Annotated in this window: 84 protein-coding genes and 1 pseudogene (2 of these 85 only partly in view); 46 read left to right on the plus strand and 39 right to left on the minus strand. The window is 71.2% G+C overall.

Annotation, left to right across the window (positions count from 1 at the left end; all coding sequences use genetic code 11):
* Positions 1–11, minus strand: partial view of a helix-turn-helix domain-containing protein gene (locus ACLQ2T_RS15040; protein ID WP_425766741.1) — the 5' portion only. The gene continues 733 nt to the left of window position 1, outside the view; 11 of the gene's 744 nt are visible here — the first part of the coding sequence; it begins with the start codon at positions 9–11; its stop codon lies off the left edge, out of view.
* Between the two features lie 458 nt (positions 12–469).
* Positions 470–1273 carry a TIGR03084 family metal-binding protein gene (locus tag ACLQ2T_RS15045; RefSeq protein ID WP_425766742.1) on the minus strand — a complete coding sequence of 268 codons (804 nt, stop codon included), beginning with the start codon at positions 1271–1273 and terminating at the stop codon, positions 470–472.
* Positions 1274–1715: 442 nt separating this feature from the next.
* Here ACLQ2T_RS15045 and ACLQ2T_RS15050 point away from each other — a divergent pair, with 442 nt between their 5' ends.
* From ACLQ2T_RS15050 to ACLQ2T_RS15065, 4 genes are all read left to right on the plus strand, one after another.
* A complete protein-coding gene (locus tag ACLQ2T_RS15050) occupies positions 1716–2663 on the plus strand; it encodes a DUF1702 family protein (protein WP_425766743.1) in 948 nt (315 codons plus the stop codon).
* 32 nt (positions 2664–2695) lie between these two features.
* The gene (locus ACLQ2T_RS15055; protein ID WP_425766745.1) at positions 2696–4177 is read left to right on the plus strand and encodes a polyketide synthase dehydratase domain-containing protein; all 1482 of its coding nucleotides are present in this window, start codon (positions 2696–2698) and stop codon (positions 4175–4177) included.
* Between the two features lie 301 nt (positions 4178–4478).
* Entirely contained in the window at positions 4479–5009 is a 531-nt protein-coding gene (locus ACLQ2T_RS15060; protein WP_425766975.1) for a DUF5987 family protein, read from the plus strand.
* A complete protein-coding gene (locus ACLQ2T_RS15065) occupies positions 5006–6661 on the plus strand; it encodes an FAD-dependent oxidoreductase (RefSeq protein WP_425766746.1) in 1656 nt (551 codons plus the stop codon). The genes ACLQ2T_RS15060 and ACLQ2T_RS15065 overlap by 4 nt, the downstream gene beginning before the upstream one ends.
* 163 nt (positions 6662–6824) lie before the next feature.
* Here ACLQ2T_RS15065 and ACLQ2T_RS15070 read toward each other — a convergent pair whose 3' ends face one another.
* Complete coding sequence (locus tag ACLQ2T_RS15070) at positions 6825–7433, minus strand: copper resistance CopC family protein (protein ID WP_425766747.1); 609 nt, start codon at positions 7431–7433, stop codon at positions 6825–6827.
* 9 nt (positions 7434–7442) lie between these two features.
* Complete coding sequence (locus ACLQ2T_RS15075) at positions 7443–8033, minus strand: hypothetical protein (protein WP_425766748.1); 591 nt, start codon at positions 8031–8033, stop codon at positions 7443–7445.
* 319 nt (positions 8034–8352) lie between these two features.
* Here ACLQ2T_RS15075 and ACLQ2T_RS15080 point away from each other — a divergent pair, with 319 nt between their 5' ends.
* Both ACLQ2T_RS15080 and ACLQ2T_RS15085 read left to right on the plus strand, forming a co-directional pair.
* Complete coding sequence (locus tag ACLQ2T_RS15080; protein ID WP_425766749.1) at positions 8353–9579, plus strand: ricin-type beta-trefoil lectin domain protein; 1227 nt, start codon at positions 8353–8355, stop codon at positions 9577–9579.
* Positions 9580–9808: 229 nt separating this feature from the next.
* On the plus strand, positions 9809–11428 hold the full coding sequence (locus ACLQ2T_RS15085) for a hypothetical protein (protein ID WP_425766750.1): 1620 nt from the start codon (positions 9809–9811) through the stop codon (positions 11426–11428).
* Here ACLQ2T_RS15085 and ACLQ2T_RS15090 read toward each other — a convergent pair.
* The gene (locus ACLQ2T_RS15090; protein WP_425766751.1) at positions 11401–13584 is read right to left on the minus strand and encodes a hypothetical protein; all 2184 of its coding nucleotides are present in this window, start codon (positions 13582–13584) and stop codon (positions 11401–11403) included. The two genes, ACLQ2T_RS15085 and ACLQ2T_RS15090, sit on opposite strands and share 28 nt — an antisense overlap.
* Positions 13585–13820: 236 nt before the next feature.
* Between ACLQ2T_RS15090 and ACLQ2T_RS15095 the strand changes: the two genes are divergently transcribed.
* Positions 13821–15332 carry a S8 family serine peptidase gene (locus ACLQ2T_RS15095; protein WP_425766752.1) on the plus strand — a complete coding sequence of 504 codons (1512 nt, stop codon included), beginning with the start codon at positions 13821–13823 and terminating at the stop codon, positions 15330–15332.
* A gap of 80 nt (positions 15333–15412) precedes the next feature.
* On the opposite strand, the gene ACLQ2T_RS15100 is transcribed toward ACLQ2T_RS15095, so the two are convergent.
* Positions 15413–17038, minus strand: coding sequence for a ricin-type beta-trefoil lectin domain protein (locus ACLQ2T_RS15100; protein WP_425766753.1), 1626 nt, complete (start codon positions 17036–17038; stop codon positions 15413–15415).
* Positions 17039–17391: 353 nt separating this feature from the next.
* On the opposite strand from ACLQ2T_RS15100, the gene ACLQ2T_RS15105 reads away from it, so the two are divergent.
* Positions 17392–17961 carry a sigma-70 family RNA polymerase sigma factor gene (locus tag ACLQ2T_RS15105; RefSeq protein ID WP_425766754.1) on the plus strand — a complete coding sequence of 190 codons (570 nt, stop codon included), beginning with the start codon at positions 17392–17394 and terminating at the stop codon, positions 17959–17961.
* A gap of 89 nt (positions 17962–18050) precedes the next feature.
* Positions 18051–18965: a zf-HC2 domain-containing protein gene (locus ACLQ2T_RS15110; RefSeq protein ID WP_425766755.1), complete on the plus strand. Its 915-nt coding sequence runs from the start codon at positions 18051–18053 to the stop codon at positions 18963–18965.
* Positions 18966–19137: 172 nt separating this feature from the next.
* On the opposite strand, the gene ACLQ2T_RS15115 is transcribed toward ACLQ2T_RS15110, so the two are convergent.
* Positions 19138–19962 carry a hypothetical protein gene (locus ACLQ2T_RS15115; protein WP_425766756.1) on the minus strand — a complete coding sequence of 275 codons (825 nt, stop codon included), beginning with the start codon at positions 19960–19962 and terminating at the stop codon, positions 19138–19140.
* Positions 19963–20919: 957 nt separating this feature from the next.
* Here ACLQ2T_RS15115 and ACLQ2T_RS15120 point away from each other — a divergent pair.
* The 14 genes from ACLQ2T_RS15120 to ACLQ2T_RS15185 all read left to right on the plus strand — a co-directional run bounded on the left by ACLQ2T_RS15120 (position 20920) and on the right by ACLQ2T_RS15185 (position 37936).
* On the plus strand, positions 20920–21474 hold the full coding sequence (locus tag ACLQ2T_RS15120; protein WP_425766757.1) for a DUF6668 family protein: 555 nt from the start codon (positions 20920–20922) through the stop codon (positions 21472–21474).
* Positions 21471–22154, plus strand: a complete 684-nt coding sequence (locus ACLQ2T_RS15125; protein ID WP_425766758.1) for a hypothetical protein — start codon at positions 21471–21473, stop codon at positions 22152–22154. Before ACLQ2T_RS15120 ends, ACLQ2T_RS15125 begins: the two co-directional genes overlap by 4 nt.
* Before the next feature lie 56 nt (positions 22155–22210).
* A complete protein-coding gene (locus ACLQ2T_RS15130; protein WP_425766759.1) occupies positions 22211–22564 on the plus strand; it encodes a hypothetical protein in 354 nt (117 codons plus the stop codon).
* A gap of 46 nt (positions 22565–22610) precedes the next feature.
* Entirely contained in the window at positions 22611–23354 is a 744-nt protein-coding gene (locus ACLQ2T_RS15135; protein WP_425766760.1) for a hypothetical protein, read from the plus strand.
* 1 nt (position 23355) lies between these two features.
* Entirely contained in the window at positions 23356–24591 is a 1236-nt protein-coding gene (locus ACLQ2T_RS15140; RefSeq protein WP_425766761.1) for a hypothetical protein, read from the plus strand.
* 29 nt (positions 24592–24620) lie between these two features.
* Positions 24621–26120: an SCO6880 family protein gene (locus tag ACLQ2T_RS15145; RefSeq protein ID WP_425766762.1), complete on the plus strand. Its 1500-nt coding sequence runs from the start codon at positions 24621–24623 to the stop codon at positions 26118–26120.
* Positions 26117–27880 (plus strand): ATP/GTP-binding protein, encoded by a 1764-nt coding sequence (locus ACLQ2T_RS15150; protein ID WP_425766763.1) that lies wholly within the window; start codon positions 26117–26119, stop codon positions 27878–27880. The genes ACLQ2T_RS15145 and ACLQ2T_RS15150 overlap by 4 nt, the downstream gene beginning before the upstream one ends.
* Positions 27877–29640: a TraM recognition domain-containing protein gene (locus ACLQ2T_RS15155; RefSeq protein WP_425766764.1), complete on the plus strand. Its 1764-nt coding sequence runs from the start codon at positions 27877–27879 to the stop codon at positions 29638–29640. Before ACLQ2T_RS15150 ends, ACLQ2T_RS15155 begins: the two co-directional genes overlap by 4 nt.
* 5 nt (positions 29641–29645) lie before the next feature.
* A complete protein-coding gene (locus ACLQ2T_RS15160; RefSeq protein ID WP_425766765.1) occupies positions 29646–31109 on the plus strand; it encodes a glycoside hydrolase family 19 protein in 1464 nt (487 codons plus the stop codon).
* A gap of 19 nt (positions 31110–31128) precedes the next feature.
* Complete coding sequence (locus ACLQ2T_RS15165) at positions 31129–31587, plus strand: DUF4913 domain-containing protein (RefSeq protein WP_425766766.1); 459 nt, start codon at positions 31129–31131, stop codon at positions 31585–31587.
* A 248-nt stretch (positions 31588–31835) separates the two neighbouring features.
* Positions 31836–33437: a DHA2 family efflux MFS transporter permease subunit gene (locus ACLQ2T_RS15170; protein WP_425766767.1), complete on the plus strand. Its 1602-nt coding sequence runs from the start codon at positions 31836–31838 to the stop codon at positions 33435–33437.
* Between the two features lie 188 nt (positions 33438–33625).
* Positions 33626–36178, plus strand: coding sequence for a M14 family zinc carboxypeptidase (locus ACLQ2T_RS15175; protein ID WP_425766768.1), 2553 nt, complete (start codon positions 33626–33628; stop codon positions 36176–36178).
* Between the two features lie 159 nt (positions 36179–36337).
* Positions 36338–36895 (plus strand): dihydrofolate reductase family protein, encoded by a 558-nt coding sequence (locus ACLQ2T_RS15180; protein WP_425766976.1) that lies wholly within the window; start codon positions 36338–36340, stop codon positions 36893–36895.
* A gap of 225 nt (positions 36896–37120) precedes the next feature.
* Positions 37121–37936 (plus strand): SAM-dependent methyltransferase, encoded by an 816-nt coding sequence (locus ACLQ2T_RS15185; RefSeq protein WP_425766769.1) that lies wholly within the window; start codon positions 37121–37123, stop codon positions 37934–37936.
* Positions 37937–37970: 34 nt separating this feature from the next.
* Here ACLQ2T_RS15185 and ACLQ2T_RS15190 read toward each other — a convergent pair whose 3' ends face one another.
* Positions 37971–38861: a DMT family transporter gene (locus ACLQ2T_RS15190; protein WP_425766770.1), complete on the minus strand. Its 891-nt coding sequence runs from the start codon at positions 38859–38861 to the stop codon at positions 37971–37973.
* Between the two features lie 64 nt (positions 38862–38925).
* Between ACLQ2T_RS15190 and ACLQ2T_RS15195 the strand changes: the two genes are divergently transcribed.
* A complete protein-coding gene (locus ACLQ2T_RS15195) occupies positions 38926–40371 on the plus strand; it encodes a PLP-dependent aminotransferase family protein (RefSeq protein ID WP_425766772.1) in 1446 nt (481 codons plus the stop codon).
* On the opposite strand, the gene ACLQ2T_RS15200 is transcribed toward ACLQ2T_RS15195, so the two are convergent.
* From ACLQ2T_RS15200 to katG, 3 genes are all read right to left on the minus strand, one after another.
* Positions 40337–41185, minus strand: coding sequence for an ABC transporter permease (locus ACLQ2T_RS15200; protein WP_425766773.1), 849 nt, complete (start codon positions 41183–41185; stop codon positions 40337–40339). The two genes, ACLQ2T_RS15195 and ACLQ2T_RS15200, sit on opposite strands and share 35 nt — an antisense overlap.
* Entirely contained in the window at positions 41185–41688 is a 504-nt protein-coding gene (locus tag ACLQ2T_RS15205; RefSeq protein WP_425766775.1) for a hypothetical protein, read from the minus strand. Before ACLQ2T_RS15205 ends, ACLQ2T_RS15200 begins: the two co-directional genes overlap by 1 nt.
* Before the next feature lie 288 nt (positions 41689–41976).
* Complete coding sequence (gene katG, locus ACLQ2T_RS15210; RefSeq protein ID WP_425766776.1) at positions 41977–44178, minus strand: catalase/peroxidase HPI; 2202 nt, start codon at positions 44176–44178, stop codon at positions 41977–41979.
* A gap of 210 nt (positions 44179–44388) precedes the next feature.
* On the opposite strand from katG, the gene ACLQ2T_RS15215 reads away from it, so the two are divergent.
* Entirely contained in the window at positions 44389–44850 is a 462-nt protein-coding gene (locus ACLQ2T_RS15215; protein ID WP_425766777.1) for a VOC family protein, read from the plus strand.
* Between the two features lie 361 nt (positions 44851–45211).
* Positions 45212–46936: an arginine--tRNA ligase gene (argS, locus tag ACLQ2T_RS15220; RefSeq protein WP_425766778.1), complete on the plus strand. Its 1725-nt coding sequence runs from the start codon at positions 45212–45214 to the stop codon at positions 46934–46936.
* 95 nt (positions 46937–47031) lie between these two features.
* On the opposite strand, the gene ACLQ2T_RS15225 is transcribed toward argS, so the two are convergent.
* Entirely contained in the window at positions 47032–47571 is a 540-nt protein-coding gene (locus ACLQ2T_RS15225) for a hypothetical protein (protein WP_425766779.1), read from the minus strand.
* A 200-nt stretch (positions 47572–47771) separates the two neighbouring features.
* Between ACLQ2T_RS15225 and ACLQ2T_RS15230 the strand changes: the two genes are divergently transcribed.
* From ACLQ2T_RS15230 to ACLQ2T_RS15240, 3 genes are all read left to right on the plus strand, one after another.
* Positions 47772–49283, plus strand: coding sequence for a glycoside hydrolase family 43 protein (locus ACLQ2T_RS15230; protein WP_425766780.1), 1512 nt, complete (start codon positions 47772–47774; stop codon positions 49281–49283).
* A gap of 78 nt (positions 49284–49361) precedes the next feature.
* Entirely contained in the window at positions 49362–49589 is a 228-nt protein-coding gene (locus tag ACLQ2T_RS15235; protein ID WP_425766781.1) for a potassium transporter TrkA, read from the plus strand.
* A gap of 58 nt (positions 49590–49647) precedes the next feature.
* Entirely contained in the window at positions 49648–51126 is a 1479-nt protein-coding gene (locus ACLQ2T_RS15240; RefSeq protein ID WP_425766782.1) for a cation:proton antiporter, read from the plus strand.
* A gap of 24 nt (positions 51127–51150) precedes the next feature.
* Here ACLQ2T_RS15240 and ACLQ2T_RS15245 read toward each other — a convergent pair whose 3' ends face one another.
* The 3 genes from ACLQ2T_RS15245 to ACLQ2T_RS15255 form a co-directional block, all read right to left on the minus strand.
* A complete protein-coding gene (locus tag ACLQ2T_RS15245) occupies positions 51151–52857 on the minus strand; it encodes a hypothetical protein (protein ID WP_425766978.1) in 1707 nt (568 codons plus the stop codon).
* Between the two features lie 248 nt (positions 52858–53105).
* Positions 53106–54701, minus strand: a complete 1596-nt coding sequence (locus ACLQ2T_RS15250; RefSeq protein ID WP_425766783.1) for a xylulokinase — start codon at positions 54699–54701, stop codon at positions 53106–53108.
* Positions 54702–54705: 4 nt separating this feature from the next.
* Positions 54706–56958, minus strand: a complete 2253-nt coding sequence (locus ACLQ2T_RS15255; RefSeq protein ID WP_425766784.1) for an aminotransferase class III-fold pyridoxal phosphate-dependent enzyme — start codon at positions 56956–56958, stop codon at positions 54706–54708.
* Positions 56959–57097: 139 nt separating this feature from the next.
* Between ACLQ2T_RS15255 and ACLQ2T_RS15260 the strand changes: the two genes are divergently transcribed.
* Complete coding sequence (locus tag ACLQ2T_RS15260) at positions 57098–58288, plus strand: PucR family transcriptional regulator (protein ID WP_425766785.1); 1191 nt, start codon at positions 57098–57100, stop codon at positions 58286–58288.
* 10 nt (positions 58289–58298) lie between these two features.
* Entirely contained in the window at positions 58299–59243 is a 945-nt protein-coding gene (locus ACLQ2T_RS15265) for an acyltransferase domain-containing protein (protein ID WP_425766786.1), read from the plus strand.
* Between the two features lie 6 nt (positions 59244–59249).
* Here the strand turns inward: ACLQ2T_RS15265 and ACLQ2T_RS15270 are convergent, their stop codons facing one another.
* The 3 genes from ACLQ2T_RS15270 to ACLQ2T_RS15280 all read right to left on the minus strand — a co-directional run bounded on the left by ACLQ2T_RS15270 (position 59250) and on the right by ACLQ2T_RS15280 (position 62292).
* On the minus strand, positions 59250–60665 hold the full coding sequence (locus tag ACLQ2T_RS15270) for a GNAT family N-acetyltransferase (protein WP_425766787.1): 1416 nt from the start codon (positions 60663–60665) through the stop codon (positions 59250–59252).
* A gap of 119 nt (positions 60666–60784) precedes the next feature.
* On the minus strand, positions 60785–61558 hold the full coding sequence (locus tag ACLQ2T_RS15275; RefSeq protein ID WP_425766788.1) for an ABC transporter permease: 774 nt from the start codon (positions 61556–61558) through the stop codon (positions 60785–60787).
* Entirely contained in the window at positions 61555–62292 is a 738-nt protein-coding gene (locus tag ACLQ2T_RS15280; RefSeq protein ID WP_425766789.1) for an ABC transporter ATP-binding protein, read from the minus strand. Before ACLQ2T_RS15280 ends, ACLQ2T_RS15275 begins: the two co-directional genes overlap by 4 nt.
* Before the next feature lie 112 nt (positions 62293–62404).
* Here ACLQ2T_RS15280 and ACLQ2T_RS15285 point away from each other — a divergent pair, with 112 nt between their 5' ends.
* The 3 genes from ACLQ2T_RS15285 to ACLQ2T_RS15295 all read left to right on the plus strand — a co-directional run bounded on the left by ACLQ2T_RS15285 (position 62405) and on the right by ACLQ2T_RS15295 (position 65500).
* Entirely contained in the window at positions 62405–63508 is a 1104-nt protein-coding gene (locus ACLQ2T_RS15285) for a sensor histidine kinase (protein WP_425766790.1), read from the plus strand.
* Positions 63505–64149 (plus strand): response regulator, encoded by a 645-nt coding sequence (locus tag ACLQ2T_RS15290; RefSeq protein WP_425766791.1) that lies wholly within the window; start codon positions 63505–63507, stop codon positions 64147–64149. Before ACLQ2T_RS15285 ends, ACLQ2T_RS15290 begins: the two co-directional genes overlap by 4 nt.
* A gap of 214 nt (positions 64150–64363) precedes the next feature.
* Positions 64364–65500, plus strand: coding sequence for an acyl-CoA dehydrogenase family protein (locus ACLQ2T_RS15295; protein ID WP_425766979.1), 1137 nt, complete (start codon positions 64364–64366; stop codon positions 65498–65500).
* A 41-nt stretch (positions 65501–65541) separates the two neighbouring features.
* On the opposite strand, the gene ACLQ2T_RS15300 is transcribed toward ACLQ2T_RS15295, so the two are convergent.
* The 3 genes from ACLQ2T_RS15300 to ACLQ2T_RS15310 are packed head-to-tail and all read right to left on the minus strand — an operon-like array spanning position 65542 to position 67855.
* The gene (locus tag ACLQ2T_RS15300; RefSeq protein WP_425766792.1) at positions 65542–66108 is read right to left on the minus strand and encodes a TetR/AcrR family transcriptional regulator; all 567 of its coding nucleotides are present in this window, start codon (positions 66106–66108) and stop codon (positions 65542–65544) included.
* Positions 66105–66899 carry an ABC transporter permease gene (locus tag ACLQ2T_RS15305; protein WP_425766793.1) on the minus strand — a complete coding sequence of 265 codons (795 nt, stop codon included), beginning with the start codon at positions 66897–66899 and terminating at the stop codon, positions 66105–66107. Before ACLQ2T_RS15305 ends, ACLQ2T_RS15300 begins: the two co-directional genes overlap by 4 nt.
* Positions 66900–66925: 26 nt before the next feature.
* A complete protein-coding gene (locus ACLQ2T_RS15310) occupies positions 66926–67855 on the minus strand; it encodes an ATP-binding cassette domain-containing protein (protein ID WP_425766794.1) in 930 nt (309 codons plus the stop codon).
* A 126-nt stretch (positions 67856–67981) separates the two neighbouring features.
* Between ACLQ2T_RS15310 and ACLQ2T_RS15315 the strand changes: the two genes are divergently transcribed.
* The gene (locus ACLQ2T_RS15315) at positions 67982–68953 is read left to right on the plus strand and encodes a GNAT family N-acetyltransferase (RefSeq protein WP_425766795.1); all 972 of its coding nucleotides are present in this window, start codon (positions 67982–67984) and stop codon (positions 68951–68953) included.
* On the opposite strand, the gene ACLQ2T_RS15320 is transcribed toward ACLQ2T_RS15315, so the two are convergent.
* A complete protein-coding gene (locus tag ACLQ2T_RS15320) occupies positions 68947–69804 on the minus strand; it encodes a metallophosphoesterase family protein (protein ID WP_425766796.1) in 858 nt (285 codons plus the stop codon). The two genes, ACLQ2T_RS15315 and ACLQ2T_RS15320, sit on opposite strands and share 7 nt — an antisense overlap.
* Before the next feature lie 102 nt (positions 69805–69906).
* The gene (locus tag ACLQ2T_RS15325) at positions 69907–71700 is read right to left on the minus strand and encodes an ABC transporter ATP-binding protein (RefSeq protein ID WP_425766797.1); all 1794 of its coding nucleotides are present in this window, start codon (positions 71698–71700) and stop codon (positions 69907–69909) included.
* Positions 71701–71781: 81 nt separating this feature from the next.
* On the opposite strand from ACLQ2T_RS15325, the gene ACLQ2T_RS15330 reads away from it, so the two are divergent.
* A complete protein-coding gene (locus tag ACLQ2T_RS15330; protein ID WP_425766798.1) occupies positions 71782–72222 on the plus strand; it encodes a MarR family winged helix-turn-helix transcriptional regulator in 441 nt (146 codons plus the stop codon).
* Between the two features lie 10 nt (positions 72223–72232).
* Here the strand turns inward: ACLQ2T_RS15330 and ACLQ2T_RS15335 are convergent, their stop codons facing one another.
* The 6 genes from ACLQ2T_RS15335 to ACLQ2T_RS15360 all read right to left on the minus strand — a co-directional run bounded on the left by ACLQ2T_RS15335 (position 72233) and on the right by ACLQ2T_RS15360 (position 81898).
* Positions 72233–73351 carry a threonine aldolase family protein gene (locus ACLQ2T_RS15335; RefSeq protein WP_425766799.1) on the minus strand — a complete coding sequence of 373 codons (1119 nt, stop codon included), beginning with the start codon at positions 73349–73351 and terminating at the stop codon, positions 72233–72235.
* Positions 73352–73489: 138 nt separating this feature from the next.
* Positions 73490–75370, minus strand: coding sequence for a Xaa-Pro dipeptidyl-peptidase (locus tag ACLQ2T_RS15340; protein WP_425766800.1), 1881 nt, complete (start codon positions 75368–75370; stop codon positions 73490–73492).
* A gap of 167 nt (positions 75371–75537) precedes the next feature.
* Positions 75538–77172: a bifunctional 3-(3-hydroxy-phenyl)propionate/3-hydroxycinnamic acid hydroxylase gene (locus tag ACLQ2T_RS15345; protein WP_425766801.1), complete on the minus strand. Its 1635-nt coding sequence runs from the start codon at positions 77170–77172 to the stop codon at positions 75538–75540.
* A gap of 100 nt (positions 77173–77272) precedes the next feature.
* On the minus strand, positions 77273–80521 hold the full coding sequence (locus ACLQ2T_RS15350) for a BTAD domain-containing putative transcriptional regulator (protein ID WP_425766802.1): 3249 nt from the start codon (positions 80519–80521) through the stop codon (positions 77273–77275).
* 26 nt (positions 80522–80547) lie between these two features.
* Positions 80548–81066, minus strand: coding sequence for a DinB family protein (locus tag ACLQ2T_RS15355; RefSeq protein WP_425766803.1), 519 nt, complete (start codon positions 81064–81066; stop codon positions 80548–80550).
* 106 nt (positions 81067–81172) lie between these two features.
* Positions 81173–81898 carry a DUF305 domain-containing protein gene (locus tag ACLQ2T_RS15360; RefSeq protein WP_425766804.1) on the minus strand — a complete coding sequence of 242 codons (726 nt, stop codon included), beginning with the start codon at positions 81896–81898 and terminating at the stop codon, positions 81173–81175.
* A gap of 242 nt (positions 81899–82140) precedes the next feature.
* Here ACLQ2T_RS15360 and ACLQ2T_RS15365 point away from each other — a divergent pair.
* A pseudogene (locus ACLQ2T_RS15365) lies at positions 82141–83556 on the plus strand (LVIVD repeat-containing protein); the annotation flags it as partial.
* Between the two features lie 374 nt (positions 83557–83930).
* Here ACLQ2T_RS15365 and ACLQ2T_RS15370 read toward each other — a convergent pair.
* Entirely contained in the window at positions 83931–85502 is a 1572-nt protein-coding gene (locus ACLQ2T_RS15370) for a hypothetical protein (protein WP_425766806.1), read from the minus strand.
* A gap of 223 nt (positions 85503–85725) precedes the next feature.
* Here ACLQ2T_RS15370 and ACLQ2T_RS15375 point away from each other — a divergent pair, with 223 nt between their 5' ends.
* The 3 genes from ACLQ2T_RS15375 to ACLQ2T_RS15385 all read left to right on the plus strand — a co-directional run bounded on the left by ACLQ2T_RS15375 (position 85726) and on the right by ACLQ2T_RS15385 (position 89043).
* Entirely contained in the window at positions 85726–86052 is a 327-nt protein-coding gene (locus tag ACLQ2T_RS15375; protein ID WP_425766807.1) for a plasmid stabilization protein, read from the plus strand.
* A 165-nt stretch (positions 86053–86217) separates the two neighbouring features.
* Positions 86218–86592 carry an MmcQ/YjbR family DNA-binding protein gene (locus ACLQ2T_RS15380; protein ID WP_425766808.1) on the plus strand — a complete coding sequence of 125 codons (375 nt, stop codon included), beginning with the start codon at positions 86218–86220 and terminating at the stop codon, positions 86590–86592.
* Between the two features lie 78 nt (positions 86593–86670).
* Entirely contained in the window at positions 86671–89043 is a 2373-nt protein-coding gene (locus tag ACLQ2T_RS15385; RefSeq protein ID WP_425766809.1) for an alkaline phosphatase family protein, read from the plus strand.
* Here ACLQ2T_RS15385 and ACLQ2T_RS15390 read toward each other — a convergent pair.
* Together ACLQ2T_RS15390 and ACLQ2T_RS15395 are read right to left on the minus strand one after the other, a co-directional pair.
* Positions 88976–89557, minus strand: a complete 582-nt coding sequence (locus tag ACLQ2T_RS15390) for a DedA family protein (RefSeq protein ID WP_425766810.1) — start codon at positions 89555–89557, stop codon at positions 88976–88978. The two genes, ACLQ2T_RS15385 and ACLQ2T_RS15390, sit on opposite strands and share 68 nt — an antisense overlap.
* Positions 89554–90315 carry an MBL fold metallo-hydrolase gene (locus tag ACLQ2T_RS15395; RefSeq protein WP_425766811.1) on the minus strand — a complete coding sequence of 254 codons (762 nt, stop codon included), beginning with the start codon at positions 90313–90315 and terminating at the stop codon, positions 89554–89556. The genes ACLQ2T_RS15390 and ACLQ2T_RS15395 overlap by 4 nt, the downstream gene beginning before the upstream one ends.
* Positions 90316–90606: 291 nt before the next feature.
* Between ACLQ2T_RS15395 and ACLQ2T_RS15400 the strand changes: the two genes are divergently transcribed.
* Positions 90607–92448 (plus strand): family 43 glycosylhydrolase, encoded by a 1842-nt coding sequence (locus ACLQ2T_RS15400; protein WP_425766812.1) that lies wholly within the window; start codon positions 90607–90609, stop codon positions 92446–92448.
* 44 nt (positions 92449–92492) lie between these two features.
* On the opposite strand, the gene ACLQ2T_RS15405 is transcribed toward ACLQ2T_RS15400, so the two are convergent.
* The 3 genes from ACLQ2T_RS15405 to ACLQ2T_RS15415 all read right to left on the minus strand — a co-directional run bounded on the left by ACLQ2T_RS15405 (position 92493) and on the right by ACLQ2T_RS15415 (position 95426).
* Positions 92493–92666 carry a DUF6767 domain-containing protein gene (locus ACLQ2T_RS15405; protein ID WP_425766813.1) on the minus strand — a complete coding sequence of 58 codons (174 nt, stop codon included), beginning with the start codon at positions 92664–92666 and terminating at the stop codon, positions 92493–92495.
* Between the two features lie 111 nt (positions 92667–92777).
* Positions 92778–95222 carry a M14 family zinc carboxypeptidase gene (locus ACLQ2T_RS15410; protein ID WP_425766814.1) on the minus strand — a complete coding sequence of 815 codons (2445 nt, stop codon included), beginning with the start codon at positions 95220–95222 and terminating at the stop codon, positions 92778–92780.
* Between the two features lie 123 nt (positions 95223–95345).
* Complete coding sequence (locus ACLQ2T_RS15415; protein ID WP_350697899.1) at positions 95346–95426, minus strand: putative leader peptide; 81 nt, start codon at positions 95424–95426, stop codon at positions 95346–95348.
* Between the two features lie 85 nt (positions 95427–95511).
* Here ACLQ2T_RS15415 and ACLQ2T_RS15420 point away from each other — a divergent pair, with 85 nt between their 5' ends.
* Positions 95512–95703 carry a hypothetical protein gene (locus ACLQ2T_RS15420; RefSeq protein ID WP_425766815.1) on the plus strand — a complete coding sequence of 64 codons (192 nt, stop codon included), beginning with the start codon at positions 95512–95514 and terminating at the stop codon, positions 95701–95703.
* 62 nt (positions 95704–95765) lie between these two features.
* Here the strand turns inward: ACLQ2T_RS15420 and ACLQ2T_RS15425 are convergent, their stop codons facing one another.
* Positions 95766–98591, minus strand: a complete 2826-nt coding sequence (locus ACLQ2T_RS15425; RefSeq protein ID WP_425766816.1) for a M36 family metallopeptidase — start codon at positions 98589–98591, stop codon at positions 95766–95768.
* 150 nt (positions 98592–98741) lie between these two features.
* Positions 98742–101513, minus strand: coding sequence for a M36 family metallopeptidase (locus ACLQ2T_RS15430; protein WP_425766817.1), 2772 nt, complete (start codon positions 101511–101513; stop codon positions 98742–98744).
* Between the two features lie 344 nt (positions 101514–101857).
* On the opposite strand from ACLQ2T_RS15430, the gene ACLQ2T_RS15435 reads away from it, so the two are divergent.
* On the plus strand, positions 101858–102283 hold the full coding sequence (locus ACLQ2T_RS15435) for an SRPBCC family protein (protein ID WP_425766818.1): 426 nt from the start codon (positions 101858–101860) through the stop codon (positions 102281–102283).
* On the opposite strand, the gene ACLQ2T_RS15440 is transcribed toward ACLQ2T_RS15435, so the two are convergent.
* Both ACLQ2T_RS15440 and ACLQ2T_RS15445 read right to left on the minus strand, forming a co-directional pair.
* Positions 102265–102792 (minus strand): DinB family protein, encoded by a 528-nt coding sequence (locus ACLQ2T_RS15440; protein ID WP_425766819.1) that lies wholly within the window; start codon positions 102790–102792, stop codon positions 102265–102267. The two genes, ACLQ2T_RS15435 and ACLQ2T_RS15440, sit on opposite strands and share 19 nt — an antisense overlap.
* A gap of 80 nt (positions 102793–102872) precedes the next feature.
* Complete coding sequence (locus ACLQ2T_RS15445) at positions 102873–105722, minus strand: condensation domain-containing protein (protein ID WP_425766820.1); 2850 nt, start codon at positions 105720–105722, stop codon at positions 102873–102875.
* Positions 105723–105859: 137 nt separating this feature from the next.
* Between ACLQ2T_RS15445 and ACLQ2T_RS15450 the strand changes: the two genes are divergently transcribed.
* The 3 genes in view from ACLQ2T_RS15450 to ACLQ2T_RS15460 are tightly spaced (at most 29 nt apart) and all read left to right on the plus strand, a layout consistent with a single transcriptional unit that may run on beyond the window.
* A complete protein-coding gene (locus ACLQ2T_RS15450; protein ID WP_425766821.1) occupies positions 105860–111364 on the plus strand; it encodes a non-ribosomal peptide synthetase/MFS transporter in 5505 nt (1834 codons plus the stop codon).
* A 1-nt stretch (position 111365) separates the two neighbouring features.
* The gene (locus ACLQ2T_RS15455; RefSeq protein ID WP_425766822.1) at positions 111366–112865 is read left to right on the plus strand and encodes a class I adenylate-forming enzyme family protein; all 1500 of its coding nucleotides are present in this window, start codon (positions 111366–111368) and stop codon (positions 112863–112865) included.
* A gap of 29 nt (positions 112866–112894) precedes the next feature.
* Positions 112895–115343: the 5' portion of a non-ribosomal peptide synthetase gene (locus ACLQ2T_RS15460; RefSeq protein WP_425766823.1), read on the plus strand. The gene runs 608 nt beyond the window's last position; the window shows 2449 of its 3057 coding nt (coding positions 1–2449); the start codon lies at positions 112895–112897; its stop codon lies off the right edge, out of view.

Raw genomic sequence — 115343 nt, forward strand, 5'->3', positions numbered from 1 at the left:
CTGTCTTCCATCGCATCCCCCAATCCGATGGCTGCGCTTGTGGCGACGTTTTTGTGGGGCTGAGGACTGATACGGCAGAGGGTAGGCGTGTGGCGATACGCCGTCTCGCAGGAAGGGTTTTGTTAATCCGGATTTTAATTGCGGGTGAAAGTATCGGCCATTGGTGTTGCCGAGCTGTTTGGTGACTCAGGGTTATGCTATCTGACGGGGCGTAGTTAATCAACTACGAATCATGTAAGTCAATGTTGGATCCATGCTGACCCTGGCGGGGTCCGAAAACGGACGCTTGGCTCTAATGCGGCGACAGCAACATTTGGGATCGGCACCCGGGATTGATCCAGCCGATTCGTCGGATCTCACCCGACAGAAAGTTGGCAAATGGGGCGATCCGCCATTCCGGCGGATGGGCTCGACGGTGTCAGACGGATATCCGACGTCCGCTCATGTGGTACTCGCTGACCCGGTGGGGCTAGCCTTGGTCGCTGGAGAACTGCCCCGGGCTGCGGCCCGGCCCGGCCGGCCCTCGATACGCCTGAGCGATGTCCAGCCAGTGCTCGGCATCGCTGCCGACGGCCCGTACTGCCAGGTCCTGCCGGTGGCGGCGGCGCGTGACGAGTAGGCAGAAGTCCTCGGCGGGGCCGCTGATCCGCTGTTCGGCCTCCGCCGGGCCGAACGCCCACAGTGAGCCCGACGGGGCGGTGATCTCGAAGCGGAACTCCACCTCGGGCGGTGTCAGACCCCGGGCCAGATACCCGAAGTCCCAGGTCCGAACGGCGAAACCGACCAGGTGGCCGAGTCGGTCCGTGGGTGTCCGTCGGATGCCGAGAGCGTCCGCGACGTCGCGGCCGTGCGCGAAGACCTCCATCATGCCGGCCGCGGCCAGCACCGGTGCCGGCAGTGGCCGCACCAGCCAGGGCACCGGCTGTCCGGCCGGTACCGCGGCGAGGGCCTTCTCCGCGCTGGCCCGCTCGGCCCGCCAGCGCGACAGCAGGACCGCGGGTGGTTCGACGACGAAGTCGGCCATGGCGGCCGCCACATTGGCGTCGAAGTCGCCGCTGAGCTGGGAGGCCATCTGCTGGAAGGCGGCCGGCTGCGCGGCGGCCAGCCCGGCCAGCCGGAAGGTGGCGGCCAGGTGGGCGATCTGGTGTCGGATCGTCCAGCCCGCGGCCGGGGTGCTGATGTCCCACCGGTCGTCGCTCAGCTTGGCCACGATGGCGTCGAGCGCCTCACTCTCCGCAGAGAGATCGTTGATCACGTCTGGTGTCTGTGACACGTCGATACCTCTTCCTGAAATGGTCGGTCGGCAACCCGTTCCACGGGCTTCTCGGCAGCATCGTTCCCTCGCATATTGGCGGATGTCACTGTCGGTGAGTAGGTGTGGTGATCTGTTTGGGCGCGGTGGGTGCCAGCGGAATTTCCTTGCCGACGGCGATGTGGCCCTGGGTTTGATCAAGTGGAATGGACTTCCCGAGTGTGCCCCAGTCGGCAACCGTCCATCTTCTTTCTTTGTGCCGTCAGGGGGCGGCTGGTGGTGCCGATGACGACTCGTGGGCGGCGTTGCGCAGCCAGTCCACGAGTACGGCCGTGATCATGGCATGACGCAGAGCAACCAGGGAGTAGGTGGTCGTCGACCGGTACCCATAGCCTCGGTTCGTCCAAGACACCGCACGAGGACCCTGACGCGACCGGCGTCCGTCTTCCCTGGGGAGAAGCTCATGGCAGGTCTGTGGCGTAACCTTCGCGCACAGCTGATGACGCCGGACATCGCCGAGACGACGATGGATCGGCGCGGATTCCACGTCAAGGACGAGCCCGCCCGGCAGCGGCTGGAGGCCGTGGGCGCCAGCTTCCTCACCGGCTTCCGGGCTGCCGTCGAGGCCCGAGACGAGACGGACATCGGCCGCCTCGACCTGATCGATCGGCAGTTCCGTGGCTTCGCCTACGAAGGGGCCGCCATGGGATACGCCGTCCTGGACGGGGTCACCGGCGGCAGGCGTACCGCCCGGTTCCTGACCGGCGCCGGCTCGCCCCACATCTACATGGCCTACGTCGGGATCGGCTGGGCGTACGCCAAGCTTCCCCGTTGGCGCTGGCGGGCCGTGGCGGCGCCGGACCCGTTGCTGCGCTGGCTGGTCCTCGACGGCCTGGGCTTCTACCGGGCCTACTTCGAAACCGACCGGTTCGTCCGTCGACAGACGGTCTCCCCGGTGCCCTGGCCGCCCGAGGTGCCCGGTGACTATCCACGGCGCGCCCTCGACCAGGGCATCGGCCGGGCCAGTTGGTTCGTCGCCGGAGCCGATCCCGATGTCGCCGCGAAAATCATCGGCCGCTTCGACTCCGCACGTCACGCCGACCTGTGGAGCGGCATGGGGCTGGCCGCCACCTACGCCGGTGGTGCCGATCCCGACGACCTGAAGAAACTGGCCGTCCATGCCGGCCGGTACCGTCCGCAGTTGGCCCAGGGTTCCACCTTCGGTGCGCAGGCGCGACTGCGCGCCGGACTGGTCACCGAGCACACGCCCCTGGCCACCGAGATCTTCTGCGGGTGCAGTCCGGAGCAGGCGGCGGCGGTCACCGATCGGGCCCGCGAGGACCTTCCGCCGGACGGCACCGAGCCGGCCTACGAGGTGTGGCGACGGCGGATTCAGGCGTACTTCGCCTGAGGCCGCGGACGAGAGTGGACGCGGTACCGGGCATGGCTACGACACCCGGCCCGACGCCCCGGGGCCTGGCGTTCGCCGCCCGCCTCACCCGCGCGGTGCTGATCCACGAGCCCGGTCGGCTGCTGGTCACCACGACCACCCTCAGCCCCGAGGAGGTGCCCGTCCTCGATGAGCCGACCGACCCGGGCGCTCCGCTGCTGCCGGCTGCGTACGTGCTGGAGGCCCTCGCGCAGGGCTGGGTGGCCCTCACCGGGCATCGGGGTCCGCCGGTGTTCGAGGCGGTCGAGTTCGGCACCCCGCTGGTGGTCGGCGAGGGCGGGGTGCGGTTGCGACTGATCGTCTCGGCCGAGCCGGCGACCGACACCACCGTGGTCGTGTTGCGCGGTGAGCAGCGGGGCCGCCAGGTGACCTACGGACACGCCCGACTGCGTCACCCCGGCCGATCGGCTGCCCGCTCCTTCGCCGACCCAGGTCCGGCAGCCGCCCTGCCCGACCTGCCGGTGGCGGCCCTCCGGGTCGGGGTGACGGACCAGCCGCCCCGCACCTTCTTCGTCGAACCCGGGCGCACGGAGGGTCGGCTGCGCTACCGCGAGATCACCGCCTCGGGCTGCGTGCTGGAACTGACCGGTACGGGTGCGACGGAGTCCCTCGCCGCCGTGGCAGGTCCGTTGGTGCTCGGTGACCCCGGGGTGCGGGCCGCCTTCCTCCGTGCCCTGCATCCGTGGGCACCCGACATGATGCTGCAACCGTCGGGGGTCGACCGGATCTGGCTGGCCGGGGTCGGCCCCTACGAGCAGGTGACCCTGCACGCGGCCCACCGCGGCCGGCACGACCAGGTGCACCGCTACGACCTGGAGATCCTGGCCGGCGGCCGGATCGTGGAACGGTGGACCGGGCTTCGGCTGCGACCGCTGCCGGTGCACCGGGTACCCGGTCCGTGGCCGGCGCAGCTGCTCGGGCCGTACCTGAGCCGCAGGCTGGCCGAGCTGACCGGGTGCGACGTGGCCGCCGTGCTGGAGCCGGGCCTGCGTTGGAAGTGGCGTCGGCAGCACACCGCTTTGGCTGTGTCCCGGCTGCTGGGTGCCGGTACGACCACGCTCTGCCGCCGCGACGGTCGCCCTGAGGAGGGCGGCGGGTGGTGGATCTCGACCGCGCACGGCGCCGGGCACACCTTCGCGATGGCGGCCCGCACCCCGGTCGGCTGCGACCTCGAACCGGTACTCCGGCGCGAGCCCGTCGAGTGGCGTCGGTCGCTCGGCGCGCACCTGGCTTCGGCCGAGCTGATCGTCGCGCAGACCGGGGAGTCGCTGCACCGGGCGGGCACCCGGGTCTGGTCAGCGCTGGAAGCGTTGCACAAGGTCGGTGCCACCGCCTTCACCCCGTTGACCTACGACCGGGCCACCCCGGACGGCTGGGTGCTGCTCACCGCCGGCAGTTGGCAGGTGGCGACCTGCGCCGCGGCACTGCGTGGCGGGCCGGAGGACCTGGTGGTGGCGGTGGCGACCGCCCGATGAGCCGAGGGTGTCCGGCACCGGCCGCCGGGACCATCGGACGCATTTGCGCGTACGACCGATTCCTGGACCTCGGCGTCATGAATGGATGCGGACAGCATGACGCGAGATGATTTCCCGTCGATCGCCGTGGACCATTGTGTGCGCCAGGCCGGATGAATGTAACGGAGGGCGACAGCGTCCTCGATGGTGAATTGAACTGCCCTCGGTCGCCGATTCGTGCCATGCGTTCACCGTCAGTTCGAATTGATCCTCAGAGGTGATGCCCATGCCCCCGGCAATGGAAAACAACCAGCGCCGGACAATGGTGCTGGAGGCATACGCCGACACAATTCTGCCGGGCCGGAAACGATGGCCGGGGGATCGGGCCGTGGCCGGTGTCTCGCCCGACGGCGGCGCGGTCGCCGCCGGCGCACTGCTGACCCTGCGCTCCGAGGAGGGCGGCATGGCTCCGGCGCTGGACACCCTGGCCGACAGACTCGACGAGCACGCCCAGGAGTACGCCGCCGAGACCGGCCTCGACCTGGACTCCACGGTCCCGGCGTTCGTCTCGCTCGACTTCCCTGACCGGATCCGGTTGGTGCAGCGCCTGACCGACCCCACCCATCCGGAGCGGGAGGCGTGGACCAGTCTCGCCATGTTCAGCGTCATCGCCTTCGACGCCGCCGCGCACGCGCACACCGAGGAGGCGCTGGTCGCCGGCCACGTGGGACTGAAGATCATCGGCTTCCGTCCGCCCGGCCCCGACGGGCTGTGGCGGTTCGACACCTACAGCTACGGCCGCCAACTGGCCCGGCCGCACCCCGACACCACGCCCTCCGGGAACCCCGCATGACGAGTTCCGAGAGCACCGACGTCCTGGTGATCGGTAGCGGCTTCGGTGGCGCGATCACCGCGTACCACCTGGCCGCAGGCGGCGCGCGAGTGGTCGTGCTGGAGCGCGGGCCGTGGCTGTCCGGCGAGGAGTTCGAGCACGACTTCAAGTTCGGCTCCTCCTCGACGCGGGTCTTCGACTTCGTCATCGGCGACGGGATGAGCGTGCTCAGCGGCAACTGCGTGGGCGGCGGCAGTGTCGTCTACTTCGCCGCGATGCCGCGCGCCCCCCGGTTCGTCTTCGACCGGCAGGGCCGATTCGGTCACCGGATGTGGCCGGCCACGATCTCTCGGGACACCTTGGAACCCTGGTACGACCGGGTGGCCGAGGCCCTGCCGGTCACCCAGACCGGCTGGGACACCGTGCCGTTCTCCGGTGGCCTGTTCGGCGCGGCCTGTGACCACGCCGGACGGACCGCCAACCCGGTGCCGGTGGCGTTGGACCAGGCCAAGTGCACCAACTGCAACTGGATGATGGCCGGCTGCCGGTTCGACGCCAAGCGCTCGCTGCTGCTCAACTACCTGCCCGCCGCACTGGCCCACGGCGCCCAGATCCGTCCGTTGCACGAGGTGCAGCACCTCTCCCGTACCGACGACGGTGGCTATCGGGTGCACTACACCGTCCTGGACGAGGTCGACTACCGGGTCGAGGTGGGCAGCGGCACCATCGACGCGAAGATCGTGGTGATCGCCGCCGGGGCCGGTGCCACCCCGGTGATTCTCAAGCGTTCCGAGCCGACCCTCGGCGCCATGCCGCACGCCGTCGGTCGGTACTTCTCCGGCAACGGTGAGCGACTCAACACCGCCATCTTCGATGAGGAACGCATCCGCGAGGTGCTCGGCCTCAGCCGGCCCGACGGGGTGCCCTACGAGGCCTACCAGATCGGCAAGGGCCCCTGCGTGGCCAACTGGGACCGGCTGGACGGGTCCCTGCCGGAGTACGAGCGGTTCTCGCTGGAGCAGTTGTACTTCCCACCCGGCTTCGGCACCATCCTGGCCCAGGTGCCCGACGCGGTCGGACCGACCTGGTTCGGCGCGGAGAAGAAGGAGCTGCTGCGCACCTGGCAGTCCTGGTTGACGGTGTTCACGATGAGTGAGGACGACAACGAGGGTGAGTTCGGCGCTCTTCCGCCCAGCGGCAACGCCGTGCGGCTGTCCCAGCAGATGCTGGCCCGTGGATCGCTGCGTTACGAGCCCACCGAGAACACCCTGCGGGGCTGGGCGCTGTCCGACGCGGAGGTACGCGACATCCTGGAACGCGACGGGCTGTCCCGGGTGATGCCGTGGACCAACGACGTGGTCGGGGCGTACACGGTGCATCCGCTGGCCTCCTGCCGCATCGGTGACAACCCGGAGACCTCCGCCCTGGACGACCGGCACGAACTGCGCGACCATCCCGGCATCTTCGTCACCGACGGCTCCGCCGTACCGGCCGGCCTGACCGTGAACCCGGCGATGACCATCGCCGCGCTGGCCGAACGGGCGGTGCCCGGCATCGTCGCGGCGGCGCGGGAACGCGGGGTCCAGGTCCGCTACGGGGCTCCCGCCCCGGACGGGGCCACCAGCAGCCGTGACGCCGTGCTGCCGCTGGTAGGCGGCACCGTGCGACGGTGAGTGGCCTGTACGCCAGGGTGGACCGGGTCACCCGGGTGGCCGTGGCGGTCGCCGTCTCGGCGGTCAACTCCGGTCCGTGCCGCGTGGAGGTGCACGGGGCCGCGATGTGCGCGACGGGCAGGCGAGGGGGCGGGCAGCCGGCCATCCTGCCCGGGGCAGTCGGTCAGTGGTGGGCGGGCTCGTCAGGTGACCGGTCGGCCTGACCGGAGACGGTCGGCGGCCCTCGGTGACGGGCGGGGCGCCGCAACAGCAGGGCCAGCACGACCAGCAGCACCAGACCGTCGAGGACCAGCAGTGTCGCGCCCACCGGGTCGATGCCGTGGGCGTGGTCGGCTTCGTCCAGGATCGGATCGGGGACCTCCGTGAGGCCCTGCGGGGGTACGCCGGTGCCGACACTGAACCGCAGGATGCCGGTGGCGTCCTGCCCGTTGGTGAAGGTGATGTGGTAGGCGATGCTGTAGTCGCCCGTACCGGTGAGTTGGATCGGCTGGCGCAGCCCGGTCTTCCCGTCGGTGCGTACCCGACCGTCGTTGACCGGGTTGCCGGCGCGATCCCGCACGGTGACATGGGACAGCACCGCGTCGGCGCCGATCGAGAGCCGTAGGGTGACCGCCTCCGGTGCGCTACTCAGTGCGGCACCGTCGCCCGGGTCCACCGTGAGGACCCGGGCGGGGGTGCCGTCGGACTGCCGGGCGACCGCGGCGATGGTGAGGGCGACCCCCACGGAGGCGAGGGCGGTGACGATGGCCAACGTTCGGCGCCCGGCAGACATGACGACCGATCAGCTACCGGAGTTGGCGGCGGCCAGCCGTTCGCGGCCTTCGATGGTGCAGTTGCACCGCTGCAACTGCGCCTCCTGGGCGTTGGGGCGCAGGTGCAGGTACATCGCCACCAGCATCGGCAGGAAGACGACCGAGTTGTAGAACAGGTGCAGTTCGACTCGGGGGATCAGCAGCTGAGCGAAGCTGGTCGCCACGGTCGTGCCGGGCAGCAGGAAGCCGACCTGCACCTGCAACAGCAGGAACAGGTGCTCGATGTGGTGCCAGAACTGGATCGCCAGTGCAATCGTCCACCAGGTGCGGGCCCGGCCGACGAAACCGGGACGCAGGGCGAACAGACCGATCAGCATGACGATCGCGTACGCGTAGTGCATCCACTCGGAGCTGACCAGCCACGGGAAGGGCATCCCCAGGACCCCGCGGGCCTGTGGCCGCGCCCAGCCCAACACCCAGATCTGGTACGCCTGAACCAGGTGCTCGGCCCAGTGGGCCAGCACGATCACCATGTACAGACCCAGAACCGCGCGGTGCTGGGCTTCGTTGATCGTACTGATCACCCCACGCCGAGCGGCATGCTCCTTGGCCACTGTCATGTGGACTCCATCCAGAGGACTGGGTAATTTAGCGAACACGCTAGGTGGTGGGAGTCTGGTGCGCTTATTCCGGATTGCGCACTTGTCGATCATCAGCGCTGTGGCCCTAGGTTGCCTGCTCAGGCGGTGAAGCCGCCGTCCGAGGCGACCACGGCACCGCCTCCGCGCTGCCGAACCGGCAGACCAGCGGACAGCTTCCGGTCGAGGTTCGTCCACCGGGGACAGATGCGATTGAACCGGCGGACGCCGCGCCCCGTCATGCGGGCGCACGCATTCGGAGGACCTGGTGGGTCCGTCGGTTCAGCCAACGGAGGGCAGCATGACGGTGAGTACGGGTGTCTTGGCGGGCCGCAAGGCCCGGCTGGGTGGGAAGGTGGCCTTGCTGACCATCCTGGTGCTCGCCCTCGGCCTGGTCGTGGTCCTGTCGAGCAGGTCGGAGGCGGTCATCCGGGAGCGGGTGACCTTCGTCAACGCCACCGGCGAGACGTTGTGGATAGGTGCCGGTGAGAGTGGCGACGGTTCACGACCCATCCTCGACCTGCCCGTCCTGCGGCCCGGGGAGTCCGGGACCATCGTCATTCCCGACGACGGTGATCCCGGTCATTGGCGCGGCCGGTTCTTCGCTCGGCAACGGTGCAGCGGGGAACCCGGCAGCACCTTCTCCTGTCTCGTCGGTGACTGCGGGGTCTATCCGGATCGCTGCGAGCGGGGTGCGCAACCGGTGAGCCTGGCCGAGTTCAACTTCGACCAGAACGAACCGATCGCCCCCTGGTACAACGTCAGCTACGTCGACGCCCTTTCGTTGACGATCACCATCGAGGCGCCCGGTGGGCCGCCCGTCCCGGTGGCGGGAACCTGCATCAGGTGGGACTGCTCCGGTGGGCAGCTGCTGGCCGCCTGCCCGGAGGCACATGCCGTGATCGATCCCCGCCGGGGAGACCGGATCAACTGCGTCAACCCCGAACGGGACGCGGAGAGTGCCTACACCGCGGCGCTGCGCCCTTTCGGCCCCCGGGCCTACCTGTGGTCCACCCACGATCGGGTACCGGGTAACGAGACCGTCCTCGGTTGCCCCGGATGCGCCGACTTCGTGGTCACCTTCCGCAACGGCGGAACCCCCGTACCGCAGCGGGTCGAGCAGCCCGCCGTCTCGGACACCGCCAGCTTCGCCCTGCGAGGGTACGAGGGCAAGTGCATCGACGTGCCCGCAGGTGTCTCCGCCGACGGAGTGCAGTTGCAGCTCTGGAGGTGCAACGGCACCCCGGCGCAGTCCTTCGCCAAGGGCCCCAACGGATCGCTGATGCTGCTCGACAAGTGCATGGATGTCGCCTGGGGGTCCCGAGACAACGGCGCCAAGGTGCAACTGGCGCACTGCAACGGCGGCCCGGCGCAGGTCTGGGTGGTCGAGGACGGCCTGGTGCGCAACCCCCACTCGGGCAAGTGCGTGGACGTCCGCGACCGGAACTCGGCCGACGGCGCGGCCCTCCAGATCTGGCGGTGCGCTCCTGGGCAGGCCAACCAGACCTGGCAGCCGGTGGGCCGCTGAACCCGATCGGTCCAAGGGTCGGCCGGCCTCCTGCGCCCCGTGCAGGACGATGCCGGTGACTGATAGGAAGTCCCACGGTGCGGCGCCGCTGACCTGACGGGCACCCACCCTCCGCCGCACCCGGAACGGTGCCGCACCGCGCGAGGAAAACGGAAGGACAGCAATGCAGTCAGCTGGTCGGGGCAGGGCGTCGAGGTCGGCCGCGCAGACATCCGCGGGGTCGCACCGGATGCGCCGCTGGCGGGCGAGTCACTGGTGGACCCTGTCGCTGCTGCTGACGGTCCTGATCGTCCCACTCGCCGGGGGGACCCCGGTGACCGCCGCGCCTCCCGACGAGACCGGCAAGTACTACGTCGTGGGGCCGCCGGTCAACGGCCAGCGTGACTATCTGTACAACATCGCGCTGCGTACCCTCGGCAACGGCAACCGGTTCCGGGAAATCATCGAGCTGAACCGGGGCCGGGAACAGCCCGACGGTGCCACCTTCACCGACGGGGTCGAACTCGCGCCCGGCTGGGTTCTCGTACTGCCGAAGGACGCGGACGGGCCGGGGGTGCGGACCGGCCGCCTGCCGACGATCCGCCCCCCGACCCCCTCGGCCCCGCCCAGCCCGGCGACCCCGTCGCCGCCGGCGGCCTCGCCCTCGCCGACCCCTGCACCACCCTCCCCGAGCGGCTCCCCGTCGCCCCCCGGCCGGTCGGCTCCCGCCGAGGCTCCACCGGCTCCGGCCGACACCGGGCCCCCGGCGCAGGCCGCACCGTCCCGACTGGACAGGGTCACCCCCGACCTGGTGCGGGTCGGGGCGGGCGCCCTGGCCCTGGGGCTGGCCGTCGTCGCGCTCCTGGTGCTGCCCCGACGGGTGTACCGGATGCGTGGGGTGACCCTCGATGACGGGCCGTGGCCCCCGCAGCGGCACCACACCCCCACCCCTGCCGAACTCGCCGCCAGCGCCGGTGCCAGCGCGAGCGCCGGCCCGTCCGACCTGGCCGTCCCGCCGGCGCCGTCGGCCCCGGACAGCGGGGCGCCGCAGCCGGAACCCGGTCCACTGGTTGCCGGGATGCCGCTGCCGGCTCCGCCCACCGTTCGTACCCCCGAGACCCCGCCGCCCTCCACTCAGGAGCCGGCGCCGTCGGTGCCGCCGCCAGGGGTCGCTGCGGTCCCACCCGCAGCGGCGCCTGCGCCTCCACCTTGGCCAGTGCTGCCAACGGCCCCACCTACGGCGGTGTCCGCCGTTTCAGCTGCGACCGGGCCCGGCGCGGCGGCAGCACGATCGGGGAGTGGCCAGGAGGAGGGTGGGCCACCCCGGCCGGAGTTGCCGGCCGACGGCGAGGTGCCGTACGTCCGGACCGAACTCGGCACCGACCACGGCCCGATCCTGGTGCGGCTGGTCGGTGTCACGACCGGACCGGCAACTCCCGCCTACGCCTGGCTGGCCGAGCAGGAACCGGCACCGGCCGCCGCCGTACCGCTGGTGCTGGGACGGGTCGGGCCCTGGCGGCTGCAAATCGACCTGGGTCGGGCCCCGGACGTGTTCACCCTGGTCGGGGCCGTGCAGGAGTGTCGCCGGTTGGCGGCGGCGTACGCCCGTCAGTTGCTGGCGGCGGGGGTGGTCGTGGCCGTCGTCGGTGACGCCCTCGACACCGACCTGGTCGACGGCTGCCGCCGCCTGGCGGCCTGGCCGCAGTCACCCGAGCTGGGACCCGCGCCGTACGTCGTCATCACCGCGGACGCCGCCGCGGGGATGCGTGGACTGGCCGACGGGTCCGCCGGGCGCTGCATTCCGCTGGTGATCGGTCCGGTCCCGTACGGCCGGTGGTCGGCTCAGCTCGGCGGTGGGGACGCAAGCTGAGGCAGGATGGTCGGCAGCGGCCCCTGCTCCAGGCGGGGTACCCGCTGCCAGGCATCGGACTCGGCGCGGAACACCCGGCGTACCCGCACCCGGGAGTAGGAGCGGCTGGGCAGGATCAGCTCCACCTGTGCGGCGCGCAGGGCCTCGGCCCGACTGCGGACCCGGTCCAGCGGGGCCAGCAGGTCGGCCGTGGCCGTCACGTCGATCGCGCGATCTCTGGGCACCCGCAGTTCCACCAGCAGCCGTCCGGCCCGTACCGCCGGCTGGTCACGGTGCAGCCGCAACCAGTGACGTGGCAGGCGTACGCGCTCGGCGGGCAGCAGAGCGTACGCCCGACGGGTGCCGAAGGTCGGCCAGCGTCGCACCTCGTGGGGCAGACCGGCGATCAACCGCGCGGGCCAGGCGCAGCGGATCGACACCGCCTCGCCGGCACACTCCCCGGCCGGGGTCAGTTCCCCGGTGTGCTCCACCGCGAAGGTGTCCACCGCGAAGACCCGGTTCAGCCGGGCCGCCGGCAGCAGGTACGCCTCACGTAGACCCCGCAGGTGTTGCAGGCGTGCGGGCAGCCGAGCGTGCAGGGCGGTCATCGGGATGGCCGCACCCGGATCAACCCGCACCCGCAACAGTCGGCGACCCTCCGGCACCGACCGGGGATCGAGGAAGGCCAGCAGGAACAGTTCGGCACCGGGCAGGCCCTCGCCCACCGCCCGGGCCTGCACCGGCGAGGCCACGAACGCCTCGAACGGCTCGGCGTTGACCTGCTGCCCCGGGGACAGCCACCCCAGGCCGTACCCCGGCGCACGACGGTCCTCGCCGGTCAGGGCGGGACGGGGCAGCGGAGTCGTCGGAACGGCGTCCGTCCCCGGCGCCACCTCCCCGACCCGAACCGGCTCGGCCTGTTCCTCGGCCACTCCCGCAACCGGCTCGGTCGGCTTGTCGGCCTGGTCCGTGACCGGCTCGGTCGGTTCGTCGGCCTGGTCCGTATCCGGCTCGGCTTGCCCCTCTGCCTGGTCCGCAGACACCTCGACCTGGTCCGTAACCGACTCAGCCTGCTCCGCTGGCTGGTCGGCGGTGAGGGCGGGTGCCGGCTCGGCTGGGGGCGGTACATCGGCGTGGGGCGCCGATGACTGGGTGCTCTCCTGCGGCTCGCCCTCGGGCGAGGCCGCCGCAGGTGCGGTCAGGGTGAGGGAGTCCGACATCGGCACCAGCAGGCCGGTCGGGGTGGTCCGCAGCGCCGGTGGACCGGCGGCGAACGGCGGCCGGTACGCGTACCACTCGGTCGGGCGGCCCGCGTGGTCGAGTGCGCGCAGGTCCTGCCGGTCGTCGACGAGTTCCGCGCTACCGCCGGGCGGCGGGGTCCAGACCGTGGCACCGGTGGTCTCGGCCAACTCCCGGGCGTGGGTGCCGAGACTGCGTTGCTCCTCCGGATCGGACGGCCAGGTCAGCCAGAGGCGCAGATCGCTGCCGTAGAGCGGCAGGTCGCCGAGCAGGGCGGCGAGCTGGTCGCCACGGTAGACCCGCTGGGTGCCGCCGTAGTCGCCGATCAGGAAGCCGCCGGGCCGGGCGGTGACCGCGACGGTCACCAGTCCCTTCGTGGCCGTGCCCAGCCGGTGCGCGGTGGCCCGCCGGGTGACGAAATCGGCCCGGGTGGCGAGGATTAGACCCCCACGCAGGGGCAGGCTCACCACCCCCTGACGGGGACGGACCAGACCACGCTCGACGGTGAACCAACCGGGCAAGGGGGTGGCCAGATCGGGCGGCTGGATCACCAGCCAGTCCCGGGCTCGGCGGGCCTCGCGGTCGACCGGCACCGCGTGCAGCGGCCCGCCGGACCCCCCGTGCTGGCGGATCTCCGCGCCCTCGGGACTGACCAGCACGTCATGGGCGAGCAGCCCGGCCACCTCGCTGAACAGTTCGGCGTGCCGGGCACCGTCGTCGGTCAGGATCCGTACGTCGTCGGCGGCCTCACCGGAGCGTCGCACCAGTTCGGTGATGGCCCGTGGGGTCAGGGGCCGGTCGGGTCTGGTCGGCAGTACCAGCCCACCACGCGTGCCGGAGGTCAACCAGAGATCGAACAGTCCGGGGATCCGCCGGTGTCGGCGGGGGTCGAAACGGTGGGCGGTCAGCGGCTTGTCGTCGTTCGCGTCGATCGTCATGGTCGTGGCGTACATCTGCTTTCACCAACGTCCGCAGGTTTGCGCGTGCAGGTGACGGCCGGCGAACCACCACATCATCTGGTCTCGTGGCCCTTGCGTCATCATGACGATGGTCACTGGTCGCCGGTTCAGCCGAGTTTGACGTTTTTCTCGACCCGATTGAACGGATACGGTCCAGATCCGCTGTAGAGGGTGTCGCCCGGGATTTCGGCCGGGCTCCCGAAGGAGGAACATCAGTGCTGGCGAAGCGCCTCAACGTAGGACGCCTGCTCGCGGGAGTGGCGGCTGTCTGCTGCATGGTCGTGGCGATGGCCGGTACGGCGACGGCCCGCAAAGCCCCCCTGGACCCGCAGGCGTACGTCAAGTACTACGTCGTCACGGCGACGTACCAGGGTCAACCGGAGAACCTCACCGAGATCGCCACCCGGTTTCTCGGCAGCGGTGAGCGGTCTGCGGAGATCTACAACCTCAACGCCGGTCGGGTGCAACCCGACGGGGCCAGCCTGACCGACCCGACCCGGCTCAACCGCGGCTGGTATCTGGTGTTGCCGTGGGACGCGGTCGGCGAAGGGGTGAAGTACGGGCAGATCCCCGCCGGCCCCGGGAAGCCCACGACCTCACCCGGGCCCTCCCGCAGTCCCAGACCCGCCACCAGCCCGACCTCCGGCACCAGCCCCAGCCCTTCGGGCAGCCCCGGCCAGAGCCCATCGCCCAGCGGCACCTCCGGCACCGCCGGCTGCACCCCGGTCGCCGGATCCAGCAGCCGTTCCGACTGGGCCCAGTTGCGGTTGGCCATCGACGGGGCGTGGGACCTCAGCCGAGGCAACGGGGTCATGGTGGCCGTCGTCGACTCGGGGGTGGACGGTCGTCTGGAAGAGCTCAGCGGACGGGTGACGGTCGGTGCGGACGTCACCGTGGGCAACGGCCGCGGCGACAGCGACTGCCTGGGCACCGGTACCGCGATGGCGAGCATCATCGCGGCGAACACCGCCGTCCAGCAGACCCCGGTCGGCCTCGCCCCCGACGCCACCGTCCTGCCGATCCGGATGATCGGCAAGTCGGGCAACGCCCGGCCCACGGACGCGGCGAACGCCATCGAGGTGGCGGTGAGCGCGGGCGCCTCCGTGGTCGCCCTCGGCTCGCATGTGGACCTCTCCGCCCCGGCGGTCGTCGCCTCCCTGACCACCGCCCTGAACCACGACGTGGTCGTGGTGGCGGGTGCCCCGACCAAGCCGGTCACCCTGCCCGCGCCCGCCGAGCCCGAGGCCACCGGCGCTCTGCTGCTGGTCGGCGGGGTCGGGGCCGACAACAAGCTGGTCGAGGACTACCAGCCGGAGACGGTGGAGGTGGTGGCGCCCGGGGCGGACGTGACCGGTATCGGACCCGGAAAGACCGGCCCGTTGAGCTACAGCGGCACCCGCTTCGCGGTGGCCTTCGTGGCCGGGCAGGCGGCGCTCGTGCGGGCCGCCTATCCGGAGCTGAACGCCACCCAGGTCGAGCAGCGGATCCGGGACACCGCCGATGGGCTGGGCGAGCAGACCCCGGACAGCAGGTACGGCACCGGAATGATCAATCCGGGGGTGTCGCTGGCCCGGACCCTGGACGGTGAACAGCCGACCGGAGCCGCGAGCACCGGCGACGGCGGCAACGGGGGAGGCATGGCCACCTTCGTCCTGATCGGGGTGGCGCTGCTCGGTGGTGGTGCCTTCCTGGCGCTGGGTCTGCACCGGCGGCGGGCCTACAGCTGAACCGCCACACCCGAGCGGACATGGAAACGGGGTACGGACCGCGGTCCGTACCCCGTTTTCCGGTCGACTCGGTGTGCTGATTACCGCAGCTTCCAGGTCTGCTCGGCGCTACCTAGGTAGAACCACAGTTCCAGCGGCTTGTTCTTGGCCACCATCTCCACGTCGACGGACTTGCCGTTGAGGGCGCTGATGATGCCGCCCTTGTCGTTGATCCGCCAGGACTGCGCCGGATTGCCGCTGCAGATGGCCACCTGGATGGCGGTGCCGTCCTGGGAGGCACCCCAGGCGATGTCCATGCACAGCCCTTGGGAGCGGATGGTGCCGTCGTTGCGGACCACCCACCACTGCGCCGGTTCCTCCTTGCAACCGCGAAGTTCGAGTCGGGTGCCGTCGCCGGTGCTGCCGGAGCTGACACACAGCCCGGTACGCGGATGGAAGATCTGCTTGGCCCCGGAGGGCCGCTTGGGCTTGGGTTCGGTCGTCGGCTTGGTCTCGACCGGGTTCGGTTCCGACGGTGCGGTGGTACCCGACTTCGGGGACGCCGACGGCGAGGTGGCCGGCGGACTCTCCTGCGGATCCTCTGCCGGCGGCTCGGGAGTCTCCTCCGACGGGGGTGTCGTGGTCGGCTCGTCGGCCGGTGCGGATCGGGCCAGTCGGGTGTCCAGCACGTAGAGGTCCGTTAGCGCCTTCACCGCCCGTAGGAAGGTCTCGGTCGGCTGGTCGGAACTGCCCCCGCTCTGCCGTACGGCGGTGGGACCGTTGCGGTAGGCGGCCAGGGCCAGCAGGTAGGGGTCACCGTCCAGCTTGGACAGCTCGTCGATCAGGGCACACATCGCGTCCCCCACGGCCGGGATCGCGGTCTGCGGATCCCAGGCCGAACCCTGACCGGGACCGTAGCTGCGCCACACCTCGGGCAGGAACTGGGCGATGCCCCGCTGCCCGGCGGGACCGAGCCGGTGTGGGTCGAAGTCGGACAAGGCCATCACCTGGGCGGCCACCATGGCCGGGGTGATCTGCTCGCAGACCGATCCGGCGGTGACCACGAGCGGGACGTACGGTGTGGGCACACCCTTGGTGTTGCCCGCCGGTGGGGCGGTCGAGGCCGGCAACCCGGGCCCACCGAACTGCTTGAGCTGGCCGTAGTACCCGGCGTAGCCGCTGGCCAGATCGACGTACTCGACGGCCTCGGCGGGGACCCCCTTGGCCTGGGCGACCGGGGGCAGGCCGGTGTGGAAGGCGGCGACCGCCGTACGCCACTGGTCACCGGTGATGCCGACCAGCCGCAACTGGCCACTGAAGTCGCACATCTGATGGGCCAGGGCGAGCACGTTGGCGGCGATGTCGGACCGGGGGGCGTCCGGCCACGGCTTCCACGCCTTCCAGTCCTCGTCGTCCAGGCCGGCGATTCCCCGACCGCCGGAGGCGGTCTTGCGGGCCCGGTTGTCCAGCCCCGACTCGGCCATCAACTGCCCCGCCAGCCGGGCCGGGGTGAGCATCGGGCACGAGCGGGCCGCGGCGACGATGGCGGTCAACTGCTTGTCGGTGACCTTCGCGCCGATCACTGTGTCGTCGCGGGCCGAGGCGACACCCCAGTTGATGGTGGCGATGACGGCGGCGAGCACCGCCAGCGCGGCCAGCAGGGCGGCGAGCACCTTGCGAGACGTGCGGCCGAAGCTGATCTTCTTGCGTACGAGGTCGGTAGTCACGGGCCATCCCTTTCGGTGTGGCGACACCTGTCGTGACGGATCGCCACCGTCTGGCGTTCAAAGCCAACCGGGATTCTTTCAACCGATGTCGCACGGATCTGAACCGGAGGTCACCCCCATCCGTCTATCGGACGGTGCCGCCTCCGTACCGAACCGTCCGAAGTGGAGCAGATAAGGGTGCTGACCAGGATCGATTCAACCGTGTTCACCCCGGTCGATGCCGTCGCCGGCCGCCGGGCGACCTCAGCGACGTCACCCCGCAGACGTACGACTATGCTCGCTGTCAGGGCCGCGAGGGCGAGCATCGTCCGTCCGGCCGGCAGGATGCCATCCGTCCGTCAGGGAGGCGGTCTGTGTCGGCGGTGCCCAACGAGTCGATCGCGCCATCCGTCACAGACGGTGCCCTCGGCGATCCGTCCGCGGCCGAGCCCCTGCTCAGGCAGATCGTCGAGGAGTACCGTCGACCTCTGCACCGCTTCCTCACCCGCCTGCTGCTCGGGCAGCAGGAACTCGCCGAGGATCTGGTACAGGAGACCTTCCTGCGGGCCTGGCGTAACGCGGATCGACTCGCCGCCGACCCCTCGAAGATCGCGCCGTGGCTGTACACGGTGGCCCGGCATGTCGCGATCGACGCCATGCGGGCGCGGCAGGCCCGACCCCCCGAGGTCAGCCTGCCGGACCTGAACCGGGTCCCCACCACGGACGACGAGATGGAACGGGTGGTGAGTGTGCACGCGGTGCGGCTCGCCCTCGGAAAGATCAGCCCGGAGCATCGAGCGGTGCTGATCGAAATGTACTACCGAGGCGCCTCGGTGGCCGAGGCGGCGGTGCGGCTGGGGATACCCGAAGGTACGGTAAAATCCAGAGCCTATTACGCGGTACGCGCACTGCACGCCGCGATCGGCTCGACCGAGTCGTCCTGATCCCGAGGTCGCCCGGGCCCAGACAGACACACCGCGTGGTGCCGACCCGTTGAGGAGAGGGCTGGATGCGCGTAGGCGGGGATCACTCCGTGGCCGATCAGGAGAGGCTGGCCCTCTACCTGATGGGCGCCTTGGACGACGCCGAGCGGGAGTCGTTCGAGGCCCACCTCGCCGACTGCTGGCACTGCCTGGACGAGGCGGCCGAGATCGGCCCGTCGATCAGTGGCCTGGCCGGGCTGGACGACGTGGACTGGTCACTGCCCACCGACGACCCGCTCCTGTCCGAGCCCTCCGTCGACGTCGACTCGGTGCCGTCTGCGTCCGGCACGCCTGCGTCCGGTCCGTCCGGATCCGCTGCGGCTGCGGGTGCGCTTGGCGTCACCCCCGCCACCACAGATGGTGCGCCGTCGCGCGGCACCGACGATCTTCCGGGCACCGATGAGCCGGCCAGCGTCGCCGGAGCGGACTACCCGGCGGTGACACGGCAGCGCGGCGGCGGGGCGGATCCCGGTCCGGCACGCCCGGCTGGTAGGCGCCCGGCTGGTAGGCGTACCTCGGGCACGCGTCCGGGATCGACAGCCGGATCCTGGCGTCGGCGCCGGGCGCTCTGGGTCGGCGCGGCGGCGGTCGTTCTGGTGCTGGCCGGCGGAGTGGTGGCGGTCAACCAGTGGACAGCCCGCCCCGACCCGGTGCTGACCGCCACGGGAGAGGCGCCCGGCGGGGCCAGTCTCTCCGTCGTGATCACCCCCGGGGACCAGGGCAGTGCCACGATCCGGATCACCGCCACCGGGCTGCGGCAGGGCACCCGCTACCGGCTGTTCGCGGTGACCCGCGACGGTGCCACCCACGTCGTACGGGACTGGACCGCCTCGTCCGGGCCGCAGGAGGTGGCTGGCGAGACGTCGCTGCCGGTAGACGAGCTGTCCTTCATCACCGTCGGGCTGACCGACGGCTCCGCGATCGTGACAGCCCCGATCGCCCGCAACCCGGCCTCGCCGCGCTGATCGACACGGTTGGTTCGGCCGCCGCGCTCGAAGCCGAGTCGTGGCGGCGTCGGCAGCCGGGCTGGGGGCCCACGGTGTCGGGCACCAACTGGAGTGGACCCGAGCCATGTTTCTGACCCGGGCCCACGAACGAGGTGAAGGCGAGCAACCCGCCGCGCGCCGTTCGTATCAGCTACCGTCGACCGCGCCTTCTCTCACCGCCTTGCCCAGAACTGTGACCCGAAGTCTGTGCCGAGTTCCTGCGCTCCCTATGTTCGGAAGAACGGGCGCTGCCCTGCCCGGCAGCGCTGGCGACCGAAGCGTTGGATCGCGCGCCGGACTCCAGGTCGTGCTGGCGGGGCGCCTGCTGCTGATCGGGTGACGGTTGGTACAGGCCGGCCGAGGGAACCACGCCACTTGCCATATAGGCCACGCCCGCGATGGCGGCGCCGTATCCGGATGCCTGCGGGTTCGAGGGGGTCAGGCTGCCGTAGGCGATCTGGCCAGCCATGTTGGCGAGAGCGACTGCCGCCTGCCAGTAGTTCGGGTTCTGGTGGGACTGGTCGGGATGCCGCTGGATCTGCCAGCGGTTCCACGCCGCGGTCAAGATGGTGTTGAGCCCCTGTGCACCGCCAGCCGCGACACCGGCGGCATAGGTCTGCGTGTTGTTGGCCAGCAGGCCCCCGGCCTGCAAGAGGAACGCGCTACCGGACAGGATCTGGTTACGCCGGCCTTCGTCTGAGACGACCTCCCACGCCTGACCACGCCAACGCAGGACATCGAAGCCCTGTTGATCAGCCCGATCTTGAAGGGCCACCGTCTCGCTGCCCCGACGACTACTCACCTGCCACGATTCACCAGTGAAGGCCCTCGCTAGCTGCTGGATGCTCGGGTCGTTCGCCAGATTGGGCGCCGTTGATTCCAAACCGTCGTCGCTGTTACCGCCGCTGCCGCCGGTGAAGTGGCTTTGTGCGCTCTCGTAGTCGCTGCTGTTTGGACTGTCCTCGTTTGGATCCATCTGATCCTCCTGCTTGATCGAACGAGATTCCCCGCTGCCGCCGCCCCGGCCGGAGCGGTTCGTCCTTCGGAGCGGGCGATGCACGCACTACGGGGCACCCGGAACGTCGGTTCACCCGTTCGCTCGAGTTTTCGCACCGCTGTCGGGTGTGGCAGGCCACACACTGCGGACAACTGACCTCATCTCGCCCGTACCTGCGGGCGGCGGCGAGGTACGCCGAGCGGTGAGAGAGGGGCCGACCGACCCGCTCCGCCCGCTCCGCGCACGCTGGTGCTGCGGGCGGCGGTTGCGATTCGATGGTCGCCCAGGGCCACTCGTCGCAACCGGGTGTATTCAGCGGTGGTCCAGTTGTGCTCGTGCGATTCCTTCTCCTCGGCTGGATGGCTGGCCGGGGTAGCGCGGTGATCGAGGTACTCCTTCACGCTAAGAGCTTTGGCCTGGTGGGCGCGGCTCAAGGCGTGGTCGCGCGCTGTGCTGAGCGGGTCCGTCGTACGGGCGTGCGTCTGCTCCACCCACAGACTCTCGACGGCGGGTACGCGACGGACGCTGACCAGGGCCGCAGCCAGCGAGACCGCTACGGGCTGGAGGGCCACGGGCGGTGAGGCAGTGGTCGGCGACGGTCGGCGTCGCGGGATCCGGCTGGATGCGTCTACGTTCTGGCGGGAGAGAGGCGGGGACATCGTTTCTCCGGAAGTCGGGGGCACAACCCCTTCTACGGGCGCGCCGACGCCGGGTTCGCCCGGGGGGACGGTTTTCCGAACCGATCCGTGCTGACGCGCCGGGATCAGGTCGCGCGAGATGCGTCGCCCGCGTCGGCGGTGCCGCCGAGAGCGGGTCGAGGAAAAAACTCCGAACTCGTCCTGAACCGACTGACCGCTCGCGCCGTTAAGCGGCCGTCACCGGTGCATGGGGTGTACCCGGTGAGCGAGAAGCGAGCAGAGAAGGGAGGCGGGGCAGGTGGGCAACGGGTCCGTGGCGGTACGGCGACCGGGGGTCTCGGCCGGCCGACCGGGGCACGACGATCCACTCGCCGGGCTGGCGTACGACGACGGCCCGGCCTGGCCGCGCGACGGCCTCTCCGAGAAGGGCATCGGCTGGATCGGCGCGCACGGTGGTGCGGGCACGACCACCCTGGCCGGGCTGTTGGGCGGTACCGACATCGGCTGCCGCTGGCCGGACCCGGCCCTGGCCGAACCCGCCCGGGTCATGGTGGTCGGGCGAACCGACCTGGCCGGACTCCGGGCGGTCTCCCGGGCCCTGCACGCCCTGCGGGAGGGCCGGCATCCGGCCGGGATGCGGCTGGTCGGGGTGGTGTTGATCGCGGATGCCCCGGGTCGGCTGCCCGCGCCGCTGCTCGGCCGGATCCGGCTGCTGCGGTCGATCGCCCCGGTGCACCGGGTGCCCTGGATCCCGTGCCTCCGGGTGGGGGCGGAGCCGAAACGGCTGGGCAGGCAACTCGACCGGATCGCCGCCCTGGTGGCCACCCCTACCGAGGCCCGGAGGCGGTCGTGAGCAGGATCCTCCGCATCCTCCTCGTCGTGGTCGCCGGCCTGGGGTGGGGTCTGCTGGCCCCCGGGGGCGCTGCGGCTGCGGCGGCGGAGGACACCTACACCCTGAAGATCCACGGGGGTAAGGCCGCCTTCCTCTACACCCTCTGCCTGAAGACCGACACCACCATGAAGAACCCACGCGGCAGAGACCGGGTCTGCTCCGGCAAGAAGGGCTCGACGCACGGATCCTTCGACATGAGCGCCCCGTACGTGCCGGGCGACAGCGTGAAGATGGACATCGAGATGCACACCGGTCTCGCCGGTGAGTCGGTGACCAAGGACAACGTCGACATCACCGGAGCGCGCAGCTGCACCCTGTCGGGGGCGGTGCACGCCGGGAAGTTCCAGTGCGACAGCCCGATCAACTCGGTCAACTTCGAGCCGCCGGTGATCGAGGCGTACACCATCAACACGAATCCGAAGAAGTCGGTCTCGCAACTGCTCAACCTGATGGCCTGGCTGGTGAGCGCCGCCGCGGTGGCCGGCCTGCTGATCACCGGCGCGACCCTGGCCGCGCAGCTGCGTCGGGGCGCCATGGAAGAGCGAACCGAGTACACGAGAAGCATCGCCTTCGTCTTCACCGCCTGCCTGATGGCGACCACCGCCGGCCCGCTCGTCAGGTGGCTGGCCCTCACCGACTGACCACCGGCCCCACCGCCGATCCCTGCCCCACCCACATCCGATTCCAAGGAGCCGCAGTGTCCCTCTCCGACCTCTACTACCGCAGCCTGGCCCAGGTGACCACCCTGCTGGCGGCCCCCGACCCGGCCGGCGGTGCTGGCACGGTGCCGCAGCCCTCGATCAAGGGAAGTCTGCCGATCGGTCTGTCCGAGAAGGTCCAGCAGGTGCTGGGCCTGCTCGCCTGGGCGGGCACGGCGGCCGGTGTGGTCGGTGTCCTGGTCACCGGCGCGGTGATGGCCATCTCCCACAAGCGCGGCGAGAGTTCGGAACACATGAGCCGCCTCGGCATGGTGCTGGGCGGCTGCATCCTGGTCGCCACCGCCGGGCCCATCGTCACCTGGGTGTTCGGTACGGGCAGCTCCGGCACCTAGCCCGATCGGCAGGAGCAGACGGTCACCGCGATCCGGGGAAGGCGCCATGAGACTGAGATACACATCCGACGACGACGCGGATCAGGACAAGCCCTTCTGGCAGCACCGCCGCTGGCAGATGTCGGCCGGGTTCCTCGCCCTGGCCCTGTGCACCGGCACGGTCGCCGCGATCAGCGGCGACCCGGGGACCGGCCCCAGTGTCGCGGCCACCCCGGGTCCGGTGATCGGCACCCTGGGCCCGGACGGCAGCCGGCCGCAGGGCTGCCGCACGGACGACTCCGAGCAGCGCATCCCGACCACGGCACCCACCGACATCTCGTGGCGACCGCTGAACGGGGCCAAGGTGCCGCGTTCCGCCTCGGCGGGACCCCGCAAGAGCACCGGAGGGCTGCTGTGGTGTTTCGCGCACACCCCGATGGGGGCGGTGATGGCGGCACACACCATCTCCCGGCAGATGAGTGGCCCCGACTGGCGTACGGTCAGCCGACAGCAGCTCGTTCCCGGCCTGGGGCGGGACTACTTCGACGCGATGCGGGCCTCGATGGGTGAGACCGGGCCGGTGCAGACCGTCAACACCCTGGCCGGGTTCGTGGTGCTGCGGTACTCGCCGAGCACGGCCAGCGTCCGGGTGCTGATCCGGCAGGCGAACCTGGTGTACGCCTCGGTCGACTACACGGTGGACTGGAACGGCGTCGACTGGCAGCTGCGGCCGCTGAACTCCGGCGGCCTGCACACCCGGGCCGCCCCGGTCATCTCCCTCGTCGGCTTCGTGCTGTGGAACGAGGTGTGAGATGGAGTGCGCCACCGGTGACGCCGTCTACATCGGCACGATCGGCCAGGTCGTCGGCTTCTTCGAGCGGGGTATCGACGGCATCCTCAGCGACATCGCCGCCGCCATCATGGGGGCCGCTGTCGAACTCTTCGCCAACCTGGGCGACATTCCCACCCTCGGCGATCAGCAGCTCAACGAGAACATCCACCTGCAGACCGACTGGCTGGTCGTCACCATCGCGGTCGCCTCGCTGCTGGCGGCGGCCTTCCGGGTGGCGCTGGAACGCAAGGGGCAGCCGCTGACCGTGGCCCTGATGGGCCTGGTCCGGATGGTCCTCACGGTGGGCGCGGCGTGGACCGTGATCAACTGGCTGGCCAGTGAGGCGGACGTCTACTCCCACCATCTCTACGAAGAGGGCATCAAGGCGCAGCTCAAGCTGATCGCCAACTGCGGCACGGACGGGCTCACCGCCTTTCTGCTGATCATCGTCGGGCTGTTGCTGCTGATCGCCGGCTGCGTCCACATCATCCTGATGTACATCCGGCTGGGGGTGATGGTGCTGCTCACCGGCACCCTTCCGATGGCCGCGGCCGCCTCCATGTCCGAGTGGGGCGGGGGCTGGTGGCGCAAGCACATCGCCTGGATGGTGGCCTGGCTGGCCTTCAAACCCGTGGTCGGGCTGATCATGTATTCGGGGGCGGCGATGATCGGTGCCACCGGTGACAACGCCAAGCATTACAAACTCGCCGGTGCCGCCGTGCTGTTGATGGCCGCGGTCGCCCTGCCCGCGCTGATGCGGCTGGTCGTACCGGCGATGGCGACCCTCGGCTCGCGGGACAGCAGCGGTACCGGCATGGCCGTCGGCGGCGCGGCGGCGGGTGCGGTCGCCACCGGCGCCAAGACGATCGCCGGAGCCGGCGGCCGGGCCGCCTCCGCCATCTCGGGCCGGTCCAAGCCGCCGAGCGGCAACAGCACCCCCACCGGCGGCGGTTCGGCCGCCTCCTCCGGCGGCGGCGCGTCCGGCGGCGGATCGTCCGGTGGCGGTGGCTCCGGCTCCGGCGGCGACTCCGGTTCCGGGAGCCGGTTGGCCGCGGCCGGTACGGCGGCGCGGCGGGTCGCCGGTGGTGCCGTCGGCGCCGCCGCCTGGACGGTGGGCCAGAGCGCCACCGTCGTGCAGAAGACCGCCGGCGGGGTGCGCAGCACCCACAAACACGCCAGCGATATCGCCAGCGGTGCCCTCGGGGACCGGGACTAGTCGATGCCGCAACGAGGAGAAGGACCATCGTGAGTACGACCGCGGAATCCATGAAGACACCGACGTACGGCAACTGGCGTCGCCCTCGCAAAGCCGGGCTGGGCTCGCTGGGCCTGGTCGGGACCGTCGGCCTGTTCGGCGGGCTGGTGATGGTCCTGATCTCCTCCATGATCTCCCTGAACACCGCCCTGGTGGTGGGGCTGCCCTTCGCCCTGATGCTGGCACCCCTGGCGATCCGTACCGCCGACGGCCGCAACGTGTACAACATGGCCGCCGTCCGGATCGGTTGGGTGCGTCGCCGGTCGCTGGGGCGGCACCTGTACGCCTCCGGCCCGCTGTCGGCGCGACCTGGTGGCCGATTCCGTCCACCGGGACTGCTCAGCCGGGTGACCATGCTGGAGGGGCGTGACCCCTACGACCGCCCGTTCGGGGTGCTGCACCACCGCCACCGCAACCAGTACACCATCGTGCTCAGCTGCGAGCCGGACGGCGGATCTCTGGTCGACTCCGACCAGGTCGACACCTGGGTGGCGCTGTGGGGGGAGTGGCTGTCCCGGTTGGCCCACGAGCCGGGGTTGCGCGGCGCGGCCGTGGTCGTGGAGACCGCACCGGATCCGGGTACCCGGCTGGCCACCGAGGTGCTGGGGCGGATCTCACCGGACGCCCCGCCGGCCGCCCGGGCCGTCATGGAGGAGGTGGTGCGCAACTACCCGGACGCCTCGTCGGAGATGAACACCTTCCTCACCCTCACCTACTCGGCACCGGGCGGGGCCCGCCGCGACCACGACACCATGGTGGCCGATCTGGCGCTGCGGCTACCGGGGGTGCTCAGCGGGCTGGTAGCCGCCGGTGGGGGGTCGGCGGAGCCGCTGTCCGCCGAGCGGATCGCCGAGGTGGTCCGGGTGGCGTACGACCCGGCGGTCGCCGCCGAGGTCCTCGACGTACGCGCCCAGCACGGGCACACCGGGCTGGACTGGGCCGATGCCGGGCCGGCCGCGGCCGTCGAGACGGTCAGCCACTACCAGCACGACTCCGGGGTCTCCCGCAGTTGGCTGCTGACCCTGGCGCCCCGGGGCACGGTGCGCTCCGGGGTGCTGCGCAGCCTGCTCGACCCCGCCCTGGGCATCCGCCGTAAACGGGTCGCCCTGGTCTACCGCCCGATCGACCCGGCGACCTCGGCGAAGATCGTCGAATCGGATCGTCGGTCCGCCCAGTTCATGGCCAACTCGACCCGTGGCCTGGTCCGGGCTCGGGCGGTCTCCGAGATCGAGGCCGCCGAGCAGACCGCGGCGGAGGAGGCCTCCGGGGCGGGTCTGGTCGAGTTCTCGATGCTGGTGACCCTGACGGTCGACTCGGTGGCCGACATCCGCGACGCCGAGGTGACGATGCGCAATCTGCTCGGGGCCACCCGGATCGCGATGCGTCCGGCCGACCGGATGCAGGCCGCCGCGTTCTCCTGCGCCCTGCCGGTCGGCATCCTGCCCTGGGAGCAGACGATGGTCCCGCACGAGCTGAAGGAGGCGCTGTGAGCGCCGGCGGCCTCTTCCGCCTCGGTGCGGGCTGGCCTCGCGGTGCCTCCGGGGCCATGAACGCGATGTCCGGCCTGGTGGTGCCCTCGACCGAGGAGCAGGACATCGAACCCGACGAGGGGGGACGGCCATCCGCGAGGGCGGTGCGCCGCGCCCAGCGGCGGCAGGCCCAGCAGGACGCCGCCGAGCAGCGCTACCTGCGGCGACGGGCCCGGGCCAACCGGGACGACACCGTGCCACACCGCGGCTCGTACGCCCTGGGTGGTGGCCGGGTCGCGGCGTTCGATCCGCCCACCATGTGGCGGGCCACCACCGTGCAGGCCTGCGGGCTCTGGCCCTTCGCCTCCGGTTCCGGTGCCCCGATGACCGGGGTCCCGCTGGGACAGCACATCCACACCGGGGCCACCGTCTGTGGCGACCCCCTCAACTGGTTCACCCGGGCCCGGTACATCTCCAACCCCTCCCTGTTCATGCTCGGTATGCCCGGCCTGGGCAAGTCGACATTGATCAACCGGATGTTGATCGGGCTGAGTGCGCAGGGGGTGGTGCCGCTGGTGCTCGGTGACCTCAAACCCGACTACGCGGACACCGTCCGGGCCCTCGGCGGACAGGTCATCTCCATCGCCCGAGGCGTCGGCGGCCTGAACATCCTGGACCCGGGCGCGATGGGCGCGGCCGCGGCGAAGATCGGGGGACAGGCGGGTCACGCCCTGGCGGCCGAGACCCACGGCCGGGTCCTCAACATGGTCGCGGCCCTGCTCACCATCGTCCGGGGCGGCCCGATCAGCGACCATGAGCAGTCCGTGCTCTCCGCCTGCCTGCGGCACCTGCGGGAACGTACCCCGCAGGGACAGACCTTCCGGTTGCCGCAACTGCTGGCGGTGCTGGAGGAGGGGCCGCCCCGGGTCCGGCAGGTCACCCTGGACCGGGGCCAGGAGTCCCGCTACCGGGACGCCGTCGACCCGCTGCACCGATCGTTGCTCGGCATCCTCGACGGCCCGCTCGGCGACACCTTCGCCGCGGAGACCTCCACCCGCATCGACCCGGACGCCACCGCAGTCTGCATCGACATCTCCCGCATCGGCGAGGCCGACGGGCAGTTGACCGCCGCCGCGATGCTCGCCGCCTGGTCCGACGGGCTGGGTACGGTGGCCGCCTCGCACGCCCTGGCCGACGCGGGGCTGGCGCCCCGGCGCTGGTTCTTCACCGTGCTTGACGAGCTGTGGCGTCCACTGCGGGCCGCCTCCGGCATCGTCGACCGCATCGACGCCCTCACCCGACTCAACCGGTCGCTCGGCCTCGCCGACGCGAAGATCACCCACACCCTCAAGGACGCCGAGGCCCTCGGCAACGAGGCCGACAAGGCCAAGGCCCGGGGCTTCGTCGAACGGGCCGGCATGGTGGCCTGCGCCGGTCTGCCCCGGGCGGAGATGGAGGACCTGGGCCGGGTGGTAGGGCTGTCCCGACGGGAGATCGACCTGGTGTCGTCCTGGTCCTCGCCGCCGGGCTGGGCGCAGGACGGCGGGAACGAGGAGCCGCCCGGCCGGGGCCGGTTCCTGATCAAAGTAGGTGGTCGGCCGGGCATCCCGATCCGGGTCGCGATCACCGACACCGAACGCCACCTGCACGACACGAACACCCGCTGGATCGCCAACGGCGAGGCGGACCGACTGCTGGCCGAGCGGGCCGCCGCGGTACGCGCGGTGACCGGCGGGGACCTGGTGGCCCCCACCCCGTACGGCGAACCGGGGCAGCTATGAGCCGCCCGGGGGGAGTGGGGGGCGATTACCTGCCCTGGCTGATTCCGGGCTTCGCCCTGCTCAACCTGGTGATCTTCGTGCCGTTGTGGCTGGGCGGCACCCTGGCCGCCCTGCTCAGCGGGCACGGCTGGCAGCCGCCGTCGTTCACCCCGCAGGTCTACCTCCACCTGGTCACCGGTGCCACCGACCAGGTCTGGCCGGGCGTACCGTCGTATCTGGTCTACGGCGGGGCCGCCGCCCTGCTGCTGGTCGCCGCCTCCCCGGTGGCCCTGCTGGTGCGGGGGATCGTGCGTCGCCCGCGCCGACCGCACGGCCTCGCCGGTCCCGCCGAACTCAGCGCCATGACCGGCAAGGGGATCGAGGCCCGCGCCCGGGACCTGCGCCCCGGGCTCAAGGAGGTGGCCCGGCTGCGCCCGGACGACACCGGCAACCTGCTCGGTGACCTGATGCCCGCCGGGCCGGAGCTGCGCTCCTCCTACGAGGACGTGGAACTCGACCTGATGGCGCCGCGGGCCGGCAAGTCCACCGGCATCGCCATCCCCCGGGTACTGCGGGCACCCGGGCCGGTGCTGCTGACCTCGAACAAGTCCGACGTGTTCACCGTCACCCGGCAGGAACGCACCAAGGTCGGCCGGGTGTGGACCTTCGACCCGCAGGGCATCGCGTACACCGAGCGCGAGATGTGGTGGGACATGCTCAGCGGCTGCGACACCATCGAAGGCGCACGACGGCTGGCCGGCCACTTCGTCAGCTCGGTGAACGACGACTCCTCCAAGAAGGACTTCTGGATCGCCGCGGCCCAGAACACCCTGACCGCCCTCTTCCTGGCCGCCTCCCGCAACGGGGCGACCGTCAACGACCTGCTGGCCTGGCTGGCCGATCCGGCCGACCGTACCCCGGTCGATCTGCTCCGCGACGTCGGCATGACCGCGATGGCCGAGCAGTTGCAGGGCACCGTACGCGGCGCCGTGGAGACCCGCGACGGCATCTACGAGACCGCCCGGCAGTGCGTGGCCTGCCTGCTCGACCCGGAGATCCTGGCCTGGGTCAGCCCCGATCCGTACCTTCCGCAGTTCATCCCGGAGCAGCACGTTCTCGGCCGGGACACCCTCTACCTGCTCTCCAAGGACGGTGGCGGCTCCGCGGCCGGGGTGATCGCCGGGCTGGCCGACGCCGTCATCCGGGCCGCGGTGGTCGCCGCCGAACGGATGGGGGGACGGCTGGACCCGCCGATGACGGCCATCCTGGACGAGGCGGCCAACGTCTGCCGCATCTCCGACCTGCCCGACCTCTACAGCCACCTGGGCTCGCGGGGGATCAGCGTGGTGACCCTGCTGCAGAGCTACCGGCAGGGGGTGCGGGTCTGGGGCGAGGCGGGGATGGACGCCCTGTGGAGCGCCGCCACCATCAAACTGCTCGGTGCCGGGCTCGACGACGCGGACTTCGTGGACAAGGTCGCCCGGCTGGTCGGGCAGCACGATGTGCGTACCCCCAGCTACTCCCGGTCCAGGGACGGCTCCTCCCGGTCGGTGTCCTACCGGCAGGAGCAGGTGCTGCCGGCCGACAAGATCCGGGCCCTGCCCAAGGGCACCGCCCTGCTGCTGGCCACCGGGGTACGCCCGGCGCTGATCCGGCTGCGCCCCTGGTTCAAGGAGCCCGACGCCGGGCCGATCGGCGCGGCGGCCAAGGCCGAGGTGCAGGCCATCACCGACCGGGCCGCGGCACGCTGGAGCCGCCGCGAGTCCCACCGGGCCGGTTGACCGTCATGGCGTTGCGCAAGGCCCAGGCGGCCCGGCAGGCCGGTAGCTCGATCTTCAAACTGGACGCCTCCCAGCTGCTCTGGGCGGTCATCTCGGTGGTCGGGCTGTTTCCGCTGGTGGTCCTGGCGCTGCTGGCCCTGATAGTCCTGCTGGTCGTCTTCGCCATAGCCGGCGGATCGCAACTGACCTCGGCCTCGTCGGACCCCTCGGACCCCAGCGGTCAGACCTCCCGCGTCAACGCCCTCATCGAACTCTCCGGCGGTGACGGCCGTGGGACCTTCGACCCGAGGAACGTACCGGACCAGGATCTGGTCGCACCGATCCGCGCCGCCGCCAAGAAGTGCGACCTGCTAACCCCGGTGATCCTGGCCGCCCAGATCGACTACGCCTCGGCCTTCGACCCGGAGAAGGAGGGCCCGCAGGGCCGTAAGGGGCTCTCCCAGCTGACCCCGGAGGTGTTCGACGAGTTCGGCGAGGACGACGACGACAGCGGTGAAGCCTCCGCGCTAGACCCCGAGGACTCCATCCACGCCCACGCCCGGTATTTCTGCCACCTGGCCGACCGGACCGGGCAGCTGAGCAAGGAGAAGAAGGTGGTCGGCGACCACCTAAGCCTCACCCTGATGGCCTGGGAGATCGGCCTGGAGACCGTCGAGGCCCAGGGCGGCATGCCGGTGCTGGCCCTGGGGGCCTACCCGTTTCAGGTTCGCGGGCTCTTCGAGAAGTACACCTCCACCGGTACGGAGGAGCCCGACTCGGACCCCGTGACCGACGAACCGGATCCGGAGCCCGACGGCGACCCCGACCCCGACCCGCCCGACGAGGACGGGCCGGACGTCGACGGGTCCACGCTGCTCAGCGAGTCGGTCTTCACGGCGATGTTTCCGAACCGGAACTCCTTCTACACCTATGCCGCACTCCAGGAGGCGATGGCGAAGTTTCCCGCCTTCGCCGCCACCGGGGACGAGCAGACCCGCAAGCGTGAACTGGCGGCCTTCCTGGCCAACATCAACCACGAGTCCGGCGGCCTGGTGCACATCGAGGAGATCAACCAGGCCGCCTGGGGTGACTACTGCGACGCCGGCCAGCCGTACGGGTGCCCGGCCGGACAGACCGCGTACCACGGACGTGGTCCGATCCAGCTCAGTTGGAACACCAACTACAAGGCCGCCGGTGACGCGCTCGGCCTGGACCTGCTCAACCAGCCGGACCTGGTTCGCGACGACGCCTCGGTCGCCTGGCAGACCGCGCTGTGGTTCTGGACGACCCAGACCGGGGCGGGCACGATGACCGCCCACTCCGCGATGACCGGTGGCGGGGGCTTCGGCGAGACCATCCGCACCATCAACGGCGCCCTGGAGTGTGGCGGAGGTAATTCCGCTCAGGTGCAGGCCCGGGTCGACGCGTACCAGCGGTTCGCCGCCGGCCTCGGTGTCGATCCCGGCGACGAGAGCACCCTGAGGTGCTAGGACGAAGTGGAGGGCAGTGATGACGCAGGTGATCCCGGCCGCCGATGCGGTGGTGACGCACACCGGCGCACCGGAGAGCGAAGCGGTGGCCGCCGCACCGGAGGCCGCCGAGCAGGGCAGGCCCTTCTTCATCCTCTATCTCGCCGGTCCGGAGTACGAGGAGGAACTGCGCCGGCTCTCGTACTGGGTGGAGGGCCTGCTGCTCCCGGTGTACGGCGGAGAGGTCAGTTCCTCGTCGCCGTGGTGTCCGAGGTGGCGGGAACACGCCGAGGCGATCGCCTACCTGCACGGGCTCTGGCTCGCCTGGCAGGAACGGACCGGCCCGCAGGCGCAGGGCTCCGATCCGGCGACGTGGCACCAGAGCCACCTCTGGCCGACGATGGACGTGCTGCGCAGCCCCAACGGTCCGTTCGCGGGCTGCAAGCCCGGGGCACATCGTCCTAAGGAGCGGCCGCAGGTCGAGGGGGACGACTGGTGAGTCGGTGACCCGGCCCGGCCACCCCGGCGAGGATCGATCGAGGCGCACCCCGGTCGCCGTACTTCGCGCACCGGCCCCACCGTGATCATGAACACGTGACGTGTCTGTCTGCTGACCGTTAATTCCTGGGCGCATCGTCGTCGGTGCGGGCTAATCTGCGCTGCGGGTTCGCGCCCATGGTCACGCCCGCCATCGCCGGCTGGTGCCACCAGCGACGCCCGACGGGCACTTTCGATTCAGGAGACCTGGTGAAACAGCAGTCTGTCGCGGCGTCGCCGCCTGTCCCCACCTCGGACAAGCTCGACGCGGCAGTTCTCAAGGTGGCCGGCGTCGTCGTGCTCGGCGCGATCATGTCGATCCTCGACGTGACCGTGGTCAGCGTCGCCCTGCCGACCTTCCAGAGCGAGTTCGACGCCTCGTACGCCCGGGTGGCCTGGACGATGACCGGCTACACCCTCGCCCTGGCCACGGTCATTCCGCTCAGTGGGTGGGCCGCCGACCGGTTCGGTACCAAACGCCTCTACATGCTGGCCCTGGCGCTGTTCACCATCGGGTCGGGGCTCTGCGCCACCGCCGACACCATCGGGGAGTTGATCGCCTACCGGGTGGTGCAGGGCCTGGGCGGCGGAATGCTCATGCCCCTCGGCATGACGATCATGACCCGGGCGGCCGGGCCGCACCGGATCGGTCGACTGATGGCCGTACTGGGCATCCCGATGCTGCTCGGCCCGATCGGCGGCCCGATCCTCGGCGGCTGGTTGATCGATGTGGCGAGCTGGCACTGGATCTTCCTGATCAACCTGCCGATCGGTCTGGTCGCCCTGGTGTACGCGCAGATGGCCCTGCCGAAGGACAACCCCGAGCCCTCGGAGTCGTTCGACTTCCTCGGCATGCTGATGCTCTCGCCCGGCCTGGCCCTGTTCCTCTACGGCGTGTCCACCCTGCCCGAGACCGGCACCTTCGCCGACAACGGGGTGTGGCTGCCCATGCTGATCGGTGCGGCCCTGGTGGTGGCCTTCGTCGTCTACTCGTTCCGGCCCCGGCACCCGCTGTTGGACCTGCGGCTGTTCCGCAACCGCCGGCTGACCGTGGCGGCGGTGACGATGTTCGTGTTCATCATCGCCTTCATGGGCGCCGGGCTGCTGTTCCCCAGCTACTTCCTCCAGGTGCGGGGCGAGTCGACCCTGGCCGCCGGTCTGCTGATCGCCCCGCAGGGGATCGGGGCGATGGTGACCATGCCGATCGCCGGGATGCTCGCCGACAAGGTGCCGGTGGGCCGGACGGTGCCGTTCGCACTGCTGCTGATCATCGCCGGGTTCGCCACCTTCACCCAGGTCGACGCGGACACCTCGTACGTGTTGATCTGTGGCTCGCTGTTCGTGATGGGTCTGGGCATGGGCGGCACCATGATGCCGATCATGACCTCGGCGTTGCGGACCCTGACCGGGCACGAGGTGGCCCGCGGCTCCACCCTGGTCAACATCCTCCAGCAGATCGGTGGCTCCATCGGTGCTGCGGTGATGTCGGTGATTCTGACCAACGAGCTGAACAAGTCCGTTCCGATCCCGGGAGTGACCGACCCGAACGGAAACCCGGTCACCGAGGCCGGCCTGGCCATCGCGGCCCAGCAGCAGCCGGAACTGCTCCAACAGTTCCCGGTCGAGCCGTCGCTGATCCAGCGTGGGCTGGACTTCGCCGCCGACGCCTTCGCCGGCACCTTCTGGGTGGCCTTCGCCCTGGTCGCGTTGACCCTCATCCCGGCGGCGTTCCTGCCCCGTCGGCGCGAGCGGTCCCACCTGCTCGACGACCAGCCTGACGACCAGCCGAAGGCCCCGGTGGTCATCCACTGATCGGCTGTTGCGCCGACCGTCGGGGAGAGTCCCGACGGTCGGCCTCGGCATCACCTGGGCGCTGCCACACCCGGACCCGGCACCCCTAAACTCAAGATTCGCTCAACTGGGCCCGACGCAGGCCGTCGGTTTCGAATGCCGCCGATAGTTTCTTCCCACCCATGCCTCGAGCAAATAAGGAGGGAAGAATGCGGCGCACTCGACAACGCATCGCTCTTCTCGTAGTACCCGTGCTGGTGGGCAGCGTTCTGCTGGCCGGTCAACCGGCCGTCGCGGAGTCCGCGGCAGCGCCGGAACCCACGACCGAGGCCGGTCGCTCCCACCTGGAGCACGCGCACGAAGGCGACGTGGTGCGCGTCCACCTGACCGGGTCGGACATGCTCGACCAGGTGGTGGCTGCGGGCTTCGACCTGGAACACGGTCTTCAGCGGGTGCCGGACGGCATCGAGGGTGAAGTCGTGGTGACCCCCGAGCAGCGCGTCGAACTTGAGGCGATGGGGGTCCGGATCCTCGCCGAGGGTGAGGGCTTCACCTGGAGCGACGAGGCCGACGGTGGGTTCCAGGCCGTCGGTGCCCGGGCCGCGACCGCCAGGTCCGTCCCCGAGGCGACCACCGCGTCGAGCTACAGCCACGAGGCGACCGTACGCATCGCGCGCGCCGACTGGTTCACCACCAAGGGCCAGGGCTTCCTCTACGTCGAGGCGCGCACCACCGAGGGTGCGCAGACCAACCCGATCATCGCCATGCAGGTGGAGAACGACTCCGGACGGGGCACCGACTTCGCCTTCGCCCGGACGATGAGCCGGTTCGTCGACTCCGGCCAGTACATGTTCCACCGGAACCTGTTCAAGCTGGACACCCGGCCGAGCCAGATCCGGGTCACCAGCGCCACCGGTGGCGTCGCGGTCGGCCCGGTGTCCGACTGGTTGGAGGACGGCGAGCCGCCGCTGACCGACAAGCCGGGCTACAAGTGGAACCTGGTCGACGGGTACAAGCACCCGCAGCAGCTGCACGACCGGATCGAGGAGATCGCTCGGGAGAACCCGAAGATCGCCGAGATCGTCTACCTGCCGTACAAGACGAACGGCTACCAGCGTAAGGCGCAGGCCACCATCGGTGGTACCGGTCAGTCCGCGGTCGTCGTCACCTCCGCGGCCTGGGGCCACGAGGGCGGCAACGACATCACTGTCGAGTTCGTCGACCGGCCCGGTGCCGACCTGCCGCTGTCCGTCGAGGTCAACGGCAAGGCCGTACGGGTCCTGCTCGCCAAGGACTCCTCCGGTGCGCTGGCCAGCACCGCCGCTCAGGTGGCGACGGCCCTGAAGACCCAGTCCAACGGGCTGATCGACCGCTCGCACCCGTACCGCACCAACGCCGGCACCGGCATCGTGCAGCCGACGGCTCCGGTGGCGCTGACCGACTTCCTCGACCAGAAGCGCGTCGGTGCCCCCGAGGGCGACGTGCCGCGTGGCCCGAACACCGTTCGTGTGCTGCGGATCGGCAAGCACCGGGACGGCAAGAAGCCCGGCGTCCTGATCCAGGCGCAGGACCACGCCCGCGAGTGGGTTCCGGCGACGACGACCCTGGAGACCGCGGAGCGGCTGGTCGCCAACTACAAGACCGACAAGGAGACCAAGAAGATCGTCGACAACACCGACATCTTCCTGATCCCGAGCAACAACCCCGACGGGGCGAACTACAGCTTCTACAACAACGCCTCGCAGCGTCGTAACCTGACCAACCACTGCGCGGACGACAACGCCGACCCGGGTCGCCGCAACAACTGGGGCGTCGACCTGAACCGCAACTACCGGGTGGGTTCCGCCCAGGACGGTTACTCGGGCGGTTCGTTCAGCTGCACCAGCGACACGTACCAGGGTCCGGAGAAGCTGTCGGAGCCGGAGGCGAAGAACATCGTCTGGCTCGCCGAGACGTACTCGAACATCAAGTTCTTCATGTCGGTGCACTCCAACGGCGGCCAGCTGTTCTGGCAGCCGGGCTCCTACAAGGCCGACGGGCGGGTCACCACGCCCCGTCCGCCGCTGGGTGACGAGATGTTCTACTGGCAGGCGGCCTCCCGGATCCTGTCCCAGGTGAAGGCGTACCGGGAGACCGTGGTCACCCCGCAGAACGTGGGTGGCTCCTCCGACGTGCTCTACTCGTCGGCCGGCAACGTCCGCGAGGACCTGTACCACACCTACGGCATCTACTCCTTCGGCTGGGAGGTCGGTGGCTCGGTCTACAACCCGGCGACCGGCAACTGGCAGGGCGGCTCCTTCCAGCCGCCGTGGGAGGGCAACCCCGAGCTGGTCAGCGGGCACGCCGAGACCATGGAGTACGCCAACGGCATCATGGAGATGTTCCGGATCGCGGCGGAGTGGGGCAAGGACAAGAAGGCTCCCACCTCCACGCTGGTGCCGGGCGCCGGCCGGTTCTCCGGCCCGGTCGACGTGCGGTTCGAGGTCAGCGAGCCGGCGACCATCTACTACACCATCGACGGCAGCCGCCCGACTCTCGACTCGCCCCGTTACAAGGCGACCGAGTTCCGGGAGCCGGGCGAGGTGTTCCACGTGACCGAGACGACCACGTTCCACTGGTTCTCGGTCGACTCGGCGGGCAACATCGAGAAGAACTACGACCCGTCGAAGGCCGACAAGCGCAACAACTTCAACAAGGCCACGATCACCATCGGTGACGCGGAGCCGGAGAAGCCCAAGAAGCCCAAGAAGCCCAAGAAGTAGTCCGCTGAGGGTATTCGGTGCCCCGTCGGTGCGAGCTGTCGCACCGGCGGGGCACTGCTCGTCGGCGACGAGATTTCTCAGTCGGTTGTCGAATCCGGCCGGGCCCGTTCGACGTTGGGGTGAAGGCGCCACAGATCGTCGATGAAGGAGACCCGCACCATGCGTACGTTGATCGTCACGGAGTTCATGTCCCTCGACGGCGTGATCGACTCGCCGGGGGCCGGGAGCCACCCGCACGCCGGCTGGACCTTCAAGGACGTGCCGATGGACGAGGCCGTGTGGGAGATCAAGGCCCGCGAGGAGCAGGAGGCGGGGGCGTTGCTGATCGGCCGGGTCAGCTACGACGAGTTCGCCCCGGTCTGGCCGACCATGGAGGAGTTCGCGGCGTACAACGCGATGCCGAAGTACGTGGTGTCGACCACCCTCACCGATCCCCAATGGCACAACACCACGGTGTTGCGGTCCCTCGACGAGGTCGCCGCCCTCAAGCAGGGCGAGGGCGGCACCATCCTGGTGCACGGCAGCGCCACCCTGGCCCAGGGGCTGGCCGCGGCCGGCCTGGTCGACCGGTACCACCTGCTGGTCTTTCCGCTCCTGCTCGGCGGCGGTCGACGGCTGTTCGCCCCGGAGGGGGCCGACAAGCAGGGGCTGACCCTTGTCGAGCACGCCAGCTACGGCAACGGAGTGCAGTTGGCGATCTACGACGTCATCCACTGATCCGGCCGCGTCAGGACCCCCCGGTCACGGGGCCGGGGGGTACCTGCACAGACCAAGTCACCATCGGGGAGCCACCGTCATCTCGGACCCGGTTTCGCAGGCTTCGGGGTTGTCGCCGGCAACTGTTGCCGGGGGGTGAGGGGTCGCTGAGCTTGCGGTCATCGACCCCGGTCTAGACTTCCCTTCATCTTTCGGGGTAAGTCCAGACGAAACCGAGGTGTGATCGTGGCGGACGGTGCGGCCGTGACCGGTGGCGAACGAAACAGATCCACCTTGGACACCGGTGTGCCGCAGACCGCCCGGATCTGGAACTACCTGCTCGGCGGCAAGGACAACTTCGCCGCCGACCGCGAGGTCGGAGATCAGATCATCGCCAACCTGCCGCAGTTGGCGGAGAACGCCCGGCTCTCCCGGGCCTACCTCACCCGAGCGGTGCGCTATCTGGCCGGCGAAGCCGGCATCCGGCAGTTCCTCGACATCGGCACCGGCCTGCCCACCGCCGACAACACCCACGAGGTGGCCCAGTCGGTGAACCCGCAGGCGCGCATCGTCTACGTCGACAACGACCCCCTGGTGCTGACCCACGCCCGGGCGTTGCTGGTCGGCACGCCCGAGGGCATCACCGACTATGTCGACGCGGACCTGCGGGACCCGCAGACCATCCTTCGCCAGGCGGCGCGGACGCTGGACCTGAACCAGCCGGTCGCACTGATCCTGATGGGCATCCTCGGCCACGTCGAGTCCGACGACGACGCGAAGTCGATCATCGACAGCATCATGGCCGAGCTGCCCTCGGGCAGCTACCTGGCGATGTACGACGGCAGTGACACCAGCGAGGCGGTCACCGAGGCGGCACGGATCTGGAACGTCTCCGCCAACCCCAAGTACCACCTGCGCAGTCCGGAACGGATCGCCGCCCTGTTCGAGGGACTGGAACTGGTCGAGCCCGGCGTCGTCTCGGTCACCCGCTGGCGGCCCGACGGCACCGATCCCGATCCCGCCGAGATCGACCAGTACTGCGCGGTCGGCCGCAAGCCGTAACCGGCGGTAGGCCTGTCACCGGCGGGAGGCGTCCTCACCGCCGCCGGGTCGCCGCCGGTACCAGCACGGTCGCCGGCCTGGCGGTGCGGGTGCGTTGGACCAGCGCGATGCAGGCCAGCACCACCAGGGCGGCCGCGATCGAGGCCGGGGTGACCCGCTCGCCGAGCAGCAGTGTCGACCAGACCAGGGTGAGTGCGGGCTGGGCGAGTTGGATCTGGCCGATCCGGGCGATGCCGCCCCGGGCCAGTCCGGCGTACCAGGCGAAGAAGCCGAGGAACATCGACACCGCGGTGAGATAGCCGAACGCCGACCAGGCGCCGGCGTCGGCGCGCGGGGGAGCGGCCAGGGCGGCGACGGCGGTGATCGGCACGGTGACGGGCAACGAGAGCAGCAGGGCCCAGCAGATCGTCCGGGCCCCGCCCAGTTCACGGGCGAGCGCGCCGCCCTCGGCGTACCCCAGACCGGCGAGCACGACCGCCGCGAGCAGGAACAGGTCCGCCACGGCCGGGGCGCCGAGCACCGCGCCGTTGGCGATGAGGAAGGTGAGGATCGCCAGCAGTCCGCCCATGCTGGCGGCCCAGAACAGCGGCGGCGGGCGTTCCCCGGCGCGCAGCACGGCGAACACGGCGGTCATGGCGGGCAGCACGGTGATGACGATCGCGCCGTGCGCGGCGGTCTGGGTGGTCAACGCCAACGAGGTGAACAGCGGAAAGCCGACCACCACGCCGAGGGCGACCAGTGACAACCGGCGCCACTGACGCGGGCTCGGCCGGGGCGCCCCGGTGACCCGCAGATAGGCCCCGGCCAGCAGCGCCGCGCCGACGCAGCGGCCGAAGGCGACGAACCACGGGTCGAGTTGCTGTACGGCGATCCGGGTGGCCGGCAGGGACATGCTGAACGCGAGCACACCCAGCGCGCCGAGCACGAGCCCGACCGTCCGATCGGGCGGCGTTACCGTCCACCGTGCAGTAGCGCTATTCTCTTCTCTCATGAATGACGATAACGCAGCCGCCCGCGTTATCCAAGATCTGCGTCGGCTGGCGGCCGTCGCCGGTCCCGGCACCCGACTGCCCTCGGTGCGCGAGTTGACCGGTCGGCATCGGGCCTCACCGGTCACCGTAGCCGAGGCGATCCGGCACCTCGTCCGGGAAGGCATGGTCGAGACCCGGCCCGGTCGAGGCACCTATGTGGCGGCCCGGCCGGACGAGCGCCGGGCCCCCGACCTGTCCTGGCAGACCGTCGCGCTCGGCACCCGCCGTCCCGGCGAGGAGGAGATGCAGGCGTTACTGGCGTTACCGCCCGCCGGGGCGATCCCGCTCTCCGGCGGCTATCTGGAGGCGGAGTTGCAGCCCGCCGCCGCCCTCGGTGCCGCGCTCACCCGCGCCGCCCGACAGCCCGCCTCGTGGCAGCGTGGACCGGTCGAGGGGCGGGCGGACCTGCGTGCCTGGTTCGCCCGCGAGGTCGGCGGCGGGCTGCGCGCCGAGGACATGGTGGTCTGTCCGGGTGGGCAGGCCGCGCTGTCGACGGCCCTGCGGGCCCTCGCCGCGCCCGGCGACGCACTGCTCGTCGAGTCGCCGACCTACCTGGGCGCGCTGGCCGCCGCCCAGGCGGCAGGGCTGCGGGTGGTGCCGGTGCCCGCCGACGCCGACGGAGTACGGCCCGACCAACTGGCCGCCGCGTTCGCCCGCACCGGTGCCCGGCTGTTCTACTGCCAACCGCTGTACGCCAACCCGCACGGCGCTACCCTGGCCGCCCACCGCCGAGCCCAGGTCGCCGAGGCGGTACGCGACGCCGGAGCGTTCCTGATCGAGGACGACTACGCCCGCGACCTCACCATCGACGGGTCGGCCCCGCCGCCACTGGCCGCCGACGACCCGGACGGGCACGTCGTCTACCTACGCTCGCTGACCAAATCCGCCGCACCCGGGCTGCGGGTGGCTGTGCTCGGTGCGGTCGGGCCGGCCGGTGCCCGGCTCCGCGCGGCCCGGCTGCTCGACGACTTCTTCGTCGCCGGCCCACTGCAACAGGCCACGATCGAGTTCCTCACCGCCCCGGCGTGGGCGCGTCACCTCCGGGCGCTGCGTACCGCACTGCGGGCCCGGCGCGAGGCGCTGTTGACCGCGCTGCGCCGACACCTGCCGGACCTCGTCGACCGACAGCCGGTGCCACGCGGCGGCCTGCACCTGTGGCTCCGGCTGCCCGAGGGCACCGACGACGTCGCGCTGGCCGCCGCCGCGGCGGCCGAGGGCGTCGTCGTCTTCCCCGGTCGTCCCTGGTACGCCGCCGAAGCACCCGCGGCGCACCTGCGCCTCACCTACGCCGCCGCCGGGCCCGACCTGATGGACGAGGCAGTCCGTCGCCTGTGCCGCGCCATGGACCAGCAGGGCTGCACCCCTCGAATCACAGGTCACGGCGGCGGAACACCAGCCCGGTGAGCCCGAGCACGAGCGCAACCCAGAGGGCCGCCCAGGCCAGGTAGGTGAGGGTCAGCGAGGCGTCACTGAGGAAGGGGTGGCCCTGCATGGCCGGGCCGAACTGCATCAGCACGGTCGGATCCTGGAAGGCGTTCATGGCCCCCCGCCACAGCCCGTCGGTGGGCAGCAGCATCCGGGACACCGTACCCACCCGGGCCACGCTGTCGTTGTCCAGCGCGGTACCGAACGCGCCGACCACCCCCGCGATCCAGGTGGCACCGAACAGGCCGACAGCCACCACACCGGAGGCCATCGGTGAACTGACGCTGGAGAGCAGCAGACCCAGGGTGAGCAGTACGACGGTCTGCGCGGCGAGCAGCGCCAGACCGGTCACCGGCTGCGGCGGCCAGTAGCCGACCGTGACCCGTACCACCAGCAGTTGAGCCAAGCCGGCCAGGGCGACGAAACCGGCGCCGAAGGCGATCAGCCCGAGCCACTTGCCCACCAGTACCGCGAACCGGTGCACCGGTCGGGCCAGGATCGCCAGAGCCGCCCCGGACTCGATGTCACCGGCCAGGGTGGGACCGGCCAGGAACGCCGTACCCAGGGCGGCGATCAGACTGAGGCCGAACATCACCAGGTTGAGCACCATGGCCGCGACCAGCCGGGCCTCACCGCTGGTCAGCCTGCCGAACTCGGCGTCGATCCGGGAGAAGCCCCAGGCGCTGAGCGCCAGCAGCACCACCGTCAACGCACCCAGTGAGCGCAGCACCCGCCGCCGGGCGGCCTCCTGGAGGGTGAGGGCGGCCATGGTGAGTACGGTCCGAAAGATCATCACCGGTCACCTCCGGTACGCAGGATGGCCAGCAGCCGCTCCTCGAGACTGACCCGCCCGGGTTCGACCGCGTGTACCCGCACCCCCAGGCCGACCAGGTCGGCCACCAGATCCGGTACGGCGGTCGGCTCCTCGTCCGACAGCCTGACGGTGAACAGGTTCCACTCCTGGGTCAGGGCACCGGCGCCGGCCAGCCGGTCACGGGCCCGCTCGTCCACCCCGTCGAGCCGCAGCCGCAGCTCACCCTGGCCGAGCAGGTCGGCCAGGGTGCCGGCGGCGGCCACCCGCCCGGAGTCGAGGATGACCACCCGGTCACAGACCCGTTCCACCTCACCGATGAGGTGCGAATTGAGCAGGACGGCCACCCCACGGGCTTTGAGGGAGAGCAGCAGGTCCCGTACGTCGGCCCGGCCCAGTGGATCCAGGGCGCTGGTCGGCTCGTCCAGGACGACGAGTTCCGGGCGGGCCACCAGCGCCACGGCCAACCCCAGGCGCTGCTGCATCCCCTTGGAGAAGCCGCCCCACCCGGTCGTCGGCCCGGTCGGCCAGCCCGACGACGGCCAGGCACTTCTGCCGCTCCCGCGGCGCCACGTCCGCACCGGCCAGTCGGACGTGCAGGGTCAGCACCTCCGCCGCGGTCAGCCACGGCTGGTACCCGACCCGACCAGCTTCCTCCTCCATACCTGGTAAGCACCGTCGACCGCCCGTAAGTGACACCCTCGGCAGGAATAGTGGAGGCACGAACGGGGGTGGTACGGCAGCCCGCGCCGCACCACCCCCGTACGTCACCCCTAGGCGTGTCGGATCGAGGCTCTCAGGTCGAAGCGGTCCAGGTTCATCACCTTGACCCAGGCCGCGACGAAGTCCTGGAGGAACTTCTCCTGTCCGTCGGCACTGGCGTAGACCTCCGCGATGGCGCGGAGCTGGGAGTTCGCACCGAAGACCAGATCGACCGCGGTGGCCGTCCAGACGACCTTGCCGGTGGCCCGACTTCTGCCCTCGTAGACGTTCTCCGTCGAGGTGGACACCTTCCACTGGGTGTCCATGTCGAGCAGGTTGACGAAGAAGTCGTTGGTCAACATTCCGGGCCGGTCGGTCAGCACACCGAGAGCGGTCTGTCCGGTGTTCGCGTCCAGGGCCCGCAGCCCGCCGATCAGGGCGGTCATCTCGGGCGCGGTGAGGTTCAACAGGTTGGCCCGGTCCAGCAGCAGGGTCTCCGGCGACAGCTTCTGCCCCTCGCGCACATAGTTGCGGAACCCGTCGGCCCGGGGTTCGAGCACGGTGAAGGAGTTCACGTCGGTCTGTTCCTGGCCGGCGTCGGTACGGCCGGGGAAGAACGGGACGGTGATGTCGTACCCGGCACTGCGGGCCGCCTGCTCGATGGCGGCGCACCCACCCAGGACGATCACATCCGCCAGGGAGACCCGTTTGCCCCCGGACTGCCCGGCGTTGAAGTCCTCCTGCACCCGCTGGAGCACCGGCAGGACCTGGGCCAACTCGGCGGGGTCGTTGACCGCCCAGTTGCGCTGGGGCTCCAGCCGGATCCGCGCCCCGTTGGCACCGCCGCGCTGGTCGGTGCCCCGGAAGCTCGCCGCCGAGGCCCACGCCGTACGGACCAGTTGGGCCACGGACAGGCCGGAGGCCAGCAGGGCCGCCTTCAGGGTCTCCAGGTCGGCGACGTCGACCAGTTCGTGATCCACCGGCGGCACCGGGTCCTGCCACAGCTGCGGCGCGGGCACCCACGGCCCCAGGTAACGCGACACCGGACCCATGTCCCGGTGCAGCAGCTTGTACCAGGCTTTCGCGAACGCCTCCGCCAGCTGATCGGGGTGCTCATGGAAACGCCGCGAGATCTGCTCGTAGACCGGGTCGACGCGCAGCGCGATGTCGCTGGTCGCCATCATCGGGGCGTACCGGATCGAGGGGTCGTGGGCGGACGGCACGGCGTCGGCCGCGGCGCCGTTCTTCGGCCGCCACTGCTTCGCCCCGGCCGGGCTCTCGTGCACCTCCCACTCGTACCCGAAGAGGGTGTCGAAGTAGCTGTTGTCCCAGGTGATCGGGGTGGGGGTCCAGGCACCCTCCAGGCCGCTGGTGATGGTGTCGTTGCCCATGCCGGTGCCGAAGCTGTTGCGCCAGCCCAGCCCCTGCTCCTCCAGGGGGGCGCCCTCGGGTTCCGGGCCCAGGTAGCTGGCGGGGGCGGCCCCGTGGGTCTTGCCGAAGGTGTGTCCACCGGCGATGAGGGCCACGGTCTCCTCGTCGTCCATCGCCATCCGCCGGAAGGTCTCCCGGATGTCCCGGGCCGAGGCCAACGGATCCGGAACGCCGTTGGGCCCCTCCGGGTTCACGTAGATCAGTCCCATCTGCACCGCGCCCAGCGGACCGGAGAGTTCCCGGTCACCGCTGTAGCGTTCGTCGCCGAGCCAGATGTCCTCCGGCCCCCAGAAGATCTCCTCCGGCTCCCAGACGTCGTCGCGCCCGAAACCGAAGCCGAAGGTCTTGAAGCCCATCGACTCCAGGGCGCAGTTGCCGGCGAAGACCAGCAGATCGGCCCAGGAGATCTTCCGACCGTACTTCTGCTTGACCGGCCAGAGCAGGCGGCGGGCCTTGTCCAGGTTGGCGTTGTCCGGCCAACTGTTGAGGGGGGCGAAGCGTTGCGCCCCGTCGCCGGCACCGCCCCGACCGTCCTCGATCCGGTACGTGCCGGCGGAGTGCCAGCTCATCCGGATGAACAGCGGACCATAGTGGCCGTAGTCCGCCGGCCACCACTCCTTCGAGGTGGTCATCACCTCGAAGACGTCGCGTCTGAGGGCCTCGACATCCAGACCGGCGAACTCGGTCGCATAGTCGAATGTCGCACCCATCGGGTTGGCCCGGGGTGAGTGCTGGTGCAGCACCTGGAGGTTCAGCTGGTTGGGCCACCAGTCCTGGTTCGTCTTCGGTCGACCCGGCTTGGGAGCCGGGGAGGGGATTGCCGGGTTCTCGCTTTCGGACACGTCTCTCCTCTGCAAACGGATGCTCGCCTATGTCAACTGAACGTCCTGCTTCCGGGACACTGCGTGATGCGCCAGGATGCGCCAGGATGCGCCCGCTGGGGCGACCGCCCTCAGTAGCGTGGCGTAAACCGAGCCCGTACCGCCGGTGGTCGCCGAAATCGGCGCCCGCTCGGTGACGGGCCTCCACCTGATGCGTTGGGAGACTGAAACGTGAATCCGTCTGAGCTGCCCCCGTCGCCCGTACGCCAGCTGCGGCTCGTCGTCGAGGCCGAGGACTACGAGGCGGCGGTCCGGTTCTACCGTGACGTGCTGGGCCTACCCGAGCAGGCGGCCTACGCCGGTGACGGCGACGCCCGAGTGGTGATCCTGGACGCCGGCCGGGCCACCCTGGAGATCGCCAACCCGGCGCAGAAACGAATGATCGACGACGTAGAGGTGGGCCGCCAGGTCGCTCCCCGAATGCGAGTGGCCTTCGAGGTCGACGACACCCCCGCCACCACCGACCGTCTGGTCGCCGGAGGCGCCACCCAGGTCGCCCCACCCACGACCACCCCATGGCACTCCGTCAACGCCCGCCTGGACGCCCCCGCATGCCTGCACATCACCCTCTTCCAGGAACTGCACACCCCCGAAACCCGCACCACCCTGGACGGCTTCACCACCAACCCCTGAACCCCCTGCCTCACCCTGCCGCCTCCCCTGCCACCCCGCCCTGCCGCCTCCCCTGTTGATCAAGAGGTTTGCGTCTCGGAATCGCGTTCTGGAGACCAAAACCTCTTGATCAACAGGGCGGGGGTGGGGTGGGCGCCGGGGTGGGGTGGGTAGGGTGGGGGTGTTGGTTGCGTTTGGTGCGCGACCCTGGGGCGAGGTGGTGGAGATGGGACTGGTGGTCACCGCCGTCCGTCGCCTGCGCCTTCGCCTGCGACGACGATAGTCGTCGAGCTTCTCCGCGCGTTCTCCGTCGTGCTCGCCGCCGTGTTGCGGCCGGCCGTCGTCTTGTGACCCGCTCACCCCAGCCCTCTCGGGAGTACCCGTGACCGTGCCCTCGCTTGCCTCGTCGCTGTCCGACACCGTCTCCGCCGCCGCAGAATCCCTGGGATTGGCGGACTTCGTTGCGCAGGTACGCCGATCGGAGCACGCCGACTTCCAGGCCGACGGGGTGCTGGCGGCGGCCCGGTCGCTCCGGCGGCGTCCGCGTGACATGGCGGCGGAGATGGTCGAGGCGCTGCGCGCCGACGACCTGGTGGCCGGGGTCGCCGGGCCCGGGTTCGTCAACCTGGACCTGACCGACCGGACACTGTTGACCCAGCTCGCCGGGCGGCTCGCCGACCCCCGGCTGGGCGTCGGTACGCCGGAAGTGGGCGTCACCACCGTCGTCGACTACTCGCAGCCGAACATCGCCAAGGAGATGCACGTCGGGCACCTGCGCTCCACCATCATCGGCGACGCGCTGGTGCGCATCCTCGAACACCTCGGCGGCACGGTGGTACGCCGCAACCACATCGGCGACTGGGGCACCCAGTTCGGCATGCTCATCCAGTACCAGAACGAGCAGCCCGTGCCGGCCGACGGCAGCGACGAGGTGTCGATGAGCCGGTTGGCCGCGCTGTACCGGCAGGCCCGGGCCCGGTTCGACACCGATCCGCAGTTCGCCGTACGGGCCCGGCAACGGGTGGTGGCGTTGCAGGGCGGCGACCCGGACACCGTGGCCGCATGGCAGGACATCGTCGCCGAGTCCACCCGCTACTTCACCGAGGTCTACGACCGGCTCGGCGTACGGCTGACCGCCGCCGACGCGGTCGGTGAGAGCGCGTACAACGATGCCCTGCCCGGGATCGCCGCCGACCTGGCGGCCCAGGCCGTGGCGGTGCCCAGCGACGGCGCGCTCTGTGTCTTCTTCGACGAGGTACGCGGACCGGATGGCGCACCGAGCCCGCTGATCGTACGCAAACGTGACGGTGGCTTCGGCTACGCCGCGACCGACCTGGCGGCGCTGCGGCAACGGGTCGTCGACCTGCACGCCGACCGGCTGCTCTACGTGGTCGACGCCCGGCAGTCACTGCACTTCACCATGGTCTTCGACACCGGTCGGCGGGCCGGCTGGCTACCGCCGCGGGTGTCCGCCGTGCACGTCGCCTTCGGCACGGTCCTCGGCCCGGACGGACGGCCCTTCAAGACCCGGGCCGGTGACACCGTGCGCCTGGTGGACCTGCTCACCGAGGCCGTCGACCGGGCCCGCGAGGTGGTCGCCGCCAAGAACCCGGACCTGACCGGGGCGGCCCTGCACGAGCGGGCCCGGCAGGTCGGCATCGGCGCGGTGAAATACGCCGACCTGGCCACCAGCCGTACCCGCGACTACACCTACGATCCGCAGCGGATGCTGGCGTTGACCGGCAACACCGGCGTCTACCTCCAGTACGCGCACGCCCGGATCCGTTCCCTGCTGGCCCGGGCCGGCGATGTCGCCACCACGGTGGACCCGACGACCACCCTGGAGCCGGCCGAGCGGGCGCTGATCCTGGATCTGGACGCCTTCGCCGACACCCTCACCGAGGTCCTCGCCCACTACGAACCGCACCGGCTCTGCGGCTACCTGTACCGGCTGGCGCAGACCTTCACCGCCTTCTACGAACGCTGCCCGGTGCTGCGCGCCGCCGACCCGGTCCGAGCCAACCGACTGGCCCTGTGCCGCCTGACCGGCGACACCCTCCACACCGGCCTCACCCTTCTCGGCATCCCCGCCCCCACCCACCTCTAGCCCTCCCTCCCCGGCCCCGCTCCCGCTCACCCTTGCCCCTGTTGATCAAGAAGTTTGCGTCTGGATTCGCGCTTTCCGAGACCAAAACCTCTTGATCAACGGGGCGGGGATGGGGGCGGGGAAGCAGGCGGGGACGGAGGCTGGGGTGGGAGGCGGGTGGGGTGGGAGGCGGGTGGGGGGCAGGGGGTGAGGGTGTCGGGGGTGGCGATGGACTGGCGGATCTGTTCGCGATCCCGGGCGGTCAACGACAGCACGAGTAGTCGGTCGCCCCAGGCGGGCACCAGGTCCGACTTGCCCAGCGCGGTCGACAGCTCGATCAGTGCGGCGAGTGCCAACGCCTGCTCCACGGCCGGGGCCTCGTCGCCGTGCCGACGCAGCCCGGAGTTGAGCGCCCGGAAGGCGGCCTGGTCGTCGCTTTTGAACTCGCGCAGGATACGGGCGTTGTCGAGCACCCGGGCCAGACCGCCCAGCTCCTTCGACCCGCCGTACTCCACCTCGGCCGGCTCGTCGCGGCGGATGAAGGTGATGGTGTTGCCGGACGGGTCGACGATGCTGAACCGGGACGCGCCGGGTCGGTAGCGGGTGATCCGCGGCGACTGCCCGCCAGAAGGCGATCGTCTCGTCCACCGCCGCACAGGCCAGCAGCGGCACGGTGGTCTCGTTCGGCGTTATCCGTTCCTCGCAGCAACCGATGTCCATCGATGTATTGACAGTGCGGGAGGGGCCGTAAACACTTGCGAAACAAGCCGATAACAGTGATTCCGGTGGGTTGCCGGCGTTGTTGTTAACGCTCACAGGCGTCGTCCCCGGACCCCGCCGGCAAGGAGAGCAACGGATGTCGAGAGTTCTGGGCCGGGTGAGTGCGCTGCTCGCCGCCGTCTGCCTGCTGTTGCTGCCCGCCGCGCAGGCACCGCGCGCCGAGGCCGCCGCAGCGGGACCGGGTGCTGAGGCCGCCGTGGCGGGAACGGGTGTCGGGGCCGCCGCGCTGGACCCGTTCACCGGGTACCTGATGGCGCACTTCACCGGGGAGTCCGCCACCGGGGAGCAGGTCTACCTGGCCCACAGCCGGGACGGACTGACCTGGCGCGACCTGAACAACGGCGCCCCCGTCCTGCTCTCCACCATCGGTACGCGGGGGGTTCGCGACCCGGCCCTGGTCCGCTCACCCGCCGGGGACCGGTACTGGATCGTCGCCACCGACCTGCGCATCGCCAGCGGCACCTCGTGGAACGACGCCGCCAACCGGGGCAGCACCTCCCTGGTGGTGTGGGAGTCCCGCGACCTGGTCAACTGGTCCACCCCCTGGCTGATCAACGTCGCGGGTGGGATCCCCGGGGCGGGCAACGCCTGGGCGCCGGAGGTCGTCTACAACCAGGCGACCGGCGACTACGTCGTCTACTGGGCGACGAACTCCGCTCGCAACGGTGTCACCAAGCACCGGATCTGGTACGTGCGTACGGCCGACTTCCGCAGCTTCACCGCCCCGCAGCTGTACATCGAGCGTCCGGGTGGTGGTCAGGGCATCATCGACACCCAGATCATCGAGGTGCCCGACAGCGTCGGCGGGTACCGCTACTACCGGGCCTCCGCCGACGGGCACATCACGATCGAGGCCAGCAACTCGATCCTGGGCTCCTGGACCACCCTGGGCAACCTGTCCCACCTGGGCATCTCCAACGGCACCGGCGGCGGCAACGTGGTCGAGGGGCCGATGTGGATGCAGTTCAACGGCCGCAACGAGTGGGCGTTGTACCTGGACCAGTACGCCACCGGCCGTGGTTACCTGCCGATCACCTCGACGAACCTGGGCAGTGTCACCAATTTCCGCACCCGGTCCGACTTCCACATGGGGGCCGGCCGCAAGCGGCACGGCTCGATTCTCAACCTGACCGCCGCCGAGGAGAGCCGGGTGCTGGCCCGCTGGCCGAGCAACGCCCCGGTCCACCGGATCCAGGCGTACACCCACCAGGATCGCTACGTGCGGCATGCCAACTACGACGTACGCATCGATGCGAACGTCAACCCCGCCCAGGACGCCCAGTTCCGGGTGGTGCCCGGCCTGGCCGGCAACGCCGGGTACGTGTCCTTCGAGTCGGTCAACTATCCCGGGCAATACCTGCGGCACTACGGGTTCGACTTCGTGCTGGCGGCCAACGACGGCAGTGCGGTCTTCGCGGCCGACGCCACCTTCCGGCAGGTCCCCGGGCTGGCCAACAGCGGCTGGTCGTCGTTCCAGTCGTACAACTACCCCGACCGGTACCTGCGGCACTACGACTACCAGCTGCGCCTGGACCCGATCACCGACACCCAGGGCCGCAACGACGCCACCTTCCGACTGACCTCGTGACCCTCCCGGGCACTGGCGTGACGGGCGGCGGATCGTACGATTCGGACAGGACATCGCGCAGCGGCGGCGGGAGAGGCCATGGGTAAGGGCGTCTATGTGCAGGAACTGCCGGGCATCGGCAGACGGTACGACGTGGACCTGGGCAGCAACACCCAGCGGATCTCGATCGTGGTACGCCGTGACGGGACCCGGGACCTGTACGTCCTCGCCGCCGGGGCGGACGATCCGGTGGCGGTGATCGAGATGTCGGAGGAGCAGGCCCGCAAGGTGGGGGCCCTGCTGTCCGGCACCTACTTCTCCGAGTAGCCGGCCCTGCCGCCGGCTCGCAGACGACCCCGTCGCCTCCACCTCAGGAGTCTCCACGGTGCACGCTGATCTTGTGGGTTTCGGTGCCCTGGTGCTGATCGCGGGCCTGCTGGCCCGCTTCGGGCGGCGGATCAATCTGCCCACGGTGCCGTTCTTCATGCTCGCCGGCATCCTGCTCGGCCCGGGTACCCCGGGCCCGGTGCTGGTCTCCCATCCCGAGGATCTGGGCCTGCTCGCCTCGCTGGGTCTGGTCCTGCTGCTGTTCCACCTCGGGGTCGAGTTCCCGGTCGAGCAGGTGCTCGGCAGCGGCAGGCGACTGTTCGTGGCGGCCGGGGCGTACATCGGCCTGAACATCGGCGCTGGGCTGATCTTCGGGTTGGCCCTCGGCTGGGGCGGCTACGAGGCGTTCGTGATAGCCGGCGCGCTGGGCATCTCCTCCTCGGCCATCGCCACCAAACTGCTCATCGAGCTGCGTCGGTTGGCCAACGCGGAAACCCCGGTCATCCTCGGCATCATCGTGATCGAGGACCTGTTCCTGGCGCTGTACCTGGCGCTGCTGTCGCCGCTGCTGTCCGGAGCCGGGTCGGCGGGGGAACTGGCCCTGCGCATCGGGCTCAGCTTCGCGTACCTGGTGGTGCTCTTCGCCGTGGCCCGGTACGGCGCCCGGCTGGTCGGCAAGATCATCGACAGCAACGAGGACGAGTTGCTGGCCATCCTGATGGTCGGGCTGGTGGTGCTGGTGGCCGGCATCTCGGCCGAGATCGGTGTCTCCGACGCGATCGGCGCCCTGATGATCGGCCTGGTGGTGTCCCGTACCTCGATCCGGAAGCGGGTGGAACGGCTGGTCCTGCCGCTGCGCGACGTCTTCGCGGCGGTGTTCTTCGTGGCGTTCGGGCTCAGCATCAACGTCAGCGCGATCGGTTCGGTGGCCGTACCGGTGCTGCTGGCGGTCCTGCTGACCCTGGTGACCAACGTGCTCGCCGGTCTGATCGCCGGGCGGTTGTTCGGGCTGAACCAGCGGGGCACGGCCAATGTGGGCCTGACCGTGCTGGGGCGCGGCGAGTTCTCCCTGATCCTGGCCACCCTGGCGTTGGCCGCCGGGCTGGATTCCCGCCTCGGCCCCTTCATCGCCCTGTACGTGCTGGTGCTGGCCGTGACCAGCCCGCTGCTGGCGGCCAACTCGCGCTACCTGGCGCGGATCATCCCCGACCGGCTGCTGCGCGGAAACTGGCGGTACGTGCGGGAGGAGACCATGAGCACCGCCTGCACCCACCTGGACCGGATCAACATCACCGAGTCCGACGCCGAGGCCTGCCCGCAGTGCGTGGAGTCCGGCGACGACTGGGTGCAGCTGCGGATGTGCCTGACCTGCGGCGCGTTGGGTTGTTGCAGCGACTCGGTGAACAGCCACGCCGAGGAGCATCACCGGCAGACCGGTCACCCGCTGATCCGGTCGCTGGCGCCCGGCGAGGACTGGCGTTACTGCTACCTCGACGGTGCCCTGGTCCGCGCGCCGATGGGCGCGGCCCGGGAATAGCTCCCGGGCCGCCGGGGCCCGCGCTCAGTCCAGGCGGTACAGCACCGCCCCGTCGATCTCCTCCCGGGTGATGCCCAGACCCTCTACCGGTCGGAAGGTGACCCCGTCCCAGGGGGTGCCGGCCAGCCGGTCCGGCAGGACCACGACGGACCGGATGCCGGCCTGCCGGAGGAAGGCGATGCTGCCCGGGTCGGGGAAGGACATGCTCATCGTGCGGATGTCCTGCTGGGCGGGGGGCACGAAGTTGGCGAAACCGTTGGCTACCCGGGGGAACCCCTCGGTGGACCAGAGCATGACATGGAATTCGGAGATGCCCTCGCCGGGCAGGACCAGCAGGGGTTCGGGGGCCGAGCTGATCGCCGTGGGCGCGGGCGGCACCTCGGGGTGGGGGGTCCGGTTGACCCCCTCGGCCAGGACCAGCAGCAGCGGTACCACCAGCACGATCCGCCCGGCCACCCGCTGCCACCCGGTGTCGGGCAGTTGCCGCACGAACTCGGTGATCGCGCCGGCGGCGAGAACGGCCAGCAGCAGGCTGGTCCAGAGCATGAGCCGACCCGGGGTGCGCAGCGCGTCCCAGCCGGGGAGCAGCCGCGACAGGGTCATGTAACCCGGATCGCCGCCACCGGCGAGGTTGCTGCCCAGCCCCAGGGCGCCGCTGACCAGCACCCCCAGCCCCAGCATGAGGCGGTAGCGCAGGCGGAACGCCGAGTAGCTCAGCCCGGCCACCCCCAGCATGATCAATGTGACGCCGGGCAGCAGGGTCATCTCCGGCGGCCAGGACAGTTGGGTGCGCGCGGGTTCGAAGTAGTCGCCCCACAGCCAGGAGTCCGCCGGGGCGACCAGGTATCCGCGCAGCGGCGGGGAGAACATCTCCGTCCAGGACAGATCCCGGCGTGCCTGCGGGTAGAGCTCCACCACCCGCAGGTAGGTGGTCCCCAGCCAGATGCACACCGCACCGAAGAGGGCGCCGCCGACCAGGTTGGCCACCACCACCCGGCGGCCCAGCACCCACCGGCCGCCACGCCACCGGGACCACCCCAGGCCCACCGCGACCACCAGCCCGGCAGCGGCCAGGATGTAGATCAGGGGCAGGCCGATCGCCAGACCCAGGCTCACCTGCCAGGCGGCCGTCAGCCAGCCGGCCACGATCCAGCCGGGGCGGTGCAGGTGCGGGCGGTGACCCTCGCGCAGGGACCAGCCGTGGCCACGGGCCAGCATCGCCAGGCACAGGGCGATGCCGCCGGCGGACAGGATGTTCAGGTGACCGCTGTGGGCCATCCGCCACGGCGCGAAGGCCCAGGCGATGCCGGCGACGGCCGCCGCCGTCCGCACCCCGCCCAGCTGGCGGACCAGGGCGTACGCCCCGACGAAGGACAGCGCGTAGGCGAAGACGTACAGCAGGTTGTAGCGGAACACCGCGGCCTCGACGCCGCTGCCGAACAGACCGGCGGGGGCGTACCCGAGCAGGGTGTCCGTGTAGGCGTAGCTGTACATGGCCGGGTACAACGCGTTGGCGTGCCAGATCGCCAGCGGGTCGGTGAGCAGGGCGTGCCCGGCCCAGGCGACCTGCCAGGTCTGCAATGTGGGATCCGCCAGGTCGCCCGGGATGGTGGTCCACGGATTCTTCAGGGTCGGCCAGGTGAGGACGACGGCCAACAGCAGACCGGCCACCGAGGCCAGGGTCCACTCGTGGCGCAGCAGGCGCGAGGCCGTCCGTCCGGCCGCCGCCAGCCGCCCGGCCCCACCGGTCGGCTCGGCCGGCGATTCGTCCCGGTCGACCTCGGGTTCCTGGCCCTCGACGGAAGAGGTTTCGGCAAGCTCTCGCCGTGTCGTCTCCACGTACCCTCCTGTCGGTGCCAACGTCGGCGTACTAGCCTCGCATCGTTGGCAGGGAAACGCCATCATCGATGAATTCCGGAACTTCCGGGGCCGCCGATCGAGCCCGCCATCCCACTCGATGGGAGACCCGGCGAGCCATCTCAGCGGGGCCGGTGCAGCCGGCGGTACACCGGGGCCAGCCGCTTGTGCAGGTCCCGGTAGACGGCGAAGATCTCGTCGTAGGTGGCCCGGTGCTGCGGGATCGGGGTGAAGACCCGATCCGTGCGCATCAGGTCGGGGATGTCGCCGAAGCCGAGCCGATCGGTGCCGACCGCGCCGATCCATCCCGCTCCCCGGGCGTTGACCGCCAGCGGTCGGGCGTCCCGGCGGATCTCCACCCCCAGCACGTCGGCGAAGATCTGGCACCAGGAATCCGACAGGGCCCCGCCGCCGGTGATCGCCATCGAGGTGACCGGGGTGCCGAGGAACCGGTCGACCGCCCCGGTCAGCCAGCGGGTGTTGAGGGCCACCCCCTCGAAGACCGCCCGCAGCAGGTCGGAGCGGTTGGTGTCCAGCGAGATGTTGAGGAAGCCGGCGCGCAGGTTCGCGTCGTCGACCGGGGCCCGCTCGCCGTACAGCCAGGGGGTGTAGAGCACCCCGTTGGCCCCCGGCGGCACCCTGGGGATGATCAGATCGAAGGCGTCGAAGATGGAGCCCTCGTCGCGGCTGACGTGACCGGCGCCGAGCAGGGGATCGTCGTACTCGACGACCTTGTCGCGCAGCCAGGTCAGGTTGGCCCCGGCGGTGGCCTGCAGGGCGGTCATCAGGTAGCGGTCCCCGATCGCGCAGGGCACCGAGGCGATGCCGGCCAGCACGTCGGTCTTCTTGGCGGGCACGTGCGCGGCGATCCAGGAGGAGGTGCCCAGGTAGAGGTGGGCCTGACGGTCGCCGGTGGTGCCGGCCCCGATCGCCGCCGCGGTGGTGTCGATCGCCCCGGCCACCACCTGGACCGACTCGGGCAGCCCCAGGTGTGCGGCGGCGGTCGGGGTCAGCGGGCCGAGCACCTCCGTGCAGGCGACGATCGGCGGCAACTTGTCGGCGTCGATGCCGCAGTCGGCGACCAGCGTGGGGGAGTAGCGGATGTCGCCGGGGCGGCGGTTGTCGGTCACCCAGGAGGTGAGGATCGAGTCGACCGTGGCCACCGTCCGCCCGGTGAGCTTCAGGTTGATCCAGTCCAGCACGTTGAGGAAGGCGGCGGTGCGGGCGTACACCTGGGGCAGTTGGTCGCGGACGAGCAGCATGTGGGCCGCGGGGTCCTTGCCGGTGGGGGAGGGCATCCCCCCGGTGAGCCGCAGCCACCGCGCGATGCGGCGCACGGACATCCCCTGGTACGCGGGGAAGCCGCCGAACTGTCGCCGCAGGTGGGGCGCCCCCCGCATGTCCAGCCAGGAGATGCACGGGGTCAGGGGTTCCCCGGCGGAGTCCACCGCGATGGTGCCCTCACCCTGGGTGGAGGCACAGACCGTGGTCACCGCCCGCATCTGGTCGGGATGGGCCCGGCCCAGGTCGGCGGCGACCGCCCCGAGCGCGGCCCACCAGGTCGCCGGATCCTGTTCGGCGCCGCCACCGGGCAGCACCCGCAGCGGCAGGGACCGCTCGGCCCAGCCGGTGACGGTGCCGTCGGCGGCGACCAGGGCGGCCTTCAACGCCGAGGTGCCCAGATCGACCGCGAACACCTGAGGGGCGGTGGCGGCCACCGGCTCAGACCCCCTCGACCAGGGCGAAGACCTGGTCGAAGCGGGTCAGGGCGTCGTCGATGACCGCGTCGGTGTCGGCCATCGAGGTGTACATCCGGGAACCGGCCAGGGTGATGATGCCGTGCGCGGTGTACGCCGCACCCATCTGCTCCATCAGCCGCTTGCGGGCCTTGTTCTCCTTGAGCAGCTTCACCGGGTGCCGCATGTCCAGCAGCATCACCCCGCTGCACTCCAGGTGCACGATCGAACCCTGGTTGTACGCGACATACGGCAGCCCGTACGAGTCGATCAGCCGTTGCAGTCCCCGGGTCAGCCGGTCACCGGCCCGCCCGGCGATGACCGGGGCTCCTGTCCGGGCCATCTCCTCGATGGCGAAGTAGCCGGCCGCGCAGGACAGCGGGTTGGCCGACAGGGTCCCGCCGACCTGGATGTGCGCCCCGCTCTTACCGTCCAACCCGGAACCGAAGACCGCCATCACGTCCGCGCGACCACCGACTCCGCCGGCCATCGGGTAGCCCCCGGAGACCGCCTTGCCCAGCACGGTCAGATCCGGGGTGACCCCGAAGTAGCCGGCCGCCCCGCCCAGACCCAGCCGGAACCCGGTGACCACCTCGTCGAAGATCAGCAGGGCGCCGAACTCGTCGCACAACTGGCGGACCTGCGCGTTGAAGTCCCGGGGTGCGGGCCGGGTGCCGGACTCCGGGCCCACCGGCTCGACCACCACGGCCGCCGTACCGCCGCGCAGCCGGTTCTCGATCAGCTTGCGTTTGAGCTGCCCCAGGTCGTGCGGGAAGGCCTCCCGGGTGCGGGCGGTGGCGCCGAAGGGGATGCCCTTGGCGTTCATCCGGTACGTGCCGGGCACCCGCAGCCCGTAGACCATGGTGTCCGACCAGCCGTGGTACGCCCCACCGACCTTGATCACCATCTTCTTGCCGGTGAAGGCCCGGGCACCGCGTACCGCCGCCATCACCGCCTCGGTGCCGGAGCCCAGGGCGCGGTACATCTGGATGTGCGGCATGTACCGGTGGATGATCTCGGCGAGTTTGAGTTCGTACTCGTGGAACAGGCCGGTCACCGGGCCGCAGTCGCGGACCACCTCGGCCACCCGCTCGTTGACCGGGCCGTAGTTGCTGCCCAGGATGGTCGGTCCCCCGGCCTGGAGGAAGTCGATGTAGGTGTTGCCGTCCCGGTCGACCAGGTACGCCCCCTCGGCCTTCTCGATCGCCAGGGGGAACGGGTAGTTGAAGGCCAGGTTGTGCTGCACCCCGCCGGGGATGCGCCGCTTGGCCCGGTCGGTGATCTCCTTACTGGCCCGGCACTTGGTGTCGAAGTAGTTCAGCACGTCGAGCAGCGCGTCGTGGCGCAGCCCGCGGATCGGCTGGGCGGTCAGGGCCTTCAGCCGCCGCATCACGTCCTCGACGTCCGGGTAGGTGCTGATCGCATATCCGAGTCGCGCGGACTCGGCCCCCGGCGCCTCGTCCGACTCGACGGCCGCCTCCGCCGTGGTTTCCGCAGCGACCGCGTCGGCGCTGGGCAGCGGCTCGTCGGCCGGTACCCGCAGCGGCTCCACCGCCTCGGTGATCTGGGCGGCGATGCGCTTCTCGTCGGCGCGCAACTTGCCGAAGGCGATCTCCCGGATCGCGGTGGGGATGGTGAAGACCCGACCCGCCTCGCTGGTCAACGCCAGCAGGTACGCGATGCAGACCTTCTCCAGCAGCGCCATGTTGAACACCGCCCGGTCCGGGTCGGTGCCCACCGCCACCACCCCGTGGTTGGCGATGATGAAGGCGTTGTCCCCGCTGGCCACCTTCTTCTGCACGTTGCGGGCCAGGAAGGAGGTACCCGAGGGGGCGTAGTCGATGATCGCCACCTCCCGGCCGAGGAACCGCACCTGCTCGTCGGTGAGCGCCGGGATCGGCTTGCGCAGAAAGGCCAGGGCCGAGGCGTACGGCTGATGGGTGTGCACGATCGCGTTGACGTCCGGGCGTTCCCGGTAGATGTTGGCGTGCATCCCGCACTCGATGGAGGGCTTGAGTTCCACCCCGGAGTCGTCGGGCACGTGCCGGCCGTCGAAGTCGACGATGCAGATGTCCTCGACCCGCATCCGGTCGTAGTCGTAGTTGCTCGGAGTCACCGCGTACAACCGGTGGCCGGGCACCCGCACCGACACGTTGCCCTCGGTGGCCTTGAGGTAGCCACGGTCGAGCATGGTGCGGCACATGTCGACCACATGTTGGCGGGACAGGCGATGCTGCACGGCCTTCTCCTCCGTCGACTCCTGGCCGTCGCCGGGCGCGCGGCGGCTCCATCCTCGCCCGCTCCGGCGGGCCGGGACACCGTCCGTACGGCAGCGAGAACCCGGCCGCAGATTGTCCTGAGGTGACAAAATCTGCCGGGTGAGCGCACCCCTGTCCGCCACCCCCTGGCGGCGCCTGCCCGCCGACCTGGCCACCGCCATGCGCCCGCACCTGCCGGCCACCGTGCCCGCCGTAGCGGTAGCGGTCACCGAGGCCACTCCGGCCTTCGCCACCGTCACGGACGAGAAGTTCCGTCGGGACGTGCACACCGCCGTCCAGGTGGCCCTGGACCGCTTCCTGGACCTGGTCGGCACGGACGAACCCGCGCTGCCACCCCGCATCCGGGAGGTCTTCGTCGCCCTGGGCGCCGCGGAGGCACGCGAGGACCGGGGCCCGGAGGCGCTGCTGGCCGCGCTGCGGATGGCGGCCCGGGTGCTGCTGCGTACCGCCTCGCAGTCCCTGGCCCGGCTCCGCTCGGTCGACACCGAGGAACTGATCGACCTCTCCGACGCCGTCAGCGCCTATGTCGCCGAACTGGCCGCCGCCAGCACCGACGGGTACGCCCTTCAGGTGCGCGAGCAGGCCGGTGAGGACCGGCGGCGGCACCTGGCCGAACTGCTGCTGCGCGGCGACGGCATGGCCGACGCCGTAGCGGCCGCCGCCGCCCGGATCGGCTGGCCGGAGCTGAACACCGTGGTGCCCGTACTGCTGCCGCTGGAGCAGGCCCGCGACGCGCGGTTCCGGTTCGGCGCGGACGGCCTGGTCGTGGAGCGTGGCCGGGACGCGGTGCTGGTGCTGCGCGCCGGACCCCGGACGACCCGCGCCGCTCTGAGCACGGCATTGGCCGGCCGGTGGGCGGTGGTCGGCCCGGCACTGGCCTGGCCGCAGATTCCCGCAGCGGTACGCCTGGCCGAACAGGCCGCCGGGCTGGTAGACCCCCACGCGGGCCCGGTCTTCGTCGACGACCACCTGGTGTCGCTGACCCTGCGCGGCGAACCCGGCGCCCTGGCCGTGCTCACCGAACGCAGACTGGCCCCGCTGCACGACCTGCGTCCGGCGCAGCGGGACAACCTGCTGGTCACCCTGCATTCCTGGCTGCGGCACTGGGGGGCGCGCGCCGAGATCTCCGCCGAACTGTTCGTCCACCCGCAGACCGTCAGCTACCGGCTCAAACGCCTGCGCGACCGGTACGGCGGCGACCTCGACGACCCGGCCGTCCGCCTGGAACTGCTGGTGGTGCTGGCCGGTCTGTTCGGCACCCACCCCCCACAACAGGACGCCGGTCGGTAGGGTCTGCCGCATGGAGGCCGCCGCCATCGCCGCCCGGTCAGGGGTGCCCGTCGAGGAGATCGAGCGGGTGCACCGGCTCGCCGCTGACCGGCCCTCGGCTCCGCTGCCCGCCAGATCCGCAGCCCCCGCGATCCTCGACCGCCTGGCGGTGTCACCGGAGGACGCCGCCGAGATCATGACGGGCTGGCCCGACCCGGACTCCCCACAGTGGACCCCGGAGCTGCGCTGGCTGCTGGACCGCTCGATCGCCCTGGTCCGCGCCGACCTCGGGGGCCACGGTTGGCTGCCGCCCGGCCCGGAGTTGCCCCGGGACCGAGGCCCCGCCTGGCGGCGCCTCTACGTCTACGCGTACCTGGCCCTGGTCGAGGTCGCCATGGGATACCACCGTGACCACGGCATCCCCGAGGCCGTGTCCTGGACCGCCCTCGCCGACCTGGGTAGGAACCTGGCCATCGACCGGCGGATGAACGGCGAGGGCTGGCCGGTCATGCAGAGCTGGTTGACCCTGCATGTGCGGGGTGCCGTGTACGAGCTGGGACGGTTGCAGCACCACCGCGGCGGCGCCACCCTGGACCTGCACATCCCGGACTCGGGGCCGATGACCCCGCAGGCCGTCGAGGACTCCCTGGACCAGGCCAGGGAGTTCTTCCCGCGCCACTTTCCCGAGGAGCACTACACCGAATTCGCCTGCGGCTCCTGGCTGCTGGATCCCCAACTGGCGGAGTACCTGCCGGAGGACTCCAACATCGTCCGGTTCCAGCGCCGGTTCGAGCTGGAACCCTACGAGCAGCCCGAGGGGCTGGACCCCGATGTGGAGGTGCTGCGGTTCGTGTTCCGGACGCTGACCACCCCGCTGGAGCGGCTGCCGCGCCGTACCGTGCTGCAACGCGCCGTCATCGACCACCTGGCCGCCGGTCGCCACTGGCAGTGGCGTCGCGGCCGGTTCCCCTTCTAGGCACCCCTACGCTGGTCCAGCCGACAGCACCTCGGCCAGCATCCGATGGCCTTGGGCCTCGAACGCTTCGTCGCCCACCTGATGAGCCCAGGCCGCGGTGCCGATCGCGTTCCGGACCAAGGTGCGGTGCCAGGCGCTCGGCTCCCGAGGATCGGCGCCGTACCCGTCGAGGAAGGCCGCTTCCAGGCGCGGATCCCGACGGAACTCCTGCACGGCCAGCCGGGCGAGGTCCGTGAGCGCGGGACGCCGCGCCGCCCGCCCGAAGTCGATGATGCTCACGACTCCGTGGTGAATCAGCCAGTTGCGGGGCTGCCAGTCCCCGTGGGTGGGCACCAGGATCGCGGGCGGGGTGGGCCAGTCGGCGATCTCGGCCCGCAGCCGCGCGACGGTGCTCGCGGGAATCCGGTGTGGTCGGCCGAGCCAGGCCAGTGACCGTTCGTTCTCCCGTCGCTCGTAGTCGTGGTCGAGGACCGGGGTCTGGGCGTGCAGCAGGGCCAGCAACTCGCCCGCCTGCCGGTAGGTGTCGGGGTGCTCGGCGTGGGTGGTGCCGAGCACCAGGTCTCCGGGCAGGTAACGGGTGACGAGGATCTTCTCCTGGGTACTGCCCTGCACCAGGGCGGGCGCGCGGCCCCGGTCGGTCCAGGGCCGCAACCAGGTGCGGTGGGCGTGCAGTTCCCGCGCGATGTGGCGATCGTCGGCACCACCGGCCTTGACGATGAACCGGGACCCCGCCCAGGAGACCTCGACCACCCTGGTCGCCACCAGACCCCAGCTGTGCTCCCGCACCAGGGTCGCCCCCGGAAGCCACCACCGCAGCAGGGTCCGCTGCCCTGGCGCCAGGCCCTCGTCCCAGCCCGACACCGCCGGGTCCTCCGGGGTCCGCCCGGCGTGATCGACCCGGTCGGAGGTCGCTGGTCCTGGCGTTGAATGGGCGTACCGGGTGATCCAGAGACCGGGGATGACCTCCAACTCGCCGGTCCGCACGAACCCCAGACCCTCGTACAGCCTCCGGGCGGGCCGGTTGTCCCGGCCCGTGGCGACGACGACTCGACGGTGACCGGCAAAGGTGAGAACGGCAGCCACCAACGCCCTGCCGGCTCCTCGCCGATGGGCCGCCGGATCGACCAACAGCCGGTCGACGTCCACCACCGAGTCCTCCTCCGACCAGCCGATCGCCCCGATCAGCCGTTGTGCCTGGAAGGCGCCGAGCCACCTCAGGGGCGCGCTGCGCAGCGCGTCGAGGGTCTCGTGCAGCGGCGGAATCCGGTCGTCGCCGATGATCGCCGCCTCCACCGCGTACGCCGCCTGCTGGATGCTCAGCAGTTCCCGTGCCAGGGCTTCGTCCCCGCCGGGTGCGATGTCCCTGATCTCCATCGGTGGATCCCGCCCTTCCGGCGCGGTCCAGTCGGCGAGGCCGGTCACCGCACGATTCTGCACCCGCCGCACTCGCCCTGCCCATGATCGTGCTCGATCCCGGATCGAGTGGTTTACGTGAACGGGTAAGCCACTCGATCCCGGATCGAGGGGGCTGCCCAAGCCCGTCATTCCCAGCGGAACAGGAGGGCGGCGACCAGGGTGCCGAGGAGGACGGTAGCGCCGAGACCGAGCAGGTGCGCTGCGCTGATCGTCGAGCCGGTCCAGGCGGCGGAGAGCGCGTCCACGGCGGCACCGAAGGGCAGCCAGGCGCCGAAGTCGGCGAGCGGTTCGGGCAAACTGTCCCGGCCGCCGAACATGCCGCCCAGGGCGCCGAGGAGGAAGAAGGTGACCAGGCCGATGGCCACGGCCGAGTTGGGGGTCGGTGCGACCGCCGCGACCATCATGCCGATGGCGTACATCGCCGCCATCGTCAGTGCCAGCACCCCGAGGGCCACCGCGAGGTCGGCCGGTGGCCGGGCACCGAAGGCCGCCAGCGCCACCCCGGCGGCCACCGTGATGCCGGTCAGGGTCTGTACGACGCTCACGATCGTCTGGGCGGCCAGCACCAGCGCGGGTGAGACCGGGGTGACCGCCAGCCGCCGCAGGATGCCCGAGCGTCGGTAGTAGGCCAGGAAACTCGGCATGTTGATGATGCCGATCATCGCAACGACCATGGTGATCACCAGCGGGAGGACGAACACCTCCAACGCCGTACGCCCGTCGGCCACGACCTGGCCGCCGGCCGAGCCGGCGCTGGTCAGCAGGATCAGCAGCGGCAGGCCCAGCGGTACGACAAGCCCCGCGGTGTCCCGTACGACCATCCTGGCCTCGCACCCGACGAGAATCAGCAGGGCGCGCACCCCGGGCCGAACGGGCACGATGGTGGGTGTCGCGGTCATGCCGCCTCCTCCAGGTTCTTGCCGGTCAACGCGACGAAGGCCTCGTCGAGGGTGTCGGCGCCGGCCCGGCTGCGCAGACCGGCGGGGGTGTCCACGGCGATGACCCGACCGGCGTCGAGGACGGTGATCCGGTCGCAGAGTCGCTCGACCTCCTCCATCGCATGGCTGACCAGCAGGACGGTGACCTGATCGGACTTGAGCCGTTCGATGGTGCTCCACATGCGTCGCCGGGCCGTCGGGTCCAGGCCGGTGGTCAGCTCGTCGAGGATGGCCACCCGTGGCCGTCCGACCAGCGCCAGGGCGATCGAGAGCCGCTGCTTCTGCCCGCCGGAGAGCTTCTCGAAGATGGTCCGGCGTTGCCGGGTCAGGTCGACCAGGTCCAGCAGTTCGTCCGTGGGACGGGGATCGGGGTAGAAGCTGCGGTACAGCTCGACCAACTCGCTGACCCGCAGTGCATGATGCAGGTAGGCGTCCTGGAGTTGGACGCCGAGCACCTGCCGCAGCCGGGCGCGGTCACGGCGGGGATCCAGGCCGAGGACACGTACCCGCCCTCGATCGGGGACCCGTAGCCCGGCGATCATCTCGACGGTCGTCGTCTTGCCCGCGCCGTTGGTGCCGCACAGGCCCATCGTCTCGCCGTGCTCGATGCGCAGGCTGACCTCGGTGACCGCCTGGACGCGGCCGTAGCGCTTGGCGAGGTCTTCGGCGAGGACCGCCGGTTCGGAACTGGTCATGTTCGCCACGCTACGAGCACAACCGCTGTCGATTCCTGTACCGGAAGTCACGACCCGCGACCATGACTTCCGGCACCGGTCACCGGGGACGAACCCCATCTAGGGTGGCCACATGCGACGTGTCGGCACCGAGGAGTGGTCCGGTCTCGCGATGCTCGTGGTGGCGGTGGCCGTCGCCACCCCCGGTCTGTTCGGCGGCGCCGAGCTGCGGATCGGGCGAGGCTGGTGGATCGCCCTGTTCGTGCTGCTGCTGGCGGGCCTGCTGACCGCCCCGGCCGCGTCCGAGCAGGGCCGGGTGCGGCACCTGGCGTACGGGGTGGCCGTGGTGGCCGCCTGGGCGCTGGTGCTCACCACCCGACAGGTGGGGCTGCTGCCGGTGCTGCTGGTGCTCACCGCCGCGATGAGCGTCTACCTGGTCCCGCTGCCGGTCGGGCTGGTCGTGGTCGCCCTCAACACGGCGGTGATCATCCTTGTCGCGGTGCCGACCACCCGTACGCCGGGGGAGTTGGGCCTGATAGTGGGTTTCTACCTGCTGATCCAGCTGGCCTCGCTGCTGAGTTCGATGACCCTGCTGCGGGAACAGCGGATGCGCCGGGAGCTCGCCGCGGCCCATGTGGAGCTGAAGGCCGCCGGGTTGCGGTTGGAGGAGTCCGCCCGGACACAGGAACGGCTGCGGATCTCCCGGGAGTTGCACGACCTGATCGGTCACCAGTTGACCGTGCTGACCCTGGAGTTGGAGACCGCCCGACACCTGGACGGCGCCGCGGTCCAACGGCACGTGGAGCGCGCCGACCGGGTGGCCCGGGAGTTGCTCGGCGACGTCCGCACCACGGTCGGGCACCTCAGGACGGAGGCTGTCGACCTCGAAGAGGCCCTTCGGCGGTTGGCGCGGGACCTGCCCGGCCTGGAGGTGTCGATCGAGGTGTCACCGCAGGTGTGTGTGGACGAGGAACGGGGGGCCGCGCTCGTGCGCGCGGCCCAGGAGATCATCACCAATACGATCCGGCATGCCGAGGCGCGCGAACTGCGGATCTCGATCACCGGCCAGGACGGTGTGGTCGCGCTCGACGCGTGCGACGACGGGCGGGGTGCGGGTGATCCGGCCTTCGGCAACGGGCTACGTGGCCTGCGGGAACGGTTCGAGGCCCTCGGCGGCGACCTGGTGGTGGACGGCTCGGCCGGGTTCCGGGTGACCGCGCGGATGCCGACCTCATGATCCGGGTGGTGGTCGTCGACGACCAGACCCTGATCCGGCAGGGCATCCGAGGGCTGCTGGAGGTCGCCCAGGTCGATGTCGTCGGTGAGGCGGCCGACGGCCGGGACGCCCTGGCGGTGATCGAGCGAACCGCACCCGACGTGATCCTGCTGGACCTGCGGATGCCCCGCTTCGACGGCATCTGGACCATCGACCAGTTGCAGGCCGCCGGCATCGACATCCCGGTGCTGGTGCTGACCACCTTCAACGACGACGCGCTGGTGCTGGCGGCCCTGCGGGCGGGGGCCCGCGGCTACCTGCTCAAGGACGTGACGCTGGCACAGCTCACCCGGGCGATCCGCACCCTGGCCGAGGGCGGCACCGTCATCGCCCCGTCGATCACCGACCGGATGCTGCGGGCGATCCGCTCCGGCCCCTCACCGGCCGGCCCGGACGCGCCCATGGTGGCCCGCCTGACCGAGCGGGAGCGGCAGGTGCTGCGGCTGGTAGCGCACGGCTACAACAACCGCGAGATCGCCGGTGCGCTGTTCCTGGCCGAGGGCACCGTCAAGAACCACGTCTCCACGATCCTGACCAAGCTGGGTGCCCGGGACCGGACGAACGCGGTGCTGCGTGCCCTGCACGAGGGCATCCTGGACTGACCCGGTCGTCGATGTCCCGCACCCCGAGCCTGCGTACCTCCCCGGACCCTGCTAGACCATCCTCAGGGCCTGGCCACCGCGCACCGGGTGGCGGGGACCCTCGACGCGCTCGACACCATGGCCTGGCCGTGGCGTGATCGCGCACCTGAACCGCGCCGGAAGGAAACCGCCCGTGACCCTGACCGTACCCGCGTCCACCCTCGACTACTTCGGGATCGACTCCCTCATCGACGAGGACGCCCGGCAACTCCAGGCCGCCGTGCGGGCCTTCGTCGACCGGCGGGTCCGGCCGCACATCGCCACCTGGTACGAGGAGGGTCGCCTGCCGGCCCGGGAGTTGGCCCGTGAGCTGGGTGAACTCGGCGTACTCGGGATGCACCTGACCGGGTACGGCTGCGCCGGCACCTCGGCCACCGCCTACGGGTTGGCCTGCTTCGAGTTGGAGGCCGGCGACTCGGGGTTGCGTTCCCTGGTCTCCGTGCAGGGCTCCCTGGCCATGTACGCGATCTGGCGGTTCGGGTCGGAGGAGCAGAAGCAGCAGTGGCTGCCCCGGATGGCCGCCGGTGAGGCGATCGGCTGCTTCGGGCTGACCGAGCCGGACTTCGGCTCGGACCCCTCCGGTATGCGCACCCGGGCCCGCCGTGACGGCGGCGACTGGGTGCTCGACGGCACCAAGATGTGGATCACCAACGGGTCGATCGCGGACGTGGCCGTGGTGTGGGCCCGCACCGATGAGGGGGTACGGGGATTCCTGGTGCCCGCCGGCACCCCCGGCTTCAGCGCACCGGAGATCACCCGCAAGCAGTCCCTGCGCGCCTCGGTCACCTCCGAACTCGTCCTGGACGAGGTCCGGCTGCCCGCCGAGGCCATGCTGCCGGAGGCGACCGGCCTGTCCGGGCCGCTGTCCTGCCTCAACGAGGCCCGGTTCGGCATCGTCTTCGGGGCCCTCGGCGCGGCCCAGGACTGCCTCCAGACCACCGTCGAGTACGCCCGCAGCCGGCAGATCTTCGACCGGCCCCTGGCCGCGTACCAGGCCACCCAGCTCAAGCTCGCCGACATGGGTCTGGAACTGGGCAAGGGAATGCTGCTGGCGATGCACCTCGGCGCGGCCAAGGACGCCGGCACCCTGGACCACCGACAGGTGAGCCTCGGCAAGCTCAACAGTGTCCGGGAGGCCATCGCCATCGCCCGGGAATGCCGCACCATCCTCGGGGCGGCCGGCATCACCCTGGACTACCCGGTCATCCGGCACGCCGCGAACCTGGAATCCGTGCTGACCTACGAGGGCACCTCCGAGGTCCACCAGTTGATCATCGGTCAGGTGCTCACCGGCCATTCCGCCTTCCGCTGAGCCGACCCGCCCGAGGTGCCCGCCGCAGCCCGGGAGGCTGGTCAGCCGGTGCTGCGGGGGCGGGCGCCGTCGAGGAAGAGGGCGACGATCCGGGTCGGGCCGGTGTCGTCGGTCAGGTCGGCGGCGCGGGCGAGGTGCAGGAAGGCGTTCATCAGGAACTCCGGCTCCCCGGCGACCAGGCCCGCCTGCCGCGCCTCGGTGAAGAACTCCGTGACCGGAGTCAGCAGCAGCGCCACATAGCGGGCCGAGACATGGTCCCGGGTCGCCTCACTGACCAGGGGAAGGGCGTCGTAGATGCGCTGCTCGAAGGTGATCGCCTCACCCTTCTGCCCGGCGACCACGGTGGCCAGCGCGTGCAGCCGCTGCTCGACCTCATCGTGGTCGGCGAGGGCGGCCGCGACCTGCCCACCGACGGCCTGGACGTAGCGTTCGGCGACCGCGATGTAGAGGTCCTCCTTGCCGCCGGGGAAGTGGTGGTAGATGGAGGGTTTCTGGATGCCGACGGTCCGCCCCACCTGCGCCAGGGAGATGCCCGGGTAGCCGGTCGCGGCCAGTTGCTCGGCGAAGGCGTCCATGATCTGGACGCGGGTGTCGAGGTGCGGACTCATCGGTTCTTCCTAGCGGTGCGCAGGGCCAGGGCACAGGCGGCTGCCCCGGCGACGATCAGGACGGCGACTGCGGCCACACCGGCCGGGGCGGCGGTCAGCGGCTCGCCGCCACCGAGCTGACGGGCGGTTTCGACGATATAGGTCAGCGGGTTGACCAGCGCGATCACCCGCATCCAGGTGGCCAGGTCGTCCACCGGCGCGAAGACCCCGGTGAAGAAGGACAGGCCGAACACGGCGAGGGTGACCAGGCCGGTGGTGGAGGCCGAGACCGACCGGATGGCCAGTGCGGTGCTCAGCAGCGCGACCCCGAGCCCCAGGGCCGCCATCAACAGGAACACCGCCAGGACCCCGGGCCAGCTCTGCGGACGGTAACCGATCAGGGCCGCGCCGAGGACCGTGACGACCATCTGCACGATGACCGCCAGCAGGGCGGCGACGACCGGGCCGACGAGGAACGGCACCGTGCTGCCGTGGGCCAGCCGCAGGCGGTCCAGGTAACCGCTGGTGAGGTCGCGCAGGACGAGGGTACCGGCGGCGCCCGCCCCGGTGGCCACCCCGGTGAGCAGGATCAGCGGCAGCAGGAAGGCGATGAAGTTCGTCCCGTGCAGGTAGGAACTGCCGACCGTGGTGAGTTGCCCGGCGTAGACGAGCAGGAAGAACAGGCTCTGCGCGACCGGTGAGATCAGCAGCGCGGGCGAGCGGAGCACGGCCCGGGTGGATCGCCGTACGGCGGCGAGAACGACCGGAGCCGGAGTACGGCGGGGCGGGGCGACCGCCGGCGGGAGGGTCATCGGATGCCTTTCGGTGCAGGTGGGGGTCAGCGGGCGGCCAGGGCGACGAACACGTCGTCCAGCGAGGGCTCGCGCAGGTGCAGTCCGGTGAGGTCGCCGGTGAGGTCACGGATCTCGTCCAGGGCGTCACGCAGCGCCGCCGGGTCCTCGGAGATGCTCAGGCGTACCCGGTCGCCGTGCTCCTCGTCGGCGCGGAAGCCGATCCGGGAGTGGGCGACGAAAGCCTTCGCGGCGGCCTCGCTGGTCAACTCCAGGGTCAGGGTGCGGGTGCCCACCCGTTGTTTGAGGGAGGCCGGGGTGCCCTGGGCGACGAGCTTTCCGTCGCGCAGCACCGCGATGTCGGTGGCCAGGACGTCGGCCTCGTGCAGGTCCTGGGTCGAGATGAGCAGGGTGGTGCCGCCCTGGTTGAGTCGGGTCAGTTCGGCCCAGAAGTCGAGGCGGGCCAGGGGGTCCAGGCCGGTGGTCGGCTCGTCCAGGATCACCAGCCTGGGCTCGGCGACGAGGGCCACGGCCAGGTCCAGTTTCCGGCGGGTGCCGCCGGACAGGGTGGCCACCCGGGAGGCGCGGTGCTCGCCCAGGTCGAACAGGTCCAGCAGATCGCGGGTGCGGTGGGTCCGCTGCCGACGCCCCAACCCGAGGGCCACCGCCTGGAAGTCGAGGACCTCGGCCGGGGTGGCGAGCGGGTCCAGGGCGTTCGACTGCGGCGCCAGGCCGATCAGGCGTCCCGCCTCGCGGGGCTGGGTCACGGTGTCGAATCCGCCGACCCGCACCGAGCCGCTGGTCGGCACGCGCAGGGTGGCGATGATCTCCAGCAGGGTCGACTTGCCCGCGCCGTTGTGCCCGAGTACGACGAAGCGGCTGCCCGGCTCGACCCGGAGGGTGAGACCGTCCAGGGCTCGGCGGGTTTTGTAGATCTTGGTGAGATCGGTGGTCTGCACGATGGGCTCCGGGGTCATGTCACCAGCCTACCTACCGATAGGTAGGGAGATCGGGCAGGGGTCGACCAGGGGCCCGCTGAGCCGACTGGGCGGGACGGAAAACCCGGTGACAGGGTGTGCTGGCGGGCACTAGGGTGGCGCCCCATGAGCCCTGCGGAGATTCGGCCGTTGGCCGCCGGTGACCTGACGGCCTGCGGCGAACTGCTGGCCCAGCGGCACCGTCGGCACCGCGCCGCACAGCCGTTGCTGTCCGCGCGCTTCGAGACACCGGAGGCCGCCGTCGCCGAGGTGAGGGCCGCCTTCGAGACCCCGGAAGCCTCCGGGGCGGTGGCGATCCGGGCCGGGGTACCGGTCGGCTTCGTGCTCGGTGCGCCGAAGACCTCGCCGCTGTGGGGGCCGAACATCTGGGTCGAAGCGGCCGGGCAGGCGAGCACCGACGCCGAGATGATGCGCGACCTGTACGCCGCCGCCGCTACCCGCTGGGTCGACGAGGGCCGCACCGCGCACTATGTGGTCGTGCCGGCCCATGACGAGGACCTGGTCCGGGCCTGGTTCCGGCTGGGCTTCGGCCAGCAGCACGCACACGCCGTCCGACCGGCCACCAGGCCGGCGGTGGCACCCCTGCCGGCAGGGCTGTCGGTGCGTCGGGCCACCCGGGCCGACATCCCGGACCTGGCCCGGCTCGACCTGGAACTACCGATGCACCAGGGGCTGTCCCCGACCTTCTCGGCCGGCCGGGTCGGCACCGTCGAGGAGAGCCTGGAGGACTGGGCCGAGGAGATCGACGACCCGGAGTACGCCACCTTCGTCGCCGTCCGCGACGGCAAGGTGGTCGGCTCCGCGATCGGGTGTGCCTTGGAGAAGTCGAGCGCTCACCTGGGCCCGGCCTGCCCGGACAACGCCGGGTTCCTCGGCTTCGCCGCGGTGTTCCCGTCCGCCCGTGGGGCCGGTGCCGGTCGGGCCCTCGGCACCGCCGTCCTCGACTGGACGGTCGACAGCGGCTTCGACTGCGTGGTCACCGACTGGCGGGTGACCAACCTGCTGTCGTCGCGCACCTGGCCCAGGCTCGGCTTCACCGAGACCTTCCTGCGCCTGCACCGCACGATCGGCTACTGACCGGGGGCCCCGGGCCGGTCGGGGGGTGCCCCGAAGATCCGGCGCAGCGGGTCGGGGGCCGGCCCCCTGGGCTTCCACTCCCGGGGATAGCCGAGCGAGACCTCCTCGAACCGTACGCCGTCGTAGTGGGTCGTGCGGGGGATGTGCAGGTGACCGTAGACCACCGCGGCGGCCCGGAACCGGACGTGCCAGTCCGCGGTGAGCACCGTCCCGCACCACTGGGCGAACTCCGGGTACCACAGCACCTCGGTGGGCTGACGCACCAGCGGCCAGTGGTTGACCAGCAGGGTCGGCAGGGCCGGGTCCGTGGCGGCGAGCCGACGCTCGGACTGCGCCACCCGGGCGTGACACCAGGATTCCCGGTCCGGATAGGGGTCCGGATGCAGCAGCATCTCGTCGGTGCAGACCACCCCCTTGGCGTACGCCTGCCGCAGCGCCTCCTCCTTGGTGGCCGCTCCCGGCGGCCGGAAGGTGTAGTCGTAGAGCAGGAACAGCGGCGCGATCGTCACCGGCCCGCCCGGCCCGTGCCAGACGGCGTAGTCGTCCTCCGGGGTGAGGACCCCGATGTCCCGACACATCCGGACCAGCTCCCGGTACCGGTGCTCGCCGCGCAGGCGTACCGGATCGGCGGTGTGGGTCCACAGTTCGTGGTTGCCGGGCGCCCAGATGACCTGGGCGAACCGGTTGCTCAGCAGGCGCAGCGTGGCTTCGATGTCCGCGAAGCGTTCACCGACGTCACCGGCGACGATCAGCCAGTCGTCCGCCGACTCCGGCTCGATCCGGTCGACGATCCGCCGATTGTCCGTGTACGCCACATGAAGGTCGCTGGTAGCGAAGAGTGATCCGGCCATCCCGCCGATCATCCCAGGCCTGTCGCCGTCCGGCAGCATCCGAAGGTGCCGTCGTGCCGTCGGACCGTCATGTCGGGACGGCGCCGACCATCCGGCCCGGCCTCATGCCGCCAGGCTGGCGTAGCGACCGTTGCGGTCGCTCAGGCTGTGGTGGTCGCCGGCCTCGACGATCCGGCCGTGGTCGAGCACCACGATCTGGTCGGCGTTGCGCACAGTGGAGAGCCGGTGGGCGATGGTGATCGTGGTACGCCCCTCGGCGAGCACGTCGAAGGCCCGTTGCACGGCCCGTTCGGTTTCGGTGTCCAGCGCACTGGTGGCCTCGTCCAGGACCAGGATCCGCGGGTCACGCAGCAGCGTACGCGCGATGGCGAGGCGCTGCTTCTCGCCGCCGGAGAACCGGTGGCCGCGCGAGCCGACCATCGTGTCGTACCCGTCGGGGAGGTTGGTGATCAGGTCGTGGATCTGGGCTGCGCGGGCGGCCTGTTCGATCTCGGCGTCCGTGGCGTCCGGCCGGGCGTAGCGCAGGTTCTCCCGGACCGTGCTGTGCAGCAGGTACGTCTCCTGACTGACCACGCCGACGATCGCGGCCAGATCGGCCAGCCGCAGGTCACGCAGGCCCACGCCGTCGATGGTGACCCGGCCGGCGGTCGGGTCGTACAGCCGGCTGACCAACGCGGCGAGGGTGCTCTTGCCGGAGCCGGTCTCACCGACCACGGCGAGACGGGAGCCGGCGGGTACGTCGAGGTTGATCCCGGCCAGCGCGGCGGTGTCGTTGCCGGGGTAGGTGAAGGTGACGTCCTCGAAGCGCAGGTGCCCGCGTACCCGGGTGGGGTCGAGGACTACCGGTTCGGCGGGGTCGGCCACGTCGACCGGCAGGTCCAGGTACTCGAAGATCCGAGCGAACAGTGCCAGCGAGGCGGCCAGCGAGACGCCCACGTTGAGCAGTCCCGTCAGCGGCCGGAACAGGCCGCTCTGCAGGGCGGTGAAGGCGACCAGGGTGCCGATGCTCAGCGTGCCGGCGGTCCCGGGCAGGCCGGCGGCGAGGTAGATGACGGCCGGTACGGCGGTGAAGATGATGCTCATCGTGGCCATCCGCCAGCGACCGGCCAGCTCGCTGCGCAGCTCCAGGTCGACAAGCCGCGCGGAGGAGGCGGTGAACCGGTCGATCAGGGCGGGCCCGGTGCCGAGGGTCTTGGCCAGCTGCACCCCACTTATCGACAGCCCTTCCTCGACGGTGACGTTGAGGTCGGCGAGTTCACGCTGGCGTTGGGCGGTGATCTCCCGGCGCATCCGGGCGACCCGGCGGGTCAGCCAGATCGCCGGTGGCAGCACGACAAGCGAGACCAGGGAGAGCTGCCAGGAGAGCGCCACCATGGCCACTGCGGTCGCGACCACGGTGGTGAGGTTGGACGCCACGGCGGTGGCGGTGGAGGTGACCACCGACTGCATCCCACCGATGTCGTTGGTGATCCGGGACTGCACCTCCCCGGTGCGGGTGCGGGTGAAGAAGCCCAGCGACTGCTGCTGGAGGTGGCGGAAGACGTCGGTGCGCAGCCGGTGCATGACCTGTTGACCGACCCGGGTGGAGATCCAGGTCTGCACGACGCCGAGGACGGCCGTGACGGCTGCCACCGCGACCATGCCGAGGACGAGCCAGACCAGCAGGGTCACGTCGCCTTCGGGCAACGCCTGGTCGATCACCGCACGCAGCAGGAACGGGGTGGCCATCGCGATGATCGAGGAGGCCACGATGATCGCGGTGACGATGGCCAGCGCGGGCCGGTGGGGGGTGAACAGCCGGCCGATGCGGCGTAGTGACACCTGGCGTGCCTGCGCCTTCTCCTCGGCGCTGAGTGTGCGGTGGCCACGGTCGCGGCCGTTGGGGATGGGTTCCAAGGGAACCGCCTTCCGTCGGGATCAGATGTTGAGGTTACCTCTCTATGAGGGTGCAACCGTATCTCGTGTTACGGTATTCCGGTGACCGAGCCCACCATCACCGGCGGCGACGGCGACGGCGACGAGAGCCTGGCGGAGACCTTCAGGGCGGTGGCGTCACGGTTGCGCCGGCAGACGCGGGAGGCCCTAGCGCCGTGGGCGGTCACCCCCAGCCAGTCCCGGGCGCTCGGGGTGTTGGCGAGGCTCGGGGAGGCGCGCCCCGGCGCGATCGCCGAGCACCTGCGCATCGCGCCCCGCTCGGCCACCGAGGTCATCGACGATCTTCAGGCACGCGGGCTCGTCGGTCGGCGACCCGACCCGGCCGACCGGCGGGCCACCCTGGTCGCGCTCACCGAGGAGGGCCACCGGGTCGGCACCGAGATCCGCGCGGCGCGCCGGGCGGCGGCGGACCGCTTCTTCGGGCACCTCGACGACGCCGACCGGGCCGAGCTGACCCGCATCCTGCGTACCCTTCGCAGCTGACCCTCGACCGTCAGGTGGCGTGCTCGACCAGTTGGTGCAGGAGGCTGACGACCTCCTCGGGAGTGAACGCCATGGCGTTCTCCCCGACGGTCACCTCGAACGAACACCGGTCCGGGTCCGGCGCCGACCGGGTACGGCCGAACAACTCCACCCCGGTGTCGGCGAGCAGGGCCTCGGCTGCCTGCTCGGCGGCGGCCGGGCCCATGGGCAGGTGCACGTGGAACAGCGGTGTCTGCGGCGGGTCCGGCACCACCCGGGCCACCCCGTCGGCCGTGATGGCCGCCGCGATCGCCAGCGCGTGGTCACGGTAGGCGGGCAGCCGGGGCAGGTGGGTGTCCAGGCCGTGCAGGGCGGCGAGCGCCAGTGGCCAGGCGTCGTAGACGTCGCCACCGAGCCTGCGCCGCCAGACCCGGGCCTCCGCCAGGAGATCGGAAGGCCCGGCGAGCACCGCACCACCGGTGCCCTGCAACCCCTTGTAGAGCGAGACGTACGCGGTGTCGAACAGGCCGGCGATCTCGGCGAACGGCCGCGCGTAGTACGTCTGGGCCTCCCACAGCCGCGCGCCGTCGAGGTGGATCGCCGCGCCGCGCTCGCGCATCGCCGAGGTCTGGGCGACCAGGTCCGCCCACTCCGGCAGCAGCCCGCCGATGTCGCGCTGCGGAAGCTCCCAGAGCACCGCCGCCAGCGGCTCGCCGATGGCGGTTAGGTCCTCCAGGCCCATCAGTCGGTGCCGGTCGCCGACCGGGTGGCACCGCAGGCCGTGCACGACGGCGTACCCACGGTGCTCCCACACCTCCAGGTGGCTCTGCGGATGGGCGGCGAACGCCCGATGCCCCCGGCGGTCGGCGTGGATGCGCAGGGTGACCTGCTGGGCCATCGTCCCGGACGGGAAGAACAGGGCACCCTCCTTGCCGAGCAGCGAGGCGATCCGCCGCTCCAGCACGGCCACCGGGCCGTCCGGGCCGTTGGGTGGCGTGTCAGCGTCGACCTGAGACAGCATCGCGCGCAGCATCTCCTGCGGGCGGCGACGCAGGCCGGAGTGCAGGAACAGGGACCGTCGTACGGCCCGGGCGGGTGCGGGCACCTGGTGTTGGCCGGCGTCCTGCGACGGAGAGGGTTCGGGGCTCATGCCGAGCAGCCTAGCTTGTTGCACATCCTTGGCAATAGCCAAGATCATGTGACTCTGCGAGGGCCTCGGTGAGAACGAGCGGGTCCGCCACCTGTGTACCGATGGCGGACCCGTGGGTCGTACGTGGTGGGCTACCGACTAGAAGACGAGGGCCTTCTTGCCGCCGACCACCGGCAGGTGCAGCTCACTGTGCTTGGGCGCGACCCGCAACTCGGTGCCGCCCAACGGCAGCAGGGTGTACGCCTGGTCGGTGGAGAAGACCACCACACCGATGCGGCTACCCGCCGGGAAGACGTAGTCCTTCGGCTCCAGGGTCCACTTGAAGTCGTACAGCTTGCCCTGCTTCAGCGGCTCGCTGCGCGAGGCGCTCTTGCGGTTCTGCGGGTCCAGCCATCCCCGGGTCACCACGGTCGGCGCGGCGGTCGAGCCCTCCGGCCCGTAGTTGACCAGGTACGCGGTCAGGTTGGCGTTCGGCTTGTTCTCGATCGCCATCCGCAGCCGCATCTCGGCCCGCCCGGAGATGCGGACCTCCTGGGCCAGCTCCGGGGTGCGGTAGACCAGCCGGTTGGGGCTGGCCACGTCCGGCGCGGCGACCAGCGAGTTCGGCGACAGGGTGCGGCCGTTGTCGACGAAGCTCTGCTCGGTGGTGGCGCCCTTGGGCCGCTTACCGGCGGTCAGGGTGCCCGGGCTGGTCGAGTCGGTGGCACCGAACTCCAGCTTCACCTCACGGGTGGCCGGGTCCGGCCAGTTGGCGTACGTGGCGTTGACCCGGTTCTCACGCTGCACCACGGCGGTGGGCTCGTTCATGATGCCGTTGGGCACGTTCCACAGCCAGAAGTCGAACCAGCGGTTCTCGGTCTGCTTGTAGGTCCAGGTCTGACCGTCCGGCAGGGTCACCGCGGCGGTGTTGCCGGGCGAGCTGTGCCCACCCTGGTGCAGCCAGATCTTGCGCGGCACCTTGTGCTTGGCCAGCTCGTCCCACCAGCCGGCGAACTGCTCGGTGCGCACGTTCCAGTCGTTGAGACCGTGCACCACGAAGACGCTGGCCTTGACCTTCTTGGCGTCGAGGTAGTCCCGGTCGGCCCAGAACTTGGAGTAGTCGCCGGTGACCCGGTCCTGCTCCTCGGTCAGCTTCGCCATCTCGTCGGCGCAGTGGCCCTCGGAGCGGGCCCGACCGGCGGTGTACTTGGCCAGGATGTCGGCGTCCTCGCCCTGGTAGCCGCCGGGCGCGACGACCAGGCCGTTGGCCCGGTAGTAGTCGTACCAGCTGCTGATCGCCGCGACCGGGACGATGGTCTTGAGGCCCTTGACCCCGGTGGTGGCGACCTGGTTGGGCAGGGTGCCGTTGTAGGAGGCGCCGGTCATGCCGACCGCACCGGTGCTCCAGCCGGCCTTGACCGGTGCGCCGTCGGCGTCGTAGCCCTTGGCCCGGCCGTTGAGCCAGTCGATGACCGCCTTGGTGCCGAGGGTCTCGGCCTGGTCACCGCTGGTCGGGCAGCCGTCCGAGTCGCCGGTGCCGACGCTCTGGCCGAGCACCACCGCGTACCCGCGCGGCACGTAGTAGTCGTCCAGCTGACCGGGCAGGTTGGGCTTGGTCACCGCGCCCTGGGTCTCGTCCTCGGCGGACAGCGAGGCGGACCGGCGGGTCAGGCCGTTCTGCGGCAGGTCGTCGACCAGCACGCTGTGGTAGGGCACGCTGCCCCAGGTGCCCTTGCGGTACGGGCTGTGCTCGAAGATGACCGGCACCTTGAAGCCTTCGGTGGCGGTCTCCTTGGGGCGGGAGATGTCGATCGCCACCCGGTCACGGCGGCCGTCGCTGTCGGTGTCCAGCGGAGTCTCGACGTACACCCGCTCGATGATCGCGTCGGCGAAGGAGAAGACCGGCTGGGTCATGCCGTCGGCTACCACGATGCCGGGGGTGGCGGCGGGCGCGGGTTTCGCGGAGACCGGGCTGGCGCTGAGCACCAGGGCACCGGTCACGCCCACGCCCACCAGGGCTAGATGGGGGGTTCGACGCACGTAAATTCCCTTCACTCGGCTGTTGGCCGAAGTCAACCAGGGGGTTGGGGGTTGATGATCCACATGCTAGACCTGGTCACCGGGCCGGCGGCACCCCCACTCACCCCACTGACGTGCGAAAGTCTGAATGGGAGGCTGATGCCGTCCGTTCGGTCCACCCTCGTGGGTCAGGCGGCCGCGGCCTGACCCACCGACCTGGACCCTCGCAGGGCCCCCGCCAGCGCGCCGAGCACCTCCACGGTGGAGCCGAGGGCGAAGACGAAACGATCCGGCCGCAGCAGCACCGCCTCACAGCGGTGCCGCCGCAGCCAGGGGATGATCACGTTGTCGATGTCGATGACATGGACCCGCTCATCGGCGGGCTCGGCCCCGGACGACGCCGGGCCGGCGGTGTCGCCCGGATGCACCACGATCGCGCGAACCGGCGGCCGACCCGGGCCGTCGGCCGGTACCTCGGTCCCCAGCACCGCGAAACCGGCACCCAGCACCTCGTCCAGCAGCACCGGAACCTTCGACCCGGGCAGGGCCACCCGCGGCTGCGGGAACATCGTGCCCACCGCGCCGTCACGCCGCCCACCGGCGAACAACCCCTGGTCGTACGCCGGTAGGGGCTTGAACTCGAAACGTCGCACGAACCGGCGGACCCGGGGCACGGTCTGCGCGGCTCGCAGCGCGGTGTCCCGCAGCCAGGCCGCGCGACGGTCGCGGGCCAGGAACACCCGCCCCAGCCGAACGCTGGTGGCGGCCATCGCCGCGGTGTGCGGACGCCGTTCGGTCTCGTAGGTGTCCAACAGGGCCGGGTCCGCCTCGTCGTCGAGCACCAGGGCGAGTTTCCAGGTCAGGTTCGCCGCGTCACGCAGCCCGCTGCACAACCCCTGACCGAGGAAGGGGGGCATCTGATGAGCGGCGTCGCCCAGCAGGAACACCCGACGCTCCCGCCACCGCCGGGCGATGAGCTGGTGGAAGGTGTAGATCACCGCCCGGGTGACGGTGAACCGGGCCGGATCGACATACGGCTCGACCAGGGCGGCGACCCGATCCGGTCGGGTCATCTCGGCCTCGGTCTCGCCCGGCTGGAGCATGAACTCGGCCCGGTAGCTACCCCGGGCACCGGGGGAGACGAAGGCCGGTCGTCGCCAGTCACAGACGAAGGTGGTGTGCGCCCGGCGGATCCCCTCCGGCGGCACCTCACCGGAGACGGCCAGCCACGGCTCGGCGTAACTGGCCCCGGCGAGTGGGATGTGGACCGCCGCCCGGGTGGTGCTGCGGGCACCGTCGCAGCCCAGCACGTACCGGGCCCGCACCGGGTACGACTGGTCGGTGCGCACGTCGCGCAGCACCAGGTGCACCCGCTCCTCGTCCTGGTACAGGCTCACCAGTTCGGTGCCCAGGCGCAGCTCCACGTGGTCGTAGCGGTCCAGCCCGGCACGCAACACCCCCTCCAGCCGAGGCTGGTCGAAGAAGTTCAGCGGGGCGTGGCCGAAGCCGAAGTCGACCTCGGAGAAGTCGATGGTGGCGAAGGTGCGGCCGGCGGCGTTGAGATAGTCGGCCCGGGTCGGCTGGTGCAGGTCGGCACCGATGGAGTCCAGCAGGCCGACCTGCTGGTAGATCCGCAGCGCCTCGTCGTCACAGGAGAAGGCCCGGGGCTGACCGTGGGGTGTCGTGCTGCGCTCCACCACCAGGGTGCTCACCCCGCGCAGACCGAGCAGGTTGGCGGTCAACGCCCCGACCGGACCGCATCCGACCACCACGACATCGACCTCTACGGCTGCCGGCTGCGGTGCCGACTGAGCGGGCTTCATGACTGTTCCTCCCACGGACCGCCCGGAGCCCGGGCGCGGATCTGACCGGGTCAGCACAGCAACCGGGGGTGGAAGGCCCGTGGAGACGGTGTGGAGGTGATCAGGGGCCGACCGTGGAGAAACCGTTGAACGGCGGTGGGAACCGGGCGAGCAGCAGACCGGCGCCCTGGTCTGCGGCGAGCCGGGCGCCGGTGGCCAGCGCGGCCGGATCCTCGCGGGCCAGACCGCGTACCCGGTGCAGTTCGGCGGCGAACACGGTCTCGCCGAACCGGTCGGCCACGGCCAGTCCCTCCCGCGCCAGCTCCGCCGCGGTGTCGTGGTCACCGGCGGCCAGGTACGCATCGGCCATCCCGCCGTAGGTGACCGTGCGGGTGGCGCGCAGCCCGGGACGGTAGATGGCCTCCGCGGCTGCCCGCATCGCGGCCAGCCGCTCGGGTGCGCCGTCGCGGGCGGCAGCCCACTCCAGGAAGAACTCACCGGTGGCCACGAAGTGCGGCATACCGTGCGCCGCGCCGATCTCCCGGCATCGGGTGGCGGCGGCCCGCACGATCGGCACCTCCCGCTCCTGAAGCCCCATCCAGGCCGCGAACAAGGCGGCGTTGGCCCGGCCGTACAGGTCGTCCACCTGCTCGGCGAGCAGTTCGGCGTCGCGGATGTCCCGTCGGGCCGCCTCCGGGTCACCACGCAGGGACCGGACCAGGGCCCGGAAGTTGTGGGCGGCCAGCACCGGCAGCCGACCCACCTGTCGGCCGAGCTGCCGGGCGTCGACCCCCCGAAGCCGGTCGATAGCGGCGGTGAGCCGCTCCTCGGCCACCTCCAGCCGTCCGGTGAAGTAGCCGACCACACCGAGCAGGTACTCACCGGCCGCTACGGTCAGCTCCGTACCATCGCCGTCGGCCAGCCGCTCGGCCAGCTCGGCGCTACCGGCGTAGTCGGCCTGGTTGGCGGCCAGCTCACCCAGCGCCCACAGGGCCGGTCGCACATCGGTCTGCGGGTCGACCAGGGCCAGTAGGTCACGGGCCCGGGCACAGACCTGGTCGACGGCGTCGGCACCGACACCCACCGTCATCTGCAGCAGGGCGGCCCGGTGCAGTTGCACCTCAAGCTCGGTGCGGGCCGCCGCCGGGGAGGCGGCCATCCGGGCCAGCCGCCGCGCCGCCCGGTCCAGGTGACCCAGGGCGTCCTCGTAGGCGAACCGGCGGGTGGCGTCGTCGGCCGCAGCCAGGGTCCACCGCAGATGCTTCTCCTCGTGTCCGAGACCGACCGACCGCCCGTAGTGGTGTGCCAACTCGGCCGGGCCGACGACCCCGGAACGCTCGTACGCCTGCGCCAACCGGGCGTGCAGGGCGGCCCGCCGGGGCGGGGGCAGCTGCGCGTAGGTGACCTCGGCGAACAGGGGGTGCCGGAACCACACCGCGCCGGGCTCGGCCTCGGCCACCAACTCGGCGGTGTAGGCCGCGCTCAGCGCCTCGGCGATCCCCTCGGCCGGCACCCCGAGGACCTCGGCCATCGTGGTGGCGTCCAGATCGTGCCCGGCCACTCCCAGCAGGGCCAGACAGTCGCGGGCCGGTGCGGGCAGCCTGCCCAGGCGCAGCCGGACGGTGTCCCGGATGCTCGGTGGCAGGTCCGCGCCGGCCGGGTCGGTTCGGGCCCGCAGCAGTTCGGTGATGAAGAAGGGATTGCCGCCGGTCCGGTCGACCAGCCGCGCCAGCACCGGCTCCGCCGGTGCGGCCCCGGTGCGCTGCCGCACCAGGTCGGCCACCGCCTGCGCCGGCAGCCCGGTCAGCCGCAGTTGATCGAATCCCGGTCCGCGGGCCAGTTCCGCCACCGTGGCCACCAGCGCCGGGTCGTGTTCGTACGGCCGCAGGGTGGCCAGGACCAGCGCGCGGGTCCCGGCCAGGGCCGGGACGAGGAACCGCAGCAGCAGCAGGGAATCCGGGTCGGCGGCGTGCAGGTCGTCCAGCACGACGAGCAGCCCGGCCGGCTCGGCCGCCGCGCGGACCAGTTCCGCCACCGCCTCGTACGCCTGGAACCGGGCCGCCGGATCGGGGGCCACCTCGCCGGTCGGATCGTGGGCCGGCCCGACGGCGAACCCGTCGAGGCCGCGTACCGATCCGCTGGTCCCGACCTGCGGCATGGCGACCAGGGCCCGCACCACCTGCCGCCACAACCAGAACGGCGGCGCCTGCCCGAGATCGGGACAGCGCCCCCACACCACCGCCACCCCCTCGGCCCGAGCGAGGGCGGTGACCCTGGTGGCCAGACTGGTCTTGCCGATGCCCGGCTCGCCGACCAGCACGGCGGTGCGGCCGTGCTCGCGGGTCGCCGCAGTCAGCGCCGCCACCAGCCGGGTCAGCTCCGCGCCCCGACCCACCAGCGGGCCCGCCGGATCGCCGGGAGCCCTCGGTACGAGGGGGGCGCCGGGGGTGTCCGAGGCGGACAGCACGGCAGTCTGATCGCCGGTGCCCGCACGGGGGAGGACCGGTGGGCCGGCGGCCGGCTCGACCGCCTGATCCAGGATCGAGGCGTGCAGCTCACGCAGCTGCACCCCCGGATCGATGCCGTACTCGTCGGCCAGGATCCGGCGCCCCTCGTCGTAGGCGGCCAACGCCTCGGTCTGCCGCCCGGCCCGGTACAGCGCCAGCATCAACTGGGCGCGGGCGGCTTCGCGTACCGGGTGGTCGGCCACGAACTGGCGCAGCTCGGCGAGGACCGCGGCGTGCCGACCGGCGGCGACGGCCGCGGTGAACCGGCCCTCCTCGGCGCTGAGCCGCAGCTCGGTCAGCCGCGCCGCCTCAGGACGCACCACTGTCAACTCGGTGGCCCCGGTCATCGGCTCGCCTCGCCACAGCCGTAGGGCGTCGAGGTAGTCGCGTTCGGCGATCGCGGGTGCCCCGGCGCTCAGCCGGTCGGCCGCCCGGTCCACCAGTCGTCGGAACCGGACGGCATCGATGGCGTCGGGGTCCACCCGCAGCTGGTAGCCCTTCGGCTGGCTACAGAGGACCCGGGCCGCCTCGCCGGGGGAGCGGTGCGGCTCCACGGCCCGACGCAGTCCGGCCACGTAGGTGCGCAGGGTGATCTCGGCACTGGGCGGGGGTCGGCCGTCCCACAGGGCGTCGACCAGCCAGTCGGTGGCGACGAACCGGTTCGGCCGAAGCAGCAGCAGCACCAGCAACGCCCGCTGTTTCGGCCCGCCGAGCGGCACCACCTGCCCGTCCCGGACCACCTCCGGTGGCCCCAGCACCCGGAACTGCACCCCACCACCATCTTCGGCCCGACCTAGCCCGCCGAGTATGCCAGGCGATGATCCACCGGACCGACGACGATCGTCCAGGGTCCTGGTCGGCATCCGACAGCCGTAGCGCTCGCGGCCGGTCAGCCCATGCTCTTGGCGCCGTCGATGGCCTCGCGGACGATGTCGGCGTGGCCGGCGTGCTGGGCGGTCTCGGCGATGAGGTGCAGCAGCACCCGACGGGCGGACCAGCGGGCCCCGGGAGCGAACCACGGTGCCTCGGGCAGCGGCTGGCTGAGATCCAGATCCGGCAGGGTGCGGATCAGGTCGTCGGTCTGCTTGGCGGCCTCGTCGTAGGTCGCGAGCACGCTGGCCAGGGTCTCGCCGGGTGACACCTGAAACCGCTTCGCGTGCTGCTCCATCGCGGCCGTGTCGGTGATGCCCGGAAATGCCGTCGGGCCGACCTGGATGAAGTCCACCCAGCTCCGTTCGATGCCGGCGACATGCTTGATCAGCCCGCCGAGGCACAGCTCGCTGACGGTGCTGCGCAGGGCGATCTGCTCATCGGTCAGGTCGCGAGTGGTGTTCCGCAGGAAGAAGCGGTGCAGTTGCAGGGTCTCCAGCAGGTCGGCGCGCTCGGCGGACAGGGTGGGCTCGGCCATCACAGGCCCCTTTCGTCGGTGTCAGCCGCACGCTATCGGCCACCCCCGACACCTTCACCGGTCGCGACGAGCGCCGTCGGGTCGACCGGTGTGGCCCGCCCGGAGGTCAGCTGCCCGCCAGAGCCTCCCGCATCCGGTTGATCTCGACGTTCTGCTCCACGATCACGCTGCTGGCCAGCTCGTTGACCAGGCGATCGCTGCCCAGCACGAGCACCTCGTCGGCCATCTTGATCGCGCCCTCGTGATGCTCGGTCATCATGGTCACGAACATCCGGTCGAACTCCGCCCCGCGAGCGGCGGTCAGCCGGTTCAGCGCCTCCGCCGTCTGCATGCCGGACATGGTGTGGCGGTGGTCGCCGCCGGAGTTGCGGTCCAGTCCCCGCTCGGCCAGCCAGGTCTCCATGTACTTGATCTCAGATTCCTGGACCGCCAGCATCCGCGCCGCCATGCGCTTGAGCTGCTCCTTCTCGGCCCGGTCGGCGACCAGGCGGGCCATCACCAGGGCCTGCTCGTGGTGCGGGATCATCATCGTCATGAATCGGACGTCGGTGTTGTTGTGCGGGTCCCGGGGCAGGGCCGACACCTCGTTCGCCGGCGCTGTCCGGGCCGCCTCACCGGGACGGCCGGGCATCAACACCGGTGCGGTGGAGTCCGGCAGGCCGGGGGAGTCGATCGACTGCGTGGGGCTGGCGGTCGCCGCCGGCTCCGATCTGTCCTCCGGCAGCAGGAACAGCACCGCCGCCCCGACGACGGCCACCGCCAGCACCGCCAGTTCGATGAGGACGACCGTCCGCGACTGGCGGAGAGCCTTGCCTATCCGTACGCCTTGCACGAGTTGCCTCCCGCCGTGGACCTAGCTTGGCCGGGATCGTAACGCGACCTGCGGATATGACAGCAGGGGTTGGTGACGAGGAAAAGGCGTCATTAGTCGTTCCTGCGGTTGTTCGTGCTCCCGGTGTTGCCTAATCGTGATCATGGTGTGTGGTCTACTGTGGCCCAAATCACAAAAATTCTCGGTTCGCCAGGTTATCGTCCCGCTACCCCCGATTCACCCACGACGAAGGGTGTTACTACATGTCACAACCGACCGCGCGCGGAAAGCGGAAGGCCGTCCTCGGCCTGGCCGCTACCGGTGCCCTGCTGCTCAGCACGATCGCGGCGGCGCCGGCAAGCGCCGCCGCGAACGTGATCCCGGGCGTCGACGAGATCGTCAGCAGCCCCAACCTGACCCAGATCGCCAACGTGCCGAAGTTCGGTGGCCTCGCCGCCGAGTCCTCGTACAACAGCGACCTGGCCTTCCAGGGCGACCACGTGTTCGCCGGCAACTACAACGGGTTCAACGTCTACGACGTCAGCAACCCGGCCTCGCCGCAGGTGGTCAGCCAGGTCATCTGCCCCGGTGGCCAGGGTGACCCCTCGGTCTTCGGTGACCTGCTGTTCTTCGCTGTCGACTCGGCACGCAGCGACGACTCCTGCAACAGCGGCGCCGGCTCGGTGGCCAACCCGGACCACTGGGAGGGCGTCCGGATCTTCGACGTCAGCGACAAGGCGAACCCGCGGTACATCAAGTCGGTCCGCACCGACTGCGGTTCGCACACGCTGACGCTGGTCCCCGGCAAGGACAAGGTCGTCGGCAAGGGCAAGAAGGCCAAGACGGTCAAGGCGACGGACCTCTACGTCTACGTCCAGTCGTACAGCCCGTCGGCGACCGCGGCGTACTGCAAGACGCCGCACGACAAGATCTCGATCATCAAGGTTCCGCTGGCGAACCCGACCAGCGCCTCCGTGGTGTCCACTCCGGTGCTCTTCCCGGACGGCGGCGGCGCCCGCACCAGCGGCTGCCACGACATCACCGCCTACCCGGAGCTGGACCTCGCGGCCGGCGCCTGCATGGGTGACGGTGTGCTGATGGACATCTCCGACCGGGAGAACCCGGTGGTGCTGAGCCAGGTCCAGGACACGAACTTCGCGTTCTGGCACTCGGCCACGTTCAACAACGCCGGCACCAAGGTGCTGTTCACCGACGAGCTCGGTGGCGGCAGCGGCGCGATCTGCACCCCGGCCTACCGGGACAACCAGGGCGCGAACGCGATCTACGACATCGTCGGCTCCGGGGCCAACCGCCAGCTGGTCTTCAAGAGCTACTTCAAGATCCCGCGGGAGAACAGCACCCGGGAGAACTGCGTCGCCCACAACGGCTCGCTGATCCCGGCCATGGGCCGCGACATCATGGTCCAGGCGTGGTACCAGGGCGGTATCTCGGTGATCGACTTCACCGACTCCGCCAACCCGTTCGAGATCGCCTACTGGGAGCGGGGTCCGCTGTCGGACACCCGCACCATCCTCGGTGGATCCTGGTCGGCGTACTGGAACAACGGCTACATCTACTCGAACGACATCCAGAAGGGCTTCGACGTCCTCAAGTTGGACGACCCGCGTACCAACAACGCGCGGGCGATCGCCTTCCAGGAGCTGAACCCGCAGACCCAGCCCAGCTACCCGGCCTGCACCAAGGTGCTGACCGGTAAGCAGAAGAAGGGCAACCTGGAGGTCAAGTCCGGCATCACCTGCATGGACGGGGCGATCCAGAACGGCTCGATCAAGGTCAAGGACGGCGCTGGCCTGATCATCTTCAACTCGACGGTGAACGGCTCCATCGACGCCAAGAAGGCCTCGGTGGTGTCGATCGTGGAGAGCACCGTCAAGGGCAAGGTCAAGACCGAGGACATGGACCACAAGCACTGCCACGTCCACAAGAGCAAGGTCACCGGCGGCGTGCACAAGCACTGATCCGGTACCTGTAACAGCACCACAAGCTCCGGCCCGGCGGTCGTCCGCCGGGCCGGAGCCCTTGGTGGTCCGGGTCAGTCCCGACACAGTGGTACGTCCGGCTCGACGACCGTACGGTTGATGATGTCCTTGCTGACGAAGGTCGCCTCCTTCGGGATCGGCACCCCCAGCACGATCTCGATCGCCTTGGCCAAGGGCTGGGAGACGTTGAGGCCCTCACCGGCCCGGGCGGCCACCACCAGAGTGGTGCCCCGGCACTTCACCGCCGGCCCGGCCAGGGGCAGACCAACCCGGCCGGCCGCCGAACCGTTGGTCAACCCCAGGGAGGCCACCACGCCGACGAAGGGACCGGCGCCGGCCACCGGTAGGCCGAGCATCAGACCGAAGCGGAACTCCGCGGCCACCACGATCGCCTCGACCCCCACCGACACCCCGCGCAGGGACTGCATGATGCTTTCCTGCACGGAGAAAGTCGGGGTGAGCACCGTGCCTCCCTCGTAACCGATCGGGCCGGTCAGCCCCCATCGGCCGGTACCCGAGATGTTGCCGTTCTTGGCGGTGAAGGCCGTCTGGACCAGGAATTTGAAGGTCTGCTTGAGGGTGGCCGGGAAGCCGCCGATGATGATCGGCTGACTCAACTCGATCGGCAGCTCGATCCGCGCCTTCTTGTTGTCGCTCAACCCGCCCTGGGCGCCGGCCGCGATCGTGATGGCCAGACCCTGCACCCCGTCGATGCGGAACCGGGGATGGGGGATCACCCCGTTGGTCACCTTCACCTTCCCGGACAGCCGCAGGTTGTCGAGCAGCAACTGGATGTCGAAGTCGACCTTGAGGCCGGAGGCGGCCGTACCGTGTTGAGCGGTCAGACCCACCTTGGTCCGGCCCGCGTACGCGGTGACACCCCACCCGCCGATCTTCCGTTCCATGCTGTGGGCCGCACCCGCCCCGCCCGGGGCCCGCGCCGGCCCCAGGACGATCGGGGGTACGGCCAGGCGCAGGTCGGACAGCCCGACGGGGTCCGCGCCCAGGCTGCTCGCACCGCTCCCTGAGCCGAATGCGCTCCCGCCCAGGCCGATGGCGTTGCCGGTCAGGCCGGTGGCCTGCGCCGCGTCGGGCAGCACGGGGGTGGCCGGCGCCTCCTGCTCGACCACCTCGCCGAGCAGGTCGGGTAGCGCACCGAACTGCTGCGTGGTCAGATCCAGCGGCTGGTCGATGGTGATGTCCGCGTCCCGGATCACCTCGGTCAACTGCACCGGAGCCAGGGTGACCGCCCGGTCGCCGCCGGACTTCTGGATCCGTACCACCCGGCCGACCGCCTGACTGGTGGCGAACATGATCCTGCCGGGCTCCAGGTCCTCCGCCCCCGGTGCGTCCCCGTCGATGACATAGGTGAATCCGTCGTCGCTGACCGAGCGGATGATCTTGCTGCCGCCCTCGACGAGCACCACCTCCGGCTGGTAGACCACGGAGTCGTCCGGCTTCGGGGCGTACCCGTACCGGTCGTCGGCCGCCCCGCCGCCACCCGGCAGCTTGACCCCGCTGCATCCGGCGGTCAGCACGACGGCACAGATCAGGGCCAGCACACCGGCCGACCCACGACGGATGACGGCCGCGTCGACCCGGCCGGCGAACGCATTGCTGAGCATCTTGCGACGCTATGCCGGAGCAGGCCCGCGCCGAATCCGGTGTTTCCCTACGAATCACAGCCGACGTGTCTTGTGAGGACCCCTTGCGGTCGAGGTGTCGCCGGGCAGGTCGACCGTTTCCGGTCGAGGTGTCGCCGGGCAGGTAGACCGTCGATATGTTTGGCCCCGCTGGACCGGGGCATGTCTGCCCGAGAGAGACGTCCCAGGTGGTGGGAGGCAACCGATGCCAGCAGGGTCGAGTCCCAAGCGGGAACGGCAGTACGAACACATCAAGGCCAGCGCCGAGAAGCGCGGGGTGGGGGAGCGCCGCGCCGAGGAGATCGCCGCCCGTACGGTGAACAAGGAGCGGGCCCGCGCCGGCGAGTCGCGTACCGCGAGCCGATCGTCGCTCGACGACGTCTCCTCCGGCCACCGGGGCGGCAAGCGGTCGCACCGCGGGGCGCAGGGGCGTACCAAGGAACAGCTCTACAACGAGGCCCGCCAGCGCGGCATCCGAGGCCGCTCCTCGATGTCGAAGGCCCAGCTGGAGAGGGCCCTTTCCGCCCGCTGAGACCGGGCGGGGGTGGGGGCCCGCCCCGCCGCCGTATCGCCGAAACGGCGGGGTGCGCAGGGGCGGGAAGCCGCCGTTTCGGCGTAACGGAGTCGATCACCCCACCACCGGCGTCACCCACTAGCCTGGGCGGTATGCAGCAGGCAGTGGCCGGTGGAGGCCCCCATGGCTGACGCCGAGGACGTACGGCGTCTGGCGCTGGCGTTGCCCCAGGTGGTGGAGATCGACAGCGCGGGCTTCGACTTCCGGGTGGCCGACAAGGGCTTCGTCTGGTCCTACCCCGAGCGTCGACCCGGCAAGCCCCGCGTCATCCGCACCGACATCGCCGTGCTGTACGTCGGCGACGAGGCCGAGAAGCAGGCGCTGTTGCTGGGCGAACCGGACAAGTTTTTCACCACCGCCGGCTACGAGGGGTTACCCCTGGTCATGCTGCGTCTGGCGCAGGTGGACGCCGACCGTCTCGCCGAACTGGTCACGGACGCCTGGCGGATGCGCGCCCCGGAATCGCTGCTCGCCGAGGTCGAGGAGTGCACCGGCTGACCCACGCCCCCGTCCAGGCCACCACCCGTACCCTCGGCATTTTGGATCTTGTTGGTTCGGTTGTGGCATGGTGACGGGATGGAACCGCAGGTGGCTGCCGGACAGGCCCGACCCGAGACCGTTCGGCTCGGCCTGCGGTTGCTGCGGGACTACCACCGGCCGACCCTCGCCCGGATGCGGGCGCTGCTGCGCAGCATGACCACCTCGTTCGTGGTGCTCAGCGCTACCTTCTGGCTGCTGCCCGGGGTGAACACCACCGGCCTGGTGGGCCTGCTGTGGCTGGTCTGTCTGGTCACCGCGGTCGGCGCGGTGCTACGCCCTCTGCTGCTGGCGCTGGCCACCGCCCTCGGCGGGCTGGGTGCCCTGGCCATCGGGGTGGGGGTGCAGGCCGTGGTGATGTACGTGGCGCTGCGGCTGGCCCCGGAGGCGCAGGTGGCCGGGTTCCCGGTGGCCTTCGCCGCCGCCTGGTTGGCCGTGGCGCTCGCCGCGCTGGTGAACTGGCTGGCCGACGCCGGCACGGACGACTCGTTCGTCAGTGAGATGCTGCGGCTGATGGGTCGGGTCCGCCGAAGTGCGGACGGCCGTCCGCACTGGCGACGGTGGCGTCGGCGTACGGTCGCGACCACCGAAACCATCGAACCGGCCGAGGGGTTGTTGATCATCCAGCTCGACGGGGTGGCCACCCCGGTGGTGCAGTGGGCGGTGCGGGCGGGCAACCTACCCACCATCGGTCGCTGGCTGCGTTCGGGCAGTCACCGGATGACCCGCTGGCACACCGGGCTGCCGGCCACCACCCCGGCCGCTCAGGCCGGACTGCTGTACGGCGAGGTCAACCAGGTGCCGGCCTACCGCTGGTACGAGAAGGCCGACGCCGAGGGTGCACCGGGGCGGCTCGTGGTCACCAGTCGTCCCCGGGACGCGGCCGAGGTCGAGCGGCGGGTCTCCACCGGTCGGGGTCTGCTGCGCGACGGCGGGGTCAGCATCAGCACCGCCTTCTCCGGTGACGCCCCCACCAGCCTGTTCACCATCAGCCGGGCCGGGCTGCCGGGGCGCTCCACTCCGGGCTATGCGGCCTTCATGACCAGCCCGTACGGCTTCGCCCGAGCCCTGGTGCTCGGCGCCGGTCAGGTGTTGCGCGATGTGCACGGGGCCCGACGGCGGCGAGTGCGGGGGGTGCAGCCCAGGGCCGACCGGCGGGGGGCCTACCTGGCGCTGCGGCCCCTGGCCAATCTGCTCAACGACCTCAACGTGGCGCTCATCGCCGAGCAGATGGCCCGCGGTGCCCCCGTGGTCTTCTGCGACTTCGTCGACTACGACGAGGTGGCCCACCATGCGGGGCCGGCCCGGCCGGAGGCGATGGCGGCCCTGGAGGCGCTGGACCACACCCTGGGCATCCTGCAACGGCTGGCCGCCGAGGGGGCCCGGCGCTACCACGTCGTGGTGCTCAGTGACCACGGGCAGAGTCAGGGCGCCACCTTCCGCCAGCGCTACGGCGAGTCGCTGACCCAGTTGGTCCGCCGACTGACCGCCACCCAGGCGGTCCTGCCGGAGCCCACCGACGAGGAGTCGGCGGGGCGCCCCGAGACGTGGGAGCGGGTCGACCGGCTGTTGACCGAGGTGACCGGCCGCAGCGGGATGACCGCCACGGCGACCCGGGTGGCGGTCCGGTCGGCGGCCGAGCGCACCGAGCCGGTGCCGGCGGCCGAGCGTACCGAACCCGTGTCGGCGGTGGAGGATTCCGAGCCGGAGACCGTGGTGGTGGCCTCCGGCAACCTGGCGATGATCTACCTGGCCCGCCATCCGGGGCGGCTGACCCGCGACCGGGTCGACACCCTGGTCCCCGGGCTGATCGACGGCCTGGCCGCACACCCCGGCATCGGCCTGGTCGTGGTCGGCTCCGCCGCCGGCCCGTTGGCCGTCGGCGCGCGGGGGGTCCACCGGCTGCGCGACGGCCGGGTCGAGGGGGAGGACCCGCTGACACCGTACGGGCCGCGAGCCCGCCATGACCTGCTGCGCCACCAGCAGATGGCGCACGTCGGTGACCTGGTGGTGATCAGTGCCGTGGAGCCCGGTCTGGAGGAGGTGCCGGCCTTCGAGGAGTTGGTCGGCAGCCATGGCGGGCTGGGCGGATGGCAGAACGAGGCGCTGCTCATCCATCCCGCCGACTGGCCACAGGAGGGTGAACTGGTCGGGCCGGAGGCGGTGCACCACCAACTGCTGCGGTGGCTGCACCACCTGGACCTGCGCGCCCCGGACGCCCCGGACCCGACGGCCCTGGCCGAGCCGCCGATCGACCCAGGGCAGATCACCCCGGTGGAGCCGTCGGAGGAGCCGGCTGGGCCGGGTTCCGCCGACCGGGTGCACCGGCCGAGGCGGGTGCCGGCTACGGCGTCGCCGGTGGCTGCACCGGCACCTGCCGACGCCGTCCCCACCAGCCCAGTACCTGGCTGACCAGCAGCACGAGCACGATCGCGGCGATCACGCTCTGCCAGGGTTCCGGGAAGACGGCCCGGCCCAGCACGCCGATGGCGGCGTACAGGGCCGACCACAGCAGACTGGCCGGCAGGTTGAGCACGGCGAAACGACGCCAGGTCACTCCGGACACCGCTGCGGCCAGCAGCACCGGCAACCGGCCGCCCGGAATCAGCCGGGACACCAGGAACAGCGACACCCCGGACTCGCGTACCCGGGCGGAGACCCGGTCCAGTCGCTGCGGGCCGCGCAGCCAGCGCAGCCGCCGGGCGATGCGCTCCCCGCCCCAGCACAGGGCCAGATAGACCGCCAGGTCACCGAGGTAGGCCCCGATGGCCCCGGCCAGCACCACGAGCAGCACGACCAACGGATCCTGGTGTGCGGCGAGGGCGGCGGCACCGCTGACCGCCGCGCCGGTCGGCACCACCGGGACGACGGCCCCGAACAGCACCACCACCGCCAGCCAGGCCAGCGCGCCGAGGGTAGCGGTCATCGCTGCGGTACGGTGACGGACTGACCCGGGTGCAGCACCCGTACCCGGGTGCGGGGGGCGATGGTCGCGGTGTGCCGGGCGAAGTCCTCCCCGGGATCGAGGAACCGGTCCGGGCGGATCCGTTCGCATCCGACGGGCCAGAAGGTGCCGTAGTGGATGGGTACCGCCCAGGCCGCGGCGGCACGGCGTACCGCTTCGGCGGCGGCGTGCGGGTCCAGGTGGCCGGGCCCGAGGGTGGGGCCCCAGCCGCCGACCGGAATCAACGCCAGGTCGACCGGCCCCAGGTCGGCCATCTGGTCGTGCAGGCCGGTGTCCCCGGCGAACCAGGTGCGGGTCTCGCCCTCGACCAGGTAGCCGATGGCGGGTGCCTGCTGCCGGGACCAGGGACCCCGGCCGGCGGGGTGGACCGCCGGTACGGCGTGGACCGTGACCCGGCCGATGGTGGTCTGCTGGCCGGGGGCGAGTTCGATGCAGTCGCCCACGGCCGGGCCCAGCCTGCGGCGGACCAGCGGTGCGGCGCCGGCCGGCACCACCAGCGGGGTCCGGGCGGGCAGCCGGCGTAGCGAGGCGAAGTCCAGGTGATCGGCGTGCAGGTGCGACACGAGTACGGCGTCCGGGGCGCCGGGCAGTCGGGGGGTGGGGCCACGTCTGCGCCGCAGGTGGGCCAGCCGGTCCCGCAGCAGGGGGTCGGTGAGCAGCCGCACGCCGGAATCCTCGAGCCACACCGTGCTGTGCCCGTGCCAGGTCAGATGGGCCACACCGACACCCGTACCGCCGCCATGCCTGCCACCGTATCCGCCCGGGTGACCGGCGCACTGACCCGCCACCCACCCGGGACCGCGGGCTATCCCCGCAGGGATCGACGAACGCCTTGTTGTGTGATCGCTCACATGTTAGCGTCACGAGCGGCTGATGGAGCCCGAGAGGCACTTGATGTTGGCGCTAACATCGACTGTCTCCGATGGCACGAGCGGTCACCCCGGTCACAGCGGTCCCGTCCCGGACCGGCCAGGTGACCCGAAGCCCACCACCACCCTCAGGAGCCCATGGTGAAACCCGTACCCTCGCTGCTGCCCGGCGCCAGAGTTCGGCGTCGGCTCGCCTGGCTGGCCGTACCCCTGCTGCTCGTGACCTTCTTCGCCGCCCCGGCGAAGGCGGACAACCCCATCGTCCAGCACGTCTACACCGCCGATCCGGCGCCCCTGGTGCACAACGGTCGGCTCTACGTCTACACCGGCCGCGACGAGGACGCCTCGACGTACTTCACCATGCGGGAGTGGCGGGTCTTCTCCACCACGGACATGTCGAACTGGACCGACCACGGGGTGCCGATGAGCCTGAGCACCTTCGCCTGGGCGGACGCGAACGCCTGGGCCGGGCACGTCATCGAACGCAACGGCCAGTTCTACTGGTACGTGCCGGTGCGGCAACGGTCCAACGGGCAGATGGTCATCGGGGTGGGGGTGTCGAGTTCACCCACCGGGCCCTTCCGGGACGCCCTGGGTCGTCCGCTCACCGGCAACGGGGAGATCGACCCGCACGCCTTCATCGACGACAACGGCCAGGCCTACCTCTACTGGGGCAACCCGAATCTGTGGTACGTCCGGCTCAACCAGGACATGATCTCCTTCTCCGGCAGCCCGACCCAGATCCCCCTGACCACGGCCGGGTTCGGCACCCGCACCGGCAACTCCAGCCGCCCGACCCTGTACGAGGAGGGTCCCTGGGTCTACAAGCGCAACGGGGTCTACTACAACGTCTTCGCGGCCGAGTGTTGCAGCGAGTTCATCGGCTACTCCACCGCGCCCGGTCCGACCGGGCCGTGGACCTACCGGGGGACGGTGATGCCCCGGCAGGGGGCCAGCTTCACCAACCACCCGGGGATCATCGACTACGCCGGCAACTCGTACTTCTTCTACCACAACGGCGCCCTGCCCGGCGGCAGCGGCTACACCCGCTCGGTGGCGGTGGAACGCTTCACCTACAACGCCGACGGGTCGATCCCGCTGATGAACATGACCAGCGCCGGGGTGCCCCAGATCGGCACCCTGAACCCGTACGTCACCCAGGAGGCCGAGACCATCAACTGGGGCAACGGCATCGAGACCGAGGCCTCCAGCGAAGGTGGGGTGAACGTCGGCTGGATCGAGAACGGCGACTGGATCCGGGTCCGGGGTGTCGCCTTCGGCACCGGGGCCTCCTCCTTCACCGCCCGGGTGGCCTCCGGTTCCAGCGGCGGCACCATCGAACTGCGGCTGGACAGCGCCACCGGCCCCCTGGTCGGCACCTGCGCGGTTCCCGGCACCGGCGGCTGGCAGAACTGGACGAACACCTCGTGCGCCGTCAGCGGCGCCACCGGCACCCGCGACCTCTACCTTCGCTTCACCGGCGGCAGCGGCTACCTGTTGAACATCAACAACTGGCGGTTCACCGGCGGTTCGGTCACCGGCGCAAACCTGCTGACCAACGGCACCATGGAGAACGGCACGACCGGCTGGTCAGTGTTCGGCAGCGGCACCCTGTCCTCGGCCACCAACGTCGTCCGCAGTGGGTCGCGGTCACTGCTGCACTCCGGGCGTACCGGCTCGTGGAACGGCCCCAGCCAGGAAGTGACCTCGGCGCTGACCAACGGCCGGACGTACACCACGACCCTCTGGGTACGCTCGCAGAGCGGCACCCCCTCGGTCCGGCCCACCCTGGCGCTGACCGCCAACGGCACCACGAACTACGTCCAGCTCGCCCCGGCGGCGACGGTGAACGCCAACGGCTGGACGCAGCTCACCGGTACGGCGACCGTGTCGTGGAGCGGAACCCTGTCCAATGCCCGCTTCTATGTCGAGACGGCCTCGGGCACCGAGGGTCTCTACCTGGACGACGTGTCCCTGCAATGACCTACACACCACCGGCGGTGGACCCGACGTGATCAGGGACCGGATCAGCTCGGCCGACGGCTGCGGGCCGCCTGTCGCGTGCCGGCCCACAACTCCTCGTCGGTCATCACCAGGTAGACCAGCGGGCAGTCCTGTGGGCCGGTGACGTCCAACTGGCACAGGGTGCACGGCTGATCGGGGCGAAGCGGGCACCTGGCGTCCGGTCTACGGCCCGTCATGCCCTCATGGTGTCCGCCCCGCACCTCCGCTGACCAGGCCGTTCGGCCCTTGTTCGCGGGCTGGGCGGCGGCGCGGGCCCCGGCGAGATCGCCGGGGCCCGCACGCTCAACTCACGGTTGCGCGGCCCACAGCAGGGCCCGACCCAGTTGCGGTTGGAGCCCCTTCGGGTGCAGCCGGAAGGTCGGGTTGGTGCCGAGGAGCACCACCCCGTTGCCGCCCGCACTCACCGTGCGCACGATGCTGGCCTGGTTCGCGGCGGCGGCCTGCCCGTTCGCCCCGGTGGTCGCCCACCAGCCGGCCAGCAGGGGATCCGCCGCGTACGACTGCTCCACGGTCACCCCGGCGCCCAGGTTGGTGAACCAGACCGGCTGGCTGATGAAGCTGTGCGCGCCGGCCCCGGCGGTGACCGGACCACCCCGGTTCACCACGTTGACCACCCCGCTGGCCAGCGACGGCCCTGCGGTGGCGGTGACACTGAGCAGCGAGGTCGCGTTGCCGAAGCTCGCCCCGGCGGTGCCGAGGCCGACCACCCCGCCGCCTCGGGCAAGGAAGGCGTCCAACGCCGCCCGGTTGGCCGGGGTCAGGTTGGCCACGTTGAGGCTGCTCGCCACCAGCAGCACGTCGACCTCCTCGGTCAGCGTGTCGGCAAGCGTCGCGGCGGTGACCGCCCGGGTCGCGAAGCCCAGGGCGGCCAGGGTGTCCCGGGCCTCCACACCACCCAGGTAACCGACGACGATCTCCTTCACCGGGGTGCCCCGCCAGCGGGCCGGGGCCCGCTCGAAGGTGACCCCGTGGGTGCGGACCGCCTCCTGGAGCAGCCTGCGGCTGCCCGGGGTGGTCTGCACCACCACGGACCCGTCGGCGAGCCGGTGCACCCGCAGGCCCTTGCGGATCAGCGAGTTGACCACCAGCAGGTCGGCGGAGTCCTGGATGTCCAGCCGCACGTCGGTGCTGGCGGGCGGCAGGGTGCCGCTGGCCACCCCGTCGTACACCCGGGTCAGGTGCACCTTGGGCAGCTTGGCGTCCCACAGGGTGTCCACGGTGGCGCCCCAGGTCAGCCCGTGGCTCCAGGCCGCCGGACCGGCGTAGAGGTCGTCCACCCGGTCGGTCAGGTCGATGCCCGGTTCCAGCAGCGAGTTGACCAGACCCCGCTTGGGCTGGTGCAGGTCGATCACGTACGAACCGGCCGGGTAGCTCTTGCCGGCGGCCCGGAAGGCGTGCTTGGCCCGCCACACCCGGCCACCGCTGCCGATCAGCAGGTCCACCAGGCGTGCGGCGGCCGGCTCGGACCGCTGCCCAGGACCGGTCGGGATCACGTACGCCCGGGGGAAGACGGTCTGGTAGTTGTCCTCCGGGCCCCAGCCCGGCACGAAGCCGTCGGGAATGTCCCGCAACGGCTCACCGGCCCAGCCGCGCCGGTAGACCTCCGCCTGGTCGAAGATCAGTTGGTTGCGGTGGTCCTGGATGTAGCGCAGCGACGACTTGATCGCCACCTCGTGCACGTCGGTGTTGATGCCGGAGCGCCGCACCCGCTCCTGCGGGGTCAGGTTGGCCCCGCGCGGGTTGAGCGGCGCCTCGATGGTGTACGGGATGCTGCTCTGCAACAACGCGAAGGACGGCACGTAGATCGGCGGGAAGTCGTCCCAGACCCCCGGCGCGTCGTCGCGGAACGGGATGCGGGCCCGCTGGGTCTCGGAGTGGCCGAGGGCCCGCAGGTCCGCCTCGATGCCGAGGGCGTTCGGCAGGGCGTGCTTGATGAACAGGTCGTACTCGTTGTTGACGTTGTGCGGCGGGGTGCTCGGGTGCAGCAGGGTCGGGTTGACGTAGCCGTGCAGATCCAGCGTGATGATCGGCTTGGTGTCGATGATCAACTCGCGGATCAGGTTCGTCTCCGGCTGGGAGACGATGGTCAGATCCCGGTTGAGGTCGTACCCGTTGTCGTTGGGGCGGGTGCCGGCGATCCGGCCGTCCGGATTGGCGGTCACGTTGAAGATCAGCCGGTTGCGCTCCAGCAACCGGACCACCTCGGGGTCGCGGCTGGTGGCGTACTCCTCGATGACCCGCAGCGCCGCGTCGGTGCCCTCCCACTCGTTGCCGTGGATGTTGGCGTTGATGAACAGCGGGGTCTTGTATCCGGCCAGCAGCTTGCGGTCGGTACGGGCCCGGACCGGGTCCTCCTCGATGAGGCGCTTCCACTCCTCCTGCTGACGGGCCTGCTGCCGGGTCTCCGGGGCGGTGACGACCACCGCGTACAGGTCATGGCCGCCGCTGGAGGTGCCCGCCACCCGGGCGGAGACCCGGTTGCTGGCGGCCTGCAACGCGTTCAGCTTCGGGGCGATCTCGTGGTAGGGGACGACGCCGATCGGGATGGAGGCGTCGGCGGCGTTGGCCGGCCAGACCGGGAGCACGTTCTGCCGGGGGTAACCGGTGATCTGGTGGAGACCGGGCGACGACGGTGGTACCGCCGGCAACGCCGAGGCGTTCGCCGGCGCGACCCAGGCCGTCGTACCCAGCAGGGCTAGGGAGAGCCCGGCGGTGGCCAGGCGTACGGACATGGTGTGCACGATGGACAGCTCTCCTGTCGGATGAAGCGACTGCCGTGCGCGGACGTGCGGGTAGGGCCGGAGACCTACGGCATGAAGTCGCCCGCGGCGGGCAGAAGAGGGGATGACCCGGCGTCAGCGGCAGGGTCGACAGGCAGCGCTGGCGACGCGCAGGAGGTCGATGTGACCTCGCTTCGTCAGGTAGGCGCTTCGCACGACAATGATCTTTATGGAAGACCCGTCGGAGTGTCAAGGGTCATGAGCTGACAGTTATCCCTGGGTGGGTCGCTCCAGGGCCGACTTGAGGGCGGCCAGCCTGGCCACCGGGGCCACCGACCGCACCCTGGTCACCATCGCCGAGGAGGGCCGGCGACCCACCCCGCAGGGGCAGCGTGCCTCGTACGGCACCTGCGAGGGGTGGACGAACATGCTCTGCTGCCTCAAGGCGTGGCTGGAGCACGGAATCGAGCTGCGGACCGGCTTCTACGCCTGACCCGACCCGTGGACCGGGGAGCGTTCCGTGGCTCGGAACGCTCCCCGGCTATCGATCAGGGGTTAGCCGACGAACTTGAAGTAGGTGCGGTACTGGAATCCGTTGTCGAGGGTGAGCACGAATTCCCGGCAGGTGCCGGCCCAGGCGGGGTCGGTCTTCCAGACGTAGTTGTACCGGCCCTTGGCGTTGACGGACATCTTCGAGTTCCCGGGGTTGACCGCCTTGACGGGGGTCGGCCGCGGGGTGATGGTGCCGTCCGGGTTGACGGTCTGCAGGGTGTCGCAGTCCACCAGACGCGAGTACGGGGAGTTGCTGGCCAGGATGTCCAGGCCCCGGTTGCTGGCGAGCTGGAACTGCATCGGCGCGGCCGATCCGGCGCTGATGGTGGTCATCCCCGTACGGTTGAGGAAGTCACCACGGCACGACGGGTGGGTGTCGAACGCCTCGGTGTTGTCGTCGCGGTTGGTGGTGCCCTGTACGGCGCTGTAGCCCAGGCCCCGGCGGGCGAAGGAGGCCCACAGGGTGCAGGAGTTCTCCCCGCCGGTGAGGGCGGCGTCCGCGGCGATGATGGCGTTGCGGCCGGTGACGAAGCCGGGGCCGCAACCCTGCATCTTCAACCCGTCCATCACCAGTTGCAGGGCCAGGTTGTTGCCCCCGGTGCTCCACGGGTCGTAGACGTTCGGGTTGAACCCGTGCCGGTCGATCAGGTCCCAGGTCATGTCCCACAGCACGGCGGCCCAACCGTGACCGATGCCGTGCGGGGCGGCCAGGGAGGTGCCGTCCAGCCAGCCACCGGTCTTGATGCTGTCGTAGGTGAAGGGCTGGATCTCCATGTTCCGCGAGTACGGACGCGGCCGGAAACCGTCACCGGTGCGGCTGTCCTGGAACAGCGCGTACTGCCCGTAACCACGCGGGCCCTCGGGGTTGTCGATGGAGGGGTTGATCAGCGAGACGATCGCCAGGAAGTCGCTCCAGCCCTCGCCCATCTGCTCGTTACCGGTCAGGCAGTTGACCGTCGGGCCACCGGTCAGCCGCAGCGAGACCCCGTGACCGTACTCGTGGAAGATCGTCTCCGCGCGGAACGAGGCGTCCCGCATGGCCGGGCGGTCCAGGTTGCGGTGCACCCGTCCGGCGGACGGCAGGGCGGCCTTGATGGCGTTGCCGTCGGCCTGGCTCACCATCACCGCGGGGATGCCGACCGCCGGGTTCATCGACCCGTTCATCACCACCGGGGCGCTGGCCACGTTGTTGACCACCACCACGGCGGCCGCGCCGGCCTGCTCGGCGTTGCTGACCTGGGTGTAGTAGTTGCAGCTGCTGCTGCGGTCCAGCACGGCGATCGCGCCGGCCGGCAGGCTGTACGCGGTGCAGCCGTCGCCGGTGGCGCCCACCCCGTCGTCGACCAGCGCCAGGTCACCGGCGAAGCCGGCCCGGGTGGGGGCGGGGGTGAACCGGGCGTACTCCGCCTGGTAGGTGGCGGCGCCGGCACCCGAACCGACAGTCACCGCGTTGGGCAGGCCGAACTGGTTGCCCGGCCAGAGGAACATCTGCATCCGGGGCCGGCCGCCGTCCATCGCCGGGGTGGAGAAGTTGGCGTTGTTCTGGCCGGAGCCGTCGTGCGCCTCGCACATCACGTCGTCGCCGCCGACCCCGCCACGGCCGTAGTTGTTCACCTGGAAGTTGCCGGCCGGCTCGTCGAAGCCGTACCCGTAGGTGAGGTCGTGCACGACGTTGCACCAGTAGAACTGGTTCACCACCGCGGCATCGCGGTAGGTCTGCGGGTGCTCGTCCAGGTCGGCCGGGAAGTCGAAGTTCAGACCCGGTCCGCCGTCGGGGGAGCTGCCCGGGTCGACCTGGTTGTTGGCGTCCCGGTCGGTGTAGGCGTGGGCGTTGTTGCCCCGGGTGATGGTGTACTCCGGACCCGGGACCCCGTCGGTGTCGTGCCAACCGTACGGCGAGGCGGTCCCCTCGGCCGGGTTGGTCACCAGGTTGCGCGGCCCCTCGTTGGCGTCGTTCTTCGGGAACTCGAAGACCCGGTAGCTGGAGCCGTCGACGGCCTGGTTGCGCGGGAGGACGGTCGGGATCTCGACGTCTGCGGCGGTGGTGGCCCCGGCCGTCCGCTGCTCCGGTCGGCCCAGGGTGGCGGCCAGGTCCCCAGGACTGTCGTGGGTGGTCCAGTCGTCGCTGTCGAGCAGCTCTCCGGTCTGCGCGTCGACGGCCACGTTCCACAGGTGCGGGTCCGAGGAGTCGTCGATGACCAGCTGCCAGGCCAGGCGCAGCCCGTCCTCGGTCGGCTGCCAACCCAGCTTCGCCGGGATCGGCTGCTCGGAGATGCCGCTGCCGGAGACCACGGTGCGCTGGGCCGCACCACCGGCCCGGCTCATCACCCGCGGGCTCTTGGGATCGGCCAGGTCGAGGGCCTCGGCCGCGGCCTCGACCGCCTCGACCGCGTCCAGCGAGGCCGCGCCGGAGGCCTTCTCGGCCAGGTCGGCCACCAGGCTGTCACCGACGAAGACGACACTGCCGTCCCGGGCCAGGTTGACCGTGGCGGTGGCGCCGAACACCTCCAGGTTCTGGTGCCGCTGGGCCAGGTTCACATGGGTCACCCCGTTGTGCCGGCTGGTGTACATCGAGGCCACCGCGAGGTCGCTGAGGTCGGCGGCGCTGACCCCGTGCTGGACCGGGTTGGCCCGCAGGTAGTTGACGGCGAGGGCCTCCGGGGCACCCTCGTTCGGGCCGGTGAGGAAGATCGGGTTCGGGGTGTCCGCCCCTTCCTCCGGCGCTGCGGAGGCGGGCGCGGAAACCGATGTCAGGGACACGACGAGGGTGGTGGACAACACCAACGCGGCGTTGCGTCGACCACGAGATCTCCGGGGGGATGAGGGCACCAGAGGCTCCTTCGTTGTACGGGTACGGCGGCTTGTCGCCGCGCTGCACCGCGGCCCTGGTAAGCCGCGATGGCAGGGTGAACGCACCGGAGGGAGCGTTCCGACTTGCGGGACGCTCCCTCCGGCTCTACCTCAGATCGTTGCTGGGGATCAGCCGATGAACTTGAAGTAGGTGCGGTACTGGAATCCGTTGTCGAGGGTCAGCACGAATTCCCGGCAGGTGCCGGCCCAGGCGGGGTCGGTCTTCCAGACGTAGTTGTACCGACCGTGGGCATTGACGGACATCTTCGACTTTCCGGGGTTGACCGCCTTGACGGGGGTCGGCCGCGGGGTGATGGGCCCGCTCGGGTTGACGGTCTGCAGGGTGTCGCAGTCCACCAGACGCGAGTACGGCGAGTTGCTGGCCAGGATGTCCAGGCCCCGGTTGCTGGCGAGCTGGAACTGCATCGGGGCAGCGTCGCCGGCGTCCAGGGTGGTCATCCCCGTACGGTTGAGGAAGTCACCACGGCACGACGGGTGGGTGTCGAACGCCTCGGTGTTGTCGTCGCGGTTGGTGGTGCCCTGTACGGCGCTGTAGCCGAGACCCCGGCGGGCGAAGGAGGCCCACAGGGTGCAGGAGTTCTCCCCGCCGGTGAGGGCGGCGTCCGCGGCGATGATGCCGTTGCGGCCGGCGACCAGGCCGGGGCCGCAGCCCTGCATCTTGAGCCCGTCCATGACCAGCTGGAGCGACAGGTTGTTGCCGCCGGTGTTCCACGAGTCGTAGACGTTCGGGTTGAACCCGTGCCGGTCGATCAGGTCCCAGGTCATGTCCCACAGCACGGCGGCCCAGCCGTGACCGATGCCGTGCGGCGCGGCCAGGGAGGTGCCGTTCAGCCAGCCGCCGGTCTTGATGCTGTCGTAGGTGAACGGCTGGATGTCCATGTTCCGCGAGTACGGACGCGGCCGGATGCCGGCGCCGCTGCGGTCCTCCTGGAAGAGGGCGTACGGACCCATGCCGCGCACCCCGTCGGCGGTGTCGACGCTCGGGTCGAGCAGCATGGTGACCGCGAAGTAGTCGCTCCAGCCCTCACCCATCTGCTCGTTGCCGCTGAGGCAGTTGATGTTCGGGCCGCCGGTCAGGCGGTTGGAGATGCCGTGACCGTACTCGTGGATGACGATGCCGGCGTCGAAGTCACCGTCGCGGATGCCCGGGTGGCTGGGGTGCTTGCGCACCGAACCGGTGACGTCACCGGCGGCGATGGCGGCCTTGATGGCGTTGCCGTCGGCCTGGGTGACCGCGACCGCCGGGATGGCGACCGGCGTGCCGGTCATGGAGCCGGTCAGCACCGGAGCGGCCCCGGCGGCGTTGTGCGCCACCACGACGGCCTTGGCGCCGAGGGACTGGGCGACCTGGGTACGCAGCAGGTAGGTGCAGGCCGCGGTGCCGCCGTCGACGACCGCGATCCAGTTGCCGCTCGGCAGGGTCGCCGGGTAGGTCGCCGGGGCGCAGCCGGTGCCGCCGTAGACGTAGCGGTGCCCCGGCAGGCCGGCCACCGAGGGGGCCGGGCTGAACCGCGACCAGCTCGCGTCGAACGAACCCACGCCGTCCAGGACGACCTGGTTCTGGGCACCGAACTGGTTACCCGGCCACAGGTACATCTGCATCCGCGGGGCGGCGCCGTCGGCGGCCGGGGTGGAGAAGTTGGCGTTGTTGGTGCCACCGCCGTCGGCGGCCTCGGCCCGGACGTAGTCGCCGCCCACGCCGCCACGGCCGTAGTTGTTCATCTGGAAGTTGCCCGACGCCTCGTCGAACCCGTAGCGGTGGGTGACGTCGTGGATGATGTTGTTCCAGTAGAACAGGTTCGCCGTCGCCGCGTCCCGGTAGCTCTGCGCGTGCTCGTTCAGGTCGACCGGGTTGTCGAAGGTCAGGCTCGGCCCGCCGTCCGGGCTGCTGCCGAGGTCGGGGGCGTTGTTGCTGTCGGTGTCCTGGTACGCGTGGACGTTGTTGCCCTGGGTGGTGGTGTACTCCGCGCCCGGCGCCCCGTCGGTGTCGTGCCAGCCGTACGGCGAGGCGACCCGGTCGGCCGGGTTGGTCACCACGGTGCGGGGGCCGTCGTTCGGGCTCTCGGCCGGTCCGGCGTACACCCGGTAGCTGGAGCCGTCCTGCACCGGCTCGTGGGTGTGGAAACCGGCGCTGTTCAGCGTGGTGGCCCGCCCGGGCGCCAGGGCGTCCAGGTTGTCGGCGACCTCGTGGGCCTCGTGCTGGGTCGTCCAGTCGTCGACGTCGAGCAGCTCGCCGCTCTCCGCGTCGATCGTGGCGTTCCACAGGTGCGAGTCCGAGGAGTCGTCGATGACCAGCTGCCAGGCCAGGCGCAGCCCGTCCTCGGTCGGCTGCCAACCCAGCTTCGCCGGGATCGGCTCGTCGGAGATGCCGCTCTCCGACACCACGGTCTTCTGTGCCGCGCCACCGGCCCGGCTGAGGACCTTGGGGCTCTTCGGCGCGGCCAGGTCCAGGGCGTCGGCGGCGGCCTCGACCGCGTCGACGGCGTTGAGGTCCGCCGTGCCGGAGGTGCCCTTCGCCAGGTCCGCGACCAGGGTGTCGCCGACCAGGATGACGCTGCCGTCCCTGGCGATGTTCACCGTGGCGGCGGCGCCGAACACTTCCAGGTTCTGGTGGCGCTGGGCCAGGTTGACGTGGGTGACACCGTTGTGCCGGCTGGTGTAGCTGGACAGGATGCTCAGGTCGCTGAGATCCGCGGCGTTCACCCCGTGCGCGGCGGCGTTGCCGCGCAGGTAGCGAATGGCGATGTCCTCGGCGGCACCGTCGTTCGGGCCGGTAAGGAAGATCGGGTTCGACCGGGCCGGGGCCTCCTCGGGCGCGGCCGAGGCGGGATTGGCGGCGAGTGTGGTCAGCGACGCGACGAGGGTGGTGGTGAGTACCACCCCTGCGGCACGTCGGCCACGAGATCGATGGGGCTGTAGGGGCACCTTTGCTCCTTTTGGGGGTTGAAAGGACAGCGCGGGCTCCGATTCACCACCGCCGAAGCGGTCCGTCACGGCTTTCCGCGACACCCGCAAGGTGGTCACTGTGCGTGACCAGATCCGTGCGAGGTGAATCGCGTTGACGCTACGGTGCAGCTCACGGCCGGTCATCCGACTGATGACCAAACATTTCGATGATTCGCTTATACATATGTCGATTGCACTGGCCGTGGCAGGATGGCAGGGTGCCCGACCGGTCGGCTCCCGCCATCGCTTTCACGACAACCTCTCTGGTTTCCTCCTCTGTGGAGGAGGTCTTCGACCACCTCAGTGATCCGCACAGCTATATCGGGCTGTCGCCGTTGATCGTGGCGGTGGACGAGGTGCGTACCAGCCGGGACGCCGAGGGGCGCACCGTGACCGACTACGTCGCGGTCGAGCGGTTCCGGTTCCTCCGCCTGTTGCGCTGGGACAACCGGATCCGGGTACGCATGGTCACCACCCGGCCGGGCGCCCGACTGGTCAGCGAGGTGGTCAGTCCCGCCAGGGTGCGACTGCGCGCGGTGGTGGACCTGACCGCCGAGGCGACCGGGACCCGGGTGCAGGAGCAGGTCACCGCCACCGCCCCGGCGTTGCTGCGGCGTTTCGTGGCCGACCAGGCGCGTCAGGTCGCGGCCTACCGGGCGGCCGAGTTGACCCGCCGGATGAACGATCAGGCCGGTTCCGCCTGATGCAGCAGCCGGAGTTGGCCGATCTCGGCGGCGTTCTTCATCAACTCGGCGTTGACCCAGGCGAGCAGATGCGCGACGGCGTGCTCCGGGTCGTGCGGCCACGGGAACGGCGCCACCCGGTCGAGGTCGGCGTCGGTGAGCCGGTCCAGCACCTCCTGCCACTCGGCCCGTAGCTCACCCAGCCACTCGATGGTGGGCGTACCGTCGCCGGGCCAGTGAATCTCGGTGCGCTCGCGGGGTGGCCGACCCTGAAGGTGGTCGAGGGCGACGCTCCACCACCAGCCGATGTGCCAGGTGAGCCAGGCGATGGTGGGCACCGGGACCGGATCGGGCTCGGTGTCGGCCCAGTCCGGCACCCAGTGGCCCGCCGGGTCCCGGCGAACCGTCCAGCAGTGCGTCACCGGCTCCCAGCGGAACTGCTCCGGCGTCAGCCGCTGCAGGTGGTAGTCGAACAGGGACCAGGTCAGGTCGAACTGCCAGCGCAGCAGGTCGCGACGCGAGGAGGACATCGCCGGATCATCGCATCCGGCGCCGTACCGACCGAGCGGTTTTCGACCGGTGGGCGGCTGACCCGGCGGCGGTGGGCGGGTCACCCGGCGGCGGTGCCGGGCGTCCACGGCCAGGGCACGTCCCGGTGGGCCGCCTCGACCAGCAGCGCCTCGATGCCGCGCAGGAACGGCTCGACCCGCTGGGCCGGGAAGTACCGGGTGTCGGCGGTGACGACCAACTCCACCCCCTCGGGTGCGTCGAGCACCTGGAGACGGCACCGCCACGGGAACTGCTCAAGCTCGGCCAACCAGCGGAAACGGCTGTCCGGCAGCATCGTCCGCAGGCCGGCCCCGTCCGGGCCCGACGGCGCCGGGCCGGCTTCGTGGAGCAGTCGGGCGTCGTTGAGGTAGCAGTAGGGTGCCAGGAAGGTCCGGTGCTCGTGCCCCAGGTCGGTGAAGGTGCGCTCCCATACCGCCGGGTCGTAGTAGGCGTGCCGGTAGGCGTCCAACGCCGCCCGCCCGGTCCGGGACAGCAACTCGGTGAAGCCGGGCCGACCGGACAGGTCCAGCCGACACAACCCGATCTGGTTGAGGGTGCCGATCGCCTCGGCGTGCCCGGGCTGGAACCGGTTGTTGGCCATCACCACGATCCCGCAGGTCTGCCGGCCGCCGTCGCCGGTCAGTCCGGCGGCGGTGGCCGCCAGGATCACGTTGGCGGTGCTGGTCCGGTTCCGGGCCGCGACCAGCCGCACCGCGTGGTGCGCCGCCGTGGACACCAGCGAGCCGCGTCGGTAGCGGGGCTCCGGCGCCGGCCCGACCGGGTCGGACAGGCTGGGAGTGAGGTCCGCGAACTGCCGCACCCAGTACTCCACCGCCCGCTGTGAGCGCCGCTGCTCGACCTCGCGCTCCCGACCGGCGAGACCCAGCGACTGCAGGCCGGCAGCGGCGGGTGTGGAGCCGCCCAGCAACGCCCGCAGGTCGCGCAGCACCAGGTCGGCGGCGTGGACGTCGACGGTGGCGTGGCTGAGGACCACCACCACCTGCCGTACCCGGCCGTCGACCGTGACCAGCGCGGCCCGCAGCGGCCACTCGGCTACATGGTCGAAGCGGGGCCCACCCAGCCGGGCGGTCAACCCGGTCGCGGCCGCCCGGCCGTCGGGGTCCTCGGCGGGCCGGGGCACCGGGTGTACGAGCACGGGCATCCGGCCCGAGGCCGCCGCCTCCTGGTGCAGTTCGTCGTCGCGGCGACGGAACCGGGTGCGCAGCGACTCGTGCCGCTCCAGCAGGGCGCCGATCGCCGTGACGGCTCGCGCGACCGTCAGCTCCGCGCGGGCGGGGACGGGCAGCTGACGGGGCAGGCACAACGCCCGGTACCCGGCGGGGGAGTCGAACTCCTCCAGGCTGCGCCACATCGCCCGCTGCCCCCAGGTCAGCGGCGCGTTGGCGGCCCGCCCACCCGAGAAGGAGGCGGAGACGACCTCCTCACCCTCGGCGAGGACCGCTACGCCTCCCGACCCGCCACCGGCCGGGATGGTGGCGGGAGCCGCGCCGGGGGTGGCGCCCGGTGACCAGGGCCAGGGCACCTCGTTGTGGGCCGCGGCCACCACCAGCTCCTCCATCTCGCGCAGCTGGGTGTGTACGGCGTCCATCCCGATGTGCCGGGTGTCGGCGGACAGGGTGATGCCCACCCCGCCGGGTTCGTCCACGACATGGGTCAACATGTGCCAGGCCGTCTGATCCAGCCCCTCCGTCCAGGACAAGGTGCTGGCGGCCATGGCGGCCCGAAGATCGGCGGGGGTCGCCGCCGGTGGCCGCCCGCCACCACCTACCGACATCCGTACGTCGTTGAAGTAGTACTGCGGCCCGAACATCGAGTCGAAGTCGATGCCCTGCTCCTCGAAGGTCCTGCGCAGCGAGGCCGAGTGGTAGTAGGCGTGCCGCAGGCCGTTGAGCGAGGAGGTCCAGACCCGGGAGAGCAGCTCGGTGAAGTCGGGCCGACCGGACAGGTCCATCACGCAGAAGCCGACCTGACCCAGGTTGGCCACGGCCTCGGCGTAGTCGGTGCGGAACCGGTTGTGCGCCATCGGAAACAGGCCCACCAGGGTACGGCCGCTGTGCCGGGCGGCGACCGCGTGATAGGCCGCCAGCAGCACCGCGGAGGCGCTGACCCGGTGCCGGGCGGCGACCATCCGGGCGGCGGTGTCGATGGCGGACGAGACCAGCACCCCCCGGCGTACCGGAGGGTCCAGCCCTGGTCCGGTCGCCTCCCAGGGTTCCTGCGGCAGCCGCCGGTATTCCCGCAGCCAGTAGGCCGCCGACCGCTCGGAGCGTCGGAGGTCCGGCCCGTGCTGGAGCACAGCCACCTCGGTCGACTGCGGACCGGGCGGGGTGGGCAGACTCCCACGCAGCAACAGCAGCCGGAGATCACGCAGCACCACCTCGGCGGCGTGGGCGTCCACCGTGGTGTGACTGAACACCAGCACGACCTGGCGTACCCGGTCGTCCACCGTCACCAGCGCCACCCGCAGGGGCCACTCGGCGCTGTGGTCGAAGGCGACGTCGCCGAGCCGGGCGGCGGCTGCCCGGGCCGCCTCGGCACCGTCACCCACCCCGGCGCAGACCAGCACCGGTAGCACCCCGTTCGCCACCGCCTCCTGTCGCGGCTCGCCGTCGATCACCGGAAGCCGGGTGCGCAGCGCAGCGTGCCGGCTGACCAGCGCACCCACCGCCCGCAGGGCGGTCGGCAGGTCCTTCGCGGCCCGCGCCGAGACGGCGATGGAACGCCGCAGGTTGAGGAAGCGGTGGTTGGAGCCGAACCGGCTGATCGAGCGCCAGAGCACCTGCTGAGCCCAGGTCAGCGGCGCCGTGGTGGCTCCGGTACCGCTGAACTCGACGGGGGCCAGGGGCTCCGAGGCCCACTCGACCGGGATGACGACGTCCGCGAATGGCATTCCTGACGGTAAGACGGACCGTACGGGTGCCGGATCGATCGATCGAGTCTTACACAGTGGACCGATCAGCCGATCCGCGTTCTCCGATGTGCCGTGCAAACTACTGACTCCCATCCGTCATCGGAGTGAGGCGCTGCGTGACAAACGTTGACGCGCCGGCGTGGAGTGCTGCCCGCTCGCCGGAACTACCCCGATCCACCGACCGCCCGCGTCTGTCGTTCGGCCAGGAGAGAATCTGGTTCACCGAACAGTTGACCCCGGGCACCGCCGCCTACGTCATCTACTCGACGGTGCGGCTGCACGGCCCGCTGGAGATCGACCTGCTCCGGGCCGCCCTGGACGCCACCGCCGCCCGACACGACAGCCTGCGGATGCGGTTCACCGAGAACGCCGACGGGGAACCGGTCGTGCAGGTGGTGCCCGAGGTGCGGGTACCGGTCACGGTCACCGCCGCCGAATCCGACCAGGCCGCCCGAGAACTGGTCGCCTCAGCCGTCGACACCCCCTTCGACCTGACCACCGCGCCGCTGCTGCGGGCCCTGGTGGTCCGGATCGACGACGAACAGCACCTGCTGCATCTGGCGATGCACCACATCGTCAGCGACGGCTGGTCGCTGGACATCGTGCTCGGCGAGGTCGCCGCCACCTACGGCGCGCTGCGTGACGGCGGCACCGCCCCCGAGGCCCCGACGACCGCTTACCTCGACTACGCCGCCTGGCAGCGGGCCCGACTGGACGGCCCGGCCAGCGGCGACGGGTTCGCCTACTGGCGTACGACGCTGACCGACGTACCGCCCCTGGAACTGCCCACCGACCGGCCCCGCCCGGTCGTGCTGTCGTACGCCGGGAGCACCCACCGCTTCGCCTTCGACCCCGACCTGACCGACGGGCTGCGCCGACTCAGCCGTACCCACCGCAGCACCCTGTACATGACGCTGCTCACCGGCCTGCAAGCCGTCCTGTTCCGCTACAGCGGCCAGCGGGACTTCGCCATCGGCACACCGGTCGCCGGCCGGGTCGTACCGGAGCTGGAACGGCTGGTCGGCCTGTTCGTCAACACCCTGGCCCTACGCGCCGACCTGTCGCCGATCGACACCGGCCCGGACAGCCCCGCCGAGCCCAGCTTCGCGGCCCTGCTCAAGCGCACCCGGGGCACCGTGATGCGGGCGCTGGCCCACCAGGAGGTCCCGTTCGAGCGGCTGGTCGCCGACCTCAACGTGGCGCGCGACGTCAGCCGTACCCCCGTCTTCCAGGTGTTGTTCACCCTCCAGAACTACGACCAGGGCGGCATCGGTTGGCCGACCGGGCTGCGGGCCGAGGGGGTCGGCACGGACGCCTCGACCGCCCGTTTCGACCTGTCCCTGTACGTCGGGGAGAGCGCCGACGGCCTGCGCGGCATGTTCGTCTACAACACCGACCTGTTCGACGCCGCCACCGTACGGCGACTGGCGGCCGGCTTCGAGACCCTGCTGCGCGGCGCGGTCGCGGCCCCGGACCGCCCGGTGGTCGACCTGGACCTGCTCGACCCGGCCGAGCGGGACCGCACCCTGGCCCTGGGGCGACCCGACACCGACGACACCACCGGGGTCACCGGCGGCGCGACGACCCTGGCCGAGCTGTTCGACCGGCATGTCGCCGCCACCCCCGACGCCCCGGCGGTGGTCGGTGAACAGTCGCTGACCCTCACCTACCGGGAGCTGGACCGCCGGGCCAACCAACTGGCCGCCTGGCTGCGCGGGCGGGGTGTCGGCCCCGACAGCCTGGTCGGGGTGTTGCTGGAACAGTCCGTGGAGTTGGCCGCCACCCTGCTCGGGGTGCTCCGCGCCGGCGGTGCCTACCTGCCGCTGGATCCGGAGCAGCCGGCCGCCCGACTGGGCCTGATGCTCGCCGACGCCCGCCCGAGCATCGTGTTGACCAGCTCCGACCTGCGGGACCTGCTGCCGGCCGAACTGAACACGGCCTGCCTGGACGAGGTAGCCGCCGACATCGCCGCCGCCCCGGACACCGCACCCGAGGCCACCGCGACCGGTGACGACCTCGCCTACGTCATCTACACCTCCGGCTCCACCGGCGTCCCCAAGGGGGTGGCGGTGGCCCACCGGCAGGTGCTGCGCTACCTCGACGGGGTAGCCGACCGGTTCGCCGTCGTCCCGGCCGCCCGGTACGGGCTGTTGCAATCGATGTCCTTCGACTTCAGTGTCACCGTCTTCTATCTAGCGCTGGCCACCGGAGGTGCGGTGCACCTGCTGCCCCGCCGGTGCACCGGCGCGGAACTCGCCGAGCGGCTGCGGGCGCGGCACATCGACTACCTGAAGATCACCCCCTCGCACCTGACCGCGCTCACCGCCGACGCCGAACCGGATGACCTGCTGCCCGCCCGGGCGCTGATCCTCGGCGGCGAGGCCTCCGAACTGGAGCGGATCGCCCCCCTCGCCGCCGGCGGGGCCCGGGTGTTCAACCACTACGGCCCCACCGAGGCCACCGTCGGCGTGACCACCTACGAGGTACCCGCCACCGAGACCGGTACCGGCCCGGTACCGATCGGTCGGCCCCTGCCACACGCCCGGGTCTACCTGCTCGACGAGCGGATGCGCCCGGTGCCGGTCGGGGTGCCCGGCGAGCTGTACCTCGGCGGCGACCGGCTGGCCCGTGGCTACCTGAACCAGCCCGAGCTGACCGAGCAACGGTTCCTGCCCGACCCGTACGGCCCACCCGGCGCCCGCCTCTACCGCACCGGCGACCTGGCCCGCTGGCGCAACGACGGGCAGCTGATGTTCCTCGGCCGACGCGACCACCAGGTGAAGATCCGCGGCTACCGGGTCGAACTGGGGGAGATCGAGGCCGCCCTGCGGGACTGCCCCGAGATCCGGCAGGCGGCGGTGCTGCTGCGCGAGGACCGGCTGGTGGCCTACCTGGAACCGGCCACCGAGGCGGACCCGCCCCAGCCGACGCAGCTGCGCCGTCGACTGGCCGAACGGCTGCCCGAGCACATGCTGCCCAGCCGCTGGGTGCTGCTGGACCGGCTGCCGTTGCAGGACCACGGCAAGGTGGACCGGCGGGCCCTGCCCGCCCCGACCGACGAGCCGACCACCGGTGCCGAGCAGGTGGCGCCGGAGGGGCCGGTGGAGACCCTGATCGCCGGGATCTGGCAGGCGGTGCTCGGGGTCGCCCAGGTCGGCGCCGGGGACGACTTCTTCGATTTGGGCGGGCACTCGCTGCTGGCCACCCAGGTGGTGGCCCGGCTGCGGCGGGAACTGCCGGAGGTGCTCGGCGCCGCCGCCCCGACGGTCAGCGTGATGGACCTGTTCCGCCACCGCACCGTACGCGAACTGGCGCAACTGGTCGGCGGCGGCGCTGCCGGCGGCAGCGGGCTGCTGTACGAACTGACCCCGCCGGTGCCCGCCGGACAGCGCGTCGCCACCCTGGTCTGCGTCCCGTACGGCGGCGGCAGCGCGGTGGTGTACCAGCCGCTGGCCGACGCGCTGCCCCCCGGCCACCGGCTGCTGTCGGTGGCCGTACCCGGACATGACATCGGGGTGGCCGACGACCCCGCGCCCATCGACCAGGTCGCAGCCGAGGTCGTCGCGGAGATCCTGGACCGGGTCAGCGGTCCGCTGATCCTCTACGGACACTGCGGCCCCGGTGGGGCCCTGGTGGTGGAGGTGGCCCGTCGGCTGGAGGCGGCCGGCCGGGAGTTGGAAGCGGTGTACCTCGGCGCGGTCTTCCCCTTCGGCCGACCCGCCGGTGGCCTGCTCGGCCCGCTGCTGCGGCTGCGACTGGCCGAACGGCTGCGCAGCGACCGGATCTACCGCACCTGGCTCCAGGCCCAGGGCACCAACATCGGGCAACTCGCCCCCGAGGAGGCGCGGTTCCTGATCCGGGCGATGCGCCACGACGCCGAGGTGTCCGAGGAGTACTTCACCGAGCTGATGCGCCAGCGGGTGACCCCACTGCGGGCGCCGATCATCTCCGTGGTGGGGGAGCGGGACCGGGGCACCGAGTTCCACGAGGAGCGCTACCGCGAGTGGCACTTCCTCAGCGACCGCGCCGCCCTGGCCGTGATCGACGAAGGGGGCCACTACTTCCTCAAGTACCGGGCCGCCGAGCTGGCCGAGATCGTCACCGAGGTGCACCGGCGCATCGACACCCCCACCCCGGCGGTCGACGAGAGGCCCACCGTGGTCGACCCCGAGCCCGCCTGGCAGTTGGTCGCCGTCTCCGACCGTGGCTCCGAACCGCCACCGACCGCCCGGAGCCGGACGGACACAGCGCCACCACCGAGCATGCGGCGCTTCGGCATGGTCGCCGCCGGGCAGATCACCTCCGGCCTGGGCACCGCGCTGACCACCTTCGCCGTACCACTGTGGATCTACATCCAGACCGGCTCACTGGCCCGGTTCGCGCTGTTCGCCGTACTGGCGCTGCTGCCCGGCCTGCTCATCGCGCCGTTGGCCGGCGCGCTGGTCGACCGGTTCAGTCGGCGGGCCGTCCTGCTGACGGCCTGCGCCGCCGCCGGCGGCGGCAACGCCGCGCTGGCCGTACTGGTGCTTCTCGACCGGGTCGAGATCTGGCACTTCTACCCCTTCACCGCCTGGCTGTCGGTGGCGCTGGCCTTCCAGCGCCTGGCCTTCGTCTCGGCGGTGCCGCAACTGGTGCCCAAACGGTTCCTCGGCCACGCCAACGGCCTGGCCCAGACGGCCGTCGGCCTCACCCAGTTCGTGGTGCCGCTGGCCGCCGTGGCCCTGCTCCAGGCCGTCGGACTGCGCGGCATCCTCCTGGTCGACGTGGCCTGCTACATCTTCGCCATCACGGTGCTGGCGGTGGTGAAGTTCCCCCGCACCCTGGCCCTGCAACGCCGCGAGAGCATCGGCGCGGAGATCCTCGCCGGGCTGCGGTACGCGCTGCGCCGCCGGGAGTTCCGGGCCATGCTGACCTTCTTCGCGGCGCTGAACCTCTTCCTCTTCCCGGTGCTGTTCCTGCTCTCCCCGCTGGTGCTCGGCTTCGCCGACCTCGACGAGGTGGCGCAGGTGGCCCTCACCGGCGGGATCGGGGCGGCCACCGGCGGCCTGGTGATGCTGGTCTGGGGCGGCCCCCGGCACCGCCGGATGCGCGCGGTGCTGCTGGGCACCCTCGGCATCGCCGTGGCCGCCATGCTGACCGGGCTGCGCCCCAACCTGGCCCTGATCGCCGCCGGAGCCTTCGGGATGTACGCCTGTCTGGCCATCGTCAACGGGGTCTACGCCACGATCATCCAGACCAAGGTGCCGCCGCGTGTACACGGCCGGGTCTTCGCACTCAACCAGATGGTCGCGCAGTCCACCCTGCCCCTGGGCTGGGGTCTGATCGCCCCGGCCGCCGCCCGGATCGCCGAGCCGATGCTGCTGCCCGACGGTGCCCTGGCCGACACGGTCGGCGTCGTCCTCGGAGTCGGCCCGGGACGCGGCCACGGCCTGCTCTACGTGCTGTTCGGGCTCTGCATCGCGGTCACGGCACTGGTCTCGCTGGTGATCCCGGTGCTGGCCCGCTTCGACGACCAGGTGCCCGACGCCCCGCCGGACGACCTGGTCGGCATCGAGGAACGCCAGGCCCGGGCCGCCGCCGGCGCGACCAGCCCGGTACCGGCCCCTCGGAAGGCGGCCTGAGGTGGCCACCACGACCCCCGTACCCCGTACGGTGCCGGACCTGCTGGACTGGCGCGTCGGCCTGCACCCGGAACAGGTGGCCGTCGAGGTGCACGGCGTGGCCACCCTGACCTTCGCCGACTGGGCCGCCGAGTCCCACCGGCTGGCCGCCGCCCTGCTGGCCCGGGGCCTGCGCCGGGGTGACCGGGTGGGCCTGCTGTTCGGTGCCCACGACTGGACCCGCTTCGTCGTCGCGTACTGCGGGGTGCTGCGGGCCGGCGGGGTGGCCGTGCCGCTGTCCGACCGGCTCGCCCCCGGACAACTCGAGTACGCGCTGACCCACTGCGGGGCCACCGCAGTGCTGCACGGCGACGGGGCCCCCGCCCCGGCCGTGCCGACCGGGCTGCCGGTCTGGACCTGCGCGGACCTGCTCACCGAGGCGGCCCCCGAGCCTTTCGACGCCGCGGCGGCCCGCCCCGGTGACCTGGCCCAGATCCTCTACACCTCCGGCACCACCGGGCGGCCCAAGGGGGTGGCGGCCAGCCACGCCAACCTGACCGTCGGGGCACCCCGGCATCCCCGCCGGCTGGCCCTGGCCCACTCCCGGCGGTTCCTGCACGCCTTCGCCATCGGCACCAACGCCGGGCAGACCATGCTGCTCAACGCGCTCACCGCCAAGGCCGGTGCGTTGACCCTGCCCCGCTTCACCCCGGTCCGGTTCGCCCGGCTGGTCGAGGCACCCGGCACCGGCACCGTCTTCGTGGTCCCGTCGATCGCCGTCGAACTGCTCGACTCCGGCGCGCTGCGCGGGCGGGACACCAGCGGGGTGCAGCTGATCGGGTCCACCGCCGCGCCGCTGGCACCGGCGGTCGCCGCCCGACTGGCCGAGGTCTTCCCGGCGGCGACCATCGTCAACTACTACACCTCCACCGAGGCGGCCCCGGCGCAGACCACGATGATCTACGACCCGGCGCGGCGGGACGCGGTCGGCCGACCGGTCGGCGGGCAGCTGATGGTCGCCGACGCCGACGGCAACCCGCTGCCGGTCGGCAGCACCGGCGACGTGTGGCTGCGGGCCCCCTTCACCCGCGCCTACTACCGGGACGAGGCCGCCAATCGGGCCACCTTCCGCGACGGGTGGGTGCGGATGGGTGACATCGGCCGCCTCGACGCCGACGGGTACCTGTACCTCACCGACCGGCACCAGGACGTGATCAAGACCGGGGCGTTCAAGGTCTCCACCCTGGAGGTGGAAGCGGCACTGTACGAACACCCCCTGATCGCGGAGGCCGCCGTGGTAGGGGTACCGCATCCCGTTCTCGGCTCGGCGGTCGCTGCCGCCCTGGTACCCCGCCCACCGGCCGGCCCGGACGACCTGACCCTGCCGGTGGTCCGCGGCTTCCTCGCCGACCGGCTGGCCGACTACCAGTTGCCCGCCCGAGTCCTGGTGCTCGACCGGCTGCCGCACAACGAGGGCGGCAAGGTGCTCAAACGGCAGCTCACCGACCTGTTCGAGAAATGACCACCACCAGCACAACCAGGGGAGCAGATGTGGGCACCGCCGAGGCGACCTACGCACAGCACGCGGTCTGGTTCACCGAGCAGGCCGGGACCGCCGGCACGGCGTATCACATGGCGTTGGGGGTACGGTTCGGCGCCGAACTCGACACGCAGTCCCTCGTCGCGGCCTGCACGAGCGTGATCGAGCGGCATCCGATCCTGTCCGCCCGGTTCACCGGCGACGACGACGGCACCCCCCGCCTGGCCCCGGCCGACACCCGCCCCTCGGTCGGCCTCGGTGACCTGACCGAGGCCCGGATCGCCGAGGAGATCGCCCGCCCCTTCGACCTGCACACCGGACCCTTGGCCCGGTTCACCCTGCTCACCGGCGTCGAGGGTGACCACCTGCTGCTGGTCACCGCACACCATGTGGCCTTCGACGGCACCTCCAAGGACGTCCTGGCCCGGGACCTGGCCGTCGCGTACGCCGCCGCCCGGGCGGCGGAGCCGACCGGCCCGCCGACCCGCGCGGACGACCACACCGGCCTGGCCGCGGCCGAACAGCAGCGGCTCGCCGCGGACCTGCCCGCCGCCCGCGAGTACTGGGCCCGGCACTGGTCCGGCCCCGGTGACGTGGTCCTGCCCGGTCTGCGTCGGCTGCCCACCGGCGCCGAACCCGGTGCCACCGTGGCCGCGGACCTGCCCGCCGAACTGGTCGAGGGGGTCGACCGGCTGGCCGCAACGCTGGGCGTGACCCGCTTCGAGGTGCTCTTCGCGGCGCTGCACGCCCTGCTGGCCCGCTACGGCAACCAGCACACCCCGGTGGGGGTGTCGTTGTCCACCCGTACCCCCGAACAGGCCGACCTGGTCGGCCTGTTCGTCAACGAACTGCCGGTCGCCGCCGAGGCCGCCACGGCCACCTTCCGCGACCACGCCCAGGCGCTGCGGGCCCGGCTGCGTGAGGTGTACCGGCACCGGGCCGTGCCGCTGGCCCATGCCGTGCCCGGCCTGCGTCCGGCACCGGCGCTCACCCCGGTCAGCGTCGGCTACCGGCGGCGTGCCGCCGAACCGGTTTTTCCCGGGGTGCCCAGCCAGGTGGAGTGGACCCTGTTCAGCGGTGCCGCCCGCAACGCGTTGCACGTGCAGATCGTCGACGCGCCCATCGGCATCACGGTCGGCCTTCAGCACAGCCCCACCGCCATCGACACCGACGCGGTACGCCGCATCGGCGGACACCTGCACACCCTGCTCGCCGCCGTGGTCGCCGACCCGGACCGGCCGGTGGCGCGGCTGCCGCTGCTGTCCGACGAGGAACTCGACCAGGTCATCCGGGCCGGCACCGACACCGCCCGCAGCTATCCGGTGGCGACCGTGCCGGACCTGTTCGCCGCCCAGGTCGCCGCGGCCCCGGACGCCCCGGCCGTGGTCGACGGTGACCTGACGCTGAGCTACCGCCGACTGGACGAGGCCAGCCGGCGGCTGGCCGGAGCGTTGCGGCAATGCGGCGTCGGCCCCGCATCGCTGGTGGCGATGCCGCTGGAGCGGTCCTGGCAGGCGGTGGTGACCATGCTGGCGGTGCTGCGCTGCGGCGCCGCCTACCTGCCGATCGACCCGGCTCACCCGGCCGCCCGGCAGGAGGCGGTGCTGGCCGACGCCGCCCCGGCCCTGGTGGTGACCGCCACTCCGACCGTCTCGGACCGGCCCACCCTCGCCCTGGACGAGGTCGCCCTGCTCGACGGCCCGGTGCCGCCGGAACCCGCCGAACGCCCCGGTGCCGACGCGCTGGCCTATGTGCTCTACACCTCCGGTTCCACCGGCCGTCCCAAGGGGGTGGCGGTGTGCCACGGGCCCCTGGCGAACGTGCTGTTCGGGTTCCGGGACCTGCTGGGCAGCGGGCCGACGCACCGTTGGCTGCACCTGACCTCGCTGTCGTTCGACATCTCCGGGGTGGAGGTCCTGCTGCCCCTGGTCACCGGCGGGCAGGTGGTGGTGGCTTCGAAGGTCAGCGCCCTGGAGGGCGCGGCCGTGCTGGCGTTGGTCCGTGCGGCCGGCGTCACCCACGCCCAGGCCACCCCGTCCGGCTGGCGGGTGCTGCTGGAGGCGGGCCTCGGCGCCCCGGGCGACCCCACGCCGCCGCTGGTCGCGGTCGCCGGTGGCGAGGCGCTGCCGGTCACCCTGGCCCGGGAGCTGCGGGCCCGCACCGCCCGGTTGATCAACGGGTACGGGCCGACCGAAGCCACCGTGTACGCCACCGTGGCCGACATTCCCGCCGACCCGGCTGAGGTCACCATCGGCACTCCGCTGCCGAACGTGCGGGCGTACATCCTGGACACCGCGGGTCTGCCGGCGCCCATCGGCCTGCCCGGTGAGTTGCACCTGGCCGGCGCCGGGCTGGCCGCCGGCTACCTGGGGCGCGACGACCTGACCGGGCAACGCTTCGTACCCGACCCGCACAGTCCCGTCGGCGGCCGGATGTACCGCACCGGTGACCGGTGCCGGT

This window comes from Micromonospora sp. DT229 (assembly GCF_049844505.1).
Classification (GTDB): Bacteria; Actinomycetota; Actinomycetes; order Mycobacteriales; family Micromonosporaceae; genus Micromonospora.

What these genes read in the sequence shown, in the direction of transcription:
- ACLQ2T_RS15315 (WP_425766795.1), top strand. Translation starts at nt 67,982, where the DNA reads ATGAGCCCTGCGGAGATTCGGCCGTTGGCCGCCGGTGACCTGACGGCC.
- ACLQ2T_RS15300 (WP_425766792.1), bottom strand. Translation starts at nt 66,108, where the DNA reads ATGAGTCCGCACCTCGACACCCGCGTCCAGATCATGGACGCCTTCGCC.
- ACLQ2T_RS15280 (WP_425766789.1), bottom strand. Translation starts at nt 62,292, where the DNA reads ATGACCAGTTCCGAACCGGCGGTCCTCGCCGAAGACCTCGCCAAGCGC.
- ACLQ2T_RS15380 (WP_425766808.1), top strand. Translation starts at nt 86,218, where the DNA reads ATGGCTGACGCCGAGGACGTACGGCGTCTGGCGCTGGCGTTGCCCCAG.
- ACLQ2T_RS15310 (WP_425766794.1), bottom strand. Translation starts at nt 67,855, where the DNA reads ATGACCCCGGAGCCCATCGTGCAGACCACCGATCTCACCAAGATCTAC.
- ACLQ2T_RS15370 (WP_425766806.1), bottom strand. Translation starts at nt 85,502, where the DNA reads ATGCTCAGCAATGCGTTCGCCGGCCGGGTCGACGCGGCCGTCATCCGT.
- ACLQ2T_RS15335 (WP_425766799.1), bottom strand. Translation starts at nt 73,351, where the DNA reads ATGAGCCCCGAACCCTCTCCGTCGCAGGACGCCGGCCAACACCAGGTG.
- ACLQ2T_RS15290 (WP_425766791.1), top strand. Translation starts at nt 63,505, where the DNA reads ATGATCCGGGTGGTGGTCGTCGACGACCAGACCCTGATCCGGCAGGGC.
- ACLQ2T_RS15390 (WP_425766810.1), bottom strand. Translation starts at nt 89,557, where the DNA reads ATGACCGCTACCCTCGGCGCGCTGGCCTGGCTGGCGGTGGTGGTGCTG.
- ACLQ2T_RS15160 (WP_425766765.1), top strand. Translation starts at nt 29,646, where the DNA reads ATGGCGTTGCGCAAGGCCCAGGCGGCCCGGCAGGCCGGTAGCTCGATC.
- ACLQ2T_RS15285 (WP_425766790.1), top strand. Translation starts at nt 62,405, where the DNA reads ATGCGACGTGTCGGCACCGAGGAGTGGTCCGGTCTCGCGATGCTCGTG.
- ACLQ2T_RS15200 (WP_425766773.1), bottom strand. Translation starts at nt 41,185, where the DNA reads ATGATCTTTCGGACCGTACTCACCATGGCCGCCCTCACCCTCCAGGAG.
- ACLQ2T_RS15165 (WP_425766766.1), top strand. Translation starts at nt 31,129, where the DNA reads ATGACGCAGGTGATCCCGGCCGCCGATGCGGTGGTGACGCACACCGGC.
- ACLQ2T_RS15385 (WP_425766809.1), top strand. Translation starts at nt 86,671, where the DNA reads ATGGAACCGCAGGTGGCTGCCGGACAGGCCCGACCCGAGACCGTTCGG.
- ACLQ2T_RS15115 (WP_425766756.1), bottom strand. Translation starts at nt 19,962, where the DNA reads ATGGATCCAAACGAGGACAGTCCAAACAGCAGCGACTACGAGAGCGCA.
- ACLQ2T_RS15230 (WP_425766780.1), top strand. Translation starts at nt 47,772, where the DNA reads ATGTCGAGAGTTCTGGGCCGGGTGAGTGCGCTGCTCGCCGCCGTCTGC.
- ACLQ2T_RS15195 (WP_425766772.1), top strand. Translation starts at nt 38,926, where the DNA reads ATGAATGACGATAACGCAGCCGCCCGCGTTATCCAAGATCTGCGTCGG.
- ACLQ2T_RS15405 (WP_425766813.1), bottom strand. Translation starts at nt 92,666, where the DNA reads ATGACGGGCCGTAGACCGGACGCCAGGTGCCCGCTTCGCCCCGATCAG.
- ACLQ2T_RS15050 (WP_425766743.1), top strand. Translation starts at nt 1,716, where the DNA reads ATGGCAGGTCTGTGGCGTAACCTTCGCGCACAGCTGATGACGCCGGAC.
- ACLQ2T_RS15305 (WP_425766793.1), bottom strand. Translation starts at nt 66,899, where the DNA reads ATGACCCTCCCGCCGGCGGTCGCCCCGCCCCGCCGTACTCCGGCTCCG.
- ACLQ2T_RS15275 (WP_425766788.1), bottom strand. Translation starts at nt 61,558, where the DNA reads ATGACCGCGACACCCACCATCGTGCCCGTTCGGCCCGGGGTGCGCGCC.
- ACLQ2T_RS15265 (WP_425766786.1), top strand. Translation starts at nt 58,299, where the DNA reads ATGGAGGCCGCCGCCATCGCCGCCCGGTCAGGGGTGCCCGTCGAGGAG.
- ACLQ2T_RS15180 (WP_425766976.1), top strand. Translation starts at nt 36,338, where the DNA reads ATGCGTACGTTGATCGTCACGGAGTTCATGTCCCTCGACGGCGTGATC.
- ACLQ2T_RS15090 (WP_425766751.1), bottom strand. Translation starts at nt 13,584, where the DNA reads ATGACGATCGACGCGAACGACGACAAGCCGCTGACCGCCCACCGTTTC.
- ACLQ2T_RS15175 (WP_425766768.1), top strand. Translation starts at nt 33,626, where the DNA reads ATGCGGCGCACTCGACAACGCATCGCTCTTCTCGTAGTACCCGTGCTG.
- ACLQ2T_RS15320 (WP_425766796.1), bottom strand. Translation starts at nt 69,804, where the DNA reads ATGGCCGGATCACTCTTCGCTACCAGCGACCTTCATGTGGCGTACACG.
- ACLQ2T_RS15135 (WP_425766760.1), top strand. Translation starts at nt 22,611, where the DNA reads ATGAGACTGAGATACACATCCGACGACGACGCGGATCAGGACAAGCCC.
- ACLQ2T_RS15080 (WP_425766749.1), top strand. Translation starts at nt 8,353, where the DNA reads ATGACGGTGAGTACGGGTGTCTTGGCGGGCCGCAAGGCCCGGCTGGGT.
- ACLQ2T_RS15205 (WP_425766775.1), bottom strand. Translation starts at nt 41,688, where the DNA reads ATGCAGCAGCGCCTGGGGTTGGCCGTGGCGCTGGTGGCCCGCCCGGAA.
- ACLQ2T_RS15055 (WP_425766745.1), top strand. Translation starts at nt 2,696, where the DNA reads ATGGCTACGACACCCGGCCCGACGCCCCGGGGCCTGGCGTTCGCCGCC.
- ACLQ2T_RS15410 (WP_425766814.1), bottom strand. Translation starts at nt 95,222, where the DNA reads ATGTCCGTACGCCTGGCCACCGCCGGGCTCTCCCTAGCCCTGCTGGGT.
- ACLQ2T_RS15445 (WP_425766820.1), bottom strand. Translation starts at nt 105,722, where the DNA reads ATGCCATTCGCGGACGTCGTCATCCCGGTCGAGTGGGCCTCGGAGCCC.
- ACLQ2T_RS15085 (WP_425766750.1), top strand. Translation starts at nt 9,809, where the DNA reads ATGCGCCGCTGGCGGGCGAGTCACTGGTGGACCCTGTCGCTGCTGCTG.
- ACLQ2T_RS15355 (WP_425766803.1), bottom strand. Translation starts at nt 81,066, where the DNA reads ATGGCCGAGCCCACCCTGTCCGCCGAGCGCGCCGACCTGCTGGAGACC.
- ACLQ2T_RS15235 (WP_425766781.1), top strand. Translation starts at nt 49,362, where the DNA reads ATGGGTAAGGGCGTCTATGTGCAGGAACTGCCGGGCATCGGCAGACGG.
- ACLQ2T_RS15140 (WP_425766761.1), top strand. Translation starts at nt 23,356, where the DNA reads ATGGAGTGCGCCACCGGTGACGCCGTCTACATCGGCACGATCGGCCAG.
- ACLQ2T_RS15375 (WP_425766807.1), top strand. Translation starts at nt 85,726, where the DNA reads ATGCCAGCAGGGTCGAGTCCCAAGCGGGAACGGCAGTACGAACACATC.
- ACLQ2T_RS15070 (WP_425766747.1), bottom strand. Translation starts at nt 7,433, where the DNA reads ATGTCTGCCGGGCGCCGAACGTTGGCCATCGTCACCGCCCTCGCCTCC.
- ACLQ2T_RS15155 (WP_425766764.1), top strand. Translation starts at nt 27,877, where the DNA reads ATGAGCCGCCCGGGGGGAGTGGGGGGCGATTACCTGCCCTGGCTGATT.
- ACLQ2T_RS15075 (WP_425766748.1), bottom strand. Translation starts at nt 8,033, where the DNA reads ATGACAGTGGCCAAGGAGCATGCCGCTCGGCGTGGGGTGATCAGTACG.
- ACLQ2T_RS15350 (WP_425766802.1), bottom strand. Translation starts at nt 80,521, where the DNA reads ATGCCGACCAGGACCCTGGACGATCGTCGTCGGTCCGGTGGATCATCG.
- ACLQ2T_RS15060 (WP_425766975.1), top strand. Translation starts at nt 4,479, where the DNA reads ATGGTGCTGGAGGCATACGCCGACACAATTCTGCCGGGCCGGAAACGA.
- ACLQ2T_RS15440 (WP_425766819.1), bottom strand. Translation starts at nt 102,792, where the DNA reads ATGTCCTCCTCGCGTCGCGACCTGCTGCGCTGGCAGTTCGACCTGACC.
- ACLQ2T_RS15345 (WP_425766801.1), bottom strand. Translation starts at nt 77,172, where the DNA reads ATGAAGCCCGCTCAGTCGGCACCGCAGCCGGCAGCCGTAGAGGTCGAT.
- ACLQ2T_RS15065 (WP_425766746.1), top strand. Translation starts at nt 5,006, where the DNA reads ATGACGAGTTCCGAGAGCACCGACGTCCTGGTGATCGGTAGCGGCTTC.